The 109544-nt window shown below is 54.1% G+C and carries 127 protein-coding genes, 2 tRNA genes and 1 other RNA gene (1 of these 130 running past the window's edge); 91 read left to right on the plus strand and 39 right to left on the minus strand.

Annotated features, from left to right (window positions below):
* From GH984_RS07465 to GH984_RS07610, 30 genes are all read left to right on the plus strand, one after another.
* A partial coding sequence (locus GH984_RS07465) for an EF-Tu C-terminal domain-related protein (RefSeq protein ID WP_216643650.1) occupies positions 1-95 on the plus strand: 95 nt, incomplete at its 5' end.
* Positions 96-101: 6 nt separating this feature from the next.
* Complete coding sequence (rpsJ, locus tag GH984_RS07470; protein WP_153719605.1) at positions 102-419, plus strand: 30S ribosomal protein S10; 318 nt, start codon at positions 102-104, stop codon at positions 417-419.
* Between the two features lie 203 nt (positions 420-622).
* On the plus strand, positions 623-1279 hold the full coding sequence (rplC, locus tag GH984_RS07475) for a 50S ribosomal protein L3 (protein ID WP_153719606.1): 657 nt from the start codon (positions 623-625) through the stop codon (positions 1277-1279).
* Positions 1279-1887, plus strand: a complete 609-nt coding sequence (gene rplD / locus GH984_RS07480; protein ID WP_153719607.1) for a 50S ribosomal protein L4 — start codon at positions 1279-1281, stop codon at positions 1885-1887. The genes rplC and rplD overlap by 1 nt, the downstream gene beginning before the upstream one ends.
* Positions 1884-2183: a 50S ribosomal protein L23 gene (rplW, locus tag GH984_RS07485; protein ID WP_153719608.1), complete on the plus strand. Its 300-nt coding sequence runs from the start codon at positions 1884-1886 to the stop codon at positions 2181-2183. The genes rplD and rplW overlap by 4 nt, the downstream gene beginning before the upstream one ends.
* Before the next feature lie 27 nt (positions 2184-2210).
* Positions 2211-3035: a 50S ribosomal protein L2 gene (rplB, locus tag GH984_RS07490; protein ID WP_153719609.1), complete on the plus strand. Its 825-nt coding sequence runs from the start codon at positions 2211-2213 to the stop codon at positions 3033-3035.
* 20 nt (positions 3036-3055) lie between these two features.
* Positions 3056-3331, plus strand: coding sequence for a 30S ribosomal protein S19 (gene rpsS, locus GH984_RS07495; protein WP_369691994.1), 276 nt, complete (start codon positions 3056-3058; stop codon positions 3329-3331).
* Positions 3332-3334: 3 nt separating this feature from the next.
* The gene (rplV, locus tag GH984_RS07500) at positions 3335-3667 is read left to right on the plus strand and encodes a 50S ribosomal protein L22 (protein ID WP_153719611.1); all 333 of its coding nucleotides are present in this window, start codon (positions 3335-3337) and stop codon (positions 3665-3667) included.
* Positions 3668-3679: 12 nt separating this feature from the next.
* Positions 3680-4345, plus strand: coding sequence for a 30S ribosomal protein S3 (rpsC, locus tag GH984_RS07505; protein WP_153719612.1), 666 nt, complete (start codon positions 3680-3682; stop codon positions 4343-4345).
* A gap of 22 nt (positions 4346-4367) precedes the next feature.
* Complete coding sequence (gene rplP, locus GH984_RS07510) at positions 4368-4781, plus strand: 50S ribosomal protein L16 (protein WP_016353889.1); 414 nt, start codon at positions 4368-4370, stop codon at positions 4779-4781.
* Entirely contained in the window at positions 4781-4984 is a 204-nt protein-coding gene (rpmC, locus tag GH984_RS07515) for a 50S ribosomal protein L29 (RefSeq protein WP_153719613.1), read from the plus strand. Before rplP ends, rpmC begins: the two co-directional genes overlap by 1 nt.
* Positions 4981-5244, plus strand: coding sequence for a 30S ribosomal protein S17 (rpsQ, locus tag GH984_RS07520; RefSeq protein WP_153719614.1), 264 nt, complete (start codon positions 4981-4983; stop codon positions 5242-5244). The genes rpmC and rpsQ overlap by 4 nt, the downstream gene beginning before the upstream one ends.
* A 28-nt stretch (positions 5245-5272) precedes the next feature.
* Positions 5273-5641 carry a 50S ribosomal protein L14 gene (gene rplN / locus GH984_RS07525; RefSeq protein WP_153719615.1) on the plus strand — a complete coding sequence of 123 codons (369 nt, stop codon included), beginning with the start codon at positions 5273-5275 and terminating at the stop codon, positions 5639-5641.
* A 2-nt stretch (positions 5642-5643) separates the two neighbouring features.
* Positions 5644-5961 carry a 50S ribosomal protein L24 gene (gene rplX, locus GH984_RS07530; RefSeq protein WP_153719616.1) on the plus strand — a complete coding sequence of 106 codons (318 nt, stop codon included), beginning with the start codon at positions 5644-5646 and terminating at the stop codon, positions 5959-5961.
* A gap of 9 nt (positions 5962-5970) precedes the next feature.
* A complete protein-coding gene (rplE, locus tag GH984_RS07535) occupies positions 5971-6510 on the plus strand; it encodes a 50S ribosomal protein L5 (RefSeq protein ID WP_153719617.1) in 540 nt (179 codons plus the stop codon).
* A 12-nt stretch (positions 6511-6522) separates the two neighbouring features.
* Entirely contained in the window at positions 6523-6828 is a 306-nt protein-coding gene (gene rpsN, locus GH984_RS07540) for a 30S ribosomal protein S14 (protein ID WP_153719618.1), read from the plus strand.
* A 46-nt stretch (positions 6829-6874) separates the two neighbouring features.
* Positions 6875-7270 (plus strand): 30S ribosomal protein S8, encoded by a 396-nt coding sequence (rpsH, locus tag GH984_RS07545; protein ID WP_153719619.1) that lies wholly within the window; start codon positions 6875-6877, stop codon positions 7268-7270.
* An 18-nt stretch (positions 7271-7288) separates the two neighbouring features.
* Positions 7289-7825, plus strand: a complete 537-nt coding sequence (rplF, locus tag GH984_RS07550; RefSeq protein WP_153719620.1) for a 50S ribosomal protein L6 — start codon at positions 7289-7291, stop codon at positions 7823-7825.
* Positions 7826-7830: 5 nt separating this feature from the next.
* Positions 7831-8184: a 50S ribosomal protein L18 gene (rplR, locus tag GH984_RS07555; protein WP_153719621.1), complete on the plus strand. Its 354-nt coding sequence runs from the start codon at positions 7831-7833 to the stop codon at positions 8182-8184.
* A 17-nt stretch (positions 8185-8201) separates the two neighbouring features.
* The gene (rpsE, locus tag GH984_RS07560; protein WP_153719622.1) at positions 8202-8702 is read left to right on the plus strand and encodes a 30S ribosomal protein S5; all 501 of its coding nucleotides are present in this window, start codon (positions 8202-8204) and stop codon (positions 8700-8702) included.
* Between the two features lie 2 nt (positions 8703-8704).
* The gene (gene rpmD / locus GH984_RS07565; RefSeq protein WP_153719623.1) at positions 8705-8893 is read left to right on the plus strand and encodes a 50S ribosomal protein L30; all 189 of its coding nucleotides are present in this window, start codon (positions 8705-8707) and stop codon (positions 8891-8893) included.
* 3 nt (positions 8894-8896) lie between these two features.
* Complete coding sequence (gene rplO, locus GH984_RS07570; protein WP_153719624.1) at positions 8897-9331, plus strand: 50S ribosomal protein L15; 435 nt, start codon at positions 8897-8899, stop codon at positions 9329-9331.
* Positions 9332-9370: 39 nt separating this feature from the next.
* Positions 9371-10675, plus strand: a complete 1305-nt coding sequence (gene secY, locus GH984_RS07575) for a preprotein translocase subunit SecY (protein WP_172973208.1) — start codon at positions 9371-9373, stop codon at positions 10673-10675.
* An 82-nt stretch (positions 10676-10757) separates the two neighbouring features.
* Positions 10758-10874, plus strand: coding sequence for a 50S ribosomal protein L36 (gene rpmJ, locus GH984_RS07580; RefSeq protein WP_153719625.1), 117 nt, complete (start codon positions 10758-10760; stop codon positions 10872-10874).
* Positions 10875-10964: 90 nt separating this feature from the next.
* A complete protein-coding gene (rpsM, locus tag GH984_RS07585) occupies positions 10965-11321 on the plus strand; it encodes a 30S ribosomal protein S13 (RefSeq protein ID WP_153719626.1) in 357 nt (118 codons plus the stop codon).
* Between the two features lie 21 nt (positions 11322-11342).
* Entirely contained in the window at positions 11343-11732 is a 390-nt protein-coding gene (rpsK, locus tag GH984_RS07590) for a 30S ribosomal protein S11 (RefSeq protein ID WP_153719627.1), read from the plus strand.
* Between the two features lie 17 nt (positions 11733-11749).
* Positions 11750-12370: a 30S ribosomal protein S4 gene (gene rpsD, locus GH984_RS07595; RefSeq protein ID WP_153719628.1), complete on the plus strand. Its 621-nt coding sequence runs from the start codon at positions 11750-11752 to the stop codon at positions 12368-12370.
* Positions 12371-12409: 39 nt separating this feature from the next.
* Entirely contained in the window at positions 12410-13408 is a 999-nt protein-coding gene (locus tag GH984_RS07600) for a DNA-directed RNA polymerase subunit alpha (protein WP_153719629.1), read from the plus strand.
* A gap of 12 nt (positions 13409-13420) precedes the next feature.
* Positions 13421-13834: a 50S ribosomal protein L17 gene (rplQ, locus tag GH984_RS07605; protein ID WP_153719630.1), complete on the plus strand. Its 414-nt coding sequence runs from the start codon at positions 13421-13423 to the stop codon at positions 13832-13834.
* A gap of 14 nt (positions 13835-13848) precedes the next feature.
* Positions 13849-14829 carry a malate dehydrogenase gene (locus GH984_RS07610; RefSeq protein WP_153719631.1) on the plus strand — a complete coding sequence of 327 codons (981 nt, stop codon included), beginning with the start codon at positions 13849-13851 and terminating at the stop codon, positions 14827-14829.
* Here GH984_RS07610 and uvrA read toward each other — a convergent pair.
* Positions 14789-17596, minus strand: coding sequence for an excinuclease ABC subunit UvrA (gene uvrA, locus GH984_RS07615; protein ID WP_153719632.1), 2808 nt, complete (start codon positions 17594-17596; stop codon positions 14789-14791). The genes GH984_RS07610 and uvrA overlap by 41 nt on opposite strands.
* Before the next feature lie 101 nt (positions 17597-17697).
* Here uvrA and GH984_RS07620 point away from each other — a divergent pair, with 101 nt between their 5' ends.
* From GH984_RS07620 to ssb, 3 genes are all read left to right on the plus strand, one after another.
* On the plus strand, positions 17698-18903 hold the full coding sequence (locus GH984_RS07620; RefSeq protein ID WP_153719633.1) for an MFS transporter: 1206 nt from the start codon (positions 17698-17700) through the stop codon (positions 18901-18903).
* Positions 18900-20600, plus strand: a complete 1701-nt coding sequence (locus GH984_RS07625; protein ID WP_369691997.1) for a bifunctional sulfate adenylyltransferase/adenylylsulfate kinase — start codon at positions 18900-18902, stop codon at positions 20598-20600. Before GH984_RS07620 ends, GH984_RS07625 begins: the two co-directional genes overlap by 4 nt.
* A gap of 75 nt (positions 20601-20675) precedes the next feature.
* Positions 20676-21137, plus strand: a complete 462-nt coding sequence (gene ssb / locus GH984_RS07630; RefSeq protein ID WP_153719634.1) for a single-stranded DNA-binding protein — start codon at positions 20676-20678, stop codon at positions 21135-21137.
* On the opposite strand, the gene GH984_RS07635 is transcribed toward ssb, so the two are convergent.
* Both GH984_RS07635 and GH984_RS07640 read right to left on the minus strand, forming a co-directional pair.
* The gene (locus GH984_RS07635) at positions 21134-23722 is read right to left on the minus strand and encodes an AMP-binding protein (RefSeq protein ID WP_153719635.1); all 2589 of its coding nucleotides are present in this window, start codon (positions 23720-23722) and stop codon (positions 21134-21136) included. The two genes, ssb and GH984_RS07635, sit on opposite strands and share 4 nt — an antisense overlap.
* A 25-nt stretch (positions 23723-23747) precedes the next feature.
* The gene (locus GH984_RS07640) at positions 23748-24347 is read right to left on the minus strand and encodes an HAD-IB family hydrolase (protein WP_153719636.1); all 600 of its coding nucleotides are present in this window, start codon (positions 24345-24347) and stop codon (positions 23748-23750) included.
* 142 nt (positions 24348-24489) lie between these two features.
* Between GH984_RS07640 and deoD the strand changes: the two genes are divergently transcribed.
* The 20 genes from deoD to GH984_RS07740 are packed head-to-tail and all read left to right on the plus strand — an operon-like array spanning position 24490 to position 47132.
* On the plus strand, positions 24490-25203 hold the full coding sequence (deoD, locus tag GH984_RS07645; protein WP_153719637.1) for a purine-nucleoside phosphorylase: 714 nt from the start codon (positions 24490-24492) through the stop codon (positions 25201-25203).
* 20 nt (positions 25204-25223) lie between these two features.
* Positions 25224-26567, plus strand: a complete 1344-nt coding sequence (locus tag GH984_RS07650; RefSeq protein WP_153719638.1) for a UDP-glucose dehydrogenase family protein — start codon at positions 25224-25226, stop codon at positions 26565-26567.
* Positions 26567-27985, plus strand: a complete 1419-nt coding sequence (locus GH984_RS07655; RefSeq protein WP_153719639.1) for a mannose-1-phosphate guanylyltransferase/mannose-6-phosphate isomerase — start codon at positions 26567-26569, stop codon at positions 27983-27985. The genes GH984_RS07650 and GH984_RS07655 overlap by 1 nt, the downstream gene beginning before the upstream one ends.
* Positions 27986-28029: 44 nt before the next feature.
* Complete coding sequence (gene miaB / locus GH984_RS07660; protein WP_153719640.1) at positions 28030-29367, plus strand: tRNA (N6-isopentenyl adenosine(37)-C2)-methylthiotransferase MiaB; 1338 nt, start codon at positions 28030-28032, stop codon at positions 29365-29367.
* A complete protein-coding gene (locus GH984_RS07665; RefSeq protein ID WP_153719641.1) occupies positions 29364-30329 on the plus strand; it encodes a PhoH family protein in 966 nt (321 codons plus the stop codon). Before miaB ends, GH984_RS07665 begins: the two co-directional genes overlap by 4 nt.
* Positions 30310-30765, plus strand: a complete 456-nt coding sequence (gene ybeY, locus GH984_RS07670; RefSeq protein WP_153719642.1) for an rRNA maturation RNase YbeY — start codon at positions 30310-30312, stop codon at positions 30763-30765. The genes GH984_RS07665 and ybeY overlap by 20 nt, the downstream gene beginning before the upstream one ends.
* The gene (locus GH984_RS07675; RefSeq protein WP_153719643.1) at positions 30758-31615 is read left to right on the plus strand and encodes a CorC family transporter; all 858 of its coding nucleotides are present in this window, start codon (positions 30758-30760) and stop codon (positions 31613-31615) included. Before ybeY ends, GH984_RS07675 begins: the two co-directional genes overlap by 8 nt.
* Before the next feature lie 3 nt (positions 31616-31618).
* Positions 31619-33118, plus strand: coding sequence for an apolipoprotein N-acyltransferase (gene lnt / locus GH984_RS07680; protein ID WP_153719644.1), 1500 nt, complete (start codon positions 31619-31621; stop codon positions 33116-33118).
* Positions 33119-33174: 56 nt separating this feature from the next.
* A complete protein-coding gene (locus GH984_RS07685) occupies positions 33175-33687 on the plus strand; it encodes a zinc ribbon-containing protein (protein ID WP_153719645.1) in 513 nt (170 codons plus the stop codon).
* Positions 33688-33702: 15 nt separating this feature from the next.
* Entirely contained in the window at positions 33703-36300 is a 2598-nt protein-coding gene (gene leuS, locus GH984_RS07690) for a leucine--tRNA ligase (protein WP_153719646.1), read from the plus strand.
* A complete protein-coding gene (locus GH984_RS07695; RefSeq protein ID WP_153719647.1) occupies positions 36297-36812 on the plus strand; it encodes an LPS-assembly lipoprotein LptE in 516 nt (171 codons plus the stop codon). The genes leuS and GH984_RS07695 overlap by 4 nt, the downstream gene beginning before the upstream one ends.
* Positions 36813-36821: 9 nt before the next feature.
* Positions 36822-37874 carry a DNA polymerase III subunit delta gene (holA, locus tag GH984_RS07700; RefSeq protein WP_153719648.1) on the plus strand — a complete coding sequence of 351 codons (1053 nt, stop codon included), beginning with the start codon at positions 36822-36824 and terminating at the stop codon, positions 37872-37874.
* On the plus strand, positions 37871-39130 hold the full coding sequence (locus GH984_RS07705) for a glutamate-5-semialdehyde dehydrogenase (protein WP_153719649.1): 1260 nt from the start codon (positions 37871-37873) through the stop codon (positions 39128-39130). Before holA ends, GH984_RS07705 begins: the two co-directional genes overlap by 4 nt.
* Positions 39127-39774, plus strand: coding sequence for a nicotinate-nucleotide adenylyltransferase (gene nadD, locus GH984_RS07710; RefSeq protein WP_153719650.1), 648 nt, complete (start codon positions 39127-39129; stop codon positions 39772-39774). The genes GH984_RS07705 and nadD overlap by 4 nt, the downstream gene beginning before the upstream one ends.
* Positions 39771-40088, plus strand: a complete 318-nt coding sequence (rsfS, locus tag GH984_RS07715; RefSeq protein WP_153719651.1) for a ribosome silencing factor — start codon at positions 39771-39773, stop codon at positions 40086-40088. The genes nadD and rsfS overlap by 4 nt, the downstream gene beginning before the upstream one ends.
* 9 nt (positions 40089-40097) lie before the next feature.
* Positions 40098-40565, plus strand: a complete 468-nt coding sequence (gene rlmH / locus GH984_RS07720) for a 23S rRNA (pseudouridine(1915)-N(3))-methyltransferase RlmH (protein ID WP_153719652.1) — start codon at positions 40098-40100, stop codon at positions 40563-40565.
* Between the two features lie 20 nt (positions 40566-40585).
* Positions 40586-41188, plus strand: a complete 603-nt coding sequence (locus GH984_RS07725; RefSeq protein WP_153719653.1) for a Maf family protein — start codon at positions 40586-40588, stop codon at positions 41186-41188.
* Positions 41185-42651 (plus strand): ribonuclease G, encoded by a 1467-nt coding sequence (gene rng / locus GH984_RS07730; protein ID WP_369691998.1) that lies wholly within the window; start codon positions 41185-41187, stop codon positions 42649-42651. Before GH984_RS07725 ends, rng begins: the two co-directional genes overlap by 4 nt.
* On the plus strand, positions 42635-46285 hold the full coding sequence (locus tag GH984_RS07735; RefSeq protein ID WP_153719655.1) for a YhdP family phospholipid transporter: 3651 nt from the start codon (positions 42635-42637) through the stop codon (positions 46283-46285). The genes rng and GH984_RS07735 overlap by 17 nt, the downstream gene beginning before the upstream one ends.
* Positions 46275-47132, plus strand: coding sequence for a carbon-nitrogen hydrolase family protein (locus tag GH984_RS07740; protein WP_253939175.1), 858 nt, complete (start codon positions 46275-46277; stop codon positions 47130-47132). Before GH984_RS07735 ends, GH984_RS07740 begins: the two co-directional genes overlap by 11 nt.
* Here the strand turns inward: GH984_RS07740 and GH984_RS07745 are convergent.
* Genes GH984_RS07745 through GH984_RS07765 form a run of 5 tightly spaced genes read right to left on the minus strand, consistent with a single transcriptional unit; the run spans position 47089 to position 53244 of the window.
* Positions 47089-47946: a symmetrical bis(5'-nucleosyl)-tetraphosphatase gene (locus GH984_RS07745; protein WP_153719656.1), complete on the minus strand. Its 858-nt coding sequence runs from the start codon at positions 47944-47946 to the stop codon at positions 47089-47091. The two genes, GH984_RS07740 and GH984_RS07745, sit on opposite strands and share 44 nt — an antisense overlap.
* Positions 47943-48743, minus strand: coding sequence for a 16S rRNA (adenine(1518)-N(6)/adenine(1519)-N(6))-dimethyltransferase RsmA (gene rsmA, locus GH984_RS07750; RefSeq protein WP_216643640.1), 801 nt, complete (start codon positions 48741-48743; stop codon positions 47943-47945). The genes GH984_RS07745 and rsmA overlap by 4 nt, the downstream gene beginning before the upstream one ends.
* Positions 48740-49708 (minus strand): 4-hydroxythreonine-4-phosphate dehydrogenase PdxA, encoded by a 969-nt coding sequence (gene pdxA / locus GH984_RS07755; protein ID WP_153719658.1) that lies wholly within the window; start codon positions 49706-49708, stop codon positions 48740-48742. The genes rsmA and pdxA overlap by 4 nt, the downstream gene beginning before the upstream one ends.
* Positions 49708-50985 carry a peptidylprolyl isomerase gene (locus GH984_RS07760; RefSeq protein ID WP_153719659.1) on the minus strand — a complete coding sequence of 426 codons (1278 nt, stop codon included), beginning with the start codon at positions 50983-50985 and terminating at the stop codon, positions 49708-49710. Before GH984_RS07760 ends, pdxA begins: the two co-directional genes overlap by 1 nt.
* An 18-nt stretch (positions 50986-51003) precedes the next feature.
* Entirely contained in the window at positions 51004-53244 is a 2241-nt protein-coding gene (locus GH984_RS07765; protein ID WP_153719660.1) for an LPS-assembly protein LptD, read from the minus strand.
* Between the two features lie 173 nt (positions 53245-53417).
* On the opposite strand from GH984_RS07765, the gene GH984_RS07770 reads away from it, so the two are divergent.
* Both GH984_RS07770 and murU read left to right on the plus strand, forming a co-directional pair.
* Entirely contained in the window at positions 53418-54320 is a 903-nt protein-coding gene (locus tag GH984_RS07770; RefSeq protein ID WP_153719661.1) for an aminoglycoside phosphotransferase family protein, read from the plus strand.
* Positions 54317-54985, plus strand: a complete 669-nt coding sequence (gene murU, locus GH984_RS07775) for an N-acetylmuramate alpha-1-phosphate uridylyltransferase MurU (protein ID WP_153719662.1) — start codon at positions 54317-54319, stop codon at positions 54983-54985. Before GH984_RS07770 ends, murU begins: the two co-directional genes overlap by 4 nt.
* On the opposite strand, the gene lipB is transcribed toward murU, so the two are convergent.
* Genes lipB through GH984_RS07825 form a run of 10 tightly spaced genes read right to left on the minus strand, consistent with a single transcriptional unit; the run spans position 54913 to position 64141 of the window.
* Positions 54913-55581, minus strand: coding sequence for a lipoyl(octanoyl) transferase LipB (lipB, locus tag GH984_RS07780; protein WP_439959285.1), 669 nt, complete (start codon positions 55579-55581; stop codon positions 54913-54915). The genes murU and lipB overlap by 73 nt on opposite strands.
* A complete protein-coding gene (locus tag GH984_RS07785) occupies positions 55581-55859 on the minus strand; it encodes a YbeD family protein (protein WP_369692000.1) in 279 nt (92 codons plus the stop codon). Before GH984_RS07785 ends, lipB begins: the two co-directional genes overlap by 1 nt.
* Complete coding sequence (locus GH984_RS07790) at positions 55847-57004, minus strand: D-alanyl-D-alanine carboxypeptidase family protein (protein WP_153719663.1); 1158 nt, start codon at positions 57002-57004, stop codon at positions 55847-55849. Before GH984_RS07790 ends, GH984_RS07785 begins: the two co-directional genes overlap by 13 nt.
* The gene (locus GH984_RS07795) at positions 57001-57813 is read right to left on the minus strand and encodes a septal ring lytic transglycosylase RlpA family protein (RefSeq protein WP_153719664.1); all 813 of its coding nucleotides are present in this window, start codon (positions 57811-57813) and stop codon (positions 57001-57003) included. The genes GH984_RS07790 and GH984_RS07795 overlap by 4 nt, the downstream gene beginning before the upstream one ends.
* Complete coding sequence (gene mltB / locus GH984_RS07800) at positions 57810-58793, minus strand: lytic murein transglycosylase B (protein WP_253939176.1); 984 nt, start codon at positions 58791-58793, stop codon at positions 57810-57812. Before mltB ends, GH984_RS07795 begins: the two co-directional genes overlap by 4 nt.
* A complete protein-coding gene (gene rodA / locus GH984_RS07805; RefSeq protein WP_153719665.1) occupies positions 58790-59926 on the minus strand; it encodes a rod shape-determining protein RodA in 1137 nt (378 codons plus the stop codon). The genes mltB and rodA overlap by 4 nt, the downstream gene beginning before the upstream one ends.
* Positions 59901-61754 carry a penicillin-binding protein 2 gene (gene mrdA, locus GH984_RS07810; protein ID WP_153719666.1) on the minus strand — a complete coding sequence of 618 codons (1854 nt, stop codon included), beginning with the start codon at positions 61752-61754 and terminating at the stop codon, positions 59901-59903. The genes rodA and mrdA overlap by 26 nt, the downstream gene beginning before the upstream one ends.
* The gene (gene mreD / locus GH984_RS07815) at positions 61755-62243 is read right to left on the minus strand and encodes a rod shape-determining protein MreD (protein WP_153719667.1); all 489 of its coding nucleotides are present in this window, start codon (positions 62241-62243) and stop codon (positions 61755-61757) included.
* Positions 62236-63084: a rod shape-determining protein MreC gene (gene mreC, locus GH984_RS07820; RefSeq protein WP_153719668.1), complete on the minus strand. Its 849-nt coding sequence runs from the start codon at positions 63082-63084 to the stop codon at positions 62236-62238. Before mreC ends, mreD begins: the two co-directional genes overlap by 8 nt.
* 13 nt (positions 63085-63097) lie before the next feature.
* Positions 63098-64141, minus strand: a complete 1044-nt coding sequence (locus tag GH984_RS07825) for a rod shape-determining protein (RefSeq protein WP_153719669.1) — start codon at positions 64139-64141, stop codon at positions 63098-63100.
* 119 nt (positions 64142-64260) lie between these two features.
* On the opposite strand from GH984_RS07825, the gene gatC reads away from it, so the two are divergent.
* Genes gatC through hslO form a run of 4 tightly spaced genes read left to right on the plus strand, consistent with a single transcriptional unit; the run spans position 64261 to position 68364 of the window.
* Complete coding sequence (gene gatC / locus GH984_RS07830; protein ID WP_153719670.1) at positions 64261-64548, plus strand: Asp-tRNA(Asn)/Glu-tRNA(Gln) amidotransferase subunit GatC; 288 nt, start codon at positions 64261-64263, stop codon at positions 64546-64548.
* A 35-nt stretch (positions 64549-64583) separates the two neighbouring features.
* Positions 64584-66041, plus strand: a complete 1458-nt coding sequence (gatA, locus tag GH984_RS07835) for an Asp-tRNA(Asn)/Glu-tRNA(Gln) amidotransferase subunit GatA (protein WP_153719671.1) — start codon at positions 64584-64586, stop codon at positions 66039-66041.
* 9 nt (positions 66042-66050) lie between these two features.
* Positions 66051-67481 (plus strand): Asp-tRNA(Asn)/Glu-tRNA(Gln) amidotransferase subunit GatB, encoded by a 1431-nt coding sequence (gatB, locus tag GH984_RS07840; protein WP_153719672.1) that lies wholly within the window; start codon positions 66051-66053, stop codon positions 67479-67481.
* Complete coding sequence (hslO, locus tag GH984_RS07845; protein ID WP_153719673.1) at positions 67474-68364, plus strand: Hsp33 family molecular chaperone HslO; 891 nt, start codon at positions 67474-67476, stop codon at positions 68362-68364. Before gatB ends, hslO begins: the two co-directional genes overlap by 8 nt.
* On the opposite strand, the gene GH984_RS07850 is transcribed toward hslO, so the two are convergent.
* From GH984_RS07850 to GH984_RS07860, 3 genes are read right to left on the minus strand one after another with little or no spacing between them, the layout of a single operon-like run.
* Positions 68358-69095: a HesA/MoeB/ThiF family protein gene (locus GH984_RS07850; protein ID WP_369692002.1), complete on the minus strand. Its 738-nt coding sequence runs from the start codon at positions 69093-69095 to the stop codon at positions 68358-68360. The two genes, hslO and GH984_RS07850, sit on opposite strands and share 7 nt — an antisense overlap.
* Positions 69092-69928 carry a peptide chain release factor N(5)-glutamine methyltransferase gene (gene prmC, locus GH984_RS07855; protein ID WP_216643641.1) on the minus strand — a complete coding sequence of 279 codons (837 nt, stop codon included), beginning with the start codon at positions 69926-69928 and terminating at the stop codon, positions 69092-69094. Before prmC ends, GH984_RS07850 begins: the two co-directional genes overlap by 4 nt.
* A complete protein-coding gene (locus GH984_RS07860; RefSeq protein WP_153719674.1) occupies positions 69925-70191 on the minus strand; it encodes a Trm112 family protein in 267 nt (88 codons plus the stop codon). The genes prmC and GH984_RS07860 overlap by 4 nt, the downstream gene beginning before the upstream one ends.
* Before the next feature lie 97 nt (positions 70192-70288).
* On the opposite strand from GH984_RS07860, the gene GH984_RS07865 reads away from it, so the two are divergent.
* Positions 70289-71362 carry a 3-deoxy-7-phosphoheptulonate synthase gene (locus GH984_RS07865; protein WP_153719675.1) on the plus strand — a complete coding sequence of 358 codons (1074 nt, stop codon included), beginning with the start codon at positions 70289-70291 and terminating at the stop codon, positions 71360-71362.
* Positions 71363-71426: 64 nt separating this feature from the next.
* On the plus strand, positions 71427-71858 hold the full coding sequence (gene dksA / locus GH984_RS07870; protein WP_153719676.1) for an RNA polymerase-binding protein DksA: 432 nt from the start codon (positions 71427-71429) through the stop codon (positions 71856-71858).
* Positions 71859-71866: 8 nt separating this feature from the next.
* Here dksA and prfA read toward each other — a convergent pair whose 3' ends face one another.
* Both prfA and hemA read right to left on the minus strand, forming a co-directional pair.
* A complete protein-coding gene (gene prfA / locus GH984_RS07875; RefSeq protein WP_153719677.1) occupies positions 71867-72955 on the minus strand; it encodes a peptide chain release factor 1 in 1089 nt (362 codons plus the stop codon).
* Positions 72952-74229, minus strand: coding sequence for a glutamyl-tRNA reductase (gene hemA / locus GH984_RS07880; RefSeq protein ID WP_153719678.1), 1278 nt, complete (start codon positions 74227-74229; stop codon positions 72952-72954). Before hemA ends, prfA begins: the two co-directional genes overlap by 4 nt.
* An 87-nt stretch (positions 74230-74316) precedes the next feature.
* On the opposite strand from hemA, the gene GH984_RS07885 reads away from it, so the two are divergent.
* From GH984_RS07885 to GH984_RS07925, 9 genes are all read left to right on the plus strand, one after another.
* The gene (locus tag GH984_RS07885; RefSeq protein ID WP_153719679.1) at positions 74317-75951 is read left to right on the plus strand and encodes a tetratricopeptide repeat protein; all 1635 of its coding nucleotides are present in this window, start codon (positions 74317-74319) and stop codon (positions 75949-75951) included.
* Complete coding sequence (gene lolB, locus GH984_RS07890; RefSeq protein WP_153719680.1) at positions 75948-76544, plus strand: lipoprotein insertase outer membrane protein LolB; 597 nt, start codon at positions 75948-75950, stop codon at positions 76542-76544. The genes GH984_RS07885 and lolB overlap by 4 nt, the downstream gene beginning before the upstream one ends.
* A complete protein-coding gene (gene ispE, locus GH984_RS07895) occupies positions 76541-77419 on the plus strand; it encodes a 4-(cytidine 5'-diphospho)-2-C-methyl-D-erythritol kinase (RefSeq protein WP_153719681.1) in 879 nt (292 codons plus the stop codon). The genes lolB and ispE overlap by 4 nt, the downstream gene beginning before the upstream one ends.
* Positions 77399-77473, plus strand: a tRNA-Gln gene (locus tag GH984_RS07900). Before ispE ends, GH984_RS07900 begins: the two co-directional genes overlap by 21 nt.
* A 33-nt stretch (positions 77474-77506) precedes the next feature.
* On the plus strand, positions 77507-78460 hold the full coding sequence (locus tag GH984_RS07905) for a ribose-phosphate diphosphokinase (protein ID WP_153719682.1): 954 nt from the start codon (positions 77507-77509) through the stop codon (positions 78458-78460).
* Between the two features lie 77 nt (positions 78461-78537).
* Positions 78538-79206, plus strand: a complete 669-nt coding sequence (locus GH984_RS07910; protein WP_153719683.1) for a 50S ribosomal protein L25/general stress protein Ctc — start codon at positions 78538-78540, stop codon at positions 79204-79206.
* Positions 79207-79236: 30 nt separating this feature from the next.
* Complete coding sequence (gene pth / locus GH984_RS07915) at positions 79237-79818, plus strand: aminoacyl-tRNA hydrolase (protein ID WP_153719684.1); 582 nt, start codon at positions 79237-79239, stop codon at positions 79816-79818.
* A gap of 9 nt (positions 79819-79827) precedes the next feature.
* The gene (gene ychF, locus GH984_RS07920) at positions 79828-80919 is read left to right on the plus strand and encodes a redox-regulated ATPase YchF (protein ID WP_153719685.1); all 1092 of its coding nucleotides are present in this window, start codon (positions 79828-79830) and stop codon (positions 80917-80919) included.
* A 53-nt stretch (positions 80920-80972) separates the two neighbouring features.
* Positions 80973-81049: transfer RNA gene (locus GH984_RS07925), tRNA-Met, on the plus strand.
* A 12-nt stretch (positions 81050-81061) separates the two neighbouring features.
* Here the strand turns inward: GH984_RS07925 and GH984_RS07930 are convergent.
* Genes GH984_RS07930 through GH984_RS07985 form a run of 12 tightly spaced genes read right to left on the minus strand, consistent with a single transcriptional unit; the run spans position 81062 to position 89112 of the window.
* The gene (locus GH984_RS07930) at positions 81062-81343 is read right to left on the minus strand and encodes an HPr family phosphocarrier protein (RefSeq protein WP_153719686.1); all 282 of its coding nucleotides are present in this window, start codon (positions 81341-81343) and stop codon (positions 81062-81064) included.
* Complete coding sequence (locus tag GH984_RS07935) at positions 81327-81737, minus strand: PTS sugar transporter subunit IIA (RefSeq protein ID WP_153719687.1); 411 nt, start codon at positions 81735-81737, stop codon at positions 81327-81329. Before GH984_RS07935 ends, GH984_RS07930 begins: the two co-directional genes overlap by 17 nt.
* A complete protein-coding gene (rapZ, locus tag GH984_RS07940) occupies positions 81734-82582 on the minus strand; it encodes an RNase adapter RapZ (protein WP_153719688.1) in 849 nt (282 codons plus the stop codon). Before rapZ ends, GH984_RS07935 begins: the two co-directional genes overlap by 4 nt.
* Entirely contained in the window at positions 82573-83097 is a 525-nt protein-coding gene (locus GH984_RS07945) for a hypothetical protein (RefSeq protein WP_153719689.1), read from the minus strand. Before GH984_RS07945 ends, rapZ begins: the two co-directional genes overlap by 10 nt.
* Entirely contained in the window at positions 83073-83540 is a 468-nt protein-coding gene (locus GH984_RS07950) for a PTS sugar transporter subunit IIA (RefSeq protein WP_153719690.1), read from the minus strand. The genes GH984_RS07945 and GH984_RS07950 overlap by 25 nt, the downstream gene beginning before the upstream one ends.
* Before the next feature lie 6 nt (positions 83541-83546).
* Positions 83547-83873, minus strand: a complete 327-nt coding sequence (hpf, locus tag GH984_RS07955) for a ribosome hibernation-promoting factor, HPF/YfiA family (protein WP_153719691.1) — start codon at positions 83871-83873, stop codon at positions 83547-83549.
* 9 nt (positions 83874-83882) lie between these two features.
* Complete coding sequence (locus GH984_RS07960) at positions 83883-85313, minus strand: RNA polymerase factor sigma-54 (RefSeq protein ID WP_153719692.1); 1431 nt, start codon at positions 85311-85313, stop codon at positions 83883-83885.
* A 40-nt stretch (positions 85314-85353) separates the two neighbouring features.
* Positions 85354-86085, minus strand: coding sequence for an LPS export ABC transporter ATP-binding protein (gene lptB / locus GH984_RS07965; protein WP_153719693.1), 732 nt, complete (start codon positions 86083-86085; stop codon positions 85354-85356).
* Complete coding sequence (gene lptA, locus GH984_RS07970) at positions 86082-86600, minus strand: lipopolysaccharide transport periplasmic protein LptA (protein ID WP_172973202.1); 519 nt, start codon at positions 86598-86600, stop codon at positions 86082-86084. Before lptA ends, lptB begins: the two co-directional genes overlap by 4 nt.
* The gene (lptC, locus tag GH984_RS07975) at positions 86593-87141 is read right to left on the minus strand and encodes an LPS export ABC transporter periplasmic protein LptC (RefSeq protein ID WP_153719695.1); all 549 of its coding nucleotides are present in this window, start codon (positions 87139-87141) and stop codon (positions 86593-86595) included. Before lptC ends, lptA begins: the two co-directional genes overlap by 8 nt.
* A complete protein-coding gene (locus GH984_RS07980; protein ID WP_253939178.1) occupies positions 87141-88127 on the minus strand; it encodes a KpsF/GutQ family sugar-phosphate isomerase in 987 nt (328 codons plus the stop codon). Before GH984_RS07980 ends, lptC begins: the two co-directional genes overlap by 1 nt.
* A 4-nt stretch (positions 88128-88131) precedes the next feature.
* A complete protein-coding gene (locus tag GH984_RS07985; protein ID WP_253939179.1) occupies positions 88132-89112 on the minus strand; it encodes a calcium/sodium antiporter in 981 nt (326 codons plus the stop codon).
* Between the two features lie 85 nt (positions 89113-89197).
* On the opposite strand from GH984_RS07985, the gene GH984_RS07990 reads away from it, so the two are divergent.
* The 8 genes from GH984_RS07990 to hisD are packed head-to-tail and all read left to right on the plus strand — an operon-like array spanning position 89198 to position 95044.
* Positions 89198-90019: an ABC transporter ATP-binding protein gene (locus GH984_RS07990; RefSeq protein WP_153719697.1), complete on the plus strand. Its 822-nt coding sequence runs from the start codon at positions 89198-89200 to the stop codon at positions 90017-90019.
* A complete protein-coding gene (mlaE, locus tag GH984_RS07995) occupies positions 90016-90792 on the plus strand; it encodes a lipid asymmetry maintenance ABC transporter permease subunit MlaE (RefSeq protein ID WP_153719698.1) in 777 nt (258 codons plus the stop codon). Before GH984_RS07990 ends, mlaE begins: the two co-directional genes overlap by 4 nt.
* Positions 90793-90807: 15 nt before the next feature.
* Positions 90808-91281 carry an outer membrane lipid asymmetry maintenance protein MlaD gene (gene mlaD / locus GH984_RS08000; RefSeq protein WP_369692003.1) on the plus strand — a complete coding sequence of 158 codons (474 nt, stop codon included), beginning with the start codon at positions 90808-90810 and terminating at the stop codon, positions 91279-91281.
* Complete coding sequence (locus GH984_RS08005; RefSeq protein WP_172973203.1) at positions 91274-91606, plus strand: STAS domain-containing protein; 333 nt, start codon at positions 91274-91276, stop codon at positions 91604-91606. Before mlaD ends, GH984_RS08005 begins: the two co-directional genes overlap by 8 nt.
* Positions 91593-91838, plus strand: coding sequence for a BolA family protein (locus GH984_RS08010; protein WP_253939181.1), 246 nt, complete (start codon positions 91593-91595; stop codon positions 91836-91838). Before GH984_RS08005 ends, GH984_RS08010 begins: the two co-directional genes overlap by 14 nt.
* Positions 91839-91842: 4 nt before the next feature.
* Positions 91843-93123: a UDP-N-acetylglucosamine 1-carboxyvinyltransferase gene (gene murA / locus GH984_RS08015; RefSeq protein ID WP_369692004.1), complete on the plus strand. Its 1281-nt coding sequence runs from the start codon at positions 91843-91845 to the stop codon at positions 93121-93123.
* Positions 93110-93745 carry an ATP phosphoribosyltransferase gene (gene hisG / locus GH984_RS08020; RefSeq protein ID WP_369692005.1) on the plus strand — a complete coding sequence of 212 codons (636 nt, stop codon included), beginning with the start codon at positions 93110-93112 and terminating at the stop codon, positions 93743-93745. The genes murA and hisG overlap by 14 nt, the downstream gene beginning before the upstream one ends.
* Positions 93746-93748: 3 nt before the next feature.
* A complete protein-coding gene (hisD, locus tag GH984_RS08025; RefSeq protein ID WP_153719700.1) occupies positions 93749-95044 on the plus strand; it encodes a histidinol dehydrogenase in 1296 nt (431 codons plus the stop codon).
* A 5-nt stretch (positions 95045-95049) separates the two neighbouring features.
* On the opposite strand, the gene GH984_RS08030 is transcribed toward hisD, so the two are convergent.
* Positions 95050-96150, minus strand: coding sequence for a S1C family serine protease (locus GH984_RS08030; protein ID WP_153719701.1), 1101 nt, complete (start codon positions 96148-96150; stop codon positions 95050-95052).
* 37 nt (positions 96151-96187) lie between these two features.
* On the opposite strand from GH984_RS08030, the gene GH984_RS08035 reads away from it, so the two are divergent.
* The 6 genes from GH984_RS08035 to GH984_RS08060 all read left to right on the plus strand — a co-directional run bounded on the left by GH984_RS08035 (position 96188) and on the right by GH984_RS08060 (position 100715).
* On the plus strand, positions 96188-96946 hold the full coding sequence (locus GH984_RS08035) for a Nif3-like dinuclear metal center hexameric protein (protein WP_153719702.1): 759 nt from the start codon (positions 96188-96190) through the stop codon (positions 96944-96946).
* 162 nt (positions 96947-97108) lie between these two features.
* Positions 97109-97699: a ubiquinol-cytochrome c reductase iron-sulfur subunit gene (petA, locus tag GH984_RS08040; RefSeq protein ID WP_153719703.1), complete on the plus strand. Its 591-nt coding sequence runs from the start codon at positions 97109-97111 to the stop codon at positions 97697-97699.
* A 1-nt stretch (position 97700) separates the two neighbouring features.
* Positions 97701-98960 carry a cytochrome b gene (locus GH984_RS08045; RefSeq protein WP_153719704.1) on the plus strand — a complete coding sequence of 420 codons (1260 nt, stop codon included), beginning with the start codon at positions 97701-97703 and terminating at the stop codon, positions 98958-98960.
* The gene (locus tag GH984_RS08050; RefSeq protein WP_153719705.1) at positions 98960-99691 is read left to right on the plus strand and encodes a cytochrome c1; all 732 of its coding nucleotides are present in this window, start codon (positions 98960-98962) and stop codon (positions 99689-99691) included. The genes GH984_RS08045 and GH984_RS08050 overlap by 1 nt, the downstream gene beginning before the upstream one ends.
* Before the next feature lie 56 nt (positions 99692-99747).
* Complete coding sequence (locus GH984_RS08055; RefSeq protein WP_153719706.1) at positions 99748-100353, plus strand: glutathione S-transferase N-terminal domain-containing protein; 606 nt, start codon at positions 99748-99750, stop codon at positions 100351-100353.
* A complete protein-coding gene (locus GH984_RS08060; protein ID WP_153719707.1) occupies positions 100353-100715 on the plus strand; it encodes a ClpXP protease specificity-enhancing factor in 363 nt (120 codons plus the stop codon). The genes GH984_RS08055 and GH984_RS08060 overlap by 1 nt, the downstream gene beginning before the upstream one ends.
* Here the strand turns inward: GH984_RS08060 and GH984_RS08065 are convergent.
* Genes GH984_RS08065 through GH984_RS08075 form a run of 3 tightly spaced genes read right to left on the minus strand, consistent with a single transcriptional unit; the run spans position 100698 to position 103359 of the window.
* Complete coding sequence (locus tag GH984_RS08065; protein WP_153719708.1) at positions 100698-101288, minus strand: phosphoheptose isomerase; 591 nt, start codon at positions 101286-101288, stop codon at positions 100698-100700. The two genes, GH984_RS08060 and GH984_RS08065, sit on opposite strands and share 18 nt — an antisense overlap.
* Positions 101289-101305: 17 nt before the next feature.
* Positions 101306-101662, minus strand: coding sequence for a YraN family protein (locus GH984_RS08070; protein WP_153719709.1), 357 nt, complete (start codon positions 101660-101662; stop codon positions 101306-101308).
* Complete coding sequence (locus GH984_RS08075; RefSeq protein ID WP_153719710.1) at positions 101659-103359, minus strand: penicillin-binding protein activator; 1701 nt, start codon at positions 103357-103359, stop codon at positions 101659-101661. Before GH984_RS08075 ends, GH984_RS08070 begins: the two co-directional genes overlap by 4 nt.
* A gap of 157 nt (positions 103360-103516) precedes the next feature.
* Here GH984_RS08075 and rsmI point away from each other — a divergent pair, with 157 nt between their 5' ends.
* The 7 genes from rsmI to GH984_RS08110 form a co-directional block, all read left to right on the plus strand.
* On the plus strand, positions 103517-104383 hold the full coding sequence (gene rsmI / locus GH984_RS08080) for a 16S rRNA (cytidine(1402)-2'-O)-methyltransferase (RefSeq protein WP_369692007.1): 867 nt from the start codon (positions 103517-103519) through the stop codon (positions 104381-104383).
* Positions 104384-104398: 15 nt separating this feature from the next.
* An RNA gene (rnpB, locus tag GH984_RS08085) (RNase P RNA component class A) lies at positions 104399-104756 on the plus strand.
* A 240-nt stretch (positions 104757-104996) separates the two neighbouring features.
* A complete protein-coding gene (gene mraZ, locus GH984_RS08090) occupies positions 104997-105449 on the plus strand; it encodes a division/cell wall cluster transcriptional repressor MraZ (protein WP_369692009.1) in 453 nt (150 codons plus the stop codon).
* Positions 105450-105461: 12 nt separating this feature from the next.
* Entirely contained in the window at positions 105462-106400 is a 939-nt protein-coding gene (gene rsmH / locus GH984_RS08095) for a 16S rRNA (cytosine(1402)-N(4))-methyltransferase RsmH (RefSeq protein ID WP_256365607.1), read from the plus strand.
* Positions 106397-106702, plus strand: coding sequence for a cell division protein FtsL (gene ftsL, locus GH984_RS08100; RefSeq protein WP_253939182.1), 306 nt, complete (start codon positions 106397-106399; stop codon positions 106700-106702). Before rsmH ends, ftsL begins: the two co-directional genes overlap by 4 nt.
* A complete protein-coding gene (locus tag GH984_RS08105; protein ID WP_153719711.1) occupies positions 106695-108383 on the plus strand; it encodes a peptidoglycan D,D-transpeptidase FtsI family protein in 1689 nt (562 codons plus the stop codon). The genes ftsL and GH984_RS08105 overlap by 8 nt, the downstream gene beginning before the upstream one ends.
* Positions 108383-109544, plus strand: partial view of a UDP-N-acetylmuramoyl-L-alanyl-D-glutamate--2,6-diaminopimelate ligase gene (locus GH984_RS08110; RefSeq protein WP_216643642.1) — the 5' portion only. Its footprint extends 323 nt past the window's final position; the window shows 1162 of its 1485 coding nt (coding positions 1-1162); the start codon lies at positions 108383-108385; the stop codon falls past the right edge of the window. The genes GH984_RS08105 and GH984_RS08110 overlap by 1 nt, the downstream gene beginning before the upstream one ends.

Below are 109544 nucleotides of genomic sequence, written 5' to 3' on the forward strand. Positions count from 1 at the left end.
TTGCGCCGATTGCCATGGAAGAGGGTCTGCGGTTTGCGGTGCGTGAGGGTGGCCGTACGGTCGGCGCCGGCGTTGTCGCAAAGATCCTGGAGTAAATAGGTATGGCAAGTTCTAGTCAGCAGATCCGCATTCGCCTCAAAGCCTTCGATCATCGTTTGATCGATCAGGCTGCCCGCGAGATTGTGGAAACCGCAAAACGCACCGGTGCGCAAGTAAAAGGCCCGGTGCCCTTGCCTATGAAGAAAGAAAAGTTTACTGTACTGATTTCGCCGCATGTGAATAAGGATGCGCGAGACCAGTACGAGATTCGGACTCATAAGCGATTGATGGATATCGTTGATCCGACAGACAAAACCGTCGATGCGCTAATGAAGCTCGATTTGTCTGCTGGAGTTGATGTACAGATCAAGCTCTCCTGAGTTTCGGGGAACTACCTGGGCCCTAGTCAGCTGACTAGGCCACCGAGGCGGGCCCTTACATCGCCAACGCAAAGCGCTGGCGCCTCGTTAAAGAGACAATTTGGACAGATGGCGTCTGCTGATGGCGCGTTAATTTTGCTTTACCTAAAGGCAAGTTACGGCCGATGCAGCAGGCGGCAAATGCATTAAAGAGGAATTCGACGATGGCAATCGGAATCGTCGGCCGCAAATGCGGCATGACGCGGGTTTTTAAGGAAGACGGTACTTCAGTGCCTGTAACGGTTATTGAAGCCGCGCCCAACCGCGTTACGCAAATTAAAACGCAAGGAACCGACGGTTATTCTGCATTGCAGGTAACAACCGGCTCTCGTCGTCCATCACGGGTTACCAAAGCGGTAGCCGGTCATGCCGCAAAAGCGGGTGTCGAGATGGGTCGGGGGCTTTGGGAGTTCCGCTTAAGTGGTGATGACGACGTAACTGTTGAGCCAGGCGGAGAGCTGACAGTTGAGCAGTTCGAAGTGGGGGCCGTTGTGGATGTAACGGGCACCTCTAAAGGTAAAGGCTTTGCCGGCACCGTGAAGCGGCATAACTTCCATATGCAGGATGCTACACACGGTAACTCGCTTGCTCATCGTAAGCCGGGCTCGATCGGTCAGGCACAAGATCCAGGCCGTGTCTTTAAAGGCAAAAAGATGGCCGGACAGATGGGTAACGTGCGCAAAACCATTCAAAACCTAGAGGTTGTGGTGGTTGATACAGATCGCAACCTGCTTCTCATTAGTGGCGCTATTCCTGGCAGCCCTAATGGAGACGTTATTGTTCGGCCGGCAGTGAAAGCTGCGGCACAAGGAGGGAAGTGATGGACGTGCAGCTCGCCTCCGGTAGCGGAAAGGTTGAAGTTTCAGATCAAACATTCGGTGTCGACTACCGTGAGCCATTGGTTCATCAAGTTGTAGTCGCTTATTTGGCCGGCGCGCGCGCTGGCACCAAAGCGCAGAAAACGCGTTCAGAGGTGCGTGGCGGCGGCGCCAAGCCATGGCGGCAAAAAGGCACCGGTCGTGCCCGTGCCGGTAGCATTCGTAGCCCACTCTGGCGCAGTGGCGGCCAGACCTTTGCGGCCAAGCCACGCGATCATTCGCTGAAGGTAAATCGCAAAATGTATCGCGGGGCGATGCGCTCCATCCTGTCTGAGCTTTTGCGTCAGGATCGGTTGAAAGTGGTTGATGATTTTGACCTGCAAACAGCCAAGACGAAAGACGCGTTGGCTGCGGTCACGCAGTTAGTCGGTAGCGCTGATGCACTGATTATTGGTGCGGTGATTAGCGAAAATTTATATCTGGCGGTCCGTAATCTTCCGCATGTTGATGTGCGTGATACCGAGGCGCTAGATCCTGTAACGCTGCTGACGCACGAGAATGTAGTGATTACGGTCGATGCGTTACGTCGAATTGAGGAGTGGCTCGCATGAATCAGGAGCGCATCTATCAGGTGCTGCATGGTCCGCACGTCTCAGAAAAGAGTACGGTTATTGCGGATGAGGCCAACCAAGTCGTCTTTAAGGTCGCAGTTACCGCGACCAAGCGCGAGGTGAAGGCGGCCGTCGAGGCACTCTTTGAGGTGAAGGTTAAAGACGTTCGCGTTGTTAACGTGAATGGTAAGCGGAAAAGCTTCGGTCGCGTGAAGGGAAAGCGCTCCGATTGGAAAAAGGCTTACGTGGCATTGGAAGCGGGCGAAGAGCTCGATTTCATTGGCGGCGTAGAGTAATCGAACAGGCGAACGGGAACTAAGAGCATGGCACTGCGCAAAGCAAAACCAACTTCTCCCGGCCGGAGATTTGTTGTCCAGCCTTCGAAAGAAGGCCTCCACCGCGGAGAGCCCTATGCTCCGTTGGTGAAAAAGCTCAGCAAAAGCGGCGGGCGCAACAATCAGGGTCGGATTACCACGCGCCATATTGGTGGTGGTCATAAGCGGCGTTATCGAGAAATCGATTTCAAGCGCTCTAAAGACGGTATTCCGGCAACAGTAGAACGGCTTGAGTACGATCCAAATCGTAGCGCTCATATTGCGCTCGTTTTATATCGTGATGGTGAGCGGCGTTACATCATTGCGCCGAAAGGCTTAAAAGTCGGCCAAGAAATACGCTCAGGCGTTGGCGCTCCCATTAAGCCGGGTAATACGCTGCCACTGCGCAACATTCCGTTGGGTACTCAGGTGCACTGCATCGAAATGCGGCCTGGCAAGGGCGCGCAAATGGCTCGCTCAGCAGGCGCTAGCGTGCAGTTAGTTGCCCGTGAGGGTGCTTACGCCACGTTGCGTTTGCGCTCCGGCGAAATGCGTAAGGTGCTCTCAGAGTGCCGCGCCACAATCGGCGAAGTCAGTAACGCCGAGCATGCTTTGCGGTCTTTGGGTAAGGCTGGCGCTTCGCGCTGGGCCGGACGCCGCCCCACCGTTCGTGGTGTGGTCATGAACCCGGTAGACCATCCGCATGGTGGTGGTGAAGGACGGACCTCCGGTGGTCGTCATCCGGTTACGCCATGGGGCGTGCCGACGAAAGGACATAAGACTCGTAGCAACAAGCGCACTGATCAATTCATCGTGCGCCGTCGCAAACGCTAACTAGTAGGGGTGGATGAATAGTGCCACGCTCGATACGTAAAGGCCCGTTTATAGAGAGTCACTTGCTGAAGAAGGTTCAGCAGGCGATTGAGACTAATAACAAGCGTCCGATTAAAACTTGGTCGCGGCGTTCCATGGTGGTGCCGGAGATGGTCGGATTGACAATCGCCGTCCACAACGGGCGCCAGCATGTGCCGGTGCTTGTCAACGAGAACATGGTTGGACACAAACTTGGTGAGTTCGCAAGCACGCGTACCTTCAAGGGTCATGTGGCCGACAAGAAGGGTAAGAGGTAGGTCATGGAAACGTCGGCCAAACTTCGGTATGCAATTATCTCACCGCAGAAAGTGCGGTTAGTCGCAGACCAGATTCGGGGTCTTCCCGTGGCGCGTGCGCTCGAGCTGCTCGAGTTTAGCCCGCGGAAGGCGTCAGCCATTGTGCGCAAGGTGGTCGATTCCGCCATCGCCAATGCAGAACACAACAGCGGTGCGGACATTGATGAGCTCCGCATTTCCCGCATCCTTGTGGATGAGGGACCGATGTATAAGCGCGTTCAGCCGCGGGCCAAGGGCCGGGCGAATCGCATCCTGAAGCGGACTAGCCACATTACTGTGGCGGTCGCAGAGGACTAGGGGTTTTCGGTAATGGGTCATAAGGTTCATCCAACAGGTTTTCGACTGGGCATCACTGAAGATTGGCGGTCGATGTGGTACGCCAATAGCAGCAACTTTGGTGATCAGTTGCATACAGATTTCCGGATTCGCGAATACATTCGTAAGCGGTTATCACATGCGTCGATCAGTCGTATTCGTATTGAGCGTCCTGCAAAGAATGCGCTGATTACTATTCATACGGCCCGGCCTGGCATCGTAATTGGTAAAAAGGGCGAAGATATTGATCGGCTGCGGCGTGAGTTGACCCAGCAGATGGGTATTCCGGTGCACGTCAACATCGAAGAGATTCGTAAGCCTGAGCTCGATGCCCAGTTGGTGGCCGAGAATGTGGCTCAGCAGCTTGAGCGCCGTATTATGTTCCGTCGCGCCATGAAGCGTGCCGTGGGCAATGCGATGAGGCTGGGTGCTCAGGGCATTAAGATTCAGGTCGGTGGCCGGCTCAACGGTGCAGAAATTGCACGGAGTGAGTGGTATCGCGAAGGACGGGTGCCGCTGCATACCCTGCGTGCTGATATCGATTATGGGTTTGCCGAGGCACACACAACTTACGGCGTTATCGGCGTGAAGGTGTGGGTGTTTAAGGGCGAAATTTTGGACACCGACAAAGTTGCCGATAGCCGCTCCACTGCGGCCTAACGGAACCTAAAGGGGAAACGAGATGCTGCAGCCAAAGCGCACCAAGTTTAGGAAGCAACAAAAAGGCCGTAACAACGGGCTTGCTACACGCGGTGACAAAGTGAACTTCGGTGAGTTTGGGCTTAAGTCCACCACTCGCGGTCCCGTCACGGCACGTCAGATTGAGGCAGGCCGTCGGGCAATTAACCGTCATGTGAAGCGTGGCGGTAAAATTTGGATTCGGATTTTCCCCGATACGCCGATTACCTCTAAGCCACTTGAAGTGCGTCAGGGTAAGGGTAAGGGCAACGTCGACCATTGGGCCGCTAAAGTGCAGCCGGGTCGGGTCATTTATGAGATCGAAGGAGTCTCGGAAGAGGTCGCTCGCGAGGCTTTCCGCCGCGCGGCTGCCAAGCTTCCGGTGCAAACTCGCTTCGTTGAGCGGACGGCAATGTAATGAAGGCAACCGAACTTCGCGAAAAAGATATCACGGCATTAGAGGCCGAGCTGCTTGAGCAGCGGAAAGAGCAATTTAACTTGCGCATGCAGCAGTCAACAGGTCAGTTGGCCCGGCCCGACCAGGTCAAGCGTGTGCGTCGCGAAATTGCGCGCATCAAGACGGTGATTAACGAAAAGAGTAAGGCGGGCGATAAGTCATGAGCGAGAGCACGAGCGTAAAGCGGACCGTGAATGGCCGCGTAGTCAGCAACCGGATGGAGCAAACCATTACGGTAGCGGTTGAGCGCCGGGTGCGACACCCGCTATATGGCAAGTTCATGCGTCGGACAACGAAGGTCCACGCGCATGATGCCGAGAATGCCTGTCAGATAGGCGACTGGGTTGTTGTTGAAGAGTGTCGGCCAATTTCCAAAAGCAAATGCTGGAATTTGGTTGAAATTGTTGAACGCGCAGCGCAGTAAGCAAGTACGAACTGGAGAATAAGTCGCCATGATTCAGATGCAGACGCTGCTCGGCGCGGCGGATAACAGCGGAGCGAAGGAGGTTCAGTGCATTAAAGTGCTGGGCGGTTCCAAGCGTCGTTACGCCGGCATCGGGGACATCATTAAGGTCAGCGTCAAAGACGCGATCCCCCGAGGTCGAGTTAAAAAAGGTGAGGTTTATAACGCGGTGGTGGTTCGCACCCGTCACGGTGTGCGTCGCCCAGACGGATCCTTGATCCGTTTTGATGGTAACGCGGCGGTGTTGTTGAACAACAACCTGCAGCCCATCGGAACACGTGTCTTCGGACCGGTTACCCGTGAGCTGCGTACCGAGCGGTTTATGCGCATTATTTCCTTGGCGCCGGAGGTGCTGTAGTCATGCGTAAGATTAAAAGCGGTGACGAAGTGATGGTCATTGCCGGTAAAGATAAAGGCCGGCGTGGGCGAGTGATTCGGGTGATCCCGGAGAATGATCGGGTTGTGGTGGAAAACGCGAATATGGTGAAAAAGCATAAGCGCGCCAATCCACAGGCAAATGACCCGGGTGGAATTATTGAAAAAGAAATGCCGCTGCATTTATCAAATGTAGCGATTTATAACCCCAGCACCGGTCAAGCTGATCGGGTTGGAATTCGCACGGCGGAAGACGGACGTAAAGTCCGATACTTCAAGTCCGATAACGAACTAATTGATTAGGGTGCCGTGATGGCCAGATTGCGGGAGCAATACAAAAACGAAATTGTCGGAGCGCTGACCGAGCGTTTCCAGTACGCCAATCCAATGCAGGTGCCGCGGCTGGAGAAGATCGTCCTTAATATGGGGCTTGGTGAGGCAACGCGCGACAAAAAAGCGATTGATGGTGGAACGGAAGATCTTGCAGCGATCGCCGGTCAGAAACCGATCGTAACCTACACACGCAAAGCGGTGGCTGGGTTTAAGATTCGGGATGGCTGGCCAATTGGTGCCAAGGTCACGTTACGTCGTGAGCGCATGTACGAATTCTTGGATCGTTTCGTCAACGTGGCAGCGCCGCGAATTCGCGACTTTCGTGGATTCTCGCCGCGGTCCTTTGATGGGCGTGGTAACTATAATCTCGGTGTTCGAGAGCAGCTTGTCTTTCCAGAGATGGAGTTTGACAAGATCGATGCCATTCGTGGCATGGATATCGCAATCGGCACTTCGGCAACGACGGATGAGGAAGCGATGGCCCTGCTCGAGGGTTTTGGCTTTCCTTTCCGCAAGTAAAGAGGGCAGGAAATGGCAAAGGTTTCCATGGTCCAGCGTGAGCTCAAGCGGAAGCGTGTACGCAGCCGTTTTGCAGATAAGCGCGTAGAGCTGAAGGAAATTATTCGGAGCCCGGCTTCCTCAGAAGAGGATCGGGCAGCAGCGCAGGAGAGGCTTCAAAACCTTCCGCGCAATGCAAGTCCCACTCGTGGGCGTAACCGGTGCAATGTCTCCGGCCGGCCGCGCGGTTATTACCGCAAATTCGGTCTGGCTCGGAATATGCTCCGCCAGGCCGCCATGCGCGGCGAGATCCCCGGCCTGAAGATGTCCAGTTGGTAATTGGCATGGGCAAGGGTAATCAGGCAAGGAACCAGGTGAAGCGAACATGAGCATGACCGATCCCATCGCGGATATGCTGACCCGGATTCGGAACGGGCAGTCAGCTGAAAAGCCTGAGGTGGCAATGCCATCCTCAAAGGTAAAACAGGCGATTGCGCGGGTATTGAAAGAAGAGGGTTACATCCACGACTACCGCGTCGACGGCGACGAGAAAAAGCCGACACTGCTGGTGACATTGAAATACCACGAAGGCCGTCCGGTCATCGAGGAGATTCACAGAGTCAGCCGGCCCGGCTTGCGTCGATTTGAAGGCAAGCGCTCTCTTCCACGGGTACGTGGAGGATTGGGTACAGCCATTGTTTCTACCTCACGGGGAGTGATGACCGACCGAGCAGCACGTGATGCTGGTCATGGCGGTGAAGTTCTCTGTGTGGTGTTTTAACGACGGGGCAAATGCGCGATGTCTAGAGTAGCGAAAGCGCCAGTACAAATTCCTAAAGGGGTCGAGGTTACTCTCGGTGTTGAACGGGAAATTAAAGTCAAAGGCGCAAAAGGTGAACTGCAACACACCATTCATGAATGGGTGGATGTGGCGCAGGCAGACGGGCAGCTAACCTTTGCTCCTAACCGGGAGCGCCAAGACGCCATGGCATTGGCGGGCACAACACGCTCGCTAGTCAACAACATGGTTGTTGGGGTCAGTGAAGGTTTTGAACGCCGGTTGCAATTGGTGGGTGTGGGTTATCGAGCGCAGGCACAGGGCAAAAAGCTCAGTCTCGCGTTAGGTTTTTCGCATCCGGTTGAGCATCCGGTTCCCGAGGGGATTACGGTTGAAACTCCGTCTAATACGGAGGTCGTAGTTAAAGGTATTGACAAGCAGCAGGTCGGTCAGGTGGCGGCAAATATCCGCGCTTATCGTCCGCCAGAGCCTTATAAAGGCAAGGGCGTTCGATATGCCGACGAGCGAGTCATCATGAAGGAAGCCAAGAAGAAGTGACGGTGATGGACAAAAAGTCAGCAAGACAGCGCCGAGCTCGGAAGAGCCGCGCCAAGATGCGGGAGCTGGGCTCCGTGCGATTGACCATTCATCGCACGCCTCGGCATACATACGCTCAAGTGATTACGGCCGATGCCACCCAAACCGTGGCGGCTGCCTCTACGCTCGAGAAAAGCGTACGCGGCGATCTTGCTCATGGGGGCAATATCGAGGCGGCACGGGCAGTGGGTCAAGCAATCGCAGAGCGGGCCGTAGCGGCGGGCATTACGGAAGTAGCGTTCGACCGAGCAGGTTTCAAATATCACGGCCGGGTGCAGGCAATTGCCGATGCTGCCCGGGAAGCCGGACTCAAATTTTGAATAGAGGCGCATAGGTTATGGCGACTAACGACGTCAGCGGTGAAGGTTTTCGCGAAAAGCTCATCACCATCAACCGCGTAGCCAAGGTGGTAAAGGGTGGTCGTCAGTTCGGCTTCACTGCCTTGACCGTGGTGGGCGATGGCGAGGGTTCTGTCGGTTTTGGTTATGGTAAGGCGCGCGAAGTGCCACTTGCCATTCAGAAAGCGATGGAAAAAGCGCGGCAGAACATGCGCAAGGTCAGCCTCAACGGGCCAACGTTGCAATATCCCATGACTGCCAACCATGGTTCGAGCAAAGTGTTTATGCAGCCTGCCTCGGCAGGTACCGGCATCATTGCCGGCGGTGCAATGCGCGCAGTGTTTGAAGTGGTTGGGGTGCAGGATGTGTTGGCCAAGGCAATTGGCTCGCGCAACCCCGTTAATGTTGTTCGTGCAACGATTAACGCATTAACCGACTACAGCTCGCCCGATCAGGTGGCGGCTAAGCGCGGCAAAACTGTTGAAGAGGTTCAGAGCTAATCATGGCCAAGAACAAACAGCTTCGTGTTACGTTGACTCGCAGCGTTTCGGGTCGGCTCGCACGGCATAAAGCCTGCGTTGCCGGGTTGGGTTTACGTCGCATCCGCCACAGCGTGGTTGTGCAAGATACCCCCGAAAATCGCGGCATGATCAACAAAGTCTCATACATGCTCGCCGTTGAGGAGCTCTAGGTTATGCGTCTGAACTCATTAAGCCCTGCAGAGGGCTCACGTAAAGAACGCAATCGCGTTGGCCGAGGTTCAAGCTCGGGTAACGGAAAAACGGCTGGCCGCGGTCATAAAGGCCAGAAGTCACGTAGCGGTGGTTTTCATAAGGTTGGCTTTGAAGGCGGTCAAATGCCTTTGCAGCGCCGGGTGCCGAAGGTTGGATTTAGTTCCCGCAAAGGCCGTGTAACGGCCGAGGTTCGGTTGTCTGAAATTGGAAAAGTTGAAGGCGATGTCGTCAGCTTAGACACCCTAAAAGCGGCGGGGCTCATTACCAGCGGTATCCGCGATGTGAAAGTCATTGCTTCTGGCACGGTTGATCGGGCAGTCACGCTGGAGGGCGTTCGAGCCACGGCTGGTGCGCTTGCGGCAATTGAAAAAGCCGGCGGACGGGTCGGGGGTTAAGTGGCAGGTCCAGCAGCCAATGCAGGAGCCATGGGCGGCATGGGCCGGCTTACCGAGGTGCGACAACGGTTAATGTTTGTCGTGCTTGCGCTGGTCGTTTATCGGCTTGGCGCACACATTACCATTCCAGGTATCGACCAGGCCGCTTTAGCGCAGATGTTTGATGCGCAGTCCGGCACGATTCTCGACATGTTTAACATGTTCTCAGGCGGTGCGCTGGGTCGGCTTTCAATTTTTGCATTGGGGGTTATGCCTTATATTTCGGCATCGATCATCATGCAGCTAATGGCCGCGGTCATCCCTTCACTTCAGCAGTTAAAGAAGGAAGGTGAGCAAGGGCGGCGCCAAATTACCAAATATACGCGTTATGGCACACTTGCTTTAGCACTGTTCCAAGGCATCGGTATTACGGTTGCCCTGCAAAATCAGGGTGTGGTCATGGCCCCCGGCCCGGCATTTATCTTTATCGGCACCACCACATTGGTGACGGGCACGATGTTCTTAATGTGGATCGGCGAGCAGATTACTGAGCGCGGCATCGGCAATGGCATCTCTTTAATTATTTTTGCGGGCATTGTTGCAGGCTTACCGGCGGCGCTAGGTGGCACATTAGAATTATCTCGTACCGGTGAACTCGCTATTCCTGCGGTACTATTTTTATTGATTCTGGCGCTGGCGGTCATTTGGTTTATTGTCTTTATGGAGCGTGGCCAGCGCCGCATTACCATTAATTATGCGCGGCGGCAGCAAGGTCGCAAGATGTACGCCGGCCAAACCAGCCATCTCCCGCTTAAAATTAATATGGCGGGTGTGATACCGGCCATCTTTGCCTCCAGTATTATTTTGTTTCCCGCAACAATCGGGCAGTGGTTTGGTGAAATGGAGGGGTTTGCTTGGATGCAGCGGCTCGGGCAAACACTAAGCCCGGGGCAGCCGTTGTATATCGCCCTGTATGCAGCAGCAATTATCTTTTTCTGCTTTTTCTATACGGCGTTGGTGTTCAATTCTCGCGACACCTCAGATAACTTAAAAAAATCCGGTGCGTTTATTCCTGGCGTGCGGCCGGGCGAGCAAACCTCACGGTTTATTGACAAAGTCATGACTCGGCTGACGCTTGTTGGGGCGATTTACATTACCGCCGTGTGTTTGCTGCCAGAGTTTTTGATTTTGTATTGGAACGTGCCGTTTTACTTTGGCGGGACGTCATTACTGATCATCGTCATTGTGGTGATGGACTTTATGTCTCAGCTACAAGCACATTTGGTATCGCATCAGTACGAACCATTGATGAAAAAAGCCAACCTGCAGGCGCATAGTCGCCCCGGGGGTGGGTTATTACGGTAGAGGCTCGCTTACTGGCGCAGCTTCTGCTAAGCTTCGCGCCCCGCGATTGGGCGTGTAAAACGAGATTATCGGAGACGGGACGATGAAAGTACGTGCATCGGTAAAAAAGATTTGCCGAAACTGCAAGGTGATTAAACGCGGCGGTGTCGTGCGCGTAATTTGCACCACAGATGCGCGCCATAAACAGCGACAAGGCTGATAGATTGGCGTTTTCGCTTGAAGACAACGCGTGGAAGCACCTATACTAGGCGGTTTCCGCGAAGCTGGACAAACTCGGGAGTAACGGTACATGGCCCGTATTGCTGGGGTAAATATCCCCACCAACAAGCACACGGTGATCGCGCTGACGTCGATCTACGGCATTGGCCGTACGCGTGCAAAACAGATTTGTGATGCAGCAAGTGTTGCGCCAGAGCGCAAGATTAAAGAGCTCACTGATGATGAGCTTGAGCGTATTCGCGGAGCGATTAATGAGGTTGTGGTTGAAGGCGATTTACGCCGTCAGGTCGCAATGGATATTAAGCGGTTGATGGACATGGGCTGCTATCGCGGCATCCGTCATCGCAGAGGGCTGCCGGTACGCGGCCAAAAAACTCGTACGAACGCACGGACCCGTAAGGGACCACGTCGTGCGGTCACCCGATAACGTAGAGCAGGAAAGCAGTTCATGGCAAAGCCGACCACTCGCACCCGCAAGCGTATTAAACGCACGGTTGTCGACGGGATTGCGCATATCAACGCAACGTTCAATAACACGATCATTATGATCACCGATCGGCAGGGGAATGCCCTTTCTTGGGCAAGCGCCGGGGGCAGTGGTTTTCGGGGTTCTCGTAAGAGCACACCGTTTGCCGCACAGGTTGCCTCAGAGCGCGCAGGCGAAGCCGCTAAGGATTACGGATTGAAAAATCTGGAAGTCCGCGTGAAGGGGCCAGGGCCGGGTAGAGAGTCAGCAGTCAGAGCACTGAATAACTCAGGCTACCGGATTACTAACATCGAGGATGTGACGCCGATTCCACACAATGGATGTCGTCCTCCCAAAAAGCGTCGCGTCTGATTTAGGGGTTTTTGAAAATGGCACGTTATATCGGACCGACATGTAAGCTGGCTCGCCGGGAAGGCACCGATCTTTATCTTAAAAGTGGTGTTCGGCCTTTGGAGAGCAAGTGTAAGCTGGATACGCCCCCTGGGCAGCATGGCCAGCGCCGCGGGCGGCTCTCTGACTATGGGCTGCAGTTGCGGGAAAAACAGAAAGTGCGTCGTATTTACGGCGTGTTGGAGCGGCAGTTCCGGCGTTATTACAAAGAGGCGGATCGCCGCAAAGGCAATACCGGTGAAAACCTGCTTCAGTTGCTGGAAACTCGCCTTGATAACGTCGTTTATCGGATGGGTTTTGCGGCTACGCGTGCAGAAGCCCGTCAGTTAGTGGCACACCGGGCCGTTGAGCATAACGGCCGTATCACGAACGTAGCGTCTGCTGAGGTAAAAGCAGGCGATACCGTCAATATTCGTGAGCGGGCGCGTAAGCAGCTGCGTATTCAGGCGGCTATGGAAATGGCGCAGCAGAACGGCCTGCCCGATTGGGTCGAGGTCGATTCGAACCAGTTCCAGGGCGTGCTTCAGCAAGTTCCAGAACGACAAGATTTGGCGGCAGAGATTAATGAGTCTCTGATCGTTGAGCTTTATTCCAAGTAGTGCTGCAAATAGCGGCGGTGCGGACCAGGAGTTTCTCTCATGCAAGGTCAGTTTAAGGATTTCCTTAAACCGCGGGTTGTTGAAGTTGACGCAGTCAACGATCGACGCGCAAAAATTACTCTCGAGCCACTAGAGCGTGGTTTCGGGCATACGTTGGGTAATGCGCTACGGCGCGTGCTGCTCTCCTCGATGCCGGGATATGCCGTTACCGAGGTGGAGATCGAGGGCGTGCTTCACGAGTACACCGCGGTTGAAGGTGTGCAGGAAGACGTTGTCGACATTCTGCTTAACCTCAAAAATCTCGCAGTGCGCTTAGTGGGCCGTGAAGAGGCAACCTTGCGCTTGCATAAAAAAGGGCCTGGTGTAGTAACGGCTGCAGATATTGCCGCAGAAGGCAATGTTGAGGTGAAAAATCCTGAGCTCGTTATCTGCAATCTAACCAAAGCGGGTGAGATTAGCATGACGATTACGGTCAGCAAGGGGCGCGGCTATGAGCCCGCAACCTCGCGCGACGACGACGAAGATCGGGGTACGGGCCGACTGGCACTAGATGCAACTTACAGCCCGGTTCGACGCGTTTCGTACAACGTGGAAAGCGCTCGTGTTGAGCAGCGGACGGATCTCGATAAGCTGGTCATGGACATTGAGACAAGTGGCGTCATCGAACCAGAAGAAGCCATTCGGCTTGCGGCCAGCGTGCTTCGCGATCAACTTTCGGTTTTTGTTGACCTAGAGGGTGGCGAAAGTGAGGTTGAGCCGGTTCGCAAAGAACCAGAGGTTGATCCGGTTTTACTGCGTCCGATCGACGATCTTGAACTGACCGTTCGCTCAGCAAACTGTTTGAAGGCCGAAAGCATCCATTTTGTGGGTGATTTGGTTCAAAAAACGGAAGTCGAGTTGCTCAAGACACCAAATCTTGGCAAAAAGTCATTGAACGAAATCAAAGAAGTGCTTGCTCAGCATGGGCTTCAATTGGGTATGCGGCTCGAGAACTGGCCACCGGCCGGCCTTGAGGATCGCAGCCGTGCGACCGGCTAGGGGAAATTAGTTATGCGTCATCGTAAGTCCGGACGGAAACTGAATCGGAATAGCTCTCATCGCGCCGCTATGTTTAGAAACATGTCAGCGTCGCTTTTCGAGCATGAAGCTATTCGTACAACGCTACCTAAAGCAAAGGAACTGCGCCGGGTTGCCGAGCCACTCATTACATTAGCTGGCACAGATTCTGTCGCTAATCGGCGTCTGGCTTTTTCGCGCCTGCGAAATAAAGAGATGGTCACCAAGCTCTTTGACGAACTTGGACCACGCTATCGCGAACGTCCTGGTGGGTATCTGCGAATCCTCAAAGCGGGCTTTCGTGCGGGTGACAATGCGCCAATGGCATTTGTCGAGCTCGTTGATCGGCCGTTACCAGAAGTTGAAGAGCCAGAGCCTGAGCGCGAAGAGGTAGCAGAAGCCTCGTAATAGGGAGAATGAGCATGAAAGCACCCGTACGTGTTGCGGTAACTGGGGCTGCTGGCCAAATCGGCTACAGCTTGTTATTTCGGATCGCGTCAGGCGATATGTTGGGCCCTGATCAGCCGGTCATATTGCAGTTGCTGGAAGTCTCTCCCGCGATGGATGCGCTTCAAGGCGTGGTGATGGAGCTTGACGACTGCGCCTTCCCATTGGTGGCCGGCATCCAAGCCAGTGACCAGGCGGAAGAGGCCTTTCGTGATGCTGATTACATCCTGCTGGTGGGCGCAAAGCCGCGCGGGCCGGGTATGGAACGCAAAGATCTTCTAGAAGCTAACGCGGCCATTTTCTCGGCACAGGGCAAGGCGATGAATGCCGTAGCCAGCCGTGACGTACGCGTTTTAGCTGTCGGTAACCCGGCCAATACCAATGCGTTAATTGCGATGCGTAATGCACCTGATCTGGATCCTGGTCGCTTCACGGCAATGACACGGCTTGATCATAACCGCGCATTGGCTCAGCTTTCTGGACGTGTGGGCGCCCATGTTAACGACATTACCCGCATGACCGTATGGGGTAATCACTCTGCCACGCAGTATCCCGATATCAGCCATACGTTGGTCAAAGGCAGCCCAGCGGCTGATCAGGTTGATCAAGCATGGCTAGAAGAGACCTTCATTCCCACGGTTCAGCAACGCGGGGCCGCAATCATTAAGGCCCGGGGTCAGTCGAGTGCGGCATCAGCAGCCAGTGCGGCCATTGATCATATGCGGGATTGGACACTGGGTACGCCAGAAGGCGACTGGGTCAGCATGGCCATTCCGTCTGATGGCAGCTATGGCATTGCCGAGGGTTTAATTTACTCATTCCCCGTACGCTGTGTGAATGGCCATTATGAAATTGTGCAGGGCTTAGACGTTGACGATTTCTCGCGTGAGCGCATGCTTGCCACCGAGCAAGAGCTTACCGAGGAGCGCGATGCGGTGGCGCATCTGCTGCCGTAAGCAGCGGCGCTAGAAACCGTCCGGTATGAGAATGGGCCGCCTGAGCAATTTGTTCGGGCGTGCCTTCAGACAGGATCATGCCGCCCCCATCCCCACCCTCTGGCCCAAGATCAATTAACCAATCACAGGTTTTTATGACATCAAGGTTGTGTTCGATCACAACAATGGTGTTGCCATCGTCACGCAGTCTTTCAATAACGCTGAGCAGCTGCGCAATATCGTGAAAATGTAGGCCAGTGGTGGGCTCATCAAGGATATAAAGCGTATTGCCGGTGTCTCGCTTAGATAACTCACGGGCAAGTTTGACGCGCTGTGCTTCACCCCCAGACAGCGTGACAGCATTCTGACCGAGTTTTAGATATCCCAACCCCACATCAATAAGCGTTTGTAGTTTGCGGGCAATCACTGGAATTGCCGCAAAAACCTCAAGCGCATCAACAACCGTAAGATCGAGCACATCCGCGATGTGAAGTCCCCGATAACGCACCTGCAGCGTTTCGCGATTATATCGAGCGCCTTTGCAGACATCGCAGGGAACATAAACATCGGCAAGAAAGTGCATCTCTACGCGTAGCATGCCTTCACCCTGACAGGCGCTACATCGCCCACCACTCACGTTAAAGCTAAATCGCCCCGGGCCATAGCCGCGCGAGCGGGCCTCGGGTGTACCGGCAAACAGCTCCCGAATGGGCGTAAATAACCCCGTATAAGTGGCTGGGTTGGACCGTGGTGTACGCCCAATGGGGCTTTGGTCGATATCCACAACTTTATCGAAATGCTCCAACCCCTCTATACCATCGCATGGAGCAGGCTGCAGCGTGGCGCGATTGAGTGCGCGCGCGGCGGCGGGGTATAGCGTATCGTTAATGAGCGTGGATTTACCTGAGCCAGAAACCCCCGTCACACCAATCAACAAACCGGCAGGAAAAAACGCATCAATGCTTTTTAGGTTATTCCCCCGAGCGCCGCGAATGGTAATGCCTCGGTCTTTTTTGGGCATTCGACGGGCTTGAGGCACTGCAATCGCTTTGCGTCCCGCCAGGTAGTCTCCGGTTAAGGACTCGGGCGTTGCTATTAGGGTGTCAACATCTCCCGCCGCCACCACATGGCCGCCCGCGATACCGGCCCCCGGCCCCATATCAACAATGTAATCGGCGTGGCGAATGGCCTCTTCGTCATGTTCAACAACAATCACGCTATTACCCAGGTCGCGAAGGTGTACGAGCGTTGCTAGCAGTCTTTCGTTATCTCGCTGGTGAAGACCAATCGAGGGTTCATCCAAGACATACATCACACCGACAAGGCCTGCGCCAATTTGACTGGCCAAGCGAATGCGCTGTGCCTCGCCACCCGAAAGGGTATCTGCACTGCGATCTAGCGATAGGTAGTTCAATCCTACATCTGCCAGAAACTGCAGCCGCTGTGTGATCTCCTGCAAAATACCGTGTGCAATGGTCGCTTTTGCGCCGGTTAGCTCAAGCTGATTAAGCTGGATCAGCGCCTGATCAATAGCATAAGCGCTGATCTGCGGAAGGGTTAGATGATCAACCTTTACCGCGCGTGCTGCGGCGTTGAGTCGACTGCCCTGACAATCGGGGCACGTTCGCCGTGTGAGATATTGCGCTAGCTCCTCGCGTACCGCGGCCGAATCGGTCTCACGATAACGGCGCGTCATAATATTCAGCACCCCTTCGAATGGGGGTTCGGTTTGCTGATCGCCAGTCAGAATAATATTGTGAATCGTCTCGGGTAGCTCTTCCCAGGGTGTGTCTACTGAGAAGGAGTGCTGCTCGGCAAGTTCGTTAACCAGCCGACTGTAAAAGGGATTTCTGCGATCCCATCCGCGCACTGCACCGGCGGCTAGTGACAGTGAAGGTTGCGTGACCACGCGTTGCGGGTCAAAGAACTGATCGACGCCCAGCCCATCACAAGTTGGACAGGCACCGCGTGGGTTATTAAATGAGAAAATCCGCGGCTCAAGTTCGGTGAGCGAAAAGCCACATTCTGGACAGGCATAGCGGGCAGACAGAATGAGCGGTGTGGCAGTGGTATCGTCAATGTCCATGATTTTGGCAATACCATCGCCTAAAGTTAGACAGGTCTCCAGCGAATCAGCCAAACGCGTGGCTAAATCCGGCCGCACGCGGAAGCGATCAATCACCACCTCTATGGTGTGCTCACGTTTAGGATCGAGCGGCGGCAAGGCGTCAATTTCATAAACTTCACCATCAACACGAACACGAATAAAACCTTGGCTTCGCAATTCAGCAAAAATTTCTTTGTGTTCTCCGCGCCGTCCATCAACGCGCGGTGCAAGCAGCATTAGGCGCTTATCAGCGGGTTGCTCGAGGATACGATCAACCATTTCACTCACGGCAAGGGCATTAAGCGCTACGCCGTGCGTTGGGCAGTGTGGGGTGCCGGCCCGGGCAAAAAGCAGACGCAAGTAGTCATGAATTTCAGTGACCGTTCCCACGGTTGAGCGCGGGTTATGTGAGGTTGCCTTTTGTTCAATCGCAATCGCAGGAGATAGTCCCTCAATACGATCCACATCCGGCTTATCCATTACCGAAAGAAATTGCCGCGCATACGCGGATAATGACTCAACGTATCGCCGCTGGCCCTCTGCATAAAGTGTGTCAAAGGCCAATGAAGATTTCCCTGAGCCAGACAAGCCGGTGATAACAACGAGCTGGTCACGCGGCAGTGCTAAAGAGAGATTCTTTAGATTATGCGTTCGAGCACCTTCGATGAGAATTTTATGCATGGGCGTCCTACTACAAACAATTTGATAGTATACCGCCCCAGTACAACCACGCAGAGACAGGGGAACCCGTGCACGGCAGCAATAAGAAGGGCGGCAGCCGAATGACGGTCGGCGAACGTCGCGCAACGGCAGGTTTGTCGTTCATATTTGGCCTGCGCATGCTCGGGCTTTTTTTGATCCTACCGGTATTTGCGCTATACGGCGCAGAGCTTGATGGCGCAACACCCATGCTGATTGGCCTTGCGATTGGTGCCTATGGGCTGACCCAAGCACTGTTGCAGATTCCTTTTGGCATGCTTTCTGATCGAATTGGCCGGCGCACGGTTATTGTCATTGGATTGGTTATTTTTGCGATTGGCAGTGTGGTGGCGGCTGAGGCCCAAGGTATTGTTGGGGTGATTGTGGGCCGAGCTATTCAGGGCTGCGGAGCCATTGCCGCTGCGGTGATGGCGCTGGCTGCCGACTTAACGCGCGATGAGCAGCGCACCAAAGCGATGGCATTTATTGGTATTAGTGTAGGCGCTGCGTTTTTATTGGCTTTGGTAGCAGGCCCTGCAATTGGTGTTATGGCCGGCTTGAGCGGTATTTTTTGGGCAACAGCGGGTATTGCGCTGATCGCCATCGCTTTGCTTTATCTGGTGGTTCCGGCCGGCGGAGAGCGGGTAGCGCGGCCAGAGGTTACCGCCAACGCAGGAGGGCTGCCCACGGTATTGCGGCATCCCGATCTCTTGCGGTTAGACTTTGGTGTATTAATTTTGCATTTGGTTTTAACCGCCACCTTTGTGGTGATGCCGGTTGTGTTAGAACAGCAGTTAGGCATTGATCGTGCACTTCACTGGCAGGTCTATGTGCCCGTGCTTTTGCTTTCCGTGGCAGGAATGGCATTCATTATTGCGATTGGTGAGCGGCGTAAAATTCTGCATCGTTTACTGGCGGGCGTTGCTGGTTTAGTCATTGTTGCCGATTTGATTTTAGCCGGCTGGAGCAATTGGATGCCGGGGCTGCTTCTAGGATTACTGCTGTTCTTTATTGCGTTCAATACATTAGAGGCAAGCTTGCCCTCCTTGCTGACACGCTTTGCCCCAGAAGGGATGCGGGGTACGGCGCTGGGTGTTTATGCCACGGCGCAATTTCTAGGTGCATTCCTTGGTGGGGTGTTGGGCGGCTGGATTTATGGCGCCTATGATGTGCAGGGCGTTTTTGTTTTTTGTGCGCTTGCGGCGGGCATTTGGTTGTTCTCGGCAGTTGGTCTGAGAACACCGGCGGTTTATCAAAAGGCGGATGCACCGCCATCGGAGGCAGTGTGACGGAATTAACGGATTTAATGCTTGATCCAAAGGCAGCCGCTGAGGCTAAACAGGCTGCTGTGGCTTACCTGGATTGGGATTTGACTGAGCGGCAGCTGTGCGATTTTGAGCTGCTGGCCAACGGTGGTTTTTCGCCGCTAACCGGGTTTTTAGGTAAAGCCGATTATGACCGTGTTGTCGCAGAAATGCGTTTAGCAAACGGTGCGCTCTGGCCCATGCCAATTACCCTAGATGTGACCGAAGCCTTCGCGGAGCAACTTGAAACGGGAACGCGCGTTGCGCTGCGAGACCCCGAAGGCGTGATTCTCGGCATTATCACCGTTGCAGATATTTGGCGTCCCGATCGGTTGATTGAGGCACAGCAGGTGTTTGGCACCACTGATCTAGCCCACCCTGGGGTGGCCTATTTAATGGAGCAATCGCATCCGGTGTATGTGGGTGGGCAAATCGAGGCGCTCGCTTTGCCAATGCATTATGACTTTGGGCATCTACGCTTAACGCCGGCTGAGCTGCGAGCACGCTTTAAACGTGCCGGTTGGCGGCGCGTGGTGGCTTTTCAAACACGCAACCCAATGCATCGGGCACATGTTGAATTGACGTTTTTGGCCGCGCGGCAAACGGAAGCCAACTTGCTGATACATCCGGTGGTGGGCATGACGAAGCCGGGTGATGTTGATCATTACTCCCGCGTGCGCTGCTATGAGCATGTGTTAAAGAAATATCCGGAGCAAACAACCGCGCTATCGCTCCTGCCGCTTGCCATGCGTATGGGTGGGCCAAGAGAGGCGCTGTGGCATGCCTTGATTCGGAAAAATTACGGCTGTACGCATTTAATTGTGGGGCGCGATCATGCCGGCCCGGGTAAAGATAGCCAGGGTGAGGATTTTTACGATCCCTACGCCGCTCAGGAAATGGTGGCGGAGTATGCCGACGAAGCAGGTATCGAAATGGTGCCGTTTCGGATGATGGTGTACGTGCAGGAGCGGGCAGGCTATGCACCGATTGACGAGGTGAATGAAGCCACCGAAACGGTCATGAATATCTCGGGCACAGAGTTTCGCCGTCGCATGCGAGAGGGCTTAGATATTCCGGATTGGTTTGGTTACCCTGAAGTGGTTGCCGAGCTAAGACGAACCTATCCGCCGCGCGCAAAGCAAGGCATTACGCTGTTTTTTACCGGGCTATCTGGTTCGGGCAAGTCTACGATTGCCAATGCGGTGATGGCTAAGCTGATGGAGCGTGGTGGCCGGGCGGTCACGTTGCTTGATGGAGATATTGTGCGAAAGCATCTTTCCAGCGAGCTGGGTTTTTCTAAAGCGGATCGCGATTTGAATATTCGGCGTATCGGCTTTGTGGCCGCCGAAATCTCGCGTAATGGCGGGGTGGCGATTTGTGCGCCGATTGCGCCTTATGCATCGACTCGGCGCGATGTTAGGGCAATGGTAGAGGCGGTGCACGGTGGTTTTGTGGAAATTCATGTGGCAACGCCAATCGAGGAATGTGAGCGGCGCGATCGCAAGGGGCTGTACGCTAAAGCCCGTGCGGGTTTGATTAAAGGATTTACGGGCATTGATGATCCGTATGAAGTTCCTGAGCAGCCAGAGCTAACGCTCGATACGCTGCAGGCCACGCCTGAGGAATTGGCGCAGCAAGTTATTTTGAAGCTTGAGAATTTAGGATTTATCAATTTGCGTTAACCGCTCATCAGAATTCTTCCTCGAGCCGGCCTGAACACGTTACATTAACGATTACAGATTCAACTGGAGATAGTCATGGCGCGCGGTGTAAATAAGGTAATTTTGATTGGCAATTTAGGGGCAGACCCTGAGGTTCGTTACTCGGCAGCAGGCAGTGCGGTAACGAATGCACGGCTTGCAACAACCGATCAGTGGCGTGATAAGCAGTCTGGCGAGCAGCAAGAGCGCACAGAATGGCATCGTGTGGTGTTTTTTGGGCGATTGGCAGAAGTGGCTGGAGAATACCTTAAAAAAGGCTCAAAGGTTTTTGTGGAAGGTCGGCTGCAAACTCGAAAATGGCAGGGGCAAGACGGTCAAGATCGTTACACCACAGAAATTGTGGTGAATGACATGCAAATGCTAGATGGCCGGGGTGATATGGGCGGAAGTAGCAGTGGCGGTGGCAGCTCAGCGAGCCACGAGGCGGCCAGCGCAGCTCCAGATGAAAGCCAAGCAACGGCGCCGGTAGACGATTTTGACGACGATATTCCGTTCTAGGGTGTTTTAATGGCGGTAATGGCGTTTGCCACCGCGCTCACGATGCCGCGCTCATCATTGCCATAGTCATCGGCGGTGATGGGCGCACCAATAATGATGCGAATATGCCCTCGGCGTGGTATCACCGAGCCGATGGGTAGCACGTTTTGGGCCCCTTCTATCCAAACAGGCACCACGGGTACCGGGTGAGCCGCTAATAACCGGCCAATACCGGGTCTGAGTGGCTGCAATACGCCGTCTTCCTGACCGCGTTGTCCTTCAGGAAACCAAATCAGAGAATGGCCACGCTGTAGGCACGCGGCAGCCAGCGCCAAACTGCGCCGGGGAGCGGCACCGGGGTCGATTGGCAAGACACGCGCGACATAGCTGAAGGTTCGCTGCACGGGGCCTTTAAACAGTAATCCAGATAACCCGGCCCAAAAAACTGGCTCAAGTTCTTGGCGGCTTAGTGCAGCGGTCAGCGCAATTGGGTCGTAGGCGCTAACATGACGCGGGGCGATTAAAAATGGCCCACCCTTCGGCAATGCGCCTTCTACCTCGATGCGGGCAAATAAAAAGTTAATCAGTTGGCAGCCAAGTAGGGCAGCGCCAGCCCCGGCGTGGCGTAACGGCCCGCGTGGTGCTAGTGCACGTAAATCGCGCGGCTCAAGTAGTCGTTCTGGGTTAGCTAGTGCCGCGCTCAAGGCCGAGCGTTTTCCATCAGCAGGCGCTTGTTCGCTAGCTTGCTCTGCATTGATACATTCAGAGAGTAAGTCACGCACTGTTTCTACCCGCGCAATGGCGTCGTCTGCAAGTTCAACACCGGCCCGCTCGCTGATGCTGATGCCCAAATCGACCCAGCTAAGGGAATCTAGGCCTAAATCTCGGCTCAGCCGGCTATCGGGCGTTAGTCGATGATCATGGAAGCGCTCGGTAAGCAGCGTCCACGTGGCGTTGGCCGCGGGGTCTGCCAAAAGTGCCCGATCTTCTGGGGCCATTTCCTCAGGCTGAATGGGGGCTTGATTGAGCGTGTTGTTGTTTTGATGGCTGAGCGTTTGGTATAGCGCGGTGAGTTTATGCCGTCGAAGCTTGCCTAAACGTGTGCGGGGTAATGGGTCAGGCGAGCGAGCAAACTGGCGTACCTGATGGTGTGAAGGCAGGGTTTGTATGATCGTATCGGCGGCGGCATCTAATGGGTCTGGGCCATCGGTGGTATCGGGTTCGGGCACCAGAATAGCGACCAGTTGCCCATTGTTATCAAGCACTCCGGCCTCACGAATCATTGGATGGGCGGAAAGCGCGCGCTCTATGCGTTCTGGGTCAATGTTTTCACCGCCAGGTAGAACGATGGTGGCCGACAGTCGGCCACCGAGACGAAGGTAACCATCCTCACCGATTTCACCGGCATCACCCGTTTTAAACCAGCCCTTGTCATCGATGATCGACTCCCGCGGTACCGGATCATTCCAGTAGCCGTTAAACACGTTGGGGCCACGGGCCTGAACTTCACCATCCACAATACGCAGCTCTACATTGGAAAGCGGACGGCCAGCTGTATTGAGTTTGCCCTCACCGGGTGCATTCAGAGTTAGGATCGGCGAGGTTTCTGTTAGGCCATAGCCCGTTGCAATGGTCCAGCCCAAGGCATTGAGTCGGGCACCTAGCTCGGGTGCGAGCGCCGCACCACCGCTAACGGCAAGCCGTAAGCCGGGGGCAAGGCGTTTCATGATGGGGCGAAACAACCAACGGCCGGGGTGCCAGCCAAAGCGTGCGTTGGTTTGGATGCAGGTGTTTAGTAAGCCATGGAAAATCTTTGCCGCCCACGGGCGTTGTTTGGTGATGCGCGCTTCAAGGCGCGCCCAAATCACCTCATACAACCTCGGTACACCCAATAGGATACTGGCATTGCTATCGCGCAGCGCCTCAGCAATTCTTGGCCCAACCAGCGAGCGAGGCAGCACCATCGTGGCCCCGGCAGCCAAGACAGTCAGTAGCCCGATGCTAAACGGGTAAACGTGATGCAGCGGCAGCGGAAGCAGGACACGATCGCTGGCCTTAGCGATATTTTCCTCTAATAGCGCATTCACATTGCTTCTGAGGTTGCCGTGGGTCAGTGGTACCCCTTTGGGTGCGCCCGTCGTGCCTGAGGTGTAAAACAACGCGGCAAGCTGCTCGTCTGCGGGTGCGTGGGAGGCCCTGGTGTGATTAGTGTCGACGTAATCGGAGAGTTTGGTTTCAATTGTTTCGATTTTTAGCCATTGGCAGTCGGGCTGAAAGGGAAGCTCACCGAGGGTCTCTTCGCTCACACAAATAATGGTGGGGGCGGAATCTTTGAGCACATGAGTTAAGTCATCACGGCTCATTTGTGTATCTACGGGCACAATAATGGCGTTGCTGCGCAAGGTGGCAAGCGCAACCACAACCCACTCAATGCTATTGGGCGCAAATAATAAAACACGATCACCCGGTTGAATGCCTAGGGATTCGAGCCAGCGAATCATTGCGCACACATGCTGCTCGAGGGTAACGCGGGTTATTTCTCGGGTCTGCCCTTCGGTGTAGGCGATAACGGCCAGACTTGTGTCAGCTTGGAAAGCGATCGTCATCTTCCCGCCTCTTTTTGCAGCTAAGTTAGCGCATGCCCCGATAAACGGCATGATCGGCAATCGAGAGCATTTGAGTGTCGCCTGCCGTATCGCCATAGGCATACACTGGATGGTAATCCTCGATCGTTAACGCTTCACGCAGGCGATTAATTTTTTCCTGACCGCGGCAGTTAGGCCCGGCCAGATTGCCTGTGATTTTTCCGTCTTTGCGCTCAAGCTCGGTAGCAATCACCTCAATGTTTTCCTGCTCGGCCCAAGGGCGAATCCAATCAACGACCGACGCTGAAACCACAATGACCCGATGACCTGAGCTTTTATGCCAATCGAGTCGCTCTCGCGCCTGAGGGCGCAACAGCTTGGCAAGATGGTTCAGTGCGTAATGCTCCCCAATTGCGCGAAACTCGGCATCGGGCATACCCCCAAAAAAATGCCGTAAGACATGCACCTTGGCAACATCACGATGCACGATGTTTAAGGGCACGCCCAGTAACTGGGGTAGAACCTTTACACCCACAGATACGCAATGGGCAAGGCCAAATTGGCGCACCAGTAAATCACTGAGGGTGTCACGGCGCGTTAGCGTGCCGTCTAGGTCAAAAAGCGCAAGTGGACAATCCGGCTTCATGTTGATTCCAGTTTCGTTAATTCGTCTATTCTGCCCGCTTGCGGTACAGGCTGCATCTTTCCTTTTACTGGTCAGAGGCGCCTATGCCCAGTAAAGTTCGCGTTTAACTATTTGCCATGCGTATAAAGGAGTCAATTCGCTTATGGCCACTCCGCATATTAGTGCCTCTCCCGGTGATTTTGCCGATACCGTTTTAATGCCTGGTGATCCCTTGCGTGCCAAGGTGATTGCAGAGACCTACCTTGAGGATGCTCGAGAAGTTACCGCCACGCGCAATATGTTGGGCTATACCGGTACTTACAAAGGGCAGCCCGTCTCGGTGATGGGGTCTGGGATGGGTATCCCGTCTATGTCGATTTATGCCTTTGAGTTATTCAATGAATATCGCGTTGAAAAGATCATTCGGGTGGGTACCTGCGGGGGCGTTAGCCCTGATGTGGAAGTGAGAGATCTGATTATTGCGATGGGCGCTTCGACAGATTCCAGTGTTAATCGCACACGGTTTGGTGGCTGCGATTTTGCAGCGATTGCCGATTATGGGCTGTTAGAAGCGATGGTTAATACGGCTAAAACCGCTGGGCTTAAAACCCGCGTAGGCAATGTTTTTTCGTCAGAGCTTTTTTATCATCCTAAGCCAGAAATTTTCACCATGATGAAGTCGCACGGTATTTTAGCTGTGGAAATGGAGGCCGCCGGTTTATACGGTGCTGCCGCCGAGGCAGGCAAGCGTGCGGTGAGTATTCTGACCGTTAGCGATCATGTGGTAACGGGTGCGTCGACAAGTGCCGAAGAGCGTCAGAATACTTTTCACGACATGATGCAAGTGGCGCTTGAGGCCGCAAACGCAGTCGACTAGGTGAACGGAGGCATATTGCGATGCGGGTGACTATTTTTGGGACGGGCTATGTTGGCCTAGTGACGGGCGCATGCCTTGCCGAGGTAGGCAATGACGTGATTTGCGTGGATGTCGATGCCGATAAAATCGAGCGACTGAACCATGGTGAAATCCCGATTTATGAACCGGGCCTAGAAATGATCGTGACCCGTAATCACCAAGCGGGGCGGCTGCAGTTTACAACCGACGCCGCGAGTGCGGTTGACCATGGTGAGGTGCAGTTTATTGCCGTGGGCACGCCCCCGGATGAAGATGGGTCTGCCGATTTACAATACGTCTTGGCGGTTGCCGATACGATTGCAACGCATATGAATGACTATACGGTTGTGGTAGATAAATCGACGGTACCCGTCGGTACTGCCGATCGGGTCAGTCAGGCCGTAGCACAGCGTTTAACGGCGCGTGGCGTGGATATTCCATTTGCGGTGGTCTCTAACCCAGAGTTTCTTAAAGAAGGCGCCGCGGTTGAAGACTTTATGAAACCTGAGCGTGTGGTAATTGGCAGTGACGATGAGCAGGCTCTTGAGGTTTTGCGCGCACTGTATTCACCGTTTAACCGTAATCATGACCGGCTTATTACCATGGATGTGCGCTCGGCCGAACTCACTAAATATGCCGCGAATGCCATGCTCGCCACCAAAATCAGTTTTATGAACGAGTTGGCGAACATTGCCGATCGTGTGGGTGCAGATATAGAGCGTGTGCGGGTGGGTATTGGTTCAGATCCACGTATTGGCTATCACTTTATTTATCCCGGTGCAGGCTACGGTGGGTCTTGTTTTCCGAAAGATGTGCAGGCGCTCGGGCGCACTGCGCAGCAAGTTGGGTATGAGCCGGCGCTGCTCAACGCGGTTGAGACGGTAAATGATCGGCAAAAAGGCTACGTGTTTGAGCAGATTCAATCGCATTACAACGGCAATTTAAAAGGCTGCTGCTTTGCGCTTTGGGGCTTGGCGTTTAAACCCAATACGGACGATATGCGTGAGGCGGCAAGCCGGCGGTTAATGGAAGCTTTATGGGCCGAAGGGGCGCAGGTACAAGCTTTTGATCCCAAAGCGTTAGAAGAAACGCAAAGAATTTATAAAGATCAGAGCCAGCTGACACTATGCGAAACGGCAGAGGCAGCGCTCGAAGGGGCTGATGCCCTGGTGATTATGACCGAGTGGAATGTGTTTCGTAGCCCAGACTTTGGGCATATACAAGACACTTTGGCGGCGCCCGTTATCTTTGATGGTCGAAATTTGTACGATCCTGTGGATATGGCAGAGATGGGCTTTCGCTATTACTGCATTGGTCGTCCTTCTATTGATCCGGTAAAGCGCTAATGACCGTTTATCCCGTTATTCTGTCTGGTGGTATTGGTTCACGGCTATGGCCGCTGTCACGTGAGTGCTGGCCAAAGCAATTTTTGGATGTGGCGGCAAGCGGTAGAACGCTCGTTCAGCAGACATTAGACCGTTTAGACGGTGTGGCCGATCTTAAGGCGCCGCTGGTGGTTTGTAATGAAGCCCATCGATTTTTAGTGGCAGAGCAGCTGCGGGATAATCCATTGGGCCCGGCGCGTATTTTGCTTGAGCCGGTGGGGCGTAACACGGCACCTGCGATTGCGGTGGCTGCCCTGCAGGCGCTGCAAGAGGCGCCTGATGCGATTTTGGCGGTATTCCCAGCCGATCATTTGGTGGCCAATCCAGATGCCCTGCGAGCAGCAGTTGAGACCGGAGTGCGCGCTGCCGCTGATGGCTGGCTGGTCACCTTTGGCATTGTTCCTGAGCGCCCTGAAACCGGCTATGGCTATATTGAGGGTGGGGATGCCGTTGAGGCCCACCCGCAGGCGCAGCATGTTAAGCAATTTGTTGAAAAGCCAGATTTAGCCACCGCCAAGGCGTATTTGGAAAATGGCGGTTTTTTCTGGAATAGCGGCATGTTTGTTCTGCAGGCAGCCCGTTATTTAGAAGTGCTAAAAACGCATGCGCCAGATATTTTGCACGCCTGTGAAGCCGCGATGGAGCAAGCCCAGCGCGATTTAGACTTTGTACGCTTAGGTGAAGAGGCCTTTGCCAAATGTCCATCAGAGTCCATTGATATTGCCGTAATGGAAAAAACCGATGCGGCGGTTAGCATTCCGCTGGATGCAGGCTGGAATGACCTGGGCTCCTGGGCTACCTTGATGGATGCGGCAGAGCCGGATGCCAACGGCAATGTGATTTTTGGCGATGTTCTGTTAGAGGATAGTTCAAGCAACTATCTGCGTGCAGAAAGTCGGTTAATTGCCACGGTGGGGTTGAAAGACCATGTGGTGGTTGAAACCGCTGATTCGGTTTTGGTGGCCCCGCGGGATCGGGTGCAAGATGTTAAACAAATTGTGAGTCAATTGCAGCAAATAGGCCGAAGCGAAGCAAGCGAGCACCGTCAGGTGCATCGGCCTTGGGGTAGTTATGAGTCTTTGATCGTTGCGGGCCGGTTTCAGGTTAAACGGATTATTGTGAATCCGGGTTGCCGATTGTCGCTGCAGCAACATCACCACCGAGCAGAACATTGGGTGGTTGTGCGAGGCACGGCAAAGGTCGTACGCGGTGAAGAATCGTTTTTGCTGAGCGAAGATCAGTCCACTTACATCCCCTTGGGAACGGTCCATCGACTGGAAAACCCGGGGATGATTCCGCTGGAGCTTGTCGAGGTGCAGTCAGGCAGCTATTTAGGTGAAGATGACATCACGCGGTTTGAGGATGTCTATGGGCGTTAAAGATCACGTTGTCGCCGCTGCCATCGGCTAGTATTCTTCGCGCTATGACAAAAAAGGTTTACGTTCGCACACACGGCTGCCAAATGAATGAATACGACTCTGCTCGTATGGTTGATATTTTGGGCGCTGAAGGTGGGTATGAGCGGGTGACAACGCCGGAAGCGGCAGATGTTATTTTGCTTAATACCTGTTCAATCCGAGAAAAAGCACAGGAAAAAGTCTTTTCCGAGCTAGGTCGTTGGCGAGAGCTTAAAGTCGAGCGGCCGGATCTGTTAATTGGAGTGGGTGGCTGCGTAGCCAGCCAGGAAGGCGCCGCTATTGTGGAGCGCGCGCCCTTTGTTGATATGGTTTTTGGGCCACAAACGCTGCATCGGCTACCCGATATGGTTAAGCGCGCACAAGCCTCTGGGCGTGCTGTGGTTGATGTCAGCTTTCCTGAAATTGAAAAATTCGATCGTTTGCCAGAGCCAAAAGCTGAAGGGCCAACCGCGTTTGTTTCGATTATGGAAGGTTGTAGTAAGTACTGCAGTTTTTGTGTGGTGCCCTACACGCGCGGCGAAGAAATTAGCCGGCCTTTTGAAAGCGTGCTTGCTGAGTGTGCTGAATTAGCCGAACAAGGCGTGCGTGAAGTCACCCTGCTGGGGCAGAACGTGAATGGTTACGATGGGCTAACCGAGGGTGGGGAGCGTGCTGACTTAGCGCTGCTAATTCACTATGTGGCAGCGATTGAGGGCATCGATCGTATTCGGTTTACCACCTCTCACCCGCTCGACTTCAATCAAGCCCTAGTCGATGCTTATGCCGAGGTGCCCGAGCTGGTTAATCATTTGCATCTACCGGTGCAGTCTGGGTCTAACAATGTGCTTGCACTCATGAAGCGTAATCATACGCGTGAGCATTTTTTAGACTTGGTTAAGCAGTTGCGCGCCGCCCGACCCGATATCACCCTGTCATCCGATTTTATTATTGGCTTTCCTGGCGAGATGAAGCGCGATTTTGAAGACACCATGGATTTGGTGCGCGAAGTGGGCTTTGATCAGTCGTTTAGTTTTATCTACTCAAAACGCCCGGGTACGCCTGCAGCCCAGCTGCCAGACGCCACACCGCGGGAAGAGAAAAAAGAACGCCTACAGCGGCTGCAAGCCCTGCTTGATCAAAATGGGCAGGCGATCAGTCAGGCGATGGTCGGTCAGGTGGAATCAGTACTCGTAGATGGTATCTCGCGGCGCAACGCGCATGAGATTCGTGGGCGCACACAAAATAACCGGGTGGTGAATTTTCCGGGGCATCGCCGATTGATTGGCCATTTTGTAGATGTATTGATTACCGAGGCAATGCCAAATTCGTTACGGGGTGAGCTGGTGACGGCGATGGCTTCATGAAAGTAGATTGCTCCTTTGCACTCGAGCCGGGCAATAACGATCGTCTTGCCAATCTTTGTGGTCAATTCGATGAAAATCTCCGTCAGATTGAGCGCCGCCTAGGGGTTGAAATTGAAAATCGCGGGCATCAATTTAAAGTGTCTGGCGAGGATGTGGCAGCGAATACCGCAGCTGCCGTGGTGCAGGCGCTTTATGACCATACCGCGCATGAAACGATTGGCGCCGACAGTGTGCATCTGCAGCTGCGAGCAGCCGAAAGTGAGCATAACGCCACCGAGGCGGGTATGCCGGCCGTCGCACCGGATGAGGTCAGTATTCGTACGCGTAAAGGGCTGATACGGGGTCGTGGCCCCAATCAACGTGATTATCTGCGTAGCATTCAAACCCATGATTTGAGCTTTGGTATTGGCCCAGCGGGCTCGGGCAAGACCTATTTAGCTGTTGCAAGCGCGGTTGAGGCCCTTGAGCAAGACCATGTGCAACGCTTGGTGCTGGTGCGTCCGGCCGTTGAGGCAGGCGAGCGGCTAGGCTTTTTGCCGGGTGATTTAGCGCAAAAAGTGGATCCCTATCTACGCCCGCTTTACGACGCATTGTTTGAGATGGTGGGCTTTGAGAAAGTTAATAAGCTAATCGAGCGCAACGTGATCGAAGTGGCGCCCCTTGCCTATATGCGCGGGCGCACACTGAATGGGGCATTTATTATTCTTGATGAAGCCCAAAACACCACCGTTGAACAAATGAAAATGTTCTTAACACGCCTAGGCTTTGGCTCAACAGCTGTGGTAACGGGCGATGTGACCCAAGTTGATCTGCCGGCGGGTAAAGCGTCTGGCCTGCGCGATGCAATGGAAGTATTGGCCGATGTAGAGGGTGTTAGCTTCACCAATTTCACAGCGCATGATGTGGTAAGACATGATTTGGTGCAGCGGATAGTGCGGGCGTATGACCGGCGTGAATCCTGATCTGACCATACAGCGTGCTACCCACTTACCAACACCCTCCGATGCCGACTTTGAGGAATGGGTTGCTGCAGCGCTTGAGTCTGCGCCAGTGGCTCATGAGCTCGTGGTCAGGCTGGTGGATGAGGCCGAAAGCCAGGCGCTGAACGATCAGTACCGAGGGCAGGATCGCCCAACGAATGTCTTGTCTTTTCCAACGGATTTACCGCCCGACATTGATTTGTCGCTGCTCGGTGATATTGTGATTTGCGCGCCGGTTGTTGAACGTGAGGCGATTGAGCAGAAAAAGGCGCCAAAGGCCCACTGGGCGCATCTCACCATTCATGGTGTGTTGCACCTGTTGGGATATGATCATCAAGATGATCAGGAGGCAAAACGCATGGAAACAATAGAATGCGCCATCCTAAGCAGCTTGGGCTATGCTAACCCCTATGAGTGATGACCAACCCAGCAGTACCAGCGCCAGTCACCGTGGGTGGCTGGAGAAAATCGGGCAGGCACTCGGTAGCGTAGAGCCTAAAGACCGCGATGGGGTGCTACGCGTTTTGCGTCAAGCCCATGATCGGCGCATTTTAGATGCCGATGCCTTGGCGATGTGCGAGGGCGTGCTGCATGTGGCCGATTTGCAGGCGCGTGACATCATGATCCCGCGCTCGCAAGTTTCTTTGCTGCCGCGATCTGAGTCAGTTTGGGAGCTGCTGCCAACGATTATCGAAAGTGGCCACTCTCGCTTCCCGGTAACGGGCGAAAATCGCGATGATGTGAGCGGCATTTTAATTGCCAAAGACCTGCTGCCGTATCTTGATCCTGAACACGAGCGTGAGTTTCAGCTGCGCGAGCTGCTTCGGCCCGCGTTATTTATTCCAGAAAGCAAACGCATCGATGCCCTATTGAAGCTTTTCCAAGAAAGCCGAAACCATTTGGCAATTGTGGTCGATGAATACGGTGGGCTTGCTGGGATTGTGACGATGGAAGACGTGATCGAGCAGATTGTGGGCGAAATTGATGATGAGCATGATCTGGATGAAGATAACTGGATTTTGAGCAGTGGCGGTGATGGGCGAACGATTGTGCGGGCGCTGACACCGATTGAAATGATCAATGAGCATTTCGGCACCTCATTTAGTGATGATGAGTTTGACACCATCGGCGGGCTTGTCGCCAATGGATTTGGTCATATGCCACGACGTGGCGAGCAGTTGGTCATTGCCTCGTTACACTTTGAAGTGGTGCGAGCAGATAGCCGTCGTATTCACCTACTGGCCGTGCGTGAACAAGCAAAGGAGTAAGCCATGCCAGTCTTGCTGACCTTGGCGATGGCGTTAGTGGCTGGGTTGCTGATGGCGCTTGGCTTTGCCCCTTACAACCAACCTTGGGCTCCTCTGCTGGGGCTTGCCGTGTTGTTCTCTTTAACGGCCATGGCCCCGGGTAAGGGCCGCGTTGCGGCATACGGCTATTTGTTTGGCCTAGGTTATGCCGGCTTGGGGGTTTATTGGATTTACATCAGTATTGCCGATTTTGGTGGTGGGCCGCTAGCTGCTGCGCTGGCCACCAGTACATTAATTGCGGCGTTTGCGTTAATTCCAATGGTGGCATTGCTCTTAGGCCGTTTTGCGGGGCGCCAGTCTTCCTCAATCATGGTTTTGGCTGCTCTGCCTTTCGCTTGGGTTGCTATTGAGTGGCTGAGAAGTTGGTTTTTAACCGGGGCAACGTGGCTCAGCGTCGGTTATAGCCAAATTGACACGCCTCTGTCGGTTTGGGCGCCGGTATTAGGGGTTTATGGCCCCAGTTTGGCAATTGCATTAATGGCTGGGGGGCTAGCCTGGTGGTTCCTTAAACCTCTCTCGTTGCGGTTTATTTGGCCAGTGGCCTTAGCGGCTGTGTTTCTTGTGACGGGTGTCGTATTAGATCGGCCATGGTCGCAACCAAGCGGAGCGCCGCTGCAGGTGGCGTTGATACAGGGTAATGTGCCGCAGGATCAAAAGTGGCGGCCCGAGCAGCGAGCCGACATCTTAGGCCGGTATATGCAGCATACCCGCGCAGCGTTTGGTCATGATTTGATTATTTGGCCAGAAACAGCCGTGCCGGCGATTTATCATCAGGTAGCTGAAGACTGGCTTGAGCCGCTTGCGCGAGATGCCAGTCAGGCAGGTAGTGCGTTGGTTGTTGGCGCGCCAATTGCAGACCCTGCTGGCGATGGGCTGTTTAACGGTATTGTCGCGGTGTCAGATTCACCTCAGTTTTATTACAAACGGCATTTAGTGCCCTTTGGCGAGTATGTGCCGCTTCGAGATTTTGCAGGCGGCTTGTTTGATTTTATCGGCGCACCGCTGGGTGATTTTAATGCCGGTACATCGGCCACTCCACTCTCAGTGGCAGGCCATCAGATTGGTGCCAGCATTTGTTATGAAGTCACTTTTGGTGCGGAGCTACTCGATGGGTTGCCAGATGCAGAGATTCTGCTCAATGTGAGTAACGATGCGTGGTTTGGTGAGTCGGCGGCACCATGGCAACACCTGCAAATGGCCAGGATGCGAGCGTTAGAAACGGCGCGCCCCATGCTGCGTGCTACCAATACGGGAGTTAGCGCCATCATTGATCAGCAGGGGCAGATCCAAGCACAAACGGGATTGTTTGAAGAGAGCGTCCTGCAGGGTCAGGTAGTGCCGCATACCGGGGGTACTCCTTATATGCGTTGGAGCGATTGGCCCATTGCGATCGGTTCGTTGCTAGGTCTGCTTATTGCCGGATCTGGGCGCCGTCGGGGTTATCGATTATTTCATGATGTTTGATGTAATCATGCGGCGGTGCAGTACCATACGCCTATCGGTTTGACAGGAGAGCAGCAATGACAGATTCCGACGAGCATAAACAAAAAGAGCTTCACGGCTATGAGCAAATGCTCGAGCGCCTGCGTGAGCGGTTTGGCGAGACGACGGGCGATGCGCTAAAAGCGGTTCGAGAACAAGCGATCGAGCTGGGTGAACTCACCCGCGAGCAAGCCGAGCGCGTGGCAGAAGCGCTACAGCGTGACCTTGAGGATGCGGCTGAGTATGTGGCTCGTGAGCGCGGTACTTATGCAGACTGGCTGCATATGGATTTGCAGTTGGTGGAGCATTGGATTTGGGATCGTTTCTCGTCGGTGGCTGATCAAACACGCTTACAGTGGATGGACCTTCAGCGTGAGCTAACCGCCGCATCCCGGTATCATACGGGTGAAATTACCGGGCCTGGCGCGCTTGTTTGTCGCGAATGCGGAGAAGTGCTGCATTTTGCCCGCGCAGGGCATATTCCGCCCTGCCCACGTTGTCATGGAACGCGCTTTGAGCGCGCCTCACGGCAACAAAACCACCAGTCTTAAAATTAGAAAGCGTTCATGGAAAAGCAATTTGATCCGGCCCAGATAGAAACCATCGCACAGGGTTACTGGGATAGCGCGGAAACATTCCGCGTGACTGAAGACCCCAATCGGCCCAAGTATTACTGCCTTTCAATGCTGCCGTATCCCAGTGGGCGACTGCATATGGGGCATGTGCGCAATTACACCATTGGAGATGTGATTAGCCGGTTTCAGCGGATGCAGGGCAAAAATGTGTTGCAGCCGATGGGTTGGGATGCGTTTGGATTGCCTGCCGAAAACGCGGCCATTAAACGTGGTGTGGCGCCGGCGGGTTGGACTTATGAAAATATCGCGCACATGCGTCGGCAGTTGCAGCGCATGGGTTATGGCTATGATTGGCGCCGTGAAGTCACTACCTGCTCACCCGATTATTACCGCTGGGAGCAGCTCATGTTTACCGAGCTCTTCCGTAAAGGGCTGGTGTATCGAGCGCAGTCTGTTGTGAATTGGGATCCAGTTGATCAAACCGTATTGGCTAACGAGCAGGTTGTTGATGGGCGGGGTTGGCGCTCAGGGGCGCCGGTCGAGCGGCGTGAAATTCCTCAATGGTTTGTGCGCATCACCGACTATGCAGACGAACTGCTCGAGGAGTTGGATCAACTACCCGGCTGGCCAGATGCGGTTAAAACGATGCAACGCAACTGGATTGGGCGCTCTGAGGGCGTGGAACTTGATTTTGCGTTAGCCGACGAAGCGGGTGCCGCGCTGCGGGTGTATACCACGCGTCCAGATACCCTCTACGGCGCCACGTATATGGCGGTGGCGGCAGATCATCCCGTGGCCATGGCGGCGGCCGAGAAAAACCCCAAACTAGCGCAGTTTTTAACCGAAATTCGACAAGGCGCGGTCACTGAAGAGGCGCTTGAGAAACTCGAGAAAAAAGGCATGCCGCTGGGCATTGAGGCGATCAACCCCTTATCGGGTGAGCGCATTCCAGTGTGGGTCGCTAATTTCGTGCTGATGGGCTATGGCACCGGTGCGATTATGGCGGTGCCCGCTCATGATGTGCGCGACCATGAGTTTGCAACGCGCTATGGCCTGCCCATTCGGCAGTCAGTTGGCCCTGCAGATGGCTCAGAGATCGATGTACAGGCAGCGCCATGGGTGGCTAAAGATGGGCTGATAACCGTTAACTCTGGGCCCTTTACGGGGCTTGATTTCCCCACTGCATTTGCGCAGATCAGCGATCATTTACAGGCTCAGGGTATTGGCGAGCGGCGAATTAATTATCGTTTGCGCGATTGGGGCGTGTCCCGCCAGCGGTATTGGGGTTGCCCCATTCCCATGATCCATTGTTCGCAATGCGGGCCGGTGCCGGTACCCAAAGAAGACCTTCCGGTCACATTGCCCGAAGCGGTCGAGTTTACGGGTATTCAATCGCCCCTTAAAACCGATGCTGAGTGGCGCAAAACGCAATGCCCGACTTGCGGCGGGCAGGCTGAGCGAGAAACGGATACCTTCGATACCTTTGTTGAGTCATCGTGGTATTACGCGCGTTATTGTTGCCCAGATGCCAATGCGATGCTAGATGAGCGTGCTGACTATTGGCTGCCGGTTGATCAGTACATTGGCGGCATTGAGCATGCCGTGATGCATCTGTTGTATTTCCGGTTTTGGCATAAATTGATGCGTGATCTGGGATATGTCTCGAGTAATGAGCCAGCCAGTAATCTGCTGTGTCAGGGCATGGTACTGGCCGAGGCTTATTATCAAGATAGCGCAGAGCAGGGCCGTGAATGGATTGCGCCAGCCGAGGTTAGCGTAGAGCGAGACGCGAAGGGTCGCGCTACCGGTGCAAAACGGCGTAGCGATGGCTCAGAGGTGGTCGCAACGGGCTGGACAACCATGTCTAAGTCAAAGAATAACGGCGAAGACCCAGAATCTCTGGTCGATCGGTTTGGTGCAGACACAGTACGGCTTTTTACGATGTTTGCAGCCCCCCCTGATCAGGCGCTTGAATGGCAAGATAGTGGGGTTGAGGGCGCAGCGCGGTTTTTACGGCGTTTATATGCCCAGGTGCTAGAGCATGTAGAAGCTGGGAGCGTGCCGGTTGCGCAGTCCAAGGATTTGGATGATGAAGGACGTGAGCTACGGCGGAAGCTGCATGCCACTATTAGCAAGGTGACCGACGATGTGGGGCGCCGCTACACCTTTAATACGGCAATTGCCGCCATTATGGAGTTGTGTAACGCGCTGGGGCGCTACGAGGCAGTTAACGAGCCTGCGCGTGGACTTCGGCAAGAGGCATTAGAAGCCGTAGTGCTAATGTTACAACCGATTACTCCACATTTATCGCATTATCTTTGGCAGGCGTTGGGGCATGCCGGCGCAGCGGTTGATCAGCCTTGGCCTGAGGTTGATGAGCAGGCGCTTGAGCAAGATGAGGTTGATTTGGTGCTACAGGTTAATGGCAAACTGCGTGGTCGGATGCGAATGTCTGCCAATGCGGATGAAGCAGCCATTCGTGAAGCGGCGCTGGCGGACAAAAACGTTCAGCGATTTTTGGAAGGGCTGACTGTGCAACGCGTCATTGTGGTGCCGGGTCGGCTTGTTAACGTGGTGGCAAAAGCATGAATAAATTATCCCGGCACATTTTAACGCCTTGGGTTATTGGGTTGCTGTCGATTGTGTTAGCGGGTTGCGGCTGGCAACTACGCGGCGCAATTGGTGGTGGGTTTCAAGATGTTCCCATCGCGCTAGCAGGTGATACCGATAATCAGTTTTTTGCTGAAGTTTCGGATGAACTGCGCAATTTGGGCGCCATCATGGTGAATGACCGCGGTGCAGCACAGGCGGTGGTGGTGATTGATCGTGCTGAGGCCACCAGAACCACTGTGGCAACCGATGCTGACGGTTTTGCGACGGAATATGAGTTAACGTATCGGCTGACTTTCCATGTCGAAGCGGGTGGGTTGGGCGATGCAGATCGCTTCTCGGGGGCATCGCAAACGATTCGCAATACCGAGTCGTATCCGGTCGATCCCAACGACCTTTTAGCGGTTGAAGCTGAGGAAGAGCGTATCGAGGAAGACTTACGCGCGATGTCAATCCGCCTCATGCTCTCCCGAGTGAGTCGCGCGCTCTAAGCGCGCTGTATGGCTGAGCTTCGCCCAGAGCAACTACCACGCGCCCTAGAGCGAGGTTTGTCGGCTGCCTATTTGGTAGCGGGTGAAGAGCCACTATTAATTGAAGAGTCACTGGATCTGATTCGTGCGCAAGCGCGAGCTGCCGGTTTTACCGGCAGAGAAGTCTTTCATGTCGAAACCGGTTTTGATTGGCAGCGACTCACGCATGCGGCCAACAGCTTGTCTTTATTTAGCGATCAGCGATTACTTGAGTTGCGTTTGCCAACCGCCCGCCCCGGCAAAGAGGGTGCTGCGGTGCTAAAAGAACTCGCAGAACGCCCCATGCAAGACACGCTATTGCTGGTGATTTGTGGTCGGCTTGAGCCAGCGCAGCGCCGCGCATCCTGGGTAAAAGCGCTCAGCGAGCAGGGTGTAATGGTGCAGGCAGCTAAGTTGCGGCGCGATCAGCTTGATCAGTGGGTTGCGAACCGAGCTCGCGAGCGCGGCTTAAAATTAGAGCCTGCGGCAGCCAGGTTGCTGGCCGAACGCAATGAAGGCAATTTACTGGCCCTTGCGCAGGAAATTGACAAGCTATTGTTACTGGCTGGCGACCAAGCAGAGCAAACGGCGCTGGGCTTAGAGGCCGTGCGCGAAGCCGTTGCGGATAGTGCCCGATATGCCATATTTGATTTGCCAGAGGCTGTTATTCAAGGAGATGTGCTGCGGGCGCAACGCATTGTTGAGCGGCTGCGGGCCGAAGGGGAAGAGGCGGTTTTAGTATTATGGGGTGTGGCGCGTGAGCTGCGAGTGCTTGCAGATTTGCAAGCAACCTTCGCGCAACGCGGTGATATGGCCGCGGTACTGCGGCGGCATCGGGTGTGGCGAAATCGTGAAAGCCGAATGCAAGCGTTGGCACAGGGCGGTTCAGCCGGTCGTTGGCAGACGCTTTTGGCCCGCGCGGCGGCGGTCGATCGAATCGTTAAAGGCGCTCAGCCCGGAAGCGCGTGGGATGAACTGCTAGAATTAAGCACAGATGCAGCCCGTATGGCGGGTATGGCGGTAGCAAACAGGAATCAGGCATGAGTGATATTCAACGCGAAGTAGAACAACTCGGCGTTCGTGCACGAGCCGCCGGTCGAGTGCTGGCAACCAGCGAGGGGCAACATCGCGATAAAGCCCTTCTAGCAATGGCAGCGGAGCTGCGCCGTTCGGCGGAAACGCTGATGCAGGCCAATCAGAAGGATTTGGCTGCAGGGCAGCAAGCCGGGCTGGATGCCGCACTACTTGATCGGCTCACACTCAATTCGGAGCGAATTGAGGCGATGGCTGCCGGGCTAGAGCAAATTGCTTCACTGCCAGACCCCATTGGTGAAATTACCGCTTTAAAGCCGATGCCCTCAGGTATTCGTGTAGGGCAAATGCGGGTGCCCTTGGGCGTTGTCGCGATCATTTACGAATCCCGCCCAAACGTGACGGCAGATGCCGCAGGGCTCTGCCTTAAAGCCGGCAATGCTTGTATTTTGCGAGGGGGCTCAGAGTCTTTGCAATCCAATCAGGCGATTGCTAAGTGCATCAATCAGGCGTTGGCAACGGCCGGTTTGCCTGCAGAGGCCGTGCAAGTGGTGCAAACGGCAGATCGTGAAGCGGTGGGGGCCCTGATTACCCTGTCAGAGTATGTTGATGTTTTGGTGCCGCGTGGCGGCAAAGGGCTGATTAAGCGAATCAGTGAGCAGGCCACCGTGCCGGTCATTAAACACCTTGATGGAGTGTGTCACTGTTACATCGATGCCGGTGCAGATCTGGATATGGCCGAGCGCATCGTGATGAATGCGAAAACTCAGCGCTATGGCACCTGTAATACCCTAGAAACCTTATTGGTCGATACAGCCGTTGCCAAAACATTCTTACCGCAAATCGTCGAGCGGATGAGCGCGGCCGGTGTCGAATTGCGTGGTTGTTCGCAAACGGTGGCCATTAGCCCCACGGTGGCGCCGGCCACTGAAGAGGATTGGGATACGGAATACCTAGCCCCCATCCTATCCATTCGCGTTGTTGATGGGCTTGATGCGGCGATGGCGCATATCGAGCAGCATGGCTCTGGACACACCGATGCGATTGTGACCAACGATTACCAGCGCTCGCAGCGCTTCCTGCGTGCTGTCGACTCCAGCTCGGTGATGGTGAATGCGTCAACGCGATTTGCGGATGGCGCAGAGTACGGTTTGGGCGCAGAAATTGGCATTAGCACCGATAAGCTACATGCCCGCGGGCCGGTTGGATTAGAGGGTCTAACCACAAGGAAATATATTGTGTTGGGCGATGGACATATTCGCCAATGATTGGATTGCTTGGTGGCACTTTTGATCCCGTACACTTTGGTCATCTGCGCCCCGCCATTGAGTTGCTCGAGGCGTTGTCGCTAACAGAGGTCCGTTTGGTGCCCGGTCGGCTCCCACCGCATCGCCCCCAGCCCCGTTTAACACCAGCCCGCCGCCGGCAGCTTTTGCAGATGGCGGTGGCGGATATTCCTGGCCTTGTTGTGGATGGACGAGAGCTTGATCGTATTGGCCCGTCATATACTGTCGATACGTTGCGCGCGATTCGTGATGAGGTTGGACCAACCGAGCCCATTTGCTTTGCATTGGGCAGTGATGCGTTCTGCCATCTAATGAGTTGGCATCAATGGACATCGCTAACGCAGTATGCGCATTTGGTCATTTTGACCCGTGCAGGGCATGGCGGCGGCATGCCGGCAGCGCTTAACGACTGGGTAGCAAGGTATGCGGTGCAGTCTGCATCGGTTTTGCGTGCTGAGCCGGCTGGTCGGGTGTATCGGCAACCGGTAGCGCGACTGGAAATTTCTGCAACCAGCATTCGTCAGTTGTTCGCCCAAGGGCGCTCAGCGCGCGGGCTCATGCCGGATGTTGTTTGGAATGAGCTGGCAGGTAGCGGCGAATATGGGTATCCACAGGTAAGTACATGAAAAAACTCCAAGCGGTTGTAGAAGAAGCACTCACGGATATGAAGGCAGAAGCGGTGCAGGTTATTGACGTGCATGAGCAAACGGCAATTACCGATGCCATGGCATTTGCTACCGGGAATTCAAGGCGGCATGTCCGCTCTATTGCAAATGAAGTGGTAGACGCCAGTACAAAGGCAGGTTTTAAGCCGCTCGGCGTCGAGGGGCTGGAGACCAACGAGTGGGTATTGGTTGATTTGGGCGATGTCGTGGTTCACATCATGCTTGAGGATGTGCGAGATTTTTATCGCTTGGAGCGCATCTGGGGCGTTGAGTGAGAAAAACTGATGCGCCTCAAGATTATTACGGTGGGCCGACGGCCGCCACGTTGGGTTCAGGCAGGGTTTGATGAGTTCGCAAGCCGTATGCCACGTCATTTACCCTTAGAGCTGGTAGAGATCGCACCGGGTGCGGCACGGCGCAGTGGTGATGTGGAACGAGCCCGTGAACAGGAGGCCGACGCGTTACTTGCCGCGGCCGGCTCTGCTCGCATCATCGCGTTGGATGAACGCGGCGCGGCGTGGACCACACGCGATCTGGCTGGGCGCCTTGAAGGATTTATGCAAGGCGGTGGCGATGTCGCTTTTTTAGTGGGAGGTGCTGATGGCCTTGCCGATCGCTGTCGAGCGCAAGCAGTGCATACTTGGTCATTATCTGCGCTCACTCTGCCCCATTTGTTGGTGCGGGTTGTTTTGGCCGAGCAACTCTATCGGGCCTTTACCTTACTGGATGGCCACCCCTATCATCGAGACTGACCCTGAGGAGTCTGTATTTTATGGATATAGATCTTTTTCTTGCTTCGGCATCGCCTCGCAGAAAGTCACTGCTAGAGCGTATTGGCGTGCGTTTTCATGTGTTGGCGCAAGATATCGATGAACAACCGAATGAGGATGAGGCTCCCGAGGTGTTCGCCATTCGCTTAGCGCTAGAAAAGGCGCGTGCAGGGCTTGCCGCACGTCCAAAGGGTCAGTATGCGCCGGTTTTGGGCGCAGATACCGTGGTAGCCGTGGATGAGTCACTGCTCGGTAAGCCCAAAGATAAAGCCGAGGGGCTCGCCATGCTCGAGCGCTTATCGGGTCGCAGCCATCGTGTATTAACCGGCGTTGCGCTGGTGGATGGCGATCGAGAATCAACGCGTTTGTCGATCAGTTATGTGCAGTTTCGCCCCATCGAGCATGCAGAGGCGGTGCGTTATTGGGAGACGGGTGAGCCTCTTGGTAAGGCCGGTGGGTATGCCATTCAGGGCCTTGGCGGTGTGTTTGCTGAGCAGTTAGAAGGCAGCTACACCGGGGTGATGGGTTTGCCCTTGTTTGAAACGCACGACTTGTTATCTGAATTTGAGATTGATTATCAGTCTCATTGGCCAATCGGGCAGTGAGCCAAGAACTGCTGATCAATGTGACGCCGCGTGAAACGCGGGTTGCGTTAGTCGATAACGGTAGCCTGCAAGAGGTCTATATTGAGCGGGCACGTCGCCGAGGTTTAGTGGGCAATATCTATTTGGGAGAAGTCTCGCGCGTGTTGCCCGGTATGCAGGCAGCTTTCGTGGATATCGGCTTATCAAGAACGGCATTTTTGCACGCCTCAGATATCGCAGCGGCTGAGGGGCTTTTTGACAGTAAACCCCGGCAGACGCTGCCTATTCAGCAGTTGCTTAAAGAACAGCAGCGCGTTTTGGTTAAAGTTATAAAAGACCCGATGGGAAGTAAAGGCGCGCGGCTCACCACCCAAATTAGTATCCCTTCTCGGCATCTTGTTTTTTTGGCCAATAACCCGGTGGTCGGTATTTCAGGGCGGATTGAGGCCGAAGATGAGCGCGAGCGGTTAAAGCAGTTTGCTGAGCAGTTCTTAACGCAGCACCCCGATCATGGCGTCATTATGCGGACAGCCGCAGAGGGTGTTTCTGAGCCTGAATTGGCGCGCGATTGGGCGTTTTTAGCGCGGGTGTGGTCTGCAATTGCCAAGCGCGCAGTGGATGCCCAGCCCGGTACGCTGGTGCATGAAGACCTGCCCCTACTCTTGCGCATTTTGCGCGATCTACCCGGCGAAGATATTGAGCATGTGCGCATAGACTCAGCCGAAAATCATGCGCGGGCCGATGCGTTTTGCCGATCCTTTCTCCCGGAAACCGGATCACGGTTGGTTTATTACCCGGGAGAGCGGCCATTATTTGATTTGTATGGTGTTGAGGATGAAATTCAGCGTGCCCTGCAGCGACGTGTGTCTTTAAAATCCGGCGGCTATGTGGTGATCGATCAAACCGAAGCGATGACCACGGTTGATGTGAATACGGGGGGGTATGTTGGGCATCGAAACTTAGAAGAAACGATCTTTAAAACCAACCTTGAGGCGGCGCAAGCGATTGTGCGCCAACTGCGGCTGCGAAATCTTGGCGGCATTATTATTGTCGATTTTATCGACATGGAAGATAGCGAGCATCAGCGGCAAGTATTGCGGGCCCTTGAGAAAGGGCTTGAGCGGGATCCAGCACGCACGCGTATTAGCGGTGTCTCGGCCCTAGGCTTGGTAGAAATTACCCGACAGCGCACGCGGGAGTCTTTGCAGCATTTGCTATGTGATACCTGTTCGGTATGCGCAGGGCGGGGCTATTTAAAAAGCCCCGAGACGGTCGTTTATGAGATAGCACGCGAGATTTTGCGTGAAGTCAGACAGTTTGATGTGGAGCGATTGCTGGTCTTAGCCGCCCAAGAAGTGGTTGATTTGGCAATGGACGAGGAAAGCGACAGCTTTGCCGAGCTGGAGCAGTTTATTGGTCGTCCCGTTCAATTTCAGGCCGAGCCGCTTTATACCCCGGAGCAATTTGATGTTGTTCTCATGTAACGCCGAGCGTGTTCGTGCCGGCGTCTTATGGCTATTCATCGGGTTGTTGATTGTTGCTGCCGTTAGCCTTAGCGCGGTGCGTTTTTTTTTAGTGGCCGCGCCCAACCTGGGTGAGCGCATTGAGCAAAGGCTCAGTGAACAGCTAGGCGTGCCCCTTGAAGTTGATCAGATAGATGCCACCCTTAGCGGTCTTCGCCCTAGTTTAACGCTGATGGGCGTTAGCGCGGGTATTGGATCAGAGCAGATTGAAGTTGAACAAGTAACGGTCAGTCTTGCGCCCTGGGATTCTTTTCGCGCGAAAGATTGGCAGCTGCATGCCTTAGCCGTGCAGGGGCTGCAGATTGAGATAGACCGGAATAAAGCAGGCCGCTGGTCAGTGTCCGGCCTAAGGTCTGGTGGTGTGGAGCCTCGGCTGCGTACCCTGCCAGTCAATCGGTTGTTACTCACTGATAGTCAGGTTGTTGTTAAAGATCAAATTTTGGGTGTTGAGCAAGTGTTTGCTAACGCGGCGCTGCGCTGGCGCCAGCAGCGCGATGGGGAGTGGCGATTTGCATTGGATAGTCGCACCGAGTCGCAGCGCCTACAGGCGGTGCTGTCCATTAAGGAAGCGGTGGGGCGAGCATTGATTCGCTTTGAGCAGATTGAACTTGCGCCGTTGTTTGAGGGGCTGAATCCGCAATCTCGGCTGGATGGCCAAGTTTGGCTTACGCTGGACGAAGCAGGCGTGCAGACAGCAACCGCTGAGGTGGCAGGAGATCAGCTAGGGTTACTGGGTGGTGGGTTAGACAGTGGCGCGGTTTCTTTACGCTGGTTGCGTGAGCGCTCGGGTTGGCGAGCGGCGATTTGGCCAGAGCGCCTGCAAGGGCAGGATGGAACAACCCATGCGCTGAGCCCGATTGTTCTTGGGCAGAAAACAAGTGATGCGCCAGTCATTGGGCGTATCGAACAAGGCACTGTCGGTGCATTGGGTGAGCTGCTGAATGCGCAAGTTGAACAACCGGCTTTTGTGAGCGGTGACTTTAGTGAACTTGAATGGGCGTACCACGATGCAAGCCACTGGTATGCCACAACCCAGCTAAACGACGTTGCGCTCAGTCTTGAGTATGCCGCTTTTCTCAAAGGCCCCTTAGCGGTGGATCAGGTTAATGGCGGTGTTCGTTTACAAAGTGATGGGCAAGATCCCGCCCAACAGAGTTTGTATTTTGACGAGCTTGCTGCGCGTGTGGAAGGCACGCAGGCATCAATCGACGGACATATTGAGTTTGCCAACAGTGCAAGCGGTGTCTACGTAGATCTGCAGGCCGATGCCAAAGCGGCTCAGATGGCAATGGTGCGACAGCATTTACCGGCTTCGATTATGGATCCGCGTTTGGTCGATTGGTTGAATCGAGCTTTGGTTGATGGAGTTATGACTCGCGCATCAATGCGTTTAGAGGGTTCGATGCAGGATTTCCCCTTTGACCAAGGGCAGGGTGAGTTTACGTTGCGCCTGGCAGCAGACGATCTGACCTTTCGTTTCAATCGTGAGTGGCCAGCCTTTGAAAATACCAGTGCGGAGCTGACTTTTTTGGGGCGGCAGCTGCAAATAGCCGCGTCAGAGGGGCAAATTGATGGCATAGCGCTCAAGGAAGCAACGGGCCGTATTTCGGATCTTTGGCGCCCGCAGCTTAATGTTGATTTATCATTCAATGGTCCCGCGGCTGCGATGCTTGATGTGGTCAAAACGGCCCCTCTTTTGCCATCGGCTAAGTGGTTAGATCAGGTTGTGTTAGACGGCGAACCGACCCTGGATTTAGCGCTTTTTTTCCCTTTTCAACGCCAACCGATGCAAGTTGATGGGCGATTGCGTTTTACTGACGGTGGGCTTGCGTTGAGTCGACCTGCGTTACAGGTTGACGATATTGCCGGCGAGCTGAGTTTTGACCAAGACGGGGTGGCCTGGGATGAGCTGAGCGGCCAGATAGACGATGCAAAGGTAACCAGTCAGGCCAGCACGCGCGGTGAGGGAGACGCTGCGGTCATGGAAATTACCGCGCAGGGCGATCTGAGTCTTGATCAGTTACCGGGTATGGCAATGCTGGCAGATCGTGCCAATGGCACTGCCCAATGGCAGGCAGATTGGGTGTTGCCGGGTTTTTCAGTGCCACGCGCCGAGCGGGCAACGGCAATGCAAATGCGCATCGCATCGCCACTTGAGGGTATTGCGTTAGATTTGCCGCTGGGGCTGTCTAAAACAGCGGGCGCAACCAAGCCCACCGTTTATACATTGCGGTTACAGCGCTCTGGTGATCAAGATATTTCGCTGAAAGTTGCTGATCAACTACAGGTTCTCCTTAATCGTAAAGCGAACGGACAACGACGTGCTGCTGTTCATTTTGGTGCGTTTGATGACGATCGTATCGACTCATCACTTGCTTTGCCTGAGGCTCAAGGCACCACGATAGGAGGGCAGATTTCAAGCCTACGTGCGGCTGATTTAGGACTGTTGGGTAGCCACCAAGCCAACTCTGAGGCAGAGCAGACAGAGACATTAATTCCGATGCCGCTGCAAGAATTAGCGGTTGCGGTTGATACGTTGCGAGTGGGGCGTTGGCAGTCTGGGCCGTTCCGCCTGCGCGCCCAAGGAAACAGTGAGGATTTTTTTGCAGAGCTTAGCGGTGATATCGATGGCTCTGTGCGGTATCGGCAGGTGGATGGGTTGCCGAGAGTTATTGCGCGTTTTGCAAGGATAAACGCAGAGGCACAGCCCACGATATCGCCGCCGAAAAGAGCAGCACAAGACCAACCCGAAAGCCTTTCGCCATTGCCGAATCTAGATTTGACTATTGATGAGCTGCGCATTGCCGAGGGATCAATGGGTGCGCTTGATTTAACGCTCGAGCCGATGGGGGGTGGGAGCCAAGGTCAGCTAACATTGCGTGGCGGTATCCATGATTTATCCGCCCAATTAGTTGAAACCTTGCAAGAAGACAGGGCAAGCAGCGAAGTTGAATTTACGCTGGCAACCGAGGATGCAGGTGGTTTTCTCCAGCAGATGGGCTTTGGGCCTGTGCTGAGCAAGGGTCAAGGCGATGCCGCTGGTGAGGTCTCGTGGGCCGGTCGCTTATGGGCCCCTGACCTCCCCTCATTAGCCGGACAGTTAAGTCTTGATCTTGCAGGTGGTTCATTGCCAGCGGTTGAGCCTGGGCCAGGGCGAGCAATTGGACTATTCAGTCTGTCGGTTCTTCCCCGTCGGCTTGGGCTGGATTTTGACGATGTGGTGGGTGCGGGTTTACGGTTCGATCAGTTAGCCGGTAGCTGGCAGATCGATCAGGGCATTCTGAGCACCGAGCAATTTCAGTTGGGTGGGCCATCGCTGGATTTAACGCTAACAGGAACCAACGACCTAGTACGGCGTGAATATGATCAGCAGGTTGTGGTGGTTCCGCGTGTTTCTTCAACCTTTGCGTTGTTAGGTGGGCTTGCTGGCGGCCCTGCCGCGGCCGCGTTATTGTTTTTAACACAAGGCATGTTGGAACCCGGTATTTCTCGTTTAACGCGTATTGAATATGCCATTCAGGGCCCTTGGGCAGAGCCGGAGTTCGATTTACTCGATAGCGACGGGGTAATGGAGAGCGAGCAGAATGAGGGATAGGGCGCACGAGGGTTTTATTGCAGCAGCGGTGCAAATGGTCTCTGGCGATCAGGTTGATACCAACTTAACGATAGCCACCGATTTGATCGCTCAAGCGGCTGATGCCGGCGCAAAGCTGGTGGTTTTGCCTGAGAATTTTGCGTTTATGGGCCGTTATGAAGGGGCCGTTAGAGGGGTTGCTGAGCCGCCCGATGGGGCCGGTCAGATCCAGCAGTTTCTAGCGGCTCAGGCCCTTGCCCATGGCTTGGTGCTAGTGGGGGGCAGTGTGCCGCTTTCAAGCACTGAAACCGATAAAATTTTTTCATCATCCTTGGTTTATGGGCCAGATGGCCGGTGTATGGCGCGCTATGACAAATTACATTTGTTTGATGTACAGGTGGGCGATCAGGAGGGGTATAAAGAGTCGGCAACCTTTACCGCGGGTAATGCCGTCGTCACCGTGGATACACCCTTCGCGCAGCTGGGGCTGAGCATTTGTTATGACCTACGCTTTCCTGAGCTCTACCGGCAGTTAACCCAGCGTGGCGCAGAGCTTTTGTTAGTGCCTTCCGCATTTACGGCAACAACGGGGGCTGCGCATTGGTCTGCGTTATTGAAGGCCAGAGCGGTTGAGAACTTAAGCCATGTCGTTGCGCCCAACCAGGGCGGAGTGCATGCCAGTGGTCGGGCAACCTATGGGCACAGTATGATGATTGACCCATGGGGACGCGTGCTGGCTTGCCAAACCGATACAGGCGCCGGTGTCATAACGGCAAAGATTGACCTTGCTGAGCAGCAGGCTGTGCGCCAGCAATTTCCAGCACTTAGTCATGCACGGATTGGTATTGCGGACATGAATGCTGAATAACCTGAGGTGGTGCCTTAGGCGTTTTGGCATCGATGCGAAGCAGACTCAAACAACCACCCCACAGACAGCCGGTGTCCAGTGCGATATAGCCCGGGCCCTCACGAAAACCAAGCGTTGACCAATGCCCGGTGACAATGGTTGTTTGCTCTGGGTTGAGATGATTGCCGGGTGCGGCGTACCAAGGGTAATGGTCGGCAGGCGCCATTTCAGGCGCGCCTTTGGCTTTTAGTAGTAATCGCCCATCTTGGCTGCAATAGCGCATGCGCGTTAAAGCATTAACGATGAAACGTAATTGCTCATCGGCCGTATGTGTATCACTCCAAGTATCGGGGCTGTTGCCGTAGAGCACTTTAAGCGCGGTGCGGTAGTCTGGCCCTTGCAGCCGATTTTCCGCCTGCTGGGCCCGCCGAGTTGTCTCATCAAGATCCCAAATGGGGGGCATTCCTGCATGGATGATGGTGTAAGGCAGCTTGGGCAGGCGAAGCAGTAACGGGCGATGACGCAACCAAGTCAGTAATTTCGGCCCCTGTGGGGCTTGCAACAGTGAGTCGAGTTCGTCGTCAGGGCGCCGTGGTGCGAGCCCCTCAGCAACCGCAATGGCGTTGAGGTCATGATTGCCGAGCACCGCGTTGGCAGCATCTCCAAGCTGCTCAATGAAGGTCAGCGTTTCTAACGGCTGCGGTCCGCGTCCAATCAAATCGCCGGTTAGCCAGAGCCGATCAAAGGCCGGGTCAAACTGGACGGTGTTTAAAAGCGCTTGCAGTGGCTCGAGACAGGCATGCACGTCGCCCACAATGTAGTGATAGCGGGTCATATCTCTTTTACCGCGGCTCGCATAATCGCGAGCTGACCAAAGCCAACGGGATCAATTTGCTCAGCACGTATGCTGGGATCAATTCCGCTGGCTGAGATTTGTTCAGCAGTTAGAATGCCGGTTAATGCGTTGCGTAAGGTCTTTCTGCGCTGGCCAAAGGCTTGTTTTACCACCTCGGCCAAGGCATCGGGGGGCACGCCGGCTAGGGGTGGCGCTTTGAGTGGCAGCAGTCGTACAAAGGTTGAGTGCACTTGCGGCGCTGGCCGAAACGCCTCAGGGGGTACCGACAGAACAGGCCGCACCTGGCAGCGATATTGCAGCATCACCGATAGCCGACCATAAATGCCACTGCCCGGTTCTGCGGCCATGCGATCGACCACTTCTTTTTGTAATAGCAGATGCAAATCGGCCACGTTGTCTAACGATTCAGTTAGATGGAACAGCAACGGTGTTGAAAGGTTGTAAGGCAGATTGCCGACAATGCGCAGGGGGTGGGCGGCATCAAGTTCGGTAAGCGTTGCGATAGGATGTTGTAGAGCATCGTCAGTGGTGACCACCAATTGCCCAGTGGCGGCCTCTGGCCATGTTTTTAGCCGCGCGGCCAGATCCCGGTCAATTTCAATGGCGCTCAGCTTGACACCAGCATCTAATAACGGACGGGTTAGCGCCCCTTCGCCAGGCCCAATCTCAAGAAACGGCTGGCCGGGTTGTGGCTGAATGACCATCGCCATTTGCTGAATGATGCTGGGGTCGGAAAGAAAATTTTGACCAAATCGACGGCGTGCGCGATGACTCATGGACGCAGACATCCTGTTAGCCGAATGGCCTCTTCAATAGCGGCTATTAAGCTGCCTGCGCTTGCTTGGCCTGATCCGGCCAGATCAAGTGCTGTGCCATGGTCAACGGAAGTTCGAATAATCGGTAAACCCAGCGTGATGTTAACAGCATGCCCAAACCCGACATGCTTGAGTACAGGCAACCCTTGATCGTGATACATCGCCAATACAGCATCTGCCGTTGCTAAATGCGGTGGTGTAAATAGTGTATCGGCGGGTAGTGGTCCGATAAGGTTCATTCCCTCCGCTCGGAGTTTATCAAGCACAGGAGTAATGATGTTTTGCTCCTCATCACCCAGATGACCTTGCTCGCCGGCATGCGGGTTGAGGCCCGCCACCAAAATTGTGGGATGCAGGATGGCATAACGATCAGTCAAATCGGCAGCCAAGATTCTTAGGATGCGCTCCAGACGCTCTGCAGTAACCAGATCTGCCACTTTGCGAAGGGGGACATGGGTGGTTAGTAGGGCAACGCGTAGCTGGCCGGCCGCAAGCATCATCACGGGTAGGGGGGCGGCAGTCAGATTCGCTAGGTATTCGGTGTGCCCTGTGAAAGGAATGCCGGCATCGTTAATGACGCCCTTATGCACAGGGCCGGTGACCATGGCGCTAAATTGGCCATTCAGGCAGCCCTCAGCCGCAATGCGTAAGGTTTCAAGCACATACGCGGCATTGGCCGGGTTTAAGGTGCCCGGTATAACGGGCTTAGCTACCTGCACGGGCAAACACTCCAGCGTGCCTGGCGCGGGCAGCGGGTCTATCGAAGCAAAGGGCACACTAGGGCAGCCGGCTTGCCTAAGAACTTGAGGGTCTGCAATGGCCACAAGCCGCACGTTAGGGTACCGCGGTGCTAGGTCTTTAAGCAGCTCAGGCCCAATCCCTGCGGGCTCACCCGGGGTGACGGCAATGCAGGGGCGAGTCGGCATTACAGCGTATCGAGTCGAATCTCGACATAAGCTTCTTCGCGAAGCTCACGCAGCCAAAGCTCGGTTTCCTCTTCTTCTTTGCTGCGCCGTACCGATTCGGCGGCTTCTTCGCGCGCCATGCTCTCGCTTGCGTCGACTTCTCGGCGATCGAGCACCTCTACAATATGCCAGCCCGCGCTGGTTCGGAAAGGCTCGCTGAGCTCACCAGGTGATAGTCGGGTTACTTCATCAGCAAACTCAGGCAACATGCTGGCAGGGTCAAACCAGCCAAGCTCACCGCCGTTACTGGCGCTACCAACATCGTCAGAGTTGGCACGGGCAAGCTCGGCAAAGTCAGCACCGTTAGCAATGCGAAGATGCAGACTTTCAGCGCGAAGCCGAGCATCGGTATTAGTCACAATTTCGTCAGGCGAGATCAGGATATGCCGGGCTTTGGTTTGCTCAACAATGCGCAAGTCGCCATCCCGTTTATCGCTGATCCGCAGAATCTGAAACCCACTGGGTGTGCGTATAACCGGGCTGATATCGCCTGCCTCCAGCCCACTCAGGGCCTCGTTAATGGCAGACGGAAGTTGCGAGGCAAGACGCCAGCCAAGGTCTCCACCGTTGAGTGCATTGCTAGCATCGGACTCTGCAGCAGCCAGGCTGGAGAAATCGGCACCATCGAGCAATTGCTCGCGGATCGATTCTGCACGCGCGCGCGCCTCATCAATTGTATCGGCGGATGCCGCTTCGGGCACACCAATTAGAATTTGCCCAAGCCGTAGCTCATCGCCGCGCCCGCCTGAGCGTTCCATAAACTGCTCAATTTCTTGCTCTGTTACATCAATACGTTGGGACATGACTTGTTGACGTAAGCGACTAATCACAATTTCGCGACGAATTTGCTCGCGAAACTCGGCCATGTTTAAACCTTCAGTGGCCAGCGCATCACGCAGTCCGGTTAGGCTCAGGTTGTTGTTTTCTGCAACGCGGCGCACGGCGGCATCTAGCGTTGTACTATCAACCTGAATACCCAGTCGCTCGGCTTGATTGAGCTGCAGCTGCTGCGTGATGAGCCGCTCGAGAACCTGTCGACGCAGTTCGTCATCGGGTGGCATTTGAACGCCACGCTCTTGTAGCTCTAGACGCACGGCAACCTGTTCGGCTTCGAGTTCTGAAGACAGAATGACCGTGTCGTTGACCACTGCCACGATGCGCTCCAGCAAGACCTCTTCGGCCTGTGCGGATAAAGCACTAAAGACTAGCAGCCACGCCGCTAAAACTGCTCGTCGCATGAACCCTCTCCCATCAAATCAATAACCAAATGAATTGGGGCCATAGCCATCAATTTCATTACGCAAGAAGCCAACAACGCTATCGCCAAAGCCAGCAAGCCCTTTGAGCTCAATTTCCAGCATGATTTCTTTGCCTAAATCAGCGCCACTAGAAAATGGGTTTCGCTCTATTTGCTCACGCTGGACTAAGCGTACGGCATAGCAACAGCCATCTTGTTGAATGCCAAAGAATCGCTGACGGACCTCGTCATCAATAAAATCTTGTGTGATGCCGCCAAATACGCGCCAGTGCGCATTGATTGGAGTGGCAAAACTTAGCTCACCTTGATCCAGTACACGCTCACCGTCAACGTCTCTCTGCCTTAGCGCCACGTTGACGACCTGAGTGTGGGTACCTTGCCAGCGTAACAGCGTACGCAGCCCGGTATTACCGCTATCCTCTGGGTCCCAGCGGTAGTCGGCCTCCGCGCTAAAGCCCTGCGGGAGGTTTAACGTGAGCTCAAGGACAACCTCTGATTCGTCACGCTCGGGTTCGCCATCGGCCGCCGTTGTTCGATCGGATAGATAAAAAATTTGCCCACCCGAAAAGCGAAGATACTCCTCTCCGGTGCCCTCATCGAGATATCGTGTGGTGGCGCCAACGCTAAGGCGATCACCATCTTCTACGCGGTCAGGGCCGCTGAAGGCATTATCGCGAAACAGCCGGCTAAAGCTGATTCCAGAACCACCGGTGTCAAAGTTTGGCAGGTCTTCTTGATCTTCGGTGGGCGCGCCACGAAAGAAAACACGGGGTTCAAGCGTTTGATAAACCCCTGCAAATGAGTTGGCCTGACGCTCAAAAAACATGCCCGAGTCAACGGTATAGACGGGCATAGATCGGGTGGGTGAGCCATCAGCACCGGGCTCAGTCCCGGTTAAATCATAGGCGGTGTAGCGCCACGCCAAAGCGGGCTCAACATAATAGCCAAGCGTTCGCCAGGGCAGCGAAAGCCGAGGCGTCATATCAATGCGCCTGCCTTGAACGCGTGAGGAATCTGGATGATCAAACTCTGTGATTTCGGCATTAAAGGTGTAGTCCAACAGCCCTGTATCCTGCGTTGGATCGTACCCAAAGCGAATGCGGGGGACGCGCGCGTAAGGTTGGTTAAATTCACTAATTCGATTATCGACTTGTTGCCAAGATTGCGCGTCAATTGAAGAAGAGAATCCATAATCGGACCAAGATAAGGACGCATCGCTTAAGAGAAACCGTGAGGCCCGATAGTCCACGTTATCGCCAAAGTCATTACTAAAAGCCACATCACTAACGCGGCGCTGATTGAGGTTGCCGCGAATACTGCTACCGATGCTGAGCCGATGTGACTGATTAATCGCCCAGCGGTCATCTCCGTAGATATCGTCAGACGGTAGGTAACCGCCACTAATTTCACCCTCAAGCGTTTCTTCTAAATAGCGAAACTCGCCATCGAGCAGTGCGCCACGGTCGGCATACCAAATTGGTGTAATGGTGGCGTCGCGGTTGGGTGCGATATTCCAGTACCACGGCAGCGCAAGGGTTAAACCATTTTCGGTGGAATCAGCGAGGGTGGGTGCCAAAAAGCCAGTCATCCGCTCGCTACCCACGGGAAAGCGCAAATACGGCGTATAAAACACCGGCACGTCATACAATGAAATAACGGTATTCCATGCCTGTCCTTGCCGAGTTTCATTATCAATACTCGCGCGTGCCGCGCTCATTTGCCAGATTTCTGCATCGGGATTGCAGGTGCTTAGCGTAAGCCGCTCGTAACGCGTTCGCATGACATCCTCGCGTACTACGGCATCAGCGGTGCCTTGCATGTGACCAATATTGATTCGATATTCCGAAACTTCTTCAAATCGTCCTCGATCATCATCCAGCCAATAGCTAGCGCGCTCACCGGCAATCAAAAGGTCCGTCTCAAGTAAAGACACATTCCCTGTAGCATCCACCCGAGTGGTGTCTCGGTTATATGTGAGTTGCTCACTGCGAATTGATTGATCCGCCCGCTGCAACTGAGCATTACCGATAAGCTGATAAACCGGAGGCTCGTTGGAGAATTCACTACGATCCGCCGTAGCTACGATGGGTGTATCGGGGGCATCACGTTCAGCCGGGTTGCCATCAACCGGTGGCAGCAGAGGGGCGCCGCAAAGGGCCCATCGCCCACTTTGTTGGGCTGTGGCAGGGCTGGCAAGTGCAATGAGCACAAGTACGATGAAAAGCTGTTTTATTGTCATTCGTTTCAATGTTCTGACCTGATTTTGCTCGTGGGGCAGATCGTTCGCAGATGAAAGGGTAACCTAAGGTCCGCGTCAGGGGCAGTAGGCAATCAAAATTGAGTCAATTATCCACGATAAATAGAGAATCTGTAATTATAGATTGGTTAAATTCGCTGGGCTTTGAAAACCCCATGATTCAACCAATGACCGGTGATGCCGGAGCGCGCCGATATTATCGGTTACTTATGTCGGGGCAGGAGACGCGGGTGGTTATGGATGCACCCGATCAAATTGAATCTTGCCGGGCCTATCTAAAAGTGGGTCAGTTAATGATTGAGGCGGGCCTGCACGTGCCGCAGGTGTATGCCGTTGATCTTCGCAAAGGCTTGATATTGCTGGAAGATCTGGGCTCTAAAAGCTTCCTTGATGTATTTTTGAGTGGTGATCGATCGCCAGATGAGCTGATCAAAGCGGCATTAAATGCATTAGTGCAATGGCAGGTGATATCCCAACCTGAGGGCTTGGAGGTATTCGATGCCGCGAAAATGCGCAGCGAATTAGATCTTTTCCCCAATTGGTATGTGCGTCATGCACAGCAGCATGAGCCAAACGATGCATGGTTTGAGCGCTGGAGTATGGCATGCAATAAATTATTGGAATTGCTGGCAAAACAGCCTCAGGCCTACGTGCATCGAGACTTTATGAGCCGGAATCTATTGATTAGCGAACCGATGCCGGGCGTGATTGACTTTCAAGACGCCTGCATCGGACCCGTCACCTATGATGTGCTCAGCCTGTTGCGAGATGCCTTTTGGAGTTTTTCTGAAGCGGATGAACAAACTTATTTGGATTATTACGCTCAGCGCTGTGCGTCCATGGGCGTTACTCTGCCGCCCAACTTGCCGCAGGCGGTAGATGTGATGGGCGTGCAGCGGCATTTTAAGGTGTTGGGGATATTTGCTCGGTTATGCTATCGCGATGGTAAGCCGCATTATCTAGACGATGCGCCTCGATTTTTTAATTACCTAAACCGCGAGCTACAGGCAGACCCAGCGCTCGAAGCGTTTGCCGAACTGCTCGCCGAGTTGCCATGAACGCCATGATTTTAGCGGCAGGCCGTGGAGAGCGAATGCGGCCATTATCCGATCACTGTCCAAAGCCTTTGTTGATGGCAGGGGGTAAGACCTTGCTCGAATGGCATTTGCAGCGCCTAAAAGCCGCTGGCTGCCAGCAGGTTGTGATTAATATCGCCTGGCTGGGTGAAAAAGTCCGATCTCATTTGAACGCGATCGATTGGGATGGCATGGATATCGTGATTTCCGATGAGGGTGAGCAAGCATTGGAGACGGCAGGTGGGGTAATGCGAGCACTGCCTTTGTTGGGTGATGCGCCCTTTTGGTTGGTGAACGGTGATGTCTGGAGCGATTTTGATTTACGACAGTTGCCGATGCCCACCGCAAGGTCTGCAAGCCTTGCGGTGGTCGATAACCCACCCCATCACCCGCAGGGCGATTTTGTGATTGAGCAGGGGCGATTAAAAAATTCAGGCGCGGGTCAGCGTGTGACGTATGCGGGGTTGGGTTACTTTCACCCGAGTTTTTTTGATGGTCAGTCTGGTGGGGTGAAGCCGTTAGGCCCCTTGCTGCGCGAGGCCGCTGAGAAAGCGCAGTTGGCGGGTGTTCTGCATCAGGGGCGTTGGTGTGATGTGGGTACGCCTGCCCGATTAGCAGCTTTAGATGCATCGCTTAGCTTAGTTTGAAGCAGGCTCACGAGTTCGGTTGCTGCCTGTTTAGGCGTTTTCTGGACATTAAGACTCGCTAAATCAATAACCGCCATATCCGGATAACCGCAGGGGTTGATGCGAGTAAACGGCTCGAGATCCATATCGATATTGACTGCTAAGCCATGGTAGCTGCAGCCGCGACGAATCCGCAGACCCAGGGCGGCAATTTTTGCATCACCCACGTACACGCCCGGCGCGTCGGCACGCGGAGCCGCCGCGATACCAAAGTTAGCAAGCCAATCTACAACCGTATGCTCGAGTAAAGTAACGAATGCTCGGGCCCCAAGCCGATAACGTTTGAGCTGCAATAGGGGGTAGATCACTACTTGCCCTGGGCCGTGGTAGGTAACTTGACCACCGCGATCCGTTTTAATAACGGGGATATCGCCTGGGGCTAGCACATGCTCACTGCGGCCCGCTTGACCAAGCGTGAAAACACGCGAATGCTCAAGCCACCAGATTTCATCGGGTGTGGTGTCGTCTCGCTCATCGGTGAACCGGCGCATTGCCTGCCAGGTTGGCGCATAATCGACCTGCCCCAGCGCCCTGACATGAATGCGCGGTGGGTCTATCACAGCGCGGCGAGTATCGCCTGATGAGATTGGAGCTCTGCGTACATCTCATCAAGCTGAGTGCGGCTTTCTGCAATAATCGTAACGGTGACCGATAGAAAACGGCCGTTGCGACTGGGCCGTACTTGAACATCCTTTGTGTCGGTATTCGGCGCATGCCGGCTTACAATGCGCCAAACCGTTTGCTCGATGTTCGCATCGGCTCTGCCCATCGCTTTAACGGGGTAGCGGCATGGGAAATCGATCGGTGAGGCGTTGCTGCTGTCTATTCCATCCACTGCAGAACACCATCAATGGCGCGCTTGATAATACCGGCTTGCTCAATGGCCTGAAGCGCAATCACATCTGTTTCTACGAGTACCTCATCATCTAGCGTGACCCGCAAGCGACCAAGGGCCTGGCCTGCCGCAACGGGCGCTTCAATGGATGAATTTACCTCGATACTGGCATTGAGGTTGTCGTAACTGCGGGTGGGGATGAGGACGTTGATATCTGTCTCGACGCCTAAATCGACCAACTCTGTAACGCCTTTCCAAACCCGGGCCTGCTCAACGGGTTGTCCGGCCGCATAAAGGGTATGACTTTCAAAGAATCGGTAGCCATAGTTGAGCAAGGCCTGCGACTGTTCAATACGGTCATTGGGGCTATCAGCGGCCATGACTACCGATATTAGACGCATACCTTCACGCTCAGCCGAGGTTGCCAGGCAGTATCCCGCCGCCTCGGTATAGCCAGTTTTCACCCCATCAACGCTGGGGTCTCTCCAGAGCATTCGATTGCGGTTGAATTGCTCAATTTCGTTCCAAGTGAATACGCGCTCTGAGTATAGTTCGTAGTATTCAGGAAAACGCTGAATAAGCGCTCGAACCAAAATGGCAGTATCTGCTGCAGACGAGTAATGATCGGGAGATGGCAGCCCAGCCGCATTTGTGTAATTGGTCTGCGTCATGCCAAGCTCGGCTGCATACTGATTCATGACGGCTGCAAAGGTTTCTTCAGTACCGGCAATATGCTCAGCGAGTGCAACACTGGCATCGTTGCCGGATTGAATGATCATGCCGCGCAGTAGATTTTCGACCGAGACTCGATCGCCCACCTCGATGAACATGCGCGAGCCGGTTGCCCGCCAGGCCTTTTCGCTGATAAGCACCTCATCGTTGAGGTTGAGGTTACCAGCAGCCAGCTCACTAAAGACCACAAACGCCGTCATGATCTTAGTCAGACTGGCAGGGTCGCGCGGGTCGTTGCTGTTTTGGTCAACCAGTAATTCACCAGAGCCAAAGTCCATCAAGATATAGGAATCTGAGGCAAGGCTTGGTGGCGCCGGAATGGGGATGCTTTGGGTTTGCGCCGTGGCCGATAAGCTGACCAAAGTCAGCAATACAACACCGAGCATTGTTTGGGTTAAGCGGCGCAAGGTCATGGACGAGTTCCTGATTCGTTGGAGACAACAACATGGCCCATGCCAAAGCGTGAGCCGGCCAGTTCATTGGTTACCTTATCCACAGCGGCCACACCGTGTAGTGGCCCTAAGCGAACCCGATGCAAACCATCAGCACCGCTTTCTACCACAGCGGGTGCGGAGAGCCCTGCGCGGGTTAGTTGTTGCTGTAGTTCAGCGGCGTTATTGGCGCTACCGAAGGCAGCCAGCTGTAGATAGTAAACCTCATTTGAGGGTTCATCGGCGGTTGCCGTGGTTTCGGGTGAGAGCGCACGAATTTCCACTGGGGCAGTGCCTTTTTCCATCATGCCGAGCTTAGCTGCCGCGGCATAGGATAAGTCAATAATGCGATCACCCACGAATGGTCCACGGTCATTCACTTTCACGACGATTCGCTGCCCGGTTTCAAGGTGTCTAACCTCAACCCAAGTTGGCAGGGGCAGATGCTTGTGCGCCGCGGTCATCGCGTACATATCGTAGGCCTCGCCACTTGAAGTACGCTCGCCATGAAAATTTTTGCCGTACCAAGAGGCGGTGCCACGCTCTCGATGGCCCTCAGCGCTATCCATTACGCGGTAAACTTTGCCAAACACCTCATACTCACGGGGGTTACCGTAACGGGAGCGTGCCGCAACCTGAGGAACAGCATCTGGAATGGCGCTGGGGTCTGCAATGTGGCTGCCGGGTCCATCGCCCACTGCGCGGCCGAGTTCTGGGCCGGGGGTGCTACACCCAACAATCAGCAATGCCGCAAAAAAGGGGATTCCCTTGATGAAATGACGATTACTCATTGACTGGCCTCTTTAATTGCCTCGGCAAGCTGGAAAACTGCCATCGCATAAAGTGGACTGTGATTATACCGGGTAATGGTGTAGAAGTTTTCAAATGTTACCCAATATTCCGATTTGCTTTCTCCCTCTAGCTCAAGCAGCCTGACGGCGAGCTCATCGGCCAGCATTTTATCAAAAATTACGCCTGCCCCACGTAAGTCAGCCACGGTATGTTGGGGCTTCTGAAGACCGGGCATCAGTAACGTTTGCCACGCATCCCCTTCAACGCGAGCTGGTAATGCCACGCTTTCACCCGCCTGCCAGCGGTGTTCGGCAAAGTAATTTGCAACGCTGCCAATGGCATCTGCCATGTCAGAAAATAAATCTCGTTGTCCACTTTTACTGAAATCAACGGCATAAGCACGGTAACTGCTGCTGATAAACTGCGATACGCCCATCGCACCGGCATATGAGCCCTTGGGCTCTGCCGGGTTAAAGCCTTCTTCGGCGCTGAGTAACAAAAACGCCTCTAATTCGCGCTGAAAAAAATCTTGGCGAGACGGATAAGAAAAGCCGAGGGTTCTGAGCGCATCAATAACGCGATAGCGCCCACGATAGCGCCCGTAAAAAGTCTCAACCCCAATTACCGCGGTGATGATCTCTGGGGGCACGCCAAATTCTGCCTGCGCGCGCGATAAGATGTCTTGATGCGTTTGATAAAAATCAACACCCTTTTCAATGCGCTCTTGCGTGACGAATATCTCACGATATCGATGCCATGGCAGGGCCTCGGCAGGCCGTGTTATTGCATCGATAATATCCTGACGATACTCCGCATCTTTAAGCAGTAACGCCTCAATTTGACTAGATTCCATGCCGTGCCGTTTTTGCATTTCTGTAGCGAATGCTTGGATGGCCTCGGTGTCATCAGGTTGAGCAATGGCTGTTGCAAACCAGAACAAGAGTAGCGGGGTAATAAACAGGCGATAGTGCGTGTTCAAGTGGACCACATCCGGCGGTGAGAATGAATAGCCATGAGAATACCGAACCCGGCCATCAGCGTCACTATTGATGAGCCGCCATAGCTAATTAACGGCAGTGGCAAGCCCACAACCGGCAGTACGCCAGAAACCATACCCATATTGACAAAGCAGTAAACTAAAAATGTCATCGTAATGCCGCCTGCGAGTAGGCGTGAGAAATTATCCTGCGCTTGATACGCAATCCATAAGCCGCGGCAGATAATGGCCAGATAGAGGGTCATTAAGGCAATCACCCCTAAAAAGCCAAATTCCTCAGCAAATACGGAAAACACGAAGTCTGTATGCCGCTCGGGAATAAAATCGAGATGCGCCTGTGTGCCATTTAGCCAGCCTTTGCCAAAGAGCCCGCCTGAGCCAATGGCAATTTGCGATTGAATGATGTTGTATCCGGCACCTAATGGATCTCGGTTAGGATCAAGAAAGGTTAAAACCCGTGCGCGCTGATAGGCCTGCATGCCAAAAACCCAAAAAACAGGTGCGATGGCTGCAATGAGCCCAAATAGCAGTAGCAAATACCGCCAGCGAAGCCCAGCCAGAAATAGCACGCTTGCACCCGCAGCCCCAACCACTAAAGCAGTACCTAAATCGGGTTGTAAGCCAATTAAACCGACCGGGATGGCAATGAGCAGTAATCCAGCAGCCGTTATGCGAAAAGTGGGTGGAATCGGTGTACGGGCTAAAAACCAGGCCATCATCAGGGGCAGGGCAAGCTTCATGATTTCTGAGGGCTGAAATTGAACAATGCCAAGATCCAGCCAGCGCCGAGCGCCGCCGCCGAATTGGCCCATCACCAGTACCGCAATTAAAAAAACGAGGATAATGCCAAACAGCACGGGTGCCCAAGGTGCTAATCGCGCTGGGGGGATTTGCGCAAAAACCGTCATAATGACAAGGCCAAGCCCAACCCGAATAATATGCCCCTTAACGGGTTCGATTTCGCCGCCAAATGCGCTGTAAAGCACTACCACACCGATACCAGCCAACAGCGCCAGTAGGGTCAGCAAGAGCATATCTAGGTGTAGCACTCGCTGGATTAAATGCGTAGAGGCAGCGCGCGCGGTTTGGTTAATTGGGCTGGAGGCTAAGCTCATTCGTTTCCTCCAAGTGAGTAAGCCAAGTATCAATCACACTGGCGGCCATGGGTGCTGCGGTTGAACTGCCGCTGCCCCCGTTTTCTACGAGCACGGCCACGGCAATGCGTGGATCGTCGGCAGGCGCAAAGGCAATAAACACCGCGTGATCGCGAAATTGTTCGGCAATTGCGTCTTCATCATATTCTTCATCTGGGCCAAGCCCAATGACCTGCGATGTTCCCGTTTTGCCGGCAATCTCATAAGGTAAATCTGCGCCGATTGCGCGTGCTGTGCCGAGTCTGCCGTGTACGGTCTCCACCATCGAATCAATTGCCAGTTGCCAAAGGCGTTCATCCTCAAGAGTTAAGGGTTCAAGTTGTGGGGTAGGCGGCGCAGCATCATCAGATAGCAGCAGATGCGGTTGGATGGGCCGGCCGCGATTAGCCATCATCGAGGCGGCAGCCGCCAGCTGGACGGGAGTACTCAGCATAAACCCTTGGCCAATGCCGACATTGAGTGTTTCACCCGGAAACCAGACTTCGCCTAATCGACTTTGTTTCCACTCGGTAGACGGCATGATGCCGGGTCGTTCGCTGGGAAGATCAACGCCGGTTGCTTGCCCAAAGCCAAATTGGGTCATCCACTCATGCATCAGATCGATGCCCATGCGATGCGCAAGTTCATAAAAGTAGATATCGCAGGATTGCGCAACGGATTGGGTAAAACCAATACGCCCATGCCCGCCGGGGCGCCAGTCTCGCCACGTACGAGATACGTTGGGTAGGTTGTAGGTGCCTGTGCAATTGAGGGTTTCATTGATGCCCATGTTTTCTGTGGCAAGGCCTGCCAGCCCAAGGAACGGTTTAGTCACCGAGCCGGGTGGGTAGCGGCCACTGACCGCTCGATTGAAAAGGGGCTGACCCGGTGCGTTTGCCAGCGCTTGAAAAGTTGCTTGGTCGAGTCCGCTAACCATCTGGTTGGGGTTAAAGACCGGCTGACTTGCCAGTGCTAGAACAGCACCAGTCTGCGGCTCAAGCGCAATAATGGCACCACGCCAATTTTCTAGCGCCGCTTCCGCGGCTTGTTGCAATTCCATGTCCAACGTGAGCTGGATGTCTTCGCCCGATTGAGGAAGATCCTGATGCAAGACTTGTAATGGACGTCCGGTGGCATTGGTTTCAATTTGAGCAATGCCTAAACGCCCGTGTAGGCGATCTTCGTAAGCTTTTTCGATGCCCGTTTTCCCCACAATGCTGGCATTGCGATAGCGCGTGCGATCGCTATCGCGGAGTTCTTCTTCGTTAATTCGACTGACATAGCCGATCACATGGCTAGCCGAGGCGCCAAACGGGTAGTGCCGAGTTAAATGGGGTTGAACTTCGACGCCCGGAAAGCGGTGTCGGTCATTGGCTAATCGCGCGACTTCGATGTCCGTTAAGTCGAATTTGAGCGTCACTTCCTGAAACGACCGACTGTTGGCTCGCGCTTGATGAAATCTTTCTAAATCTTTTGGGGTTAATTCAACAATACCGCCGAGTTGCTGGAGCAAGTTATCGATGTCGTTAACCTGCTCTGGAACAATGATGAGGTTAAAGGCAGGCCGATTTTCCGCTAACACTTGACCCCGGCGGTCAGTAATAATGCCGCGCGGCGGGTCAATGGGTGCAAGGCGAATTCGATTGTCCTGCGAGCGAGCCGAATACCGATCATATTCAACCAGTTGCAATGTGGCCATACGGCCCACTAATACCGCGGCAACAACCAATGCCAAGCAGATCACTAGAATAATGCGCCCTTGTACCCACCGGCGCTCCTCCGCAAAGTTACGCAGGAAATCGAGTTTCATCTATTGCACCTGAAAACGTCGGCGTACGGCGCGCAGCAGCAAAAAGATTAAAGGCCAAATGAGCGTGCTGGTGATTGCCGGTGTCCAAAATTGCCAACCCACATCGGCACTGCCCATTACACCGCGAATCCACAATAACAGCATGCGATTAATGAGTAGTAATACAAACACGGTGATCATTTGTTGCCAAATGGGTACCAGCCGCATGCGCTGATAAAGCTGAATAGTCAAGTAAACAATCAGCGCAAAAATAAGCCCATGCGCGCCGAGCACGGTGGCCTGCAGAACATCTTGTAAAATGCCGACACACCAGGCAATGCCCACGCCTACTCGGTTAGGCAGCGCCAGCGCCCAGTAGATTAATACTAGCGCAGTCCACTCTGGCCGCCATGGAGAAATGATTTCCGGCAGTGGCATGATCGTGAGAATCAGGGCCAATAAAACGGTCACAAAAATGACCCAGCCGCCGCGATGGCGCGCTTCACTCATCGGGTGTATCTCCAATGAGCAATACCTGGCGTGCGCGGTCTAATGCAGCAAGTGGGGCGAGCTCAATAGTCAGGAAGGGCTGTCCGGTTTCATGGCTGATGCGGCGCACTTTGCCAACCGGATAACCACTTGGAAAACGCCCACCCAGCCCGGAAGTCACAACGAGGTCGCCCACCTTAATATCAGCGTTGCGAGGCAGACTTTGAATGGTGAGCTGATCGATTGCCCCTGTGCCAACAGCAATGCCCCTCAATCCATTGCGATTCACTTGGACGGGCGTGGCATGGCTTGGGTCACTAATAAGGCGAACGGTAGCGCTCAGTGGCCCAATTTTATCGACTTGGCCAATGATGCCGCTTTCGTCAATAACGGGTTGTCCAACGTAAACGCCTTGTCTCGATCCTTTGTCAATTTCAATCAGATGACTGAACGGGTCGAGGTCAATGCGAAATAACTCGGCAATCAGCACCGGTCTTTCGATTTCATAAGACGAATCCAGCAACCGGCGTAGCCGAATATTCTCAACTTCAAGCGCATCAAATCTTTGCAACCGCGCCTGAAAAATTTGTTGACGATCTTTGAGGCGCTGATTTTCGGCAATTAAGGCGCGCCGAGACGCCAGATTTTCATCCATACGCTCGGTTAAAGTGGCGGGCAAGCTGGCAATGACCCTCACCGGATGCACCAACGCTGAAAGCGCCTGTCGACCCGGTTCAAATAAATCCAACCGATGATCCACCGTCATCAATGTGAGGGAAACCAGCGCCAATAACAGCAAGCGCGCTGTGGTGGAGGGGCCATGTATAAATAAGGGCTTGATAGCGGGTGAACCTCCGGACAATGTCCGCTAGCGTTTACTCGCTTGTGAACAGATCGGCGCCTTTTTCATCCATCATTTCGAGGGCTCGACCACCACCGCGAGCAACGCAGGTGAGTGGGTCCTCTGCAATAATCACGGGCAGACCGGTCTCTTCCATTAACAAGCGATCGAGATTTCTTAAGAGCGCACCACCACCCGTCAATACAATGCCGCGCTCAGCAACGTCGGCACCTAGCTCAGGCGGTGTTTGCTCTAAAGCTGTTTTTACTGCCCCCACAATACCAGCCAGTGGCTCTTGTAGGGCTTCAAGCATCTCGTTGCTGTTTAGCGTAAAACTCCGTGGGATGCCTTGGGCTAAGTTGCGCCCTTTAATTTCAAGCTCGCGCACCTCGTTACCCGGGAAGGCTTGCCCAATTTCATGTTTAATGCGCTCAGCCGTGGCCTCACCTATTAAAATGCCGTAGTTGCGACGCACATAGTTAACAATCGATTCATCAAATTTATCGCCGCCAATGCGCACCGAAGCCGAGTAGACAATACCGTTGAGTGACAGAACGGCCACCTCTGAGGTGCCGCCGCCAATGTCGAGCACCATTGAGCCGCGCGCCTCACTAACGGGCATGTTCGCGCCAATGGCGGCTGCCATTGGCTCTTCAATCAAATAAACTTCTCGGGCTCCCGCGCCGGCTGCTGATTCTCTAATAGCGCGGCGCTCAACCTGTGTAGACCCGCAAGGCACACAAACCAAAACACGCGGGCTGGGGCGGAAAAAGCGTGCCTCATGCACCTTTTTTATAAAATGCTGCAGCATTTTTTCGGTGACAGTGAAATCGGCGATAACGCCGTCTTTCAGTGGGCGAATGGCTTTAATTGTGCCGGGTGTTCTACCCAGCATCAGTTTTGCTTCTCGTCCGACTGCAGCAATAGTTTTGGGGCCACCATCCCGGTCTTGACGAATAGCGACAACCGATGGCTCGTCAAGCACAATGGATTGACCACGTGAATAAATGAGGGTGTTTGCTGTTCCTAGATCAATTGAAAGATCTGTGGAAAAAATACCTCGTATGCCCTTGAACATGCACTAATCCAGCCGGTTAGAAAAGATCGCTCAATTTATCAACGCGCGGGGGTTTGGGCAAGCCGGAGTGTATGCTATTTTTCCGCCTTTACTGAATTTTACTGGATAAGGAGTAGTTCATGTCGATCGATGCCGCCCAAGTGGGGCAGATCGCGCATTTGGCAAGGCTTGCTGTAGACGAACAGGAATCCGAAGCGCATGCCCGCAACTTGTCGGATATTCTGGCCTTTGTCGATCGGTTGGCAGAGGTCGATAGCAAAGATGTGGAGCCGATGGCGCATCCTCTCGAGATGACTCAACGTTTGCGGCCAGATCAAGTCAGTGAGCCCAACGAGCGTGAGCGCTTCCAAGCACTGGCACCTAGTGTGAGTGATGGCTGCTACCTCGTTCCCCGCGTTATCGAATAATTTGGCTGTACAAGCCATATCAGGACCTGATTATCATGCATGACCGTACGATTGCCGAGTTATCGGCTGCCTTGCAAAAAGGAGACTGCTCGAGCGTAGAGCTTGTTAGCGCCACGCTAAAAGCCATAGAAGACGCTGAAGCGCTGAACGCTTTTATAACGGTACTACCGGAGCAAGCACTCGAGGCCGCGGCAAAAGCCGATCAACTTCGAGCAAAAGGCCAAGCGGGCCCTCTAACCGGCATTCCCATTGCGCATAAAGATATCTTTTGCACGCATGATGTGCGCACCAGCTGTGCCAGTCGAATGCTTGATAATTTTGCTCCGCCTTACGATGCATTTGTGGTCGAGCAGCTGCAGGCTGCCGGTACCATCTGTGTGGGCAAGACCAATATGGATGAGTTTGCGATGGGCTCGTCTAATGAAACGAGTTGGTATGGCCCGGTGCGTAACCCGTGGGATCAAACGCGGGTGCCCGGTGGCTCTTCGGGTGGGTCTGCAGCAGCCGTGGCAGCCCGTCTTGTACCGGCAGCTACAGGTACCGATACCGGTGGGTCAATTCGGCAGCCTGCTGCGTTAACCGGAATTTGCGGTCTAAAACCCACCTATGGACGTATTTCTCGATACGGCATGATCGCCTTTGCTTCCAGTCTTGACCAGGCCGGGCCGATGGCAACAACCGCTGAAGATCTGGCGATGATGTTGCAGGCAATGGCAGGTTTTGATTCACGTGACTCCACCTGCGTTGATCAGCCGGTGCCAAACTATCAACAAGCCCTTAAGCCGGGTGCATTAAAAGGCTTGCGTGTCGGCTTACCCAAAGAGTATTTCAATGCCGAAGGGGTGGCGCCGGGCGTGCAGGCCGCTATGGAGGCGGCAATTACAACCATGCGCGAGGCGGGTGCGGAGCTTGTAGAAATTTCGCTACCCAACACCGAGCTTGCGGTACCGGTGTACTACGTGATTGCACCAGCCGAAGCGTCTTCAAATTTGTCACGCTTTGATGGCGTGCGCTATGGCTATCGATGTGAAAATCCCGTTGATCTTGAAGATTTGTATAAGCGCAGTCGCGGTGAAGGTTTTGGTGAAGAGGTCAAGCGGCGCATTATGATTGGCACGTATGCCCTGTCGGCCGGTTATTTTGATGCGTACTACCTCAAAGCTCAGCAGGTTCGGCGAATGATTCGTGATGACTTTACCCGAGCGTTTGCTGATGTAGATGTGATTGCTGGCCCAACGGCACCCTCAACCGCGTTTAGTGTGGGTGAAAAGTCAGATGATCCGGTCCAGATGTACCTATCCGACATCTTTACGATTGCCGTAAACCTGGCCGGTTTGCCGGCACTGTCGATACCGGCTGGCTTAGATAACGGATTGCCGGTGGGTTTGCAGCTTATCGGGCAGTATTTTGATGAGGGCCGACTTTTAGCGGCGGCTCATGATTTCCAACAGCATTCCGACTGGCATACGCGCCGGCCGGCAATGGATAGGTAGGGCAAGACCATGCAGTGGGAAGCAGTAATCGGGCTGGAGTTGCATGCGCAGCTGGCCACTAAAACCAAAATTTTCTCTGGCGCGGCCACAGCATACGGCGCAGAGCCAAATGTGCAGGCCTGTGCGATTGATTTGGGTATGCCAGGCGTTTTGCCGGTGCTTAATGAACGCGCGGTTCGGTATGCCGTTCGCTTGGGCCTAGCACTTGACGCTGAGGTTGCAGGGCGCTCTGTGTTTGCGCGCAAAAATTATTTTTATCCAGATCTGCCCAAGGGTTATCAGATTTCTCAGTATGAGCTGCCAGTGGTGGGGCAAGGGCATCTGGATATCGATTTAGAGGATGGCTCGATTAAGCGAATTGGTGTTACGCGCGCCCACTTGGAAGAAGACGCGGGCAAAAGCCTTCATGAAGGCTTTGTTGGCATGAGTGGCATCGATTTAAACCGTGCCGGTACGCCTTTGCTTGAGATTGTGTCCGAGCCTGATTTGCGCAGCGCACGTGAGGCGGTGGCCTACATGAAAAAGATGCATGCCTTGGTGCGATATCTTGAGATTTGCGATGGCAATATGCAGGAAGGCAGCTTTCGGTGTGATGCCAATGTATCGGTGCGGCCGGTGGGCACAGAGAAATTTGGGACCCGAACAGAAATTAAAAACCTAAATTCGTTTCGGTTTGTTGATCGCGCAATTAACTACGAGATAGAGCGCCAAATTGAGGTGCTCGAGGCTGGCGGTGAGATTGTTCAGGAAACCCGGTTATTTGACTCTGACCGGGGCGAAACGCGGCCGATGCGCAGCAAAGAAGAAGCCAACGACTATCGGTATTTTCCTGATCCTGATCTGCTTCCCCTAGAGATTGATTCGGCCTTTATTGATGAGGTAAGAGCGGAGTTGCCTGAGCTACCGGATGTTCGCCGGCAGCGGTTTGTGGAGCAATACGGTCTGTCGAACTATGACGCCGGCGTTCTGACCGCCAGTCGTGAGTTGGCCGACTTTTTTGAGATCGTTGCCGCGCAAGCAGACGCAAAGTTAGCGGCCAATTGGGTGATGGGTGATTTCTCAGCAGCGCTTAACCGCACGGGCGTTGAGCTCAATACCAGCCCGATCAGTGCGCAGGCATTAGGCGCGCTAGTTGCTCGTATTACGGATAACACCATCTCTGGAAAAATTGCCAAAGAGGTCTTTGAAGTGATGTGGGAAACCGGGCAAGAGGCCGATGCGATTATTGCAGAGCGTGGACTGGAGCAGGTGACCGATGCCGGTGCGATTGAGGCGGTAATTGATGAGGTCATTGCCGCTAATCCCGGCCAATTGGAACAATACCGAGCCGGCAAGACCAAATTAATGGGCTTTTTTGTGGGGCAAACCATGAAAGCGTCAGGCGGGAAAGCCAACCCACAACAGGTGAATGAAATTTTAAAGCGAAAGCTGGATGGCTGAGAAAGACGAGTCAGATCAGCTGCAACGCTTTATTTTTGACCAGGCCGATGTGCGTGGGCAGTTTGTTCAGCTGCGTGAAACCACTCAAGAGGTGATGCATCGTGGCGGCTACCCGCCGGGGGTTCAGAGGCTGATTGGTGAGGGGCTGGCGGCAGCAACGCTACTAGCGGCCACCTTAAAATATCCGAGCGCCCTGACTTTGCAGTTGCAGTCTAACGGGCCGATGGCCCTACTCTTAATACAGGCGCGTAGCGACGGCGGACTTAGAGCGATGGCGCGCTTTAATGGCGAAGTGCCCGATGGCGCGCCTTTGTCTGTGCAGGCGCCCGAGGGCACTTTGGCTATAACGATTGAGCCAGACGCCGAGCCAGATCGTTATCAGGGCATTGTGGATGTGGGCGGAGGCACGCTTGCCCAAGCGCTAGAGCGGTATTTTCTAGAATCTGAGCAGCTTTTAACGCGGGTTTGGTTAGCGGCTGAGGGAGATGCAGCAGCTGGCCTTTTACTGCAACGTTTGCCCGGTCAGCCCGGGCATGATGAAGACGCATGGGATCGGGCAGGCCACCTTGCCGCCACGGTTCAGCCAGAAGAGCTTTTGCAGTTGCCACCGCTCACTTTGCTACAGCGTCTTTTCCATGAAGAGACGATTCGCTTGTTTGACCCACTGTCGTACCGATTTCAGTGTCGCTGCTCCGAGGAGCGCGTTGCCGCAATGCTGTTGAGCCTTGGCGAAGAAGAGATTCGGGAAACCTTGGCTGAAGAGGGGCAGGTTGAGGTGCGATGTGAGTTCTGTAATGCCCTTTACCCGTTCGATGAAGTCGATGTCGAAGCGTTATTGACCAGTCCGATTGCGCGTGCCCCAGATAGTCAGCGCTCTCACTGACAAACCGGGCAGTTTGGATCGCGTTGTAAGTTCATTCGCCGCCAGGTCTGGGTAAGCGCATCAACCACCAGCAGTCGGCTGTTGAGCGGCTCACCTAAGCCACTCAGTACCTTAACGGCCTCAACGGCTTGCAGGCTGCCCATTACGCCAGTAAGCGGGCCTAGCACCCCGGTTTCGCTGCAGCTTTGTGCCTCTTCGCCTGTATCAGCAAATACGCATCGATAGCAGGGGCCGTCTAAGTCAGGTCGAAAGACGCCAATTTGTCCATCCAGTCCAATAACGGCGGCTGAAACGAGCGGTTTAGATGCAGCAACACAGGCAGCATTCACCGCAAAGCGGGTGGCAAAGTTATCGCTGCCGTCTAATACGATATCCACGGTTGCTACTAACTCATGCAAGCGCTCAGCGGTAAGCCGTTCGTTAAGCGTGATGAGCTCTATTTGATCGTTAAGCGCCGCTAGCCGTTGGCGCGCTGAATCGGTCTTTGGGCGTCCTACATCCTGCGTGCCATGCAAGATTTGGCGCTGTAGGTTGGTGAGATCCACCACATCATCATCCGCCAAGATCAGCGTGCCAACGCCAGCTGCAGCCAAGTATAGCGAGGCGGGTGAGCCGAGCCCGCCAAGCCCAATGATCAAAGCGCGACTATCGAGTAGGCGATCTTGGCCTTCAAGGTCAAAGCCGCGAACCATGATCTGACGGCTATACCGCAAAAGTGCTTCATCCTTCACTGCGCTCGTCCCCCTGTAATACGTTCTTGGCCGGCAAGGTCATAACGGGTTTCAATGTTAACCAGATCATGTGCTGCCATTAAGTCACGAACAGCCTTGGCTTGCTGATAGCCATGCTCCACCCAGAGTCGCCCCCTTGCGTTGAGTCTAGCCGCGGCGCCTGCAATGATTTGCCTGAGCGCTGATAATCCATCAGTGCCTGAAGTTAGGGCGAGCGACGGTTCAAATTGGACATCACCCTGCTGCAATTCGGGTTCATTCAACCCCATATAAGGTGGATTGGATACGATTAGATCATATCGGTATTGGGCAACCGGTTCGTACCAATCGCCAGTAAAAAATGAAATGTGCTCAACCTTTAGTGCCTGTGCGTTTTGCTGAGCAATGGCCAGCGCCTCGGTACTGTAATCCACCGCATGAATGGTGCTCTCTGGCCAAGCGCGTGCCAGCGCAATGGCAATGCAGCCACTGCCAGTGCCAAGGTCAAGGACACGGTCGGCCGGTTGCTCAAGAGCAGCCTCAACTAAATGTTCAGTTTCTGGGCGAGGGATTAGCACGCACGGTGCGACTTTAAGGGTGAAATCAATAAAGTCTCTTTGACCGAGCAGATGGGCAATGGGCTCGCCACGTTGGCGGCGATCTAGTAAAGCACTAAATTGCTCGTCTTCAACATAACTAAGTAGTCGCTCGCCAAAAGCCAGGATTTGGCTGCGTGATAGGCCGGTTGCTGCCGCGAGCAAGCAGTCTACGTCTAATCGAGCAGACGATTGTTGCCCTTTTAGTGCCAGCAGGCCGGCTTGACGGGCTTGCGCCAGCGTGCGCGTGGCGCTCACTTCAAGCCAGCAGCCCGCAACGTGATCGCGCGTTCCTCCAGCATGATCGGAATGCCGTCGTCGATCCGATAAATGCGCTCGTCGTTAGCGGTGATTAGGCCTTCAGACAATGGATTCTCTACTATTGTGTCGTCTTGATAATGCACTTCACCGGTTTCGATGCGCGCATTGAGTGCGGATAACTCGTCTCGCCGAAGCATCCGTACCGGTTGCTTGGTAACCGGGCAACAAAGAACATCGAGTAGTTTTCTATCAATTCCCATAGTGGCAATAGAATACCATGCGATAGCCAATTTCAATGTGTCGAGCTAACATGACGGCTGGAGTGAATTTTTATCAATTAACGATGTGGGATCAGTGATGAGCGAAGCCCCGATCGACAATATTAATGTGATTGCCCAAGAACCTTTGCCAACACCGGCTGAAATGAAAGCGCGTTTTCCGCTGACGGAAACGGCACGTGCAACCGTAGAGTCTGGGCGTAAGACGGTGGAGGCCATCTTAGATGGCACTGATCCGCGGTTACTCGTGGTGATTGGCCCCTGCTCTGTGCACGACACCGAGGCAGCGATTGACTACGCCAAGCGGCTTAAAGCGCTGCATGATGAGCTAGGCGAGTCTCTGTATATCGTGATGCGCGTGTACTTTGAGAAGCCTCGCACCACCGTTGGGTGGAAAGGGCTTATTAACGATCCTTACATGGATGATAGCTTTGATATCGAAGAGGGCATTGCCAGAGCTCGGCAGTTATTACTGACCTTAGCGGAAATGGGGTTGCCCACGGGTACGGAAGCGCTTGATCCGATTACGCCGCAGTATTTGGGAGATTTGATTAGCTGGACGGCCATTGGTGCGCGCACCACTGAGTCACAAACGCATCGCGAAATGGCAAGTGGCCTATCAACGGCGGTTGGATTCAAAAATGGCACCGACGGAAATCTGGAAGTGGCAATTAATGCATTGCGTTCTGCCTCCAGTCCGCACAGCTTTTTAGGTATTACCCAGCAAGAGGGGCGCTCGGCCATTATTCGCACGGCGGGTAACCGGTACGGCCACATGGTGCTGCGGGGTGGGCGGCAGCCGAATTATGACTCAGTCAGCGTCGCCCTATCAGAAAAAGCGCTCGATGATGCCGGCTTGCCCACCAAGTTAATGGTGGATTGCAGTCATGCAAATTCCAATAAAGATCCCGCGCTTCAGCCATTGGTTATGGAAAACTTAGTCAACCAAATCATCGAGGGTAATCGCTCGATTGTGGCGGTGATGATTGAAAGCAATATCGGATGGGGTGCCCAAAAGCTGACAGAGGATCTGTCTGCGCTCGAGTATGGAGTATCCATTACCGATGGGTGTATTGACTGGCCAACAACGGAAAAGCTACTAAAAGACGCTGCGCAGCGGCTGCATCAGCCGTTATTAGCCAGAGTTAGTTAATTTTGGGCTTGACCTGAGGCTCGTTGAAGGGTTGAATCATCGACCGATTCAATGGAGGTGGATAATGACCGACAAGGCAACGCTCCCGGTTCGTGGCATTGAGCCGTACGCGCCAAAAAAAGGCGAGGAGTACATGAATGAGGCACAACTGGCTCATTTTCAAGCAATTCTAGAAGCGTGGAAAAAGCAGCTTCAAGATGAAGTGGAGCGCACGGTCAGTCATATGCGCGACGATGCAAGCCACTATGCGGACCCAGCTGATCGGGCAACGCAAGAAGAAGAGTTTGCCCTCGAGCTACGAACGCGTGATCGTGAGCGTAAGCTAATTCGCAAGATTGATCAGACAATGGATCGCATTCGTATGGACGATTACGGCTATTGCGACCAATGCGGCGTCGAGATCGGTTTACGTCGGCTAGAGGCGCGCCCTACAGCCACCTTGTGTGTGGATTGTAAAACGCTCGAAGAACTGCGCGAAAAACAACGCGTTGCTTAATTGCCGCGTTAGCCGTCGTCGGCTAACGCGGCAAGCTGATCAGCCTGATATTCACTGATAAGCGGGTCGATGATGGGGTCAAGTTGCCCCATCAAAATCTCGTCGAGTTTATATAAAGTCAGATTGATTCGATGATCAGTGACGCGACCCTGCGGAAAGTTATACGTGCGAATGCGCTCTGAGCGATCGCCACTACCCACTAATAGTTTTCGGGTTTCGCTACGCTCACTTGCCGCAGCCTCACGCTCTTGATCCATCAATCGGGCTTGTAATAAGGAAAGCGCCTTGGCTCGATTCTTATGCTGTGATCTTTCATCCTGACATTCCACAACAACACCGGTTGGTAGGTGCGTGATGCGCACGGCAGAGTCAGTTTTGTTCACATGCTGCCCGCCGGCGCCCGAGGCGCGAAAGGTATCAATGCGCAGCTCTGCCGGGTTTATTTCAATTTCATCGAGTGCTTCAGCCTCTGGTAGCACCGCAACGGTGCAGGCAGAGGTATGAATGCGTCCCTGCGATTCGGTGGTTGGTACGCGCTGTACGCGATGTGCACCAGACTCAAACTTAAGCCGGGAATACACACGATCACCGGCAATACGCGCAACCACCTCTCGATAGCCGCCTTGCTCACCGTCGCTTTCACTAATGATTTCCGTTTTCCAGCCAAGCTGTTCGGCATAGCGTAAATACATACGTAATAAATCGCCGGCAAACAAAGCAGCCTCATCGCCCCCAGTGCCTGCCCGAATTTCTAAAAAGGTATTCCGGGCATCGTTGGGGTCTTCTGGCAGCATGAGAACTTTGAGTTGCGCTTCGAGCTCTTCAAGTGCTGCTGATGCCGTGTTGGCCTCTTCTTCAGCCAATTCTCGAAGTTCTGGATCCTTTTCTGCCAGCATGGTTTGTGCATTCTTTAGCGCTGCTTCGTGGTGAGAGAAGTCAGCAAGCGTACGTGTTACTGGCTCAAGGCGTGCGTATTCGCGCGAAAGCCGAGTGAACTGGTTGGAATCAGCGATGATGCTAGGGTCTGCTAACAGCCCTTCAATTTCTTGGTGACGTTCAGCCAGTCTTTCGAGTTTGCGCCGAAGCGAGTCTTTCATTCCGTATCCTTTTCATCGCTGTCTTCGAGGCCCAATAGCCAGCGACTTTGCTGAATGATGGCTGGATCCCCTGTACGTGCCGCTTGTCGTAACCCCACTGTCGGAACGTGTAATAGCTTGCGGGTCAGCCGATGTGCCAAAATCTCGAGTACGCGCTCAGCCGGTTGCCCGGCAGCTAGGCTTCGGCGTGCCTGCTCTAGCGCGAACTCTCGTTCTCGCTCGCCGTGTTGCCTGAAACGCCGAATGGTACTAACCGCATCGAGTGTGCGAACCCAGTCCATAAATCGGTCGGTTTGTGTTTCGACCAGAGCTTCAGCGGCTTCAGCCGCCGCAGCGCGCGATCGCATGTTACGTTCAACCACGCCGCGTAAGTCGTCGATGCTATACAAAAAGACGTCGTCGAGTTGCTCAATGGCAGGGTCGATATCTCGCGGCACGGCAAGATCCACCATAAAAATAGGCCGTCGGCGCCGGTGTTTTAAAGCTTCCTTAACGGCGGCCAGTTCAACAACCGGCTGTTCACTTGCCGTACAGGATACAACGATATCCACCTTAGCAAGATGCGAGGGAATTTCTTCAAGCGTTAATGCTGAGCCGGCGTGAAGACTAGCCAACCGCTCAGCTCGCTCTCGGCTGCGATTGGCAATGAATAAGCCTTTAACGGGCTGTTCATGAAAATGCCGCGCAGTCAGCTCAATCATTTCGCCAGCGCCGATAAGTAGCGCTGCGCTCGACTCTAGCCCACCAAATATTTGCCGGGCTAGCGTAACAGCAGCAAAAGCAACCGACACAGGATAAGCACCAATATCGGTTTCTGTGCGCACACGTTTGGCAACGGCAAAGGCGTGCTGAAAGAGTCTTTGTAGGATCTGGCCGAGCAATCCAGCGCGTGCTGCGGAATGATAGGCCAGTTTTGCTTGTCCAAGGATCTGTGGCTCGCCTAGCACTAAAGAGTCTAGGCCAGCGCCAACGCGCAATAAATGCCGAATGGCATCGCGCCCCTCATGCACATAAAGGTAGGGTGTGAGCCATTCAGGGTCTAGGCCCTGTTCAGCTTCTAGCCAGCGTTGCAGAATAGCGGGAGTGGCCTCGGGTGCTAGTACGGCGTGGATTTCGGTGCGGTTGCATGTCGAAATAACAGCCGCCTCGCACACCCCCGGGCGCCGTGCCAATGCGCTCAGTGCCGCATCCAGGCGATCGGTTGATATAACAACGCGCTCGCGAACCGGCACCGGTGCTGTTTTGTGATTTAGGCCAAGAGTGACAACAGGCATTGAGTTTGAGTAACTGGCACTATGAAACTGAAATAATCACACTATGTTATCCGTCTTCGGTGCTTTTTAGCTAACACGAGAATTTTGATGGAACGTTTTTGTCCCGCAGGCTACCTGAAATGGCTCACTTTATGTGGGATTGTGCTGCTGACTGGGTGCGCCAGTTCATCGCTGTCTGAATCAGATAGTAGGGCGCTTGCAGCTGATCTTCGATGGGTGGAATCTGAAGACTTAAGCCCGATTTCAGACGATGCGCTGCTCACTAAAATTTTGCTAGCAGAAATGGCGTTAGCTCGGGGCCAGACAAACACGGCGATTGAGTCATACGCAACTGCTGCCGCGCAAAGTGAAGATGTTCAAGTTGTGCGGCGTGCAGTAGAGGTTGCGCTGCGCGAGGATGATTATGAGGTGGCGATGGCGGCAACAAAACGCTGGCTATCGCTAGCCCCTGACAGTGTAGATGCACGCCAGCTGTTGGGTGTTTTGACGATTCAGCAGGGTAATCTTGAGGGCGCTTACTCCATTTTAAGTCAAAATCTCCCGGCCGAGCAGTCAGAGCGTGATGCCTTGATTGGTCGGCTTGGCAGCCTGCTTATGCAGCCCAATATGCCGGATGAAGCATTGGCTTTGATGCAGCGATTAGCGGCAGAACAGCCTAGCTCCGCGGCGGCGCAATTAGCGCTAGCCCGTCTTGCTCTATCGCGTGAAGCGCTATCGATAGCGCGCGAAGCGGTTGAGCAAGCCCTGTCATTGCGTCCTGATTGGGTTACTGCGCGTTTGGTTAGGGTGGATGTGCTACTGATGCAGGAACAAAGCGCATTGGCATTGGCGGCATATCGAAGCTTAATAGAGGATGGTGTCAGCTCCTCAGAAATTATGACCAACGCCGCTATGCTGGCGATGCAAGCGGGCGATCTGCGTTACGCAGGACAGTTGCTGCGTGCCCTTAAGAAGCAGCCAGGCCAAGCCGATCAGGCAAATTTTTGGCTGGGTCAGTTGGCAGAGCAAGGCGCGGTTTGGACTGAAGCGTTGCGCTATTATCGAAATGTTCGTGGTTTGCTGCAGGGTGAGGCAATGATGCGTATTGCCTGGATTCTGGCCCGCCAGGAGCGATTTGATCAAGCCTATGAAGAGCTCAGTGCGGTGCGCTCAGAACATCCGGAGCTGGCCGCTAGCGCATGGCGCAGTGAGGGCGAGATGCTGCGAATGCAGGATGAGCCAGGGGCAGCTTTGCAGGTATTTAACGCAGCCTTGCTCGCGCATCCGGATGATTTAGATCTTCGCTATAGCCGTGCCCTTGTCCTCGTGATGCTAGATGCGGTGGAACCCGCCATTGAGGCATTGGAAGAAATTCTTGCGGTTGATCCGAACAACCCGGCGGCACTGAATGCACTGGGATATACCCTGGTTGATCAAACGGATCGAATTGACGAAGGTGCTGCCATGATTGAGCGTGCTTACGAAGCAGCACCGGATGATCCCGCTGTGATCGATAGCATGGGGTGGGCTGCTTTTCGCCAAGGCGATCCGGAGCGCGCGCTGAGCTACCTAGAAAGGGCGTATGCGCTTGCATCAGATGATCCAGAAATTTCCGCCCATTTGGGTGAAGTTCTATGGGTCCTGGGGCAACGCGCCAGAGCAAGAGAAATTTGGGCGCCCGTGCTGGTAACACATCCCGACCATCCTGTGTTGCGTGAAACCACGCAAAGGCTCGATCCATGAGGTGGGTTCTAGCGCTTTTGCCGCTACTACTGTTGGCGGGTTGTGCCACAAAGCCGCCAATGCCCATGGAAGAGCAGATAGAGGTGCTAGATTTAGATCAATGGTCTGCGCCAGCGCGCCCAGCGCACTGGACCTTGACGGGGCGTGCAGCACTTGAGGCAGGTGATGAGGCCGGGAGCGCCAGTGTGCAATGGGCGCAGTCAGCCGATCAGTATCGGCTAGCGTTACGAGGGACCTTAGGCGTTGGGAATTTGGATTTACGCCGCGATAACGACGAAGTGGTGCTAAAAACGGGTGATGGCAAGACGTATGTCGCACGGGATGCACGTGAGTTGTTACAGGCGGTAACGGGCGTGGATTGGCCGGTGGAAATTTTGCGCTATTGGGTGACAGGGCATGCAGCGCCGTGGTTATCGGGGCAGGCGCGGGTTAACGCGTCTGGGCAGTTGATTGAGCTGCGCCAAAATGACTGGGTGATTCAATATGATCGCTATCAAGTGATTAATGGTTATGAGTTGCCCGGTCGGATTTGGGCTGAGGGTGAAGGGTCAAAAGTACGGCTTGCGGTAAGAAATTGGACGATCGAAGAATGAGCGGAGTCTCACACGCTTGGCCGGCGCCGGCCAAAATCAATCGTTTTTTGCATATCACAGGGCGTCGCCCCGATGGCTACCATACGTTGCAAACCGCGTTTCAATTTGCCGAGCCGGTTGATGAATTAACCTTTACGCTGACCGAGCATTCGGCCGTAGAAAGAACGGGCGGAATAGCTAATTTACCGCCAGCACAAGATTTAGTGGTAAAGGCAGCCGAGTTACTCCGCGGCAAAGCGGGCATTACCAAGGGCGTGAGTATTCACGTGGAAAAGCGTATTCCTATTGGGGGTGGCTTAGGAGGCGGAAGCTCGAATGCCGCGACTACCTTGGTGGCATTGAACCATTTATGGGGCTGCGAGCTTACCCCCAAAGACTTAATGACCTTGGCTTTGCAACTAGGCGCAGATGTGCCGGTGTTTGTGGGCGGGGTTGCTGCTTGGGCCGACGGTGTGGGGGAAGTATTGACTCCGCTTAGTATGAATCAGCCCTGGCTGCTAATGGTAAATCCGGGGGTTAATGTACAAACAGCAGTTGTTTTTCATGACAGTAAATTGACACGCAATACTGCAGAGTTAACAATACGCGCCGTTGGGGATGAAGGCATGCGCAACGATTGTGAGCCGGTAGTTCGGCGGTTGTACCCCAAAATTGCCGCAGTGCTTGATGAGCTCGGTCGGTTGGGGGCCGCAAAGCTCACTGGAACGGGGGGTTGTGCGTTTGCCGAGTATCCGTCGCAGTCTGCGGCTGAGGCCGCGCAGCGACAACTGAGTAAAGGCCTAGATAGCTGGGTCTGCAGAGCGAAGAATCGCTCGCCGCTCTGCGATCGACTAGCGATCGAGGGCATTGACAACTGGGGCGTAGCCAAGCGGTAAGGCACGGGGTTTTGATCCCCGCATGCGCAGGTTCGAATCCTGCCGCCCCAGCCATTTTTCAGATAGGTCGACGCGGGGCTCACCACGATGGAAAACGGAAGCATGATGCTCTTCAGCGGGAATGCAAATCCCGCATTGGCCCATGCAATTGCTGCACATCTTAAGATTCGTGTTGGCGATGCGTTAGTTACCGGCTTTAGTGACGGTGAAGTACAGGTCGAAATTAATGAGCACGTGCGCGGCCACGATGTTTTCATTATTCAGCCAACTTGCCAGCCAACCAACGATAACCTGATGGAATTACTCGTGATCGCGGATGCGCTGAGACGCTCTTCAGCAGCACGGATTACGGCGGTCATTCCCTATTACGGATACGCGCGACAAGACCGGCGTCAGCGCTCACAACGTGTACCCATTACCGCAAAGCTAGTTGCCGATATGATCACCACGGCCGGTATCAATCGGGTGGTCACTGTCGATTTGCATGCCGATCAGATTCAGGGTTTTTTCAATATTCCCGTCGACAATGTCTACGCATCACCCGTTCTATTGGGTGATATTTGGCGTCAGACTTACGCCGATAAAATCGTTGTATCCCCTGATGTGGGTGGTGTTCTGCGTGCTCGCGCGGTGGCCCGACGGCTTGATAATGCAGACCTTGCCATCATCGATAAACGCCGGCCGAGAGCGAATGAGCTTGAGGTAATGAATATTATTGGGGATGTCCAGGATAAGACCTGTATCATTGTCGACGATATTATTGATACGGCCGGCACGCTCTGCCAAGCGGCAACGGCGCTGAAAGAGCGGGGTGCAGGCAAGGTGGTTGCGTACATTACTCATCCGGTATTATCGGGGCCCGCCATTAGCCGTATCGAGGAAAGTCATCTTGATCAAGTGGTGGTAACGGATAGCATTCCGTTGTCAGAGGCTGGTCAAGCCTGTGACCGAATTCGTCAGCTTTCGCTGGCAGAAATGCTCGCCGAGACGATGCGGCGGGTTAATAATGATGAGTCGGTTAGCGAGTTATTTGTTGACTGATCGTTGAAGCGTCATCTCTGGTCGCGGGGGTGACAGCCGCCATGGGCGGTTTTATTTTTTAATTGGAGTAACGACACATGACGGTTGAACTTAAGCTGGATGCAACCGTTCGCGAAGATCAGGGGAAGGGTGCGAGCCGCCGCCTGCGTCAAGCGAAGCAAATCCCAGGTATTATGTATGGTGCCGGTAAGGCGCCTGTTTCTCTAACGTTTAATGAGGAGCAGGTCTTACGGCTGTTGCGTGAAGAAGGATTTTTCTCGCAAATCCTCGATGTAAAAGTTAAGGGTAAGCGAGTCGAGAAAGCGATCTTAAAGGATATGCAACGTCATCCATTTAAGCCGCTTGTCACGCACATGGATTTATTGCGCATTAAGGCTGGCGAGAAAATGCGTCAGACCGTGCCTCTGCACTTTTTGAACGAAGAGACCGCGAAAGGCGTGAAGCTGGGTGGTGGCGTGGTGCATCACGATGCCATTGAGGTGGAAGTGGAATGTTTGCCAGATGATCTGCCTGGTTCGATTGATGTCGATGTGGCAGAGCTAGAACTGGGTCATTCGATTCATTTGTCTGATCTCACGCCGCCAGAAGGCGTGGCTTTCACGGCACTTGACCCCGAGCATGACCACGATCCGGTATTGGTTAGCATTAATGCACCACGCGTAGTCTCTGAGGAAGAAGACGAGGCGGGTGACTCGGATGAGGCAGCCGACGATAGTGCCGGTGAATCTGCTGACGACAGCGAGTAAGCCAGCGCTGATGGAACGCACGCGGTGAACATGGCCGCGGCGTTTCAACTGATTGTAGGTCTGGGCAACCCCGGATCACGTTATGAAGGGACCCGGCATAATGCCGGGTTCTGGTTTGTAGCGGCATTGGCAGCGCAGCAGGGCGTTAGTCTGCGGGAATCCAGCAAATTTTATGGTTGGCATGGCCAATGGGCCAGCGAGCAGGGTGTTGTGCATCTTTTGTGCCCATCAACCTTCATGAATCATAGCGGCCGGTCGGTTAGTGCAATCGTGAATTTTTATCGGTTGGCTCGCCCTAATGTGCTTGTTGTACATGATGAAATTGACCTTGCGCCGGGTGTTTTGCGGCTTAAGGAAAATGGCGGGCACGGGGGGCACAATGGGCTGCGCGATATTGTTTCGGCGCTGGGCGGTTCGGACTTTCGTCGCCTACGCATCGGTGTTGGGCATCCAGGGAGTAGTGACTTGGTGGTGCCGTATGTGCTCGGAGAACCAGGGCGCGAGGAAAAAGCCGTCATTCAGTCAGGCATCGAGGCCGGGTTGGCCTGTGTGCCCGATTTGATATCAGGGCAGTGGGCGCAGGCGCAACAGACGCTGCATCGGCGTCTCTAAGGAGCAAAGATGGGATTTAAATGCGGAATTGTTGGCCTGCCAAACGTGGGCAAGTCTACGCTTTTTAATGCGCTGACGCGTAACGAAATCCCAGCGGAAAATTATCCGTTTTGTACGATTGATCCAAACGTCGGGATTGTTGCGGTGCCTGACCCACGCTTGTCGCAGTTGGCCGCTCTCATTAAGCCGGAGAGCGTGATTCCAACCACGATGGAGTTTGTCGATATTGCCGGCCTTGTTGCCGGCGCCTCACGCGGTGAAGGGCTGGGCAATCAGTTTTTGGGGAATATTCGCGAAACCGATGCCATTGCGCATGTGGTGCGTTGTTTTGAAAGCGACGATGTGCATCATGTAGAAGGCCGTGTCAGTCCAGTTGCCGATATCGAAACGATTAATACCGAATTGCTACTGGCCGATCTTGACTCGGTGGAGCGGGCTATAGAACGCCAAACAAGGCGAGCCAAGGCCGTTGATAAGGTAGCCATTGCGGCACGCGACGCCCTGAAGCAGATTGAGGCAGCACTAAACGAAGGCGTACCCGTGCGTGCGCAGTCGCTAGATGAAACGGCACAGGAGGCCATTGCTGAGCTGCATTTGCTGACCGCGAAGCCGGTTTTGTATGTGGCCAATGTAGCTGAAGATGGTTTTTCAGATAATGCGCTGCTCGATAGCGTGCAGGCCTTGGCAGATAAGGAAGGCGCCCCCGTGGTGCCATTATCGGCCGCCATCGAGGCGGAGCTCGCCCAACTAGAGCCTGATGAGCAAGCAGAGCTGCTTGAAGTCTATGGTTTATCTGAGCCCGGTTTGAATCGCTTGATTCGGAGTGGGTATGGGTTGTTGCAGCTGCTGACCTTCTTTACAGCGGGCCCTAAGGAAGTACGCGCATGGACGGTAGGAGAGGGTGCCACCGCGCCACAAGCTGCTGGGCGTATTCATACGGATTTTGAAAGGGGTTTTATTCGTGCCGAGGTCATCAGCTTTGATGATTACATTGCAGCGGGCAGCGAGCAGGCTGTAAAAGAGGCCGGGCGCATGCGCTTGGAGGGTAAAGACTATCGCATGCAGGAAGGCGATATTTGCCATTTTCGGTTCAACGTCTAAAGCGCGAGTTGACAGTACCCGTTAGGCTCTGGATACTTGCGTCCTTCTTATTTGGCTACGTAGCTCAGCTGGTTAGAGCACATCACTCATAATGATGGGGTCGGTGGTTCGAATCCACCCGTAGCCACCATTTTAGCAACGCTTATTCGGGCAACTCGTTAAAGCCAGATTCTACGAGCGCTTTAAGCGCTGCGGCGGCCGCTTCGGCATCAGCACCGGTTGCGCTGACTCGAAGTTCGCCGCCTTGGCTGGCGGCTAGCATCATTAATCCTAAGATACTTTTTGCATTAGCTACCTGCTGATTATGAGCGATCGTGATTTCAGCACTAAAAGAGGTGGCGGCTGCAACAAGCTTTGCGGCAGCGCGCGCATGCAAGCCGCGTTGGTTAACGATAGCGACGTTGATTTCAATGCACGGGGGCATGTTGAGGAGTAGCCAAAGTAATTCCATCTTCGGCAATGGATAACGCCTTGGCAGCCAAACTATGCGGGCTCAGTGAGGGATAACTCATCACACGCAGTAGCATTGGCAAATTAAGCCCAGTGACCACCGGTGCTTGCTGTTGCTCACCCACCGCAACCGCGATGTTGCAGGGTGTCGCGCCATACGCATCTGTGAGTATCAGTACACCGTCGTACTCCGCTGAAAGCTGATCAGCGGTTTCTAGCGCGCGCTGACGGGCTCTTCCCACGGATTCATTGAGACCTGGCTCAATACATGCCATTGATAGTGGCGGATCGCCCATGATTTCTTCAACGGTCTGCCGCATGGCAGCGCCAAGACCTTGATGGGTGATCAGCAAAATTGCAACGTTCATGGCAGCTCTCGATGCCTAACAGACACCGCAATATGCCCTGACTCTAACTGTTTGGCTAGCCGTTCCACCAAATAAACCGATCGATGTTGGCCGCCGGTACAACCGATGGCAATGGTGAGATAGCTGCGATTTTCCGCTTCAAAGACAGGCAGCCACTCTTTTAAAAATCCGAGCACCTGGCTTTCGTAGCGGCCGACCATGGCATTTCCTGCCAAATACTCCACCACCGGTGCATCTTTACCCGTCATCGCTCTGAGTGCCGCCTGCCAATGCGGGTTAGGCAGACAACGGCTATCAAACACAAAATCTGCATCCGGCGGGGTGCCATGCTTAAAACCAAAAGACTGCAGTAACACAGAGAGTGTGTTGGGGCTTTGCACAAGCCGTTGTCTTACGATTTGTCGCAGCTCGTGCAGTGTTGTGTGCGTGGTGTCCAGCGTCAAATCAGCGCGACCATGAAGCGGCATCAATAAGTCTCGCTCGCCCTGAATGGCCTCGGCAAGGGGGGTGTCTGAGTTGCTTAATGGGTGGCGGCGGCGTGTTTCGGAGAAGCGCTTCAACAAAGTAGGCGTGTCTGCATCTAAAAAAACGATTTCTAATTGAAGCCCTTGGGCTTTGAGTTCATCCAATATTTCTGGAATTCGTGCAAGCTCACTGGGTCGGTTACGCGCATCGATACCCACCGCGTAAGGATTCTCGTCACCCGCCTGCATTAGGTGGGCACCAAACTGTTGCAGTAAGGCGGCTGGAAGGTTGTCGATGCAGTAAAAGCCGCAGTCCTCAAGCGTTGCCAGCGCTACACTTTTGCCGGAGCCAGAAAGGCCACTGATAATGACTAATCGCATGTTGCGTGCCTTGCCATAAGTTTTTCGGTTGCGGTTTTTCCAGGCCTGCCCTGACGCCATTCTTGAGCTGCAATCATGATGAGCGACGCCAACGGACGTGTGGATGAGAACTGAAGGGTCGGAATCGTCAGTCCATGATACGCCACAGGGCACCATTCCTCTATAAGCTGACCGGGCTGTTGTCCGCCTAACTCTATGTGCACTCGCAGTTCAACATCCGTGATTTTAACCAGTGATTTATGACCAAAATGTGTTGCCACGTCGATAATGCCAATGCCACGCAAAAACAGTAAACCGCGTGCGGCCGGCGGCGAAGAACCCTTGGGCATGCCAGTATTGGATTGCGTTACGATAACCGCATCATCTGCGACGAGTTGTTGATTTGCCTTGAGCAGAGCCAAGGCGGTATCGCTTTTACCCGCTCCGGCATCTCCGGTAATAAGAATGCCCACGCCATGCACCCGCATAAGCGTGCCGGAGACTTGTTGGGTTAACCCGTATTTTGGCTCTGCCATTCAATGAGGCTGCCATACAGATCGGTATTGGACCGGCAGGCGCGTAACCGGGCACAAAATGCGGTGTCCCGAAACATCTCAGCAAGGCGAGCTAAGATGCGCAGATGTTCATCATTACTGCTCTCAGGGACCAGTAAAGCGAATATCAGATCGACAGGCTCTTTATCGACGGCATCAAAATCGATGGGCTTATCCAGTCGGATGACGGCCGCCCGTGGCGTTTCGATTGAAGCTCCACGGCTATGCGGCAGCGCCACGCCATGCCCCAACCCTGTGCTCCCTAAGCGCTCGCGCAGCGTTAGGCCCTCGAATATTGTACGGGTGCTTGCGGCATCCAAATCGTCAGTCAGTAATTCACTGAGCAGTTCTAGGCTGCGCTTTTTACTTGTGACGTCAACACCGCAGCGCACCCGTTGTGAATCGATAAGCGTTCCAAGTTCCATATTTACCTAAGGCTCTAAGGTTGGTCCAACACTGCCTTCGGCGCGATGGTGGTCGGTGCGCTTTTCCTTGTGCTTCACCACTTGCCGATCCAGTTTGTCGATCAGTAAGTCAATGGCCGCGTACATGTCCGCTCCCGTGGCATCGGCAAACAAACGCGCCCCACTAAGGGCAACAGTTGCTTCTGCTTTCTGCTCACTGCGCTCAACCGTGAGAATGACATGTACATCGACAACGTTGTCAAAATGTCGCTCCAGGCGCTGAAATTTCTCGGCGACATAATCGCGCAGCGCGTCCGTTACGTCTACATGATGACCGGTAACGTCAATTTTCATAGTAACTCCTTAGCCTCGTTTTCGCTCGGTTGAAGAGGGAATGCCCATGGCTTCTCGGTATTTGGCAACGGTACGTCGAGCAACATGAATGCCTTCTTCTTGCAGAATGTTTGCCAGTTTTGAGTCGCTTAGGGGCTGCTGTGATTTTTCTTGACCAATCAGACGGCGTAGTTTTGCCCTGATTGCTGTTGCTGAGCATGCGCCTCCATCCGCGGTTTGCACATGGCTGGAGAAAAAATACTTAAATTCAAGTGTGCCCTGCGGCGTGTACATGTACTTTTGGTTGGTAATGCGAGAGACCGTTGACTCATGCATATCGATTACCTCCGCCACTTCACGGAGCACAAGGGGCTGCATAGATTCTTCGCCATGCTCAAAAAATGCTTGCTGGCGCTCAACGATGCAGCGTGCCACTTTGAGCAGGGTTTCATCCCGCGAATGTAAGCTTTTAATCAGCCATCTGGCTTCTTGCAGATGCTGTCGCATAAGATTGTTATCGGCACTGTCATCCGCACGTTTAATCATGCCCGCGTAGTAATTGTTTACGCGAAGCCGGGGAGATGCCTCCGGGTTTATCTCAACATTCCAGCGATGATTTTGTTTTCGCACAAAGCAATCAGGCACGACATATTCGGTGCGGGTCTCACTAAATTGCGACCCTGGATGTGGATCCATTTGCTGAATGAGGGTAATTGCACCCTGAAGGGTGTCTTCAGTCACATTCAACTGTTGCTGAAGTTGCTCGAGTTGCTGTTGGCCTAATAGCGCGAGGTGTTCGGTGACGAGCGTGACGGCCTCGCTGCGATAAGGCGTTGACTCAGGCAGTGCCTCTAGCTGAATGCGTAGCGCTTCTTGAGGGCTGCGGGCACCCACCCCAAGCGGGTCAAGATGCTGGATAAAGGCAAGTACCGCGGTCAGTTCGTCAAATTCCACCGCAAAATCGATGGGCAGTGTCGTCGCAATTTCTTCTAAAGGCTCACTGAGATAGCCATTTTCGTTAATTGCATCGAGCACCGCATCAGCAATCGTGAGATCACGTTCGCTCAGCCCGGATAGGGTTAGCTGCCAGCGTAAATGTTCGGTTAGTGACGGCGCAGGTGCCGCTGTGTTCTCCAGTGAATCGATGTCGTGAGATGGTCGGTCGTAGACGGGCCAGCTATCTTGACCTGGCAGCGATTCGCCCATCGTGGCTGCATCAGGTGCGTCTGTTCCTAGGGGGGCCTCTGATGGATCAGTGATGCGTGGGGGTAATTCTTCTGGCGCGTTGTTGTCGAGCACGTGCGCTTCTTCTTCGGCTTCCAACATCAGGTTGGATTCAAGCGCTTCACGAATTTCAAGATTCAGCTCCGCTGCGGGCAACTGCAGTAGGCGAATGGCCTGCTGTAGTTGCGGCGTCATTGTCAGTTGCTGACCAAGCCGGAGCTGTAGGGCGTGTTTCATAGTGTCCAGAGTAACTCCGCCAACGTGAGTTCGGCTAGTCTTAGAGCTGGAAATCCTCTCCAAGATAAACCGCCCTAACTTGAGGGTCTTGCAGGATCTCGGCAGGCTTGCCTTCGCTAATCACCTTTCCGGCACTCAGAATATAAGCGCGATCCACCAGACCTAGTGTTTCGCGCACGTTATGGTCGGTAATCAGCACGCCAATACCCCGTTCAGCTAAATGGCGGACAATGCTTTTGATATCGCCTACTGAAATGGGATCGACGCCAGCGAAGGGCTCGTCTAACAAAATAAAACGTGGATTAGCCGCCAGTGCACGAGCAATTTCAACCCGGCGCCGTTCACCACCAGATAGGCTGATGCCTTGCTGAGTGCGCAGATGCGCGATATTAAACTCGGTGAGCAACGCATCGGCTTGCTGCAGGCGTTCTTGTCTATTGAGGTCTTTACGGGTTTCTAAAATAGCGAGCAGGTTGTCAATTACAGATAACCGACGAAAAACAGAGGCTTCCTGAGGAAGATAGCCAATGCCAAGGCGCGCACGCACATGCATCGGCTCTTTGGTGATGTCGCGATAATTAAGCTCAATGCGCCCTTGGTCAGAACCGATGAGCCCCACGATCATATAAAAACTGGTGGTTTTCCCGGCGCCATTTGGCCCAAGCAGGCCAACAATTTCGCCCGCGCTAACACGCACGCTGACATCATCAACAACCGCAAGGCCGCGATACCTTTTTACGAGGCCATCAGCCTGTAATACCTTAGCGCTCATTCCTCAGACTCTTGCTCCGGAAAGACGGTAACGTTGACACGTCCCGAACCGCCTGCCGAACTCCCGTCAGCAACAGTTCTTCCTTCGGCAACAAAGTGTGTAATGGTCTCTCCAGTGACTTCGTTGTCGCCCTGCCACAGCCGCCCGCCAGAGCGCAAAATAATGCGCTCAGGATTGGCCGCGTAATATTCCATGATGGGCGATTCAGCTCGGCGAGGCGCTCCGCCATCGAGTGGTATATCCCGATAGGTTGCAGGATTTCCCTCAACTTCAATGCGTTGCAGTTCGCGCTCGGAGTCTGTGTAGACGCGCATTACATCACCAGTGATACGCGTATCGTCGCGAGTAAGCACGACGTTACCTCGGTAAATGCTTAAGCCATCGGCATCACTCACCTCGGCTGTGTCAGCCTCAAGCTGCACGGGGCCACGCGTTTGTGCATGGGTGGTTAAACTCATGATGGCAAGTAAAGAAAAAACGAGAATTTGTGCCATTAGGCAAAGCGTTCTAGTCATGTTGTCCTCTTGCTTCATTCAGCAGCTCAGTGCGTTTTTCATCAAGCCAGGCGCGTGCACCAATGGCCGTAATCTCATAGGTTGGGCCGGTTAGGCGAACCGGATCGTTTGTTTCTGCATATTGTGCTTTGGGTTGCAGAAAAAAGCGCTCGCTTGTTAGTTGTCGGGTACCTTCGGGAAGCACCTGAGTCAGTTTGACATTGCCAATAAGCTCGGCTTCTTCGCCACCTGCCCAGCTTTGCCCAATGTCTGCGCTGCCTACCCATGCGGGCTCGTCCTCGGGGTACATGTGCCATTGTGGCTCGTCAATCTGCCACAGGTCTTGGTTTTCAAAATAACGCCCGATGGGTGCTTCTAGTTGAAACTCGGCAACGCCCTTATCGTTGGTACGTAAAATGACAAAATCAGTGGCATAAGCCGTAAGCAGATCTTCTGTCGATTCATCTGCCGGTTCAAGGGCTACCTCGCGCTCCCCAAAACCCCACCATGTCACGGCTAGCATGAACACCAACGCGGCAAATGCGATCATATGTCTAGTCATTACACAACGCCAGCTCGCAATAAGTCGTGCATGTTTAATGCGCCAACCAGGCGGCTATCAGCATCCGCAACTAGCAGTGCGTTAATGCGCTTTTCTTCCATCATGGCTAACGCTTCGGCCGCTAGCTGCTGACGTTCTACGTGACGTGGGTTCGGTGTCATAACCGCCTCGATGGGTGTTTGATGAACATCCACGTTCTTATCAAGCGCGCGGCGTAAGTCACCATCGGTAAAAATACCGAGAATACGTTGGTCATGATCAACAATGGCGGTCATGCCCAGCCCATATCGCGTCATTTCGACCAGCGCATCGGCAAGGCCCGTGCCAGGGTAAACTTGAGGCGTATCGGCGCTGGGGTGCATAAGATCTTCGATTCGCAGCAAAAGGCGGCGGCCTAACCGCCCGCCTGGGTGCGATAGGGCAAAGTCTTCGGCGGTAAAACCCCGGGCTTCGAGCAGTGCAATCGCCAGCGCATCACCCATCGCTAAACTCGCAGTGGTGCTAGCCGTGGGGGCAAGCCCCAGTGGGCAGGCTTCGCGATCTACTGCTACATCAAGATGCACACTCGCTGCGCGAGCGAGTGTTGAACTTGGGTTGCCGGTAATGGCAACCAATGGGATTTGCCGGCGTTTGATAAGCGGAAGCAGTTGATTAACTTCGTCTGTTTCTCCGGAATTCGACAGGGCGATGAGCGTATCGTCAGCGGTGATCATCCCCAAGTCACCATGCCCGGCTTCTCCGGGGTGAACAAAAAATGCGGGTGTGCCGGTGCTAGCTAGGGTGGCGGCTAATTTGCTGCCGATATGGCCGGACTTCCCCATGCCAATTACCACAACGCGCCCTTCGCACTGCAGTAACAAGCGGCAGGCCACAACGAATTGATCATCGATTCGATTTGTCAGTGCGGCAACTGCCGCCGCCTCGGTTTCGATCACAGCACGACCGAGTTTAATGAGGTCTTCGTCCTTGACTGATTCTGTATTCAAACAATCACTCCCCAACTAAGAACAGCAGCGCCTGATAGATTACGTAGCCACCTAATAAGATGGCGGCGTCTGCCCGTCCGAGTTGTCCGCGTTGGCCAAATCGGCGCCCCAGCACGAGTATGGCTAATAAAAACACCACCATGATGCCGTAGTCTCGGATCAGACTCACGCCCGAAAAAGAAAATGGCTGCACCAGTGCGGCAATTCCTAGCACGCCAAGCAGGTTGAAAATACAAGACCCAATGATGTTGCCAATCGCAAGATCGTTATGCCCACGACGCACGCTGGCAATACCCGCTGCCAGCTCGGGCAGGCTGGTGCCGATTGCTACAATGGATAAGCCAATCACGAGCTCACTCACGCCAATCAAGCGCGCAAGCCCGCTGGCGGACCAAACAAGCCCTTGCGAGCTGATTAACAATACGGTGAGCCCGCCTACTAGCCAAAATAATAAAATGCGCATGGGCTGTTCGGCGGTGGCCGGGTTTTCCAGTTGCGCGTCTTGCACCATGTCTGCATGCCCTCGTTTTGCCTCAATAAAAAGCCAAATCAAAACACCAACCATGCCGGTTAGCAGCACAACCCCATCTAGGCGGGAAAAGTGCTGATTGACCATTAAGAGCGCAACGCCGGCTGTTACGAGTAGTAGCAGACGGTATTCCCGCTCCAGTATGCGCTGAGGCAGTAATATCGGGGCGATAAGGGCGGTAATGCCAAGAATAAGCCCAATATTCGCGATATTGGAACCAAGCGCATTGCCAAGTGCAATGCCTGGGCTGCCCTCGTAGGCCGCCAAAGCAGACACCATCATTTCTGGCAAAGAGGTGCCAATGCCAATCACAAAAATGCCAATGAGTAACGAAGAGACACCGAGTCGGCCCGCTGCCGTGGCCGCCGCATCAATAAATCGATCGGCGCTCCACGTTAGAAAGCCCAGCGAGCCGACTAACACAACCAGTAACAGGGGCAGTTGAGTGTTAAACAAAAAATACGCTCCTTGATGCGTTTGCGCACCATACTGCCTGATCGGTATTTGACGCTACTGTCAGCGTGGCTGATACTCCATCCGCATGGCTCGCTCAGCAACAATTACACCATTAATTGATATTAAGGGATTAGTTTTTTCCCGTGGGCAGCGGCGTTTGTTTAGCGGAATTGATATTACCGTTGAGCAAGGCGAGGTCGTGGCAATTATGGGGCCCAGCGGAACGGGAAAGACAACCCTTTTGCGACTCATTGGCGGGCAGCTTCGGGCTGATGCGGGATCCGTTAAAGTTGCTGGTGAAGAGGTTGGCGAGCTTTCGCGCCGTGATCTTTATCGACTGCGGCGACGAATGGGTGTGCTGTTTCAAAGCGGGGCGCTGTTCACCGACATGACTTGCTATGAGAACGTGGCATTCCCATTAAGAGAGCACACGAATTTGCCTGAGGCACTCATTTATCATGTGGTGTTGATGAAGTTACAAACGGTGGGGTTGCGCGGCGCGCGAGATCTTTACCCCGCGGAGCTATCTGGCGGTATGGCGCGGCGCGTTTCACTTGCGCGGGCCTTAGCGATGGATCCTGAGCTGATGCTTTACGATGAGCCTTTTGCTGGGCAAGACCCCATCTCGATGGGAGCCTTAACGCAGGCAATTCGCCAGCTCAATGATGCGCTTGGTATCACCAGTATCATCGTTTCTCACGACGTGGGGGAAACACTCAGCATTGCCGATCGAGTGTATGTGATTTCTGAGGAGCAGGTGGTTGCTTGCGGCACGCCTGATGAGCTGAAAAATAGCGATTCAGCGTGGGTTCAGCAATTTATTCAGGCACTGCCAGATGGGCCGGTGCCGTTTCATTATCCGGCAGCTGATTTGGATGATGAGTTGCGCTCAAGGCCGTATAAATGACGGGTTTATTGCAGCGTTTAGGGGCCGCAACCCTTAACAACGTGGCAACTTTAGGTCGGGCTGCCTGTTTTTTTGGGCGAATTTTGCGTGGCCTTGATGAACTGGCTCGCCGCCCCGGGTTGCTGGTGCATCAGGTTTATTCAGTTGGCGTTTTAACGCTAGTTATTATTGTCGTTTCAGGCCTGTTTGTGGGCATGGTGCTTGGGCTACAAGGCTATTACACGCTGGTCGATTTTGGTGCTGAAGAGTCGCTCGGCGTGCTAGTGGCGCTCACACTCACTCGAGAGCTAGGCCCTGTTGTTACCGCCCTGTTATTTGCTGGGCGGGCGGGCTCGGCGCTAACGGCTGAGATCGGATTAATGAAGGCAACCGAACAGCTTGCTGGCATGGAGATGATGGCGGTTGATCCTGAAAGACGGGTGATGGCCCCGCGTTTGATTGCCGCGGTGATCTCTTTACCATTGCTTGCCACATTATTTACGTTGCTCGCCATTTTTGGCGCTTATGGCGTTGCCACGGCCATGCTCGGTATTGATGGTGGTGCATTTTGGTCGCAAATGCAGGCACAGGTTAGTTTTACTGATGATGTGCTCAATGGCCTGATTAAAAGCGTTGCCTTTGGTGTGGTTGCCGGGTGGATAGCCGTTTTTAACGGCTACGATTGCATGCCGACCTCGCAGGGCGTTAGTCGGGCGACGACAAGAACGGTGGTGGTGACGTCACTCATCGTATTGGGTCTGGATTTTGTGCTCACGGCACTGATGTTTGATTAACGGAGGGTTTATCCGGTGGTTAATACACGGAGTATCGAGATAGCAGTAGGCGCCTTCGTTGTTGCAGGATGTGCGGCGCTGTTTGTGTTGGCCATGCAGGTGAGCAATATCACCGCTTTCCAGCGGGCTGAAGGCTATACAGTTGTCGGTTATTTTCAAAACGTTGGCGGGTTGCGTGAGCGCGCGCCGGTCAGTCTCGGTGGTGTTCAAATTGGTCGGGTTACGGCTATTGAGCTAGACCAGTCTCGGCTAGAAGCGCGTGTCGAGATGACTATCTCAGCCGATTATGATGATTTGCCGAGTGACTCATCAGGCAGCATCCGTACATCGGGTTTGTTGGGCGAGCAGTATGTCTCGTTAGAGCCGGGCGGCATGCCAGATGCGCTTAAAGAGGGATCTGAACTGCTGGTTACGCAATCGGCGTTGGTGTTAGAAGATGTGGTGGGCCGATTCATCTTTAATCAGTCGGCAGGCGATGAAAGTGAGTGACACGCTTGCGCTTGAGAAGGCCTCAGCAGGGCGATTTGTGTTGCGGGGTGATCTGCGTGCAGACAACGTGGCGGCGCTACTACCCCAACTGCCGGTAACCGCAGATCGCTGCAAGCTCGATTTGGCTCAAGTTAAAAATGTTGATAGCGCTGGACTGGCTCTATTGCTGGAATGGCAGTTGCGATTACAGGCAGCGGGTGGCGGTCTTTTGTTGCAAAGTGCGCCGGATCAGCTGATTCGACTCGCTCAAATCAGCAGCGTTGATACAATACTGGGACTGTCAATTAACGACTCACGGGATGCTAAAGAAAATGATGGAGCCTGATGCGATTCGTGCCTTGTTGGAGGCCGGCTTAAATAGCGCACAAGTTGAGGTGATTGGTGATGGGCGGCATTTCCAGGCCCGCATCATTTCACCTGATTTTGAAAACCTTCCTTTAATTAAGCGGCATCGAATGGTTTATGACCTATTGCAAGCGCATATCGACAGTGATGTGTTGCATGCGATCTCGATGCGTACATTAACGCCTGCGCAAGCCGCGGCAGAACAGGACTGATTGAGTGGAAAAACTGCTTATTCGCGGTGGCAGACGCATCGATGGAGATATTCGGATCTCAGGTGCAAAAAACGCTGCCTTGCCGATCATGGCTGCGACCCTGCTGGCTGATGGCCCAAGTGTGATCGGTAATATCCCAGACTTGCATGACATCACGACCACCATGGAGCTTTTGGGTCGGATGGGTGTAGGGCTAACGGTTGATGAGCGGATGCAGGTCGAAATTGATCCGAGCACGATTAATAACTGTCACGCGCCGTATGAACTGGTCAAAACCATGCGCGCTTCTATTTTGGTTTTAGGGCCGTTACTTGCACGCTATGGCGAAGCCGACGTCTCTTTACCCGGCGGCTGCGCAATTGGAACTCGGCCGGTCAATCTTCATGTTGAGGGTCTACGTGCGCTTGGCGCGGAGATCGTGGTTGAAAACGGTTATATCCGTGCACGCTGCAAGCGGCTTAAAGGGGCGCGGCTGGTGATGGATCTGGTCACAGTCACCGGCACAGAAAACCTGATGATGGCGGCCACTCTAGCTGAGGGCACGACAGTTATTGAAAACGCCGCGCGCGAACCCGAAGTGGTGGACCTGGCCAATTGCCTGAATGCGATGGGTGCTCGGGTCAGTGGCGCGGGCACGGATAGCATCACCATTGAGGGCGTTAAACGAATGCATGGCGCGCATTATCGGGTGCTGCCAGATCGTATTGAAACGGGCACTTTTTTAGTGGCTGCGGCGATGACTAGTGGACGAATTTGGGTTAAAGATACCGCCCCGCGATTGCTAGATTCGGTGATTGGCAAGCTGCGTGAAGCAGGGGCTGAGATAGAGACCGGTGATGATTGGATTAAGCTGGATATGCAAGGGCGAAGAGCACAGTCCGTTAGCGTAAGAACAGCCCCTTACCCGGCGTTTCCAACGGATATGCAGGCGCAGTTTTGTGCCATGAACGCGGTGGCCAACGGCGTTGGAATGGTCACCGAAACGGTCTTTGAAAATCGCTTTATGCATGTTCAAGAAATTCAGCGGATGGGCGCTGATGTCCGGCTTGAAGGGCACACCGCCATTAGCACAGGTGTGGAGCGGTTAACCGGCGCACCGGTGATGGCAACAGATTTGCGTGCCTCAGCCAGTCTTGTTTTAGCGGGTTTGGTGGGTGAGGGTGAGACGCAGGTCGATCGGATCTATCACATCGATCGCGGCTACGAATGTATCGAGGAAAAGCTGGCGCAGCTCGGTGCCGACATTCAGCGTATGCCAGGAGAACCGTCTCGTGCCGCAAGCTGAGCCAATCACCCTTGCCTTATCGAAAGGCCGCATCCTAGAGCAGACGTTGCCACTGCTGGCACCGTTAGGCATTGAACCGCTGGAAGACCCTGAAAAGAGCCGGCAATTGCTTATTCCAACGCGCCGTGACGATGTTCGCCTGATTATCGTGCGGGCTACCGATGTGCCGACGTATGTCGCTTACGGTGGTGCCGACCTGGGCGTAGCGGGCAAAGACGTACTGATGGAACAGGGTGGCCATGGGCTATACGAGCCTGTAGATCTGCGTATTGCGCGATGTCGGCTTATGGTGGCAGGCCCGCCAGACACCGACCTTGAACGTCGTCGACTGCGAGTGGCCACTAAATTCGTCAATATCACCCGGCGTTATTTTGCCGCTCGGGGCAGGCAGGTCGATTTAATTAAGCTGTATGGTTCGATGGAGCTTGCACCCATGGTTGGGCTAGCCGATGTGATTGTGGACCTGGTCGATACGGGGAACACCCTAAAAGCGAACGGGTTGGCGCCTTTAGAATGTATTGCGGATATAAGCGCGCGGCTTGTGGTCAATAAGACATCGATGAAACTGCGCCATCAGGCGCTCAAGCCAATGATCAGTCAAATCGCAGAAAGTGTGGAGTAAGCGTTGGATATTCGCAGACTAAGTACAACCCAGCCAGATTTTCAGGCACAGCTTGCCGCGTTAACGAACTGGGATGATGGCGCCACTCATGCGGTGGAGTCTGCTGTTTCCGATATTTTAAAACGCGTGCGGAGCGAGGGTGATCAGGCGTTGTTGTATTACAGCAAGACGCTGGATAACTACCCGGTCGATACCGTTGCCCAGCTTGAGGTTAGCCAAGCGCGTTGCCAGGCCGCGCTCGAAGCGCTCGATCCGGCTGATCGTGAGGCGCTTGAGCAGGCGGCGGCGCGCGTGCGTGACTACCATCAGCATCAGCGCACCACGTCTTGGCAGCGTGAGGAGTCTGACGGCACCGTGTTAGGCCAGCAGGTCACGCCGCTTGAGCGTGTGGGTATTTATGTGCCGGGCGGCAAGGCGGCATACCCCTCGTCAGTGCTGATGAACGCCATTCCCGCTGATGTGGCGGGGGTGGGCGAGATTGTGATGGTAGCGCCGGCACCTGGGGGTGAGATCAGCCCCATGGTACTAGCGGCTGCGGCGGTTGCCCGGGTAGATCGATTATTTCTTTTAGGTGGTGCGCATGCAATTGCGGCCTTGGCCTATGGCACGAAAACCGTGCCTGCGGTCGATAAAATTGTTGGCCCTGGTAATGCCTATGTGGCAGAGGCAAAGCGTCGAGTTTTTGGCCATGTTGGTATTGATATGGTGGCAGGGCCTTCAGAGATTTTGGTTATCTGTGATGGGCAGACGGATCCAGAGTGGACGGCAATGGATCTTTTCTCTCAGGCCGAACACGATGAAGATGCGCGTGCCTTATTGGTATGCCCCGAGGCGCGTTACCTAGATGATGTGCAAGCTACGATGGAGCGTTTGCTGCCGCAAATGGAGCGCTCCGAAATTATTCGTGAGTCCTTATCTCGGCGGGGTGCGTTAATTTGCGTGAGAGATTTGGCTGAAGCAGCTGAGGTTGCCAATGCGATTGCCCCCGAGCATCTTGAGTTATCGGTTATCGAGCCTGAGCGCTTGGCAGCCAGAATCCACCATGCCGGTGCCATCTTTTTAGGTCGCTATACACCAGAGGCGATTGGCGATTATTGTGCTGGGCCAAGTCATGTTTTGCCGACTTCGCGCACCGCTCGGTTTGCCTCGCCATTGGGTGTGTATGACTTTCAGAAGGTCACTAGCCTAATTCACTGCAGTGAAGCGGGCGCAGATTCCCTCAGTCGAATTGCCGCGCGTCTTGCGTATGCTGAAGGCCTTACTGCGCATGCTCGCTCCGCTGAGTATCGTCAAAAGTAGGCGCCTTATCGGGGTTGTTGCAGCTGAGTGGGGCGCTCGCCGATGGTGATTTCCCATTCAAGCGTCTCGCCATCACGTAGTCCACTGAGTACCAAGTTGCTACCGGGTTTTTTGGCAGCCACCCGGTTGAGCAAATCGTTAACATCCTCAATTCGCTGATCGTCTAAATGGGTGATGAGATCATCAGCAGTCAGCCCTGCCTGATCCGCAGGGCCCTGCGGCATGACACCGGCCACCAAGACGCCAGTCGTGGGGTCAAGCACATCTTGAATTTGGACGCCGATCCAGCCGCGAACAACGCGGCCGTTCTCGATAATTCCATTCAACACATTGGCCGCTAAATCGGCGGGAATCGCAAACCCAATACCCATTGAACCGCCCGATTGACTGAAGATGGCGGTATTAATGCCGATAATTTCACCGCTGGCATTAACGAGTGCTCCGCCCGAATTTCCAGGGTTAATGGCCGCATCGGTTTGAATGAAATTCTCAAACGTAGTCAGGCCAAGCTGTGATCGACCGGTGGCGCTGATAATGCCCTGCGTTACCGTTTGCCCAACCCCAAACGGATTACCGATGGCAAACACCACATCACCCACCCGCAGTTGGGTGGAAGTTGAAAGGCTGGCATTTGGCAAATTAGCCAGCTCAATCTTTAAGACGGCAAGGTCTGACTCAGGATCGGAGCCCACCAGCGTTGCCGCTGTATCTCGCCCGTCGGCAAGTAACACCTGAATTTGCTCAGCACCCGTTACAACATGGTAATTCGTCAGTATATGGCCATCATTGCTCAAAATAACGCCTGAGCCCAGTGAGGTATTAAGACGCGGATCATCGAGTAAGGGGCCGCCACGAAAGAACTCATCCAATGCCGGATCATCAGAGATGGCATTGCGCGGATCGCGGCTGCGAGTGGCGGTATAGATATTGACAACAGAGGGTGCGGCTAAGGCAACCGCATCCGCATAGGAGAGCGGCTCTGCAGAAGGCTCTGTGTCTGGGTTGCGCTCGAGCAGCTGAGGGGCAAACCAGACCAAGGTAACGGCTACAACGGTGCCAACCAATGCGTAACTTAAGACAAACCGAATGAAAGAGCGTGTTGTCATCCCATATACTCACAGCGAAAAGGTCTGAGGAAACGTAATGGTACAGCTTACGACACTCACTGATTATCTTGCTGAAATTTTGCAGCCAGAGACCGTTGAGGATTACTGCCCGAATGGCTTGCAGGTGGAGGGGCGTGCCGCAGTCCAACGCCTGGTAACGGGGGTAACGGCCAGTCAGCGGTTTATTGACGCGGCAATTGAGGCAAAGGCGGATGCTATCCTCGTTCATCATGGTTTTTTCTGGAAAGGCGAGCCGGCCCCAATTACCGGCATGAAAGGCCAACGCTTGCAGCGATTAATTCGGGCTGATGTTTCGGTGCTGGCTTATCATTTGCCGCTTGATATTCATCGTCGTTTTGGCAATAACGCCTGTCTTGCTGAAGGGCTGGGGATTCGCGTTGAGCCACCCCTCAGCGCGGGGGGTGTGCCAGATTTGTTATGGCATGGCCGATTGGCAGCGCCGGTAACGCCGGCCGAGCTTGCCGACAGGCTTCAATTGCACCTTAATCGCTTGCCGCTACGCATCGCTTCAGAGCCAAAGCAGATTCAACATATCGCTTGGTGCAGTGGCGGTGGGCAAAAGTTTCTGCCCGCGGCGGCGGCATTGGGTGTGCAGGCGTATATTAGCGGCGAGATTTCTGAGCCGACCACCCATGAAGCCCGAGAGCTGGGCGTTCACTATTTTGCGGCAGGGCATCATGCAACAGAGCGCGGTGGCGTGCAGGCGTTGGGTGCGCATTTGGCTGAGCATTTCGGGATTGATCATCAGTTTATTGATGATGACAATCCGGCATAACGAAAACGTGGGTTCATAAGGCGGTTTGGCTTGACGGGAAGGGCTGAATGTTAGATTCTATGGGGCGAAAAAGGGCGTCTAAGTAGGGCCCTTTCAAGCGGTGTTTTGGCAGCTAACAAAGCGCCTTGCACTATAGATTAGTACCCATGCAGGGGAAGGTTGATGTCCCAAGAAGGCGCAAATAAGAGTCGTCGTCGTTTTTTAACTGGTGCCGTCTCAGTAGTCGGTGGTGCCGGTGCAGCTGCTGTGGCTGTGCCATTTCTTGCTTACTGGAATCCTAGCGCAACAACGCGCGCGGCGGGTGCCCCGGTGGAGGTAGACACAAGCACGTTAGAGCCTGGCCAGCGCGTAGATACCTCGTGGCGCGGGCAGCCCGTATGGGTCATTCGCCGATCTGAAAAGGCCATTGAGAATTTAAATGAGTTAGAGCCTCAGCTGCGCGACCCCAATTCTGATGTTGAGTCGCAGCAGCCTGCTTACGCGCGCAACATCCATCGTTCCATCGACCCTGAGTTTTTGGTCGTGGTGCCAATTTGCACGCATTTAGGATGTATTCCGTCCTTTATGCCGCAGCCAGGGTCACTCAGTGCAGACTGGCTGGGTGGTTTTTTCTGCCCATGCCATGGGTCGCGCTTTGACATGGCTGGGCGGGTTTACTCCGGTGTGCCCGCACCCACTAATCTCCCGATCCCACCATATCGCATGGCTGAGGACGGTCTTATCGTCATTGGCGAGGATGAGGAGGCTGCATAGCATGAGCGACGCAACAACAACGAAAGCAACGGGCGGCCTATTAGGCTGGGTAGATGCACGCTTTCCTCTGACCAAGATGTGGAATGAGCACATCGCCGAGTACTACGCGCCCAAAAACTTCAACTTTTGGTATTACTTCGGTTCGCTTGCTCTGATTGTGTTGGTCAACCAGTTGCTAACGGGTATTTGGTTGACGATGAACTACAACCCCTCGGCTGAGGGGGCGTTTGCTTCTGTTGAGTACATCATGCGTGATGTGGAATGGGGTTGGCTGATTCGGTACATGCACTCGACGGGCGCCTCTGCATTTTTTGTGGTGGTGTACCTGCATATGTTTCGAGCGCTGATGTACGGCTCGTATCAAAAGCCGCGTGAACTTATTTGGATCTTCGGCATGATTATTTATCTGCTGTTAATGGCCGAAGCATTTATGGGTTACCTGCTGCCCTGGGGCCAGATGTCGTTTTGGGGTGCTCAGGTCATCATTTCCTTATTTGGTGCTATTCCCGGCGTGGGTGAGCAACTAGCGCTATGGATTCGTGGCGATTACAACATTTCGGGCGTTACCTTAAACCGATTCTTCGCGCTGCACGTGGTGGCCCTACCCCTGGCACTCGTTGGCTTAGTGGTTTTCCATATTCTCGCTTTGCATGAGGTGGGTTCTAACAACCCAGACGGCGTTGATATCAAGAAAAACAAAGATGCAAGCGGCAAGCCGAAAGATGGTATTCCGTTCCATCCGTACTACACGGTTAAAGATACTTTCGGGTTAGGTGTGTTTTTGATTTTCTTTGCCGCTGTTGTGTTCTTTGCGCCAGAGATGGGTGGGTTATTCCTAGAGCCACCCAATTTTGAGCCGGCAAACCCACTGCAAACACCAGAGCACATTGCACCTGTATGGTATTTCACCGCGTTCTATTCCGTCTTGCGTGCGGTGCCAGATAAGTTCGGCGGCGTGGTATTGATGGGCCTAGCCATCTTTATGCTATTCCTGTTGCCTTGGATTGATCGCGGAAAAGTGCGCTCCATCCGGTATCGCGGTTTGGGTCATAAAATTGCGCTGGGGCTTTTTGCTGCCGCCTTTGTCATCCTGAGCTACTTGGGTCTTAAGGCCCCGTCAGACATTATTGTCGGGCTCACGGTTACCCTGTGGGCGCAGATTTGGACAGCTGTGTATTTTGGCTTCTTTGTGTTCTTGTACGTTTATACGGCGTTCGGATTTGAGCGAACCAAGCCAGTGCCGGAGAGAGTGACCGACTGATGAAAAAAACCGCTCTAGCTTTACTGTTACTGCTTGCCTCTGGCGTGGCTTTTGGGGCTGGTGGATATGCAGACCTGATGAAAGCACGGGTCGACGTATCCGATGAAGCGTCTTTGCAAAGAGGTGCGGCCTTATTTACCAATCTTTGCATCAGTTGCCATTCTGCCAAGTATGTACGCTGGAATGCCCTGCCAGATGCCTTGGGCGTTTCGATGGAGATGGTGGAAGATAACCTGATCTACGGCTCTTATCAGGAAGGCAATATGATGCGGGCTGCCATGCGTGAGGCCGATGCTGAGCGCTGGTTTGGGGCCGCGGCGCCCGATTTATCGTTAACAGCGCGTTCGCGTGGTGCTGATTGGGTTTACACCTATTTGAATAGTTTTTATCGTGATCCCGACGCCAGTTCAGGGTGGAACAACACGCTGCTTGTGAATTCTTCCATGCCGCACGTGATGTGGACGCTGCAAGGTGTGCCAGAAGCCAAGTTCGAAGAAGTGGGGGATGAAATCCAAGTGGCCGGCATTCGGGTGCCAGAACAGCAGGCCGGTATGCTTTCAGAAGAAGAATTTCACCAGGCTACTCGAGATATCACAAACTTTATGGCCTTTTTGGCTGAACCGGTGCGCGCCAAACGGCAGGAAATTGGCGTTTGGGTAATTGGGTTTTTGGTGATCTTCACTTTCCTTGCGTATCTGTTAAAGCGCGAATACTGGAGGGATATCCACTGAGTCGCTCTAGCCAGCAGCCAGCTGAGGCCGTAGTCTCCCTCAGCCAGCGGTCTACGATGGGACTGTATACAGATGCCGCAAGCGCAGATAGCCATCGGGTGCGCCTTGTGCTTGCTGAAAAGGGTATCTCGGTTGAGATTGTCGAGGTATCTCCAACCGGCCCACAGCCAGAAGATTTGCTTTGGCTGAATCCCTACGGCGAAACGCCAACGCTGGTTGACCGAGAGCTTGCTTTATACGATGCGCGCGTGATTTGTGAGTATTTAGATGAGCGATTTCCGCATCCACCACTCATGCCCATCGATCCGGTTTCTCGGGCCAAAGCAAAACTAGTGATTTCTCGGGTTGAGCGTGATTGGTATCGGCTTCTTGAATTACTTGAGCGGCAGGATAAGCGTAAGCGGCCTGCGGCTCGACGTGAATTGTCAGAGGGGCTTACGGCAAGCGCAGATATTTTTGAAACGGGCACCCCGTTTTTTCTGAGTGAAGAGCTCAGCATGATGGATTGTGCACTAGCGCCCTTGCTATGGCGGTTGCCATTTTATGGTGTTGATCTGCCTGAAGAAGCTGCGCCCATTGTGGCTTACGGTGAGCGATTATTTGAGCGAGAAGCCTTTCAGCTCAGTCTCACGGAGGCCGAGCGGGCAATGCGGCCTGCCTGATGACGCCCAGCCGTCCTTATTTGCTCCGCGCACTGCATGAATGGATCGTTGATAACGGTCTTACCCCGCATTTATTGATTAACGTGATGGGAGAAGGCGTTAATGCGCCGCAAGAGTTTGCGGAGGGCGGCAGGTTGGTTTTGAATATCTCCCCAAGTGCCGTTGGCAGTCTTACGCTTGGCAATGAGTTCGTCGAACTCAGTGCCCGCTTCGGTGGCGTCCCGCACCAGGTGACCGTGCCGATTGCGGAGGTACTTGCTATTTATGCGCGTGAAAACGGCCGTGGCATGGTGTTTAGCGAAGAAGAGGGTGACCCACCGCCACCCGCGCCGAGTCGCCCCGGGTTACGCGTTGTTAAATAATGTTCTGTCGATTAAATCGCACAGGCAATGAATAACCACCAAATGAATCTCTTGAATACGCGCCGTTATGTTTGAAGGGGCCCGTATTTCAACGTCTTCATCCCCAAGTTTAAGCGCCATCGCCCCCCCATCACGGCCGGTAAGGGCAACTACGCTGGCGCCGCGTTCATGGGCAGCCTCGATTGCCCGCAATACATTGGCGCTATTACCGCTGGTGCTAATCGCAAGAATGACATCCCCTGGGTGTGCTAGCGCTGAAATTTGGCGGGCAAAAATCTCTTCAAAGCGATAATCATTAGCAATTGAAGTAACGGTTGAGCTATCCGTGGTTAGCGCAATGGCGGGTAATCCAGGGCGTTCCATCTCAAAGCGGTTTAGTAGTTCAGAGGAAAAATGTTGAGCGTCTCCTGCTGATCCCCCATTGCCGCAGCTTAAAATACGCCCATCGCTCTGTAGACAATGGGCCATCAAATGCCCCGCGGCCGCAATGGCAGGACTCAGCTGTTCCATCGCTTGAGTTTTGGCCTGAATGCTTTCGCGAAAAATGTGTTGAATTCGATCGGTATCTTTCATGGCCCCTCCCGGCTCACCTAGTCATCTGCTCTGAATGCATCCGCAATCCAGTTGATTTGCCCTTGGCCATCAATTGCCACCACGTCGAAACGGGCCGGCATATCGTACCGCTGGCGCTGCAAATAGGCACTAGCTGCAGCGATTAATCGCTGACGTTTGCTGCGCGTAATACTTTCTATGCCATCGCCATAGGCCGTGTTGCTTCGCGCACGCACCTCGACAAACACGAGTTCATCGGCATGTTGCATGATGAGATCAATTTCGCCGCGACGAATTTGAAAGTTTCTTGTGATCAATGTTAGCCCCTGCTGCTCAAGATGCTGTAGCGCTTGATCTTCGGCCTGGTCGCCGATTGCTCTGGGTAATTGTGTCATGGGAGTTGATCGAGAAGGCGTGAAAGCGTGCCGTTACGAACCTCAACCGGTTCAAGCCGACGCTGGATAATGCCTTGTTTGTTAACGTGTAATGAGCCCGTGGCACCCGAGTAGTTCAGGCCAGGCTGCTCCTTGAGGATGTGAATGAGTTTCGCTAAGTGCAAGGCGTCGATACCAAGCGCCTCGAGCCGACCAATTTGATTGGCCTCCTGTCCCTCGCTGACAAGCTCAGCATAGGCAGCGGCCGCTGATGCCGGCATCGCGTTGGGAATGAGCCAAGGCATTTCAGCAAAAATTAGGCCTTCAAAGTCACTCTCAACATCTCCGCTACCACCGGGAAATGCCGATGCGGGCGCAAGGACGGGAAGATCAAGTCCATCGTGGAAACGAATTTGTGGAATGAGTACCTGAGCCGCGTTCGGCCTGGCCGCAATAAAAAGCGCGTCGGCATCGCTGCGTCGTTTTGGCTCGGTCTTCAGTCGAATATTAAGCAACGATTCAAGGCGCTCGGTTCGTTGGTCGGCATCATCAATATTCAATATTGCTCGTATTGGCCCAGATAGGTCATCTTGGTTGCTTGGGTAGCGCTGCGTCTCAAGCGCTGTGCCTCCGCCCTCGTGCAAGGCGCTAACAAACGCATCGGTCACACGTTCGCTCCATTCATCATCGCCTGCCAAAATAGCGATTTGTTGATAACCGAGCGCGAGGGCAGTAGACGCGGTGGCTGCTGCTTCATCCTCGGGCGCTAACCCAAATTGGAAAACGTTTGGAGACGGGCTTGAAGATGGCGGGTCGATGCGATTAAGCGCAAGCAACGGCGTGGTGATTTCTGCCCCGCTTAGCACAGATTCCACGGCGGTTTTGCTCAATGGCCCAAGCACGATTTCTGCACCACCGGCAACGGCTTCTCGGTAGCCTGCGGCCGGGGCGAGGCCATTTGCTCCAACATCAATAAAGCGAATGGCTATGGGTCTTTGTTCTGCATTGCTGCTGTAGTAGGCGGCTAAGAATCCCATTTGAATGCGGCGACTAGGGCCAGATAGATCACCGCTGAGCGGCAGCAACAGGGCAACCTGCTTGACGGGGGCATACGCGTAGCGATGCATGGCCTGGATACGGGTAATTAAAAGCTCGCTCACTCCTTTGGTATTGCCTTGCTCACGCCATTCGGCGATGCCTTGTGCGGCGCCGTCAAGTGCTAATAATCGGGGTCGGACGGCCAGCGCTAGTGCTTGCCAAGCTGACAAATCGGCCGGCCAGGTTTCTGATTCGGCCTGCATGAGCTGGTCTAAAGGGATTGCCTGTAAATCTTTCCAGAGCAGCGCCTCAGCGCGCAGACGCTGCTGGGGAGAACGTGCCGCTTGCAATGCCTCCCACTGAGAGCGTAGCGCCTGATCAGTTTGTCCACGATCTCGCTGTGCGGCCGCAATGCTTGCCCAGTAGCGTCCTTGTAAGCGCGCTGGCAGTTGACCATCGAGTCGATTGGCAAGCGTTTGCAACTGCTGGTCGGCGGATGACTCATTCGCTAAGATTTGCGCTTCTAGCAAGAGGTCTTCTGAGCGCGCGCCTCTGAATTCCTGAGCTGCCATACGCAGTAGGGTGATGGCGGCGCTCAGATCATCGTTGCTAAGCGCAACTTCCGCTGCCGTGATGCGCGGAGAATCAGCCGGGTCGCGCGGCCCCTCTCGCTCTTGCATGCTAAGCGGCGCACAAGCAGAAATGCCAAGTACTATGGCTAGTGCAAAGGCAAAATAACGTGTGCAGCGCAGGAGAGACAAAGGCGAACCTCGCGACGGTCTTTACAGCCGAGTAAACTCGACATTCTTAGTCAAGTATCGAGCGGCTGGAGTAACGGTGTCAAACCAATCTGGATGTCTGTACGTGGTGGCAACACCCATCGGTAATCTCGGCGATATGAGTCCTCGGGCTATCGAGGTGTTAAATCATGTGGCCGTGATCGCTGCTGAGGATACACGCCATACCGGCCGTCTGCTCGAGCAGTTCGATTGCCGGACACCTCAATTATCGTTGCATGAGCACAACGAAGCGAGTCGGGTGCAACGATTACTGGAACGTCTGCAAGCGGGCGATGATATTGCGCTTGTCAGCGACGCGGGTACGCCGTTAATCAGTGACCCGGGGTATCGTTTAGTTCGCGCCGCGCGGGAAGCTGGCCTGACAGTGCTAGCGGTGCCGGGGCCATCAAGTATAACCGCTGCTCTATCCGTCGCCGGTTTGCCCACTGATCGGTTTTGGTTTGAGGGCTTTCTGCCCGCACGCTCCTCGGCACGACGCCGTCGGCTTGAGGCGTTAGCGGATGTCTCCGGAACCCTCGTGTTTTTTGAGGCGGGGCGACGGCTTGGTGCCACGCTGAGTGAAATGGCTGAGGTGTTTGGAGGCTCTCGTGAGGCGGCCGTGGCAAGGGAGTTAACCAAGCGATTTGAAACAACCCAAATGGATACCCTAGCGCAATTAGTTGATTGGCAGGCGGCCGATGCCAACCAAGCGCGGGGTGAGTTTGTTGTGATGGTAGCGCCAGCAGCAACTGAGGTTGCTGATTCAGCCGATACACAATCGCCACTGGATGTTGATCGGCTGCTCAAGCTGCTACGGCAGGAGGGGTTAGGGGCGAAAGCGGCAGCGCGGGTTGCTGCAGCGCTTAGTGGGCAGAGCGTTAATGCTCTTTACGCTAGAGCAACAGATGCATCAACGCCGAAATAGGGTATCCTAAAGGCGGAAGTTGGCTGGGCGATCGCTGCACTCTTTTGGGTGTGGAGGAAAGTCCGGGCTCCACTGGGCAGAGTGCCAGGTAACGCCTGGGCGGCGTGAGCCGACGGAAAGTGCCACAGAGATCAGACCGCCGATGGCGTTGCGATAGCTTCGCACAGGTAAGGGTGAAAAGGTGCGGTAAGAGCGCACCGCGCGCATGGCAACATGTCGCGGCACGGTAAACCCCACTCGGAGCAAGACCAAATAGGGGAGCAGACGTGTGGCCCGCGCGGCTCCCGGGTAGGTCGCTTGAGGTTTGTGGTGACATAAATCCAAGAGGAATGATCGTCCTCGACAGAACCCGGCTTACAGGCCAACTTCTTTTTCTTTTAATGCGAATTCTCGCAAATCTTCCTAAATTGATGTTTTAAAAACGGTATTTATCTACCGTTGTGTAGCTGTTCTACCTGCTTTTATTTAGGCGCTAAGTTCTTGTGCGCCAAGCAAAAATTTCTTTTTTAACGGCTTGACGCGATGAGAATTGCTGTCTAGAGTGTGCCCTTAAGTGGGAAAAAGTGGTGAAAAATGGTTTTTTTAGGATTTAACGGGTGAATAAGGGGCGATTGTGTTTCGCGGTGTCACCCAAATAACGCTGGATGCTAAAGGCCGCATGGCCTTTCCAAGCCGCTATAGAGAGCGGCTTCAGGCGTTGTGCGATGGTCAATTGGTGGTGACCGTCGATAGAGACTATTGCTTGCTCGTCTACCCGTTGCCCGAGTGGGAGCATATTGAGCAGAAGCTTGTGCGCTTGCCGAGCCTTAATCGCACGGCGCGCCGACTTCAAAGATTGCTGATCGGGCATGCCACTGAATGCCAACTTGATGGTAATGGTCGAATTTTACTGCCGCCTCCGTTGCGCGACTTTGCAGGTTTGGAAAAAAGAACGGTGCTCATTGGTCAGGGCAACAAGTTTGAGCTTTGGGATGAGGCCACGTGGTCAGGTTTACGAGAGCAGTGGTTAGCGGAGACAGCGGAGGCGGAAGAGCTGCCCGGTGATCTTGAGTCATTGTCACTCTAGGAGGCCGTTATTTTGATCGAAGTCGGGTCCCATCAGTCGGTCATGCAGGAGCAGGTGATTCATCACCTAGCTTTGCGCCCGGGTGGTCTTTATGTCGATGGGACTTATGGCCGCGGGGGTCATGCAGCAGCCATTCTCGATGCCTTGGATGAAACTGCGCAGGTGTGGCTGGTTGATCGAGATCCTGAGGCGATTGCCATCGCGCGTGATCGTCATGCCAATGATTCACGTTGTCATATCTGCCAAGCCAACTTCTCTGAATTAGGTGATCGGCTGCGTGCCGCGCAGCTGGAAGGCCATGTAAACGGCATTTTGCTTGATTTGGGTGTTTCATCGCCTCAATTAGATCAGGCAAATCGCGGCTTTAGCTTTATGCGCGCCGGCCCGCTCGATATGCGAATGGATAACACGCAAGGCGAAACAGCCGCTCAGTGGTTAGCGCATGTTGATGAGCGCGCATTGGTTGGCGTGTTACGTGAATATGGCGAAGAGCGTTATGCCAAACGGATCGCCGCGGCAATTTGTCAGGCTCGTAACGAGGGTGATTTGCCTGAAGATACGCTGGCGCTCGCCAAGCTGATTGCCACTGCAGTGCCGCGTAGTGAGCCAGGCAAGCACCCGGCAACCCGCTCTTTTCAGGCCATCCGAATTTTTATTAATGGTGAACTTGAGGCGCTAGATGCGCTGCTTGGCGATGTTTGTGCGCTGCTTGCGCCTGAGGGCCGTTTGGTTGTTATTAGCTTTCACTCTTTGGAAGACCGCCGGGTAAAACGCTTTATTCAGCGCAATAGCCAAGTGGGTGATCTACCGCCGGGCGCCGGAATGGTGCCCCCTGAGAAGCGTCCACGGTTGCGTCGCATTGGACGTGCCTATCGGCCAGATCCCGAAGAAACCGTGACCAACCCGCGGGCGCGCAGCGCCGTTTTACGCGTGGCGGAGCGACTCTCATGAGTGGCCACATGACTTTATGGGTATTCGCATTGGCGGTGGCAGTTATCGTTTCTGCTTTACTGGTTGCCGAAAGCAAACATAACACCCGCGTGCTTTTCCAAGAGATTGAACAGTTACGTGACGAGCGTGATGCCCTAAACGTGGAGTGGAGTCGACTGCGTTTGGAGCAAGGTGCATTAGCAACGCACTCACGGGTTGAAGCCATTGCCCGCGACGAGCTAGGCCTGATCCGGCCTGATGCCAGTGAGATTGTTTTGATTCGGTTGGATCAGAATGTATCAGCAGGGGTGGGTAATGAGTAACCAGCGCCTACAACCGCGTGCCTGGCGGCGTTGGCTGGTGATTGTTGGGCTAATGTTGCTGCCGCTTGTGCTTTTGGGCCGTGCGGTCACATTGCAATTATATGAGGGCGCCTTTTTACAAGGGCAGGGTGATCAGCGCCACCTTCGTGTAGAAACTTTAGTGGCTAATCGTGGCGTGATTTACGACCGCAATGGCGAATCGCTTGCAATTAGCGCACCCGTGCAGTCGATTTGGGCCAATCCTCAAGTGTTGTTGGATGAAAATGCAGACGCATCCATTTCTGCGGTAGCTGAATTGGTTGGGCTCGATGCGAGAGTTCTGGAGCAAACGTTAACGAGTCGTGCCAATAGAGAGTTTGTTTACATTCGGCGGCATATCTCTCCGGAGTTAGCCGAGCAGGTGGTAGCGCTGGAGATTCCGGGTGTGCATTTGCAGCGGGAATATCGGCGCTTTTATCCAGCAGGCGAAGTGACAGGGCATGTGCTTGGCTTTACTGATGTTGACGATAAAGGCCAAAGCGGCGTTGAGTATGCCTACAACGATTGGTTAAGTGGGGTTGCCGGCGCTAAGCGGGTTTTGCGTGATCGCTATGGCCGCAACATTGAAGATGTTGAGCTCTTACGCGATGCGCGACCGGGCAAAGATCTCCACTTAAGTATTGATCAGCGCCTGCAATATATCGCTTACCGAGAGCTGAAAGCTGCCGTTGAGCGGCGTTCTGCCCGAGGGGGTTCAGTCGTTTTAATGGATGTCCATAGTGGCGAAATTTTGGCGATGGTTAACCAGCCTGCGTTCAATCCTAATCGCCGCTCAGACATTGTGGCCGAACGCTACCGAAATCGGGCTGTAACGGATGTTTTTGAGCCCGGCTCGGTGATGAAACCGCTGGCAGTCGCGGCTGCATTAGCGGGTGGCAAATATACGCCGGAAACGGAGATTGACACCGCCCCCGGATACTTGCGGGTTGCGGGCAACGATGTCAGAGACATTCGAGATTTTGGCACCTTAACGGTGCGTGGCATTTTGCAAAAGTCCAGCAATGTTGGGGTTGCTCAAATGGCACTTGAACTTGAGCAAGGCCGACATTGGCAGCTATTAGCTGATTTGGGGTTTGGGCAATCAACGGGTGTGAATTTTCCGGGTGAGGCATCGGGGCATTTAACAGCAATACCAACGGAGCGGCCTTTTGAAAAAGCCACTTTGGCGTTTGGATACGGCTTATCGGTAACCACTCTCCAGTTGGCACGTGCTTATGCGGCAATTGCAGCTGATGGCCGCTTGCCAACGCCAACATTGCTGGCCAATGCGCCGGCGGTGGAGGGGCCTGTTGTTCTGGACCCGCGTGTTGCGAAAGCGCTGCGCGCCATGATGGTGGATGTGACATTGCCGGGTGGTACGGCCACTCAGGCGGCTATTCCCGGTTATCAAGTTTCCGGTAAAACGGGTACGAGTCGGAAAATTGGGCCGGAGGGTTATGCCAAAGGTCGTTATGTCTCTACCTTTGCCGGTATCGCGCCAGCAAGCAACCCGCGGTTCGTTGCCGTAGTGACCATCGACGAGCCGGATCCGTCTGAATACTATGCGGGTCCCGTCGCTGGGCCGGTGTTTCGTGCGCTGATGAGTGATGCGTTGCGCCTTTATCGTCTATCCCCAGACGCCATGTTGGAGCGAAAGAGCTAATGGCGGGCGGTATGACAATGGAAGCGCTGCTTGCACCCTGGGGCATTCATGCGCCAGCGCACCCGGTTGTTGGTTTGGCGATGGACTCGCGAGAGGTGGTCTCTGGCGGCGTTTTCTTGGCGGCGGCGGGAGAGCAGGGGCATGGCCTCGAGCATCTCGACGCTGCAATAGCCGCTGGCGCGCAATTGGTGGTTTATGAGCCATCACCCCAATGGGACGATGCAGCGCTGACGGCAATTTGTGCGAGTGCGGATGTGCATTTGGCCAAACTGCCTGACTTGCATTCTCATGTTAGCGAGATAGCTGCCAAATATTGTGGTTACCCCGGCAATGCGCTGCGGGTTATTGGTGTGACCGGTACCGATGGTAAAACGTCGGTTGTGCATTATGTGGCGCAACTGCTGAGCGCGCTAGGCATTCAATGTGGCGTATTGGGCACGTTAGGGTGCGGCTTACTTGGGCAGCTCAAGCCAACGCGACATACCACGGCCGACCCGGTGAGTGTGCAGCAGCAGCTGCAAACGCTGGTGCAGGCTGGCGCAAAGGCCGTTGCGATGGAGGTGTCCTCCCATGCTTTGGCACAGGGGCGAGTGGCTGCAGTGCCTTTCCATACGGCTGTATTGACTTACCTCGGCCGAGATCATCTGGATTATCACGGTAGTCTTGAAGCCTATGCCGCCGCTAAGCGGAAGCTGTTTTTATGGCCTAGTTTGGTTTGCCGGATTATCAATATGGATGATGCCTTTGGTGTTGGATTAGCCGCGCTGAATGATGATGTGGAGGTGACCCGTTATGGCAGGGGCTCGAATAACGAATGGCAAGTTTGTGGCGTTGAGCCCACCGCTGATGGCTTATCGGTGCAGCTGCGGCATGCCGGCATAACGCATTCATTACGGTTGCCCTTAATGGGTTCATTCAATGCGGCCAATGTTACGGCAGCGATAGCAGCAGCTGGTTGGGAGCAGTCAGCCGAAGATGTCCTGCATGCAACGTCGGCCATTCGCGCTGTGCCGGGGCGGATGGAGCGATTCATCGGTGCTGATGGGCCATTGGTTGTTGTGGATTACGCTCACACCCCCGGGGCGTTGGAGTCGGTGCTCAACGCATTGCGCCAGCATACAACCGGTCAGCTTTGGTGCGTGTTTGGTTGTGGTGGTGATC

Source organism: Spiribacter salilacus (assembly GCF_009649225.1).
Classification (GTDB): domain Bacteria; phylum Pseudomonadota; class Gammaproteobacteria; order Nitrococcales; family Nitrococcaceae; genus Spiribacter; species Spiribacter salilacus.

Bases quoted from the DNA above. Each gene is read 5' to 3' on its own strand.
- GH984_RS08045 (WP_153719704.1), top strand. From the start codon at position 97,701: ATGAGCGACGCAACAACAACGAAAGCAACGGGCGGCCTATTAGGCTGG.
- rplN (WP_153719615.1), top strand. From the start codon at position 5,273: ATGATTCAGATGCAGACGCTGCTCGGCGCGGCGGATAACAGCGGAGCG.
- rpsE (WP_153719622.1), top strand. From the start codon at position 8,202: ATGGCGACTAACGACGTCAGCGGTGAAGGTTTTCGCGAAAAGCTCATC.
- lnt (WP_153719644.1), top strand. From the start codon at position 31,619: ATGCCAGTCTTGCTGACCTTGGCGATGGCGTTAGTGGCTGGGTTGCTG.
- GH984_RS08050 (WP_153719705.1), top strand. From the start codon at position 98,960: ATGAAAAAAACCGCTCTAGCTTTACTGTTACTGCTTGCCTCTGGCGTG.
- ssb (WP_153719634.1), top strand. From the start codon at position 20,676: ATGGCGCGCGGTGTAAATAAGGTAATTTTGATTGGCAATTTAGGGGCA.
- rplF (WP_153719620.1), top strand. From the start codon at position 7,289: ATGTCTAGAGTAGCGAAAGCGCCAGTACAAATTCCTAAAGGGGTCGAG.
- GH984_RS07675 (WP_153719643.1), top strand. From the start codon at position 30,758: ATGAGTGATGACCAACCCAGCAGTACCAGCGCCAGTCACCGTGGGTGG.
- GH984_RS07950 (WP_153719690.1), bottom strand. From the start codon at position 83,540: ATGGAACTTGGAACGCTTATCGATTCACAACGGGTGCGCTGCGGTGTT.
- GH984_RS07795 (WP_153719664.1), bottom strand. From the start codon at position 57,813: ATGAGTAATCGTCATTTCATCAAGGGAATCCCCTTTTTTGCGGCATTG.
- GH984_RS07825 (WP_153719669.1), bottom strand. From the start codon at position 64,141: ATGTTCAAGGGCATACGAGGTATTTTTTCCACAGATCTTTCAATTGAT.
- ispE (WP_153719681.1), top strand. From the start codon at position 76,541: ATGAGCGGAGTCTCACACGCTTGGCCGGCGCCGGCCAAAATCAATCGT.
- rodA (WP_153719665.1), bottom strand. From the start codon at position 59,926: ATGAGCTTAGCCTCCAGCCCAATTAACCAAACCGCGCGCGCTGCCTCT.
- ychF (WP_153719685.1), top strand. From the start codon at position 79,828: ATGGGATTTAAATGCGGAATTGTTGGCCTGCCAAACGTGGGCAAGTCT.
- GH984_RS07990 (WP_153719697.1), top strand. From the start codon at position 89,198: ATGGCTCGCTCAGCAACAATTACACCATTAATTGATATTAAGGGATTA.
- GH984_RS07960 (WP_153719692.1), bottom strand. From the start codon at position 85,313: ATGAAACACGCCCTACAGCTCCGGCTTGGTCAGCAACTGACAATGACG.
- rplX (WP_153719616.1), top strand. From the start codon at position 5,644: ATGCGTAAGATTAAAAGCGGTGACGAAGTGATGGTCATTGCCGGTAAA.
- rplR (WP_153719621.1), top strand. From the start codon at position 7,831: ATGGACAAAAAGTCAGCAAGACAGCGCCGAGCTCGGAAGAGCCGCGCC.
- GH984_RS07945 (WP_153719689.1), bottom strand. From the start codon at position 83,097: ATGGCAGAGCCAAAATACGGGTTAACCCAACAAGTCTCCGGCACGCTT.
- leuS (WP_153719646.1), top strand. From the start codon at position 33,703: ATGGAAAAGCAATTTGATCCGGCCCAGATAGAAACCATCGCACAGGGT.
- pdxA (WP_153719658.1), bottom strand. From the start codon at position 49,708: ATGCCGACTCGCCCCTGCATTGCCGTCACCCCGGGTGAGCCCGCAGGG.
- GH984_RS07640 (WP_153719636.1), bottom strand. From the start codon at position 24,347: ATGAAGCCGGATTGTCCACTTGCGCTTTTTGACCTAGACGGCACGCTA.
- mreD (WP_153719667.1), bottom strand. From the start codon at position 62,243: ATGAGTGAAGCGCGCCATCGCGGCGGCTGGGTCATTTTTGTGACCGTT.
- rpsD (WP_153719628.1), top strand. From the start codon at position 11,750: ATGGCACGTTATATCGGACCGACATGTAAGCTGGCTCGCCGGGAAGGC.
- GH984_RS07685 (WP_153719645.1), top strand. From the start codon at position 33,175: ATGACAGATTCCGACGAGCATAAACAAAAAGAGCTTCACGGCTATGAG.
- uvrA (WP_153719632.1), bottom strand. From the start codon at position 17,596: ATGCATAAAATTCTCATCGAAGGTGCTCGAACGCATAATCTAAAGAAT.
- GH984_RS08105 (WP_153719711.1), top strand. From the start codon at position 106,695: ATGAGTAACCAGCGCCTACAACCGCGTGCCTGGCGGCGTTGGCTGGTG.
- gatA (WP_153719671.1), top strand. From the start codon at position 64,584: ATGCATGACCGTACGATTGCCGAGTTATCGGCTGCCTTGCAAAAAGGA.
- GH984_RS07735 (WP_153719655.1), top strand. From the start codon at position 42,635: ATGTTGTTCTCATGTAACGCCGAGCGTGTTCGTGCCGGCGTCTTATGG.
- mlaE (WP_153719698.1), top strand. From the start codon at position 90,016: ATGACGGGTTTATTGCAGCGTTTAGGGGCCGCAACCCTTAACAACGTG.
- GH984_RS07905 (WP_153719682.1), top strand. From the start codon at position 77,507: ATGGAAAACGGAAGCATGATGCTCTTCAGCGGGAATGCAAATCCCGCA.
- GH984_RS08060 (WP_153719707.1), top strand. From the start codon at position 100,353: ATGACGCCCAGCCGTCCTTATTTGCTCCGCGCACTGCATGAATGGATC.
- GH984_RS07665 (WP_153719641.1), top strand. From the start codon at position 29,364: ATGAAAGTAGATTGCTCCTTTGCACTCGAGCCGGGCAATAACGATCGT.
- GH984_RS08065 (WP_153719708.1), bottom strand. From the start codon at position 101,288: ATGAAAGATACCGATCGAATTCAACACATTTTTCGCGAAAGCATTCAG.
- rapZ (WP_153719688.1), bottom strand. From the start codon at position 82,582: ATGCGATTAGTCATTATCAGTGGCCTTTCTGGCTCCGGCAAAAGTGTA.
- GH984_RS07655 (WP_153719639.1), top strand. From the start codon at position 26,567: ATGACCGTTTATCCCGTTATTCTGTCTGGTGGTATTGGTTCACGGCTA.
- rplW (WP_153719608.1), top strand. From the start codon at position 1,884: ATGAATCAGGAGCGCATCTATCAGGTGCTGCATGGTCCGCACGTCTCA.
- deoD (WP_153719637.1), top strand. From the start codon at position 24,490: ATGGCCACTCCGCATATTAGTGCCTCTCCCGGTGATTTTGCCGATACC.
- GH984_RS07725 (WP_153719653.1), top strand. From the start codon at position 40,586: ATGGATATAGATCTTTTTCTTGCTTCGGCATCGCCTCGCAGAAAGTCA.
- GH984_RS08035 (WP_153719702.1), top strand. From the start codon at position 96,188: ATGGTACAGCTTACGACACTCACTGATTATCTTGCTGAAATTTTGCAG.
- rpsQ (WP_153719614.1), top strand. From the start codon at position 4,981: ATGAGCGAGAGCACGAGCGTAAAGCGGACCGTGAATGGCCGCGTAGTC.
- rpsK (WP_153719627.1), top strand. From the start codon at position 11,343: ATGGCAAAGCCGACCACTCGCACCCGCAAGCGTATTAAACGCACGGTT.
- GH984_RS07600 (WP_153719629.1), top strand. From the start codon at position 12,410: ATGCAAGGTCAGTTTAAGGATTTCCTTAAACCGCGGGTTGTTGAAGTT.
- GH984_RS07760 (WP_153719659.1), bottom strand. From the start codon at position 50,985: ATGCGACGAGCAGTTTTAGCGGCGTGGCTGCTAGTCTTTAGTGCTTTA.
- lptB (WP_153719693.1), bottom strand. From the start codon at position 86,085: ATGAGCGCTAAGGTATTACAGGCTGATGGCCTCGTAAAAAGGTATCGC.
- GH984_RS08055 (WP_153719706.1), top strand. From the start codon at position 99,748: ATGGGACTGTATACAGATGCCGCAAGCGCAGATAGCCATCGGGTGCGC.
- rplQ (WP_153719630.1), top strand. From the start codon at position 13,421: ATGCGTCATCGTAAGTCCGGACGGAAACTGAATCGGAATAGCTCTCAT.
- GH984_RS07650 (WP_153719638.1), top strand. From the start codon at position 25,224: ATGCGGGTGACTATTTTTGGGACGGGCTATGTTGGCCTAGTGACGGGC.
- rplB (WP_153719609.1), top strand. From the start codon at position 2,211: ATGGCACTGCGCAAAGCAAAACCAACTTCTCCCGGCCGGAGATTTGTT.
- GH984_RS07745 (WP_153719656.1), bottom strand. From the start codon at position 47,946: ATGACCCGCTATCACTACATTGTGGGCGACGTGCATGCCTGTCTCGAG.
- rpsN (WP_153719618.1), top strand. From the start codon at position 6,523: ATGGCAAAGGTTTCCATGGTCCAGCGTGAGCTCAAGCGGAAGCGTGTA.
- GH984_RS07860 (WP_153719674.1), bottom strand. From the start codon at position 70,191: ATGGGAATTGATAGAAAACTACTCGATGTTCTTTGTTGCCCGGTTACC.
- rsmA (WP_216643640.1), bottom strand. From the start codon at position 48,743: ATGAGTCATCGCGCACGCCGTCGATTTGGTCAAAATTTTCTTTCCGAC.
- ybeY (WP_153719642.1), top strand. From the start codon at position 30,310: ATGACCGGCGTGAATCCTGATCTGACCATACAGCGTGCTACCCACTTA.
- pth (WP_153719684.1), top strand. From the start codon at position 79,237: ATGGCCGCGGCGTTTCAACTGATTGTAGGTCTGGGCAACCCCGGATCA.
- GH984_RS07705 (WP_153719649.1), top strand. From the start codon at position 37,871: ATGAGTGATATTCAACGCGAAGTAGAACAACTCGGCGTTCGTGCACGA.
- rpsJ (WP_153719605.1), top strand. From the start codon at position 102: ATGGCAAGTTCTAGTCAGCAGATCCGCATTCGCCTCAAAGCCTTCGAT.
- rpsC (WP_153719612.1), top strand. From the start codon at position 3,680: ATGGGTCATAAGGTTCATCCAACAGGTTTTCGACTGGGCATCACTGAA.
- rsfS (WP_153719651.1), top strand. From the start codon at position 39,771: ATGAAAAAACTCCAAGCGGTTGTAGAAGAAGCACTCACGGATATGAAG.
- nadD (WP_153719650.1), top strand. From the start codon at position 39,127: ATGATTGGATTGCTTGGTGGCACTTTTGATCCCGTACACTTTGGTCAT.
- murU (WP_153719662.1), top strand. From the start codon at position 54,317: ATGAACGCCATGATTTTAGCGGCAGGCCGTGGAGAGCGAATGCGGCCA.
- rplP (WP_016353889.1), top strand. From the start codon at position 4,368: ATGCTGCAGCCAAAGCGCACCAAGTTTAGGAAGCAACAAAAAGGCCGT.
- GH984_RS08075 (WP_153719710.1), bottom strand. From the start codon at position 103,359: ATGCAAGAGCGAGAGGGGCCGCGCGACCCGGCTGATTCTCCGCGCATC.
- hslO (WP_153719673.1), top strand. From the start codon at position 67,474: ATGGCTGAGAAAGACGAGTCAGATCAGCTGCAACGCTTTATTTTTGAC.
- hpf (WP_153719691.1), bottom strand. From the start codon at position 83,873: ATGAAAATTGACGTTACCGGTCATCATGTAGACGTAACGGACGCGCTG.
- rplO (WP_153719624.1), top strand. From the start codon at position 8,897: ATGCGTCTGAACTCATTAAGCCCTGCAGAGGGCTCACGTAAAGAACGC.
- dksA (WP_153719676.1), top strand. From the start codon at position 71,427: ATGACCGACAAGGCAACGCTCCCGGTTCGTGGCATTGAGCCGTACGCG.
- gatB (WP_153719672.1), top strand. From the start codon at position 66,051: ATGCAGTGGGAAGCAGTAATCGGGCTGGAGTTGCATGCGCAGCTGGCC.
- rpmD (WP_153719623.1), top strand. From the start codon at position 8,705: ATGGCCAAGAACAAACAGCTTCGTGTTACGTTGACTCGCAGCGTTTCG.
- rpmC (WP_153719613.1), top strand. From the start codon at position 4,781: ATGAAGGCAACCGAACTTCGCGAAAAAGATATCACGGCATTAGAGGCC.
- GH984_RS07865 (WP_153719675.1), top strand. From the start codon at position 70,289: ATGAGCGAAGCCCCGATCGACAATATTAATGTGATTGCCCAAGAACCT.
- GH984_RS07910 (WP_153719683.1), top strand. From the start codon at position 78,538: ATGACGGTTGAACTTAAGCTGGATGCAACCGTTCGCGAAGATCAGGGG.
- GH984_RS07695 (WP_153719647.1), top strand. From the start codon at position 36,297: ATGAATAAATTATCCCGGCACATTTTAACGCCTTGGGTTATTGGGTTG.
- GH984_RS07610 (WP_153719631.1), top strand. From the start codon at position 13,849: ATGAAAGCACCCGTACGTGTTGCGGTAACTGGGGCTGCTGGCCAAATC.
- mrdA (WP_153719666.1), bottom strand. From the start codon at position 61,754: ATGAAACTCGATTTCCTGCGTAACTTTGCGGAGGAGCGCCGGTGGGTA.
- secY (WP_172973208.1), top strand. From the start codon at position 9,371: ATGGGCCGGCTTACCGAGGTGCGACAACGGTTAATGTTTGTCGTGCTT.
- GH984_RS07765 (WP_153719660.1), bottom strand. From the start codon at position 53,244: ATGACAATAAAACAGCTTTTCATCGTACTTGTGCTCATTGCACTTGCC.
- rplE (WP_153719617.1), top strand. From the start codon at position 5,971: ATGGCCAGATTGCGGGAGCAATACAAAAACGAAATTGTCGGAGCGCTG.
- gatC (WP_153719670.1), top strand. From the start codon at position 64,261: ATGTCGATCGATGCCGCCCAAGTGGGGCAGATCGCGCATTTGGCAAGG.
- GH984_RS08070 (WP_153719709.1), bottom strand. From the start codon at position 101,662: ATGACACAATTACCCAGAGCAATCGGCGACCAGGCCGAAGATCAAGCG.
- GH984_RS07770 (WP_153719661.1), top strand. From the start codon at position 53,418: ATGATTCAACCAATGACCGGTGATGCCGGAGCGCGCCGATATTATCGG.
- ftsL (WP_253939182.1), top strand. From the start codon at position 106,397: ATGAGTGGCCACATGACTTTATGGGTATTCGCATTGGCGGTGGCAGTT.
- rplV (WP_153719611.1), top strand. From the start codon at position 3,335: ATGGAAACGTCGGCCAAACTTCGGTATGCAATTATCTCACCGCAGAAA.
- holA (WP_153719648.1), top strand. From the start codon at position 36,822: ATGGCTGAGCTTCGCCCAGAGCAACTACCACGCGCCCTAGAGCGAGGT.
- rpmJ (WP_153719625.1), top strand. From the start codon at position 10,758: ATGAAAGTACGTGCATCGGTAAAAAAGATTTGCCGAAACTGCAAGGTG.
- GH984_RS08010 (WP_253939181.1), top strand. From the start codon at position 91,593: ATGATGGAGCCTGATGCGATTCGTGCCTTGTTGGAGGCCGGCTTAAAT.
- rplD (WP_153719607.1), top strand. From the start codon at position 1,279: ATGGACGTGCAGCTCGCCTCCGGTAGCGGAAAGGTTGAAGTTTCAGAT.
- GH984_RS07935 (WP_153719687.1), bottom strand. From the start codon at position 81,737: ATGAACGTTGCAATTTTGCTGATCACCCATCAAGGTCTTGGCGCTGCC.
- lptA (WP_172973202.1), bottom strand. From the start codon at position 86,600: ATGACTAGAACGCTTTGCCTAATGGCACAAATTCTCGTTTTTTCTTTA.
- GH984_RS07620 (WP_153719633.1), top strand. From the start codon at position 17,698: ATGACGGTCGGCGAACGTCGCGCAACGGCAGGTTTGTCGTTCATATTT.
- GH984_RS07790 (WP_153719663.1), bottom strand. From the start codon at position 57,004: ATGACCTTGCGCCGCTTAACCCAAACAATGCTCGGTGTTGTATTGCTG.
- GH984_RS07885 (WP_153719679.1), top strand. From the start codon at position 74,317: ATGGAACGTTTTTGTCCCGCAGGCTACCTGAAATGGCTCACTTTATGT.
- lptC (WP_153719695.1), bottom strand. From the start codon at position 87,141: ATGACTAGACATATGATCGCATTTGCCGCGTTGGTGTTCATGCTAGCC.
- rpsM (WP_153719626.1), top strand. From the start codon at position 10,965: ATGGCCCGTATTGCTGGGGTAAATATCCCCACCAACAAGCACACGGTG.
- hemA (WP_153719678.1), bottom strand. From the start codon at position 74,229: ATGCCTGTTGTCACTCTTGGCCTAAATCACAAAACAGCACCGGTGCCG.
- GH984_RS07740 (WP_253939175.1), top strand. From the start codon at position 46,275: ATGAGGGATAGGGCGCACGAGGGTTTTATTGCAGCAGCGGTGCAAATG.
- lolB (WP_153719680.1), top strand. From the start codon at position 75,948: ATGAGGTGGGTTCTAGCGCTTTTGCCGCTACTACTGTTGGCGGGTTGT.
- GH984_RS07635 (WP_153719635.1), bottom strand. From the start codon at position 23,722: ATGACGATCGCTTTCCAAGCTGACACAAGTCTGGCCGTTATCGCCTAC.
- rplC (WP_153719606.1), top strand. From the start codon at position 623: ATGGCAATCGGAATCGTCGGCCGCAAATGCGGCATGACGCGGGTTTTT.
- GH984_RS08030 (WP_153719701.1), bottom strand. From the start codon at position 96,150: ATGACAACACGCTCTTTCATTCGGTTTGTCTTAAGTTACGCATTGGTT.
- petA (WP_153719703.1), top strand. From the start codon at position 97,109: ATGTCCCAAGAAGGCGCAAATAAGAGTCGTCGTCGTTTTTTAACTGGT.
- rlmH (WP_153719652.1), top strand. From the start codon at position 40,098: ATGCGCCTCAAGATTATTACGGTGGGCCGACGGCCGCCACGTTGGGTT.
- rpsH (WP_153719619.1), top strand. From the start codon at position 6,875: ATGAGCATGACCGATCCCATCGCGGATATGCTGACCCGGATTCGGAAC.
- GH984_RS07930 (WP_153719686.1), bottom strand. From the start codon at position 81,343: ATGCCCCCGTGCATTGAAATCAACGTCGCTATCGTTAACCAACGCGGC.
- prfA (WP_153719677.1), bottom strand. From the start codon at position 72,955: ATGAAAGACTCGCTTCGGCGCAAACTCGAAAGACTGGCTGAACGTCAC.
- miaB (WP_153719640.1), top strand. From the start codon at position 28,030: ATGACAAAAAAGGTTTACGTTCGCACACACGGCTGCCAAATGAATGAA.